The organism is Anaerosporobacter sp., assembly GCF_031551385.1.
Taxonomy (GTDB): Bacteria; Bacillota; Clostridia; order Lachnospirales; family Lachnospiraceae; genus Anaerosporobacter.
This window is the reverse complement of record NZ_JAVBNS010000094.1, coordinates 1-87,135: the sequence shown is the minus strand read 5'-3', so window position 1 is coordinate 87,135 and position 87,135 is coordinate 1. Positions and strand designations below refer to the sequence as shown.

Below are 87,135 nucleotides of genomic sequence, written 5' to 3'. Positions count from 1 at the left end.
AAAATCAACAAGTACATTTGACAAGGTTGTGACAGAAGTTGATAGTATTGAGATGGAAAATATAGATTCGATTGTAGTGCATATGGGAGACAATGAAAATACATTCTCAGCAGTACATGCAAAGGATTTTGTTACATTTTTTAAGTCGTTGAAAGTGAAGAAGAAGGAAGTTAATAAGAGCCATGAAGAAAGTATAGAGAAAGAAATCAGCGTAACGATTACGTATGGAGAAGATTCCGAAGAGAGTGATACCTTTTATATTACGGATGAAATGATTTGGTTTGACGATGGTGTGAAGTCATCATATTCGTATCAAATTGTGGATTTTGAAGAAGTTGAAACGTTTATTGAAAGTAAATTCGAGGATACATCAAGCTATGGCATTGCACCTCCGATAGAGTCTCTTTCTTGGGGAATGAGTGTCGATGAGTGTAAGAAAAATCTTGCGAATTATACATTTGAACTGATTAGCAATGAAGGTGGTTTAATGTATCGTGTATCTTCTGAGATGAGTTTATTTGATTATACAGATGAAATCGACCAAGTTATATTAAAGTTTGATTCTGCAATTACAGAACCTGTTTATCCATATCATACCGATGCGTTGACTTCAATACAGTTTATCTTTCATGAAATTGATGTGGATAAAATGAAAGATAAGGTGACAGACCTAGTAGGAGCAGAGGGTACGCATTGGGTGGATATAAGAAAGAGTGATTTTATAACTTGGGAGAGTGTTGATACAGTAAAGAATCTGGATAAGGCATCGTATAAGTTGTTAGAGGATTTTTGGACATTGCTAGATGAATATGCGTTAGATAGTTTTCTTGCAGCTAGCAAAGAGGCTTCGGAACTGATTAACAGAGTAGATATGTCAGATGGTCTTCTTACAGCTAGAAAAGAGAACTCAGAACCAATTAACAAAGTAAAGATGCAATATACAGAGGACGGGATATGCTCTGTAGAATTTTATGCTGGAATGAATCTTTTTCTATATAATTTGAGGTAAGTCAAGGGTCTGCAAAATATTATAGAGGTTTAAAGTGTATCTGCGTTTTAGTCTTTGAGTAATAGGACGGGAGAGGAGAATTCATGGAACAGGATTTTTTTATTAAGTTATTAAATCTAAGTTATCAAGGTAGTATTGCCATATGCGTTATTATATTAGCTAGATTTCTTCTGCATATGATAAAAGCACCTAAGAAATATGTGTACTATCTTTGGCTGTTTGCATTTGTACGGTTGGTATTACCGTTCTCGTTTGAGAGCGTTTTAAGCATCTTGCCACAAGAAAATGAACCAATTAAGACAGCGATTGTTTATGAACAGATACCAGAGATTCATACAGGAAGCGCAGTGGTGAATCAAGTTGTTAATAACGTTCTTCCAAAGGCAACACCAGAAGCTAGTATGAATCCAATGCAAATTGTAATGATGATTGCAGAAGTGATTTGGTTTGCTGGGATTGGAATATTTGTGCTTGTCAGTGTTATTTCGTTTGTGCGATTAAAGAAGCGATTAGTAGGAAGTGTGCAGTATACGGAAGGTTCAAAGACGGATTTATGTATTGCGAGTAATGCTATATATCTATCTGATTACATTGAAACAGCATTTGTGCTAGGATTTTTTAGAACACGTATCTATGTACCATCTACAATTGGTGAGAGAGAAATGTCCTATATCATCATGCACGAGCAGGCACACATAAAGCGTAAAGATTATATTGTTAAGTTGATTTTGTTTGGTATTACGATTCTTCATTGGTTCAATCCACTTGTTTGGCTTGCCTATGTGCTTGTAATTCAAGATATGGAGATGTCTTGTGATGAATATGTAATGAAAAACTATATATCAAATGCGTATGATGGAGATATCCGTAAGGAGTATGCGACATCGTTATTAAGTCTAGCGGTAGGAAGAAAATTGATTTTAGGTACACCGTTAGCGTTTGGGGAGGGTAATGTGAAAGGTAGAATTAAAAATGTAACGAAATACAAGAAACCATTGATTTCCGTTTCGATTTGTGCTGTGATTGGATGTATCATTTTAGGAGTTGCTTTGCTAAGTAATCCCGTATCGAAAACGGCGTTACCTGTTGAAAGTGAAGATTCGCAATCGGATGAAAATACACCAGAGGAAGGAAATGAGACAACAGAGGGTGATTCGAAACAAACAGAGCAAGACATGGAAGAGATTGCACTGCCAATTGTTTCGATTGATCCGAATGCAACTCTTGGAGCAGATGGACCGATTCTTGATTATGCAGATGGCAACACGGTTATTTTCCATGGATATTTTGGATTGTTTGTCTATGATTTGAGTACACAAACGCTAGTCCGAGCAGTGGATTTAGCAGCGATTGGCTGCCATATGACACAAGGAGATATGTATTGTGAGGTATCCGTATCGGAAGACGGTAGAAATGTATATCTGCATCCAATGAGTTTGAATGAGATGTATGTGCTTGCAATCGAAACGGGAAAACTTTATAAAACAGCATATAACATGGAAGGAATTGCATTGTTTGACAAGTTGACAGACAACAGTGCGTTAGCTGGAAGTGGAGAAGGAATCTATTCCGCACAAAAGGCTGTATTTGGTTCAGGTGAACAATCATATGAAGGATATCTATATGCATACAAAGATTCGATAGGTGAGCTTTCTTATGCAGAATCGGATATGATCTATATGCTTTTTGATTCCGCCTACAAGAGTAATCCTGTATTAGAAGGTGTGTCTATGTCTGTGAATAAGGATTCTGTGATTCCAACTGGTATTACATTTTCTATCTTAAATACAACGGATAAAGAAATTACGGCTGGAGAAGACTATTATCTGGAATATTATGAGAATGGAAAGTGGTATGTTGTACCATATATTATTGATAATGCTGCCTTTAACAGTATTGGTTATAACATAGTGAAGGATGAACCATTTGAGCTTACAATTGACTGGGAATGGCTATATGGTAAATTAACGGCAGGAAAATACCGTTTAGTAAAAGATATTCTGGATTTTAGAGCACCTGGCGATTTTGATAAGTATACGTTGATGGTGGAATTTGAGGTTGAGTAGTAAATGTATGATATACAGTAAAATCAAATAGTTATAAAAAACCTTAGAAATTTGCTTGTATTTCTAAGGTTTTTTTGTAACATTCGCAAAGTATTCATTTTAATAAAGGAATATTATACGAATTGAAATTTCATTGAAAAAAGCAATACGTTCACAACCAGAATTACAATATATTGAAATACTATTTACAAGTATAAACAAAAGTGATAGAATAACATTTAGATAAATATCTAAATGTTATTCGGAAAAGAACTACATAAAAGGAGGCGGTTTCTATAGCCATCAGCGACACATTTAAAGCATTGAATGACCCTGTGCGATGCGAAATTATCACGATATTGAAAAAAGGCCGCATGAGTGTGGGAGAGATTTTGGAACACTTTAATGTAACAGGTGCGACAATGTCGTATCATCTGAATATATTAAAAAATGCTGGGTTGGTATCCGATGTGAAAAAGGGAAAATATATCTACTATGAACTTAACATTTCTGTAGTTGAGGAAATTATGACGTGGTTTATTCGATTAAAGGAGGATTATGATGAACAAGATAATAAATAAAGATAATATAAGTTCGTGGATTCTATTTGGTTTATCATTATTGATTGCAGGACTTTTTATAGGTTCTCTTCCAGACGAGATTCCTATTCACTTTAATATAAACGGTACTATAGATAATTACGGAAACAAATTTATGATATTTCTAATGCCGTTAACAATGTTCGTGATGCTTCTTGGTTCTACATTAGCAAAGAACAAGGAAAAGCAATCAAAGACGAGCGATAAATATTATTACCAGATTGTATTTTTATCAAATATAGTTATTATCTTATTGGAAATTTATATAATTGCAGTTTCGTTTGAGATAAAAGTAATGAATGCGATGAATTTAGCATTAATATTGGTCGGGGTACTGATTGTAGTCATTGGAAATGTAATGCCGAAGTTTGGGCAAGGAAAGTGGATCGGAGTACGAACAAAGTGGACACTTGCAGATGAAACAGTTTGGTTTCACACGCATCGATTTTGCGCAAAGTTGTGGTTTGTTGGAGGTATTCTGTTTGTGGGAACAGTATTTTTGAAAGGAATTCCCAAAACGGTATCGGTTATAGCAATTGCGTTCATACTAACATTGTTGCCAATTTTGTATTCTAAAGTAGAATATGAAAAGTTAGCAAATAGAGGATAAATGATAAGAAGGGGAGGTAGATTTTATGTCAGCTATTCAAGAAATGTTACCCGTGTTAATTCCACTAATTATATTAGAGGTAGGATTGGGGTTAGGTACAATGATTCATGTTATAAGACATCCAAATTACAAATTTGGAAATAAAGCGTTATGGATTGTGTTATCCTTTGTTAATATTATTGGACCAATATTATACTTTACAGTTGGGAAAGGTGAAGACTAATGGATATACTTAACGTAGAACATGTATCGCAAAGCTTTGGAAATACCAAAGTTCTTGATGATGTGAGCTTTGCTGTACCTGAAAACTCGGTTTTTGGATTCTTAGGGCAAAATGGTGCAGGTAAAACAACTACTATGAAAATTATATTAGGACTTATGAAACCGACAGGTGGAAATGTGTCTATCTTAGGGGAAACCGTAACGTATGGACAGACGAAAACAAATCGATTTGTAGGATATCTGCCAGATGTTCCAGAGTACTATACATTTATGACGCCAAAGGAGTATTTGAAGTTATGTGCTCAGATTACAAATATGCCTTCGAACACAATTAAAAAGAGTGTAGACGAGATGCTAGAGTTAGTCGGTCTTGCCAATGCAAATAAAAAAATTGGCGGATTTTCCAGAGGAATGAAGCAACGTCTTGGAATTGCACAGGCGTTGCTAAATCAACCCAAACTTTTGATTTGTGATGAACCAACATCTGCACTGGATCCTCTTGGAAGAAAAGAGATTCTAGATATTCTCCATCAAGTGAAGGGAAAAACAACGGTTGTTTTCTCGACACATATACTGTCCGATGTAGAGAAAATCTGTGATAATATCGCGGTTATACACAACGGAAAAATTGCATTGTCAGGGTCGATTCAAGATATTAAGAATAGAGAAAGAAAAGAAACGTTGCTTATTGAATTTAAAAGTGAAAAGACTTTGAAGACATTTATGAACCTTTCTGAATATGGGAAAATAGAAAATCATGCTGAGAAAACTGAAAATGGAATCCTAATAAATTCAACAGACATAGACGGTATGTTTTCCTATATTATGAATGTAATGTCTGCGCATAAGATAATCCCTTCAAAGCTCGAAATATTAGAACCGACATTAGAAGATGTATTCATGGAGGTGATTGGATGAGTTCGTATTGGGCATTTACAAAGAAAGAATTTTTAGGATGTTTTCGTACAAGTAAACTTGTTGTCATGGCAGTCGTGTTTCTGCTTTTGGGAATTATGAACCCTGTGACAGCAAAACTTATGCCAGAACTTTTTAAATCGTTGAATACAGAAGGCATAATATTTACAATACCAGAACCAACGGCTCTTGATTCATGGATGCAGTTTTATAAGAATGTGCCACAGATGGGATTGATTGTGCTTGTTATTGTATTTAGCGGAGTTCTAACGAATGAAATTAGTAAAGGAACGTTAATCAATGTATTGACGAAGGGGCTGAAACGCTCGAACGTTATCTTAGCAAAGATGACAATGGTTACGGCTGTCTGGACGATGTGCTATATACTTGCATTTGTTGTTACATACGGTTATACCGTTTACTTTTGGCCAGAGCAATCGTGTAACAATATCGTATTGGCAGCCGTATGTCTGTGGTTGTTTGGGGTATTGCTGTTGTCTGCAATTATGTTAGGAAGTGTATTAGTTAAGGGAACATCGGGCTGTCTCTTATTCGTGGGTGGTGTTGTAGTACTTATGTTTTTAATAAATATGATTCCTAAGGCAGATGCCTTCAATCCGATTGTTTTGGCAGCAGGAAATATGAATCTGATAACAGGGGCGATGGCGGTTGGTGATTTGGTTAAGCCGATTGTTGTTAGTGTTGTGTTGATTATTGGGTTTCTTGGTGGTGCGTGTTCGGTGTTTAATCGGAAATATATTTAGGAAGAAGCGTTGGATTTTGAGGTGGCTTGGTATAGAGTGGTTTCGAAAATGACAAACTATAAGTGAACGATTATCGGACTAAGGGATATTGCTAGTTTGCTGTTCAAATATGCTTTACGATAGTTTGGTGATATGATATTATGGTTTTAGTGGGAACGGTTGGTAACCCCTTGAGAAAGGGGGAGGATGCCTATATGTATGTTACATACGACAACTTAATCCAATTTGGATTACTCATAGTTGCTATAATAGGTCTTGTATACAAGATATGTCATAAAGACAAAAAATAAACCGCCCCTAGCCTGAGAAACTTGGACGGTTTATTTAAGTTCGAATTCACTTGCGAGGGGATACAACTTAGTACCACTCTTAGTAAATATATTTTAACATATATTTTTAGTAAAATCAATTGAAATGAAGAGATGAAGCGTTGAAAGAAAATAAAAGTAAAGGATTCGTGCAGCTCATTAATTCTTTTAACTATACTTATTTGAGCAGTATCACAGGCAAACTTGTGATAGGCATAGGTAGAAAAATGGAGTCAGAATTATTTCATGTACATACATATCGTTGTAAACATGCAAGTGAAGAGCAAGATTATGAATATATAGAGAAAGCAATTACGTTAGGGGCGAAGAGAATAACATTTACCGACCATGCACCATTTCCAGGGAACCCTTTTGGATTAAGAATGGAGATGGATGAATTACCAGAATATCTCAACTCGTTAACACAATTAAAGCAGAAATACAAAGACCATATAGATGTGGTGATAGGATTAGAAATAGAATATCTGCCAAGCTTTAGTAGCTACTATTTGGAATTACAGAAATTAGAGCAACTACAATTTTTGATGTTGGGGCAACATTTCTGCGAGTATGGGCCAGAGTGTTATAGCTTTGATGTGAAGAGGGAAGTACTAAAGAAGGAAGAAGCTATTGGCATCGGTAAGGCGATGGTTCAAGGAATAGAAAGTGGACTGTTTAAAGTAGTTGCGCACCCAGACCGACTGTTTCGAAGAAGAAAAGACTGGGAGCCTGATATGGAGCAGATATCAAAAAACATTATAACGGCAGCAATAGAGAATGATGTTTTTCTTGAGCAGAATGAGAGTTCAAAGCTACGTAAATACCAGTATTGGAAAGAGTTTTGGGATTTTGCAGATATACTGGCAAAAAAGCAAGAGGGTACGGGAAAACAGCTTCGTATTATTCGTGGGTTAGATGCTCATAGTACGAAGGAGTTGGAAGTATTGTCTGGGAGATAGGGTTGGTGGTATGGAGGGAGGCTGACAGATGAAATATAATTTTTTCTTGAAGAGAAATATTCATATGTATAATCATCTAGTAATATGTACTTGTGGACAAAACAAATATGAGGCTATCTGTGAGTCTGCGCCAACAAAGAAAGAAACAATCCTATTTTGGCCCGATGATTTCGGTCTGATGCTTGAAGATAGAGAAGAAATGATAAAAGATTTAATAGAATGGTCAGAAACTCAGGGATTTAAATGCATTATACATCAGGGAAAGCGTTGTTGAGATAGATATATTGTCTAATTCGCGTATTGCATAAATGCTCTATAGGTATTGTAAGTGACATAAAGGTTCACTCCTTTCTTTGGGGTAATCATAGCATAATTGTGCAATGGGAGCAATGGAAATATGCAGTCAATCTTGCAAAACAAAATATAGGGGATAAAGCAGAAATCAAAATAGTGAAAAAGTGTTATTGTTAGTAGTAGAGGAGTTGAAAATCCGACGTGAATATTATATGTAGGAAGTATACAAGAACTTATAGTATGGGCGAATATTTTACCAACCGATAATTTTGAGAAAATTGTGTTAGACCAGTAATGGCAAGGGGTTGAAGGTGATTGACTGGTTGGGATATTAAAAGTGGTTAACGGCTGGTAAAAAATGAAGAAATGCTTGAAAATAAAGGAGTTTGTGGTATCATTGATTTTAAGGATGTTGAATTTGCTATGGTTGAATAACAACATGAGATGTATTGAAACTTAACTCACTTCCTTCCATTTTCTTTTACTCAACTGTTGAATAACAACATGAGATGTATTGAAACGAAACACATTGCCCATTAATAAAAGGGCAAAAGGGTTGAATAACAACATGAGATGTATTGAAACTAAGCCTGCTTGAACTGCTCAGCGGTTATGCCTGTTGAATAACAACATGAGATGTATTGAAACAATCCTTTGATTTGGATATTCGCAGTAGGATATAGTTGAATAGTAACATTAGATGTACCCCTTCATTACAAAAATTATCACTACCCCAATAAAACGAAAGGAAAAACTAAAAAACAAAATCCTCTAGGTTCATCCCAAATTAACATAGCAACAAAAACAGGACAATCTCCAAGAGGTATATTTGTTCATAGTTCAAACGGCAAAAATCAAATGGTTGTAATCCAAATAACATTAAAAGTATACTTAAAAGAAAATGTACCAAGCATTCAAGCACAACAGATTATATGCAGATTCATAGATGGAGCATTATGCAAGAAAGAAGAATTTAAGGAGCTACATAACGCAAGGAAATATAAGATGTACTGCTACAATTCTCTTTATCCAATTAGTGAAGACAGAATCTATCATAAAAATCAAACCTACCAATTGCAGATACGAACAGTAGATACAAACCTGGCAGAATATTTTGCAAATGAATTGAATGTAATTGAAGACCGTATTATTAAAATACAAAGTAGTGCAATAGAGTTCATTGCAAAAAAGGAAATAGAGAAACTATATTCCATTACACCGACTCTGATGAAACGTGATGATGGTTATTGGAGAGATTGCATATCTGTAGAGGAATATATGGAATCCATAAAGATAAACTTAATTAAAAAATACAATGCATATACCAACACAAAATTAGATGAAGAGTTTGATTTTATAAAGGAAATACAATTTTCTAACCGAGTACCTATAAAATGTGCCTATAAGAATGTTAATCTGCTGGGAGATAAGATTGATATACAAATAGCAAGCAATGAAAGAGCGCAACAATTAGCATATTTTGCACTTGGTGTTGGAATATTAGAAGGAAATGCAAGAGGATTCGGCTATATGAAGGATAAGTGGAAAAAAGTAACGATTAAATGATAAAATATAACAAATATACTGTACAAAGAACAAGAAAAGTGATAAATTTACTATAAGAACATATGAACAACATGACAAAGGCAGACGATTTAAGTGACCTAGGAGTTTCATAGTAATTATAGTAAGAGGTATCGAATGCTGAACGAAAGGTTGTGAATGACCTTTCGTTTTTTTGCGTTAAAATGTATTGGGAAGATAATAAACAGTTAAGAGGAGGCATAAATTTGAAAGGTATATTAGCAGAGAATGAAAAAGCAGTAAATAAGACAGCAGATAAATTATACAAGGAATTGTATGATAAAGTGAAAGAGAGTGCATCAAAAGGGGAACCAAAAACATATGGAGATTTAAGTATGGATTATATTGATATAGCAACACTTTTTGTTTGCAGTGCCTATCTCATAGCAGTTAAAGAGAATGAGATTTTCGATAAGGAGACATTTAGAAAGAATGCGTATATAGCATTTCGGGAGAAGGATAAGAAAAAATATATCCAATCATGGGAAATCATAGATAGCTTGGCTAATGGAAAAAAACCTACAAATATAAAGAGAACTGTTACGGCAAGGATATTAAAAGGTGGCGCCTATAAAATTAAGCAATACTATTTGGAGAATTATAAGTTATCGGACATTCGGGGTGCAAGTATGCTACTGAATCATGTGGAGGAACAGGAAATTCCCCAAATGATAAAAGAAAAATATATCCCAGAATGTATTATATATACCGGCGGTGGGAACATATTAGCATTGTTACCAGATGCAAAGGATAATGATTTTGATGCATTTCAAGAAAAACTTGAGAGACGAGCTAGCGAATATTTGCTCACAGCAAATGTGGCATATTATATTAGTGAAGCACAACCATTAAAAGACATTTTTGGTGATAGTTATAGAGACCTACTTCGAGAGGTAGAAACAGAACTTAATGAAAGAAAAGAAATAAAATTAATGGGATTAGGGAATTGTAAAAGTACATTACTAGGAAGACCCAAAATGTCAGATGAGGATTTTAATTTTATGCTACCCAATGGTTGTACAGAAACAGAGAACGAAAAAAAGATTTGCCAAAATTGTGGTAGTCGAGAGGCTACCTATAAGTATAGTTATGGTATACAGGAAGATTCTGAGGAGAGTATAGAGGAAGGCTCTGACTCTGAGGTTAGAACTATCTGTGATAGTTGCTTGCACAAAATGTTAGCAGGAAGAGACGCAAAGATAAATTATTTTGCTAAGGATTATGAAGAAATAGCAAAATTCAAGTATACACCATTTAATTCCATAGAAGAACTTGATTCCAATAATGTAGCAGTCGTATACGCAGATGGAAACAATATGGGTGGGCTTATAGCAAATTTTAAGAATATCTGTACCATGATGCAGTTCAGTAGAAATGTAAAGGACATAACGAAACGGTCCGTATTTGAGACATTTAAGGAAGAGAATATAAGCAAGTTTGAAATTGTTGGACTTGGTGGAGATGATGTATTCATAATATTGCCAGCAAAAAATGCAATAACCTTTACTGCAACATTAATAGAAAAATATAATGAAAACTTCAAACAATTATATAGTGATAATCCGTCAACATTATCCGCGGGAATTGCAATTGCAAAACCAACGATTCCTATTAAGGTAATGCTTGAGAGAGCAGAAGAACAGTTGGCACTAGCGAAAGAAAAGGCAAAGTTAGAAGAAAATAAAGGACAAGGAACACTGGCATTTTGCAATCTCACTTCGCTTGCTATGGAGAAGATGAAACATAAGAGTGAAAGGGAAGAAGAGAAAATTCATGATACGTTACAACCATATACATTAAAAGAGATAACAGATCTAATTAAATTTGTAAGAAAGTTGTCTGAATCTAATGAAAAGAAAGAAAAAAAAGAAAAAGATAAAAAAACTGATGAAAAGGCAACCTCTAATCTGGATAAGAAAAAAACAAAATTGAGAAATATTTATATGGCTTTTGAAGAGGCAGAAAAGGAAGAAGGCGATTTGTTCTTCCGATATACCAATGCAAGGGAAAAAGAAGAGAATAGAATTGAACTTCCTGAGAAAATTGGTAATTGTGAAGAGAACGAGAATTGTACTTGCTATAGCAGAAACGAGAATAGTGCATATTATGAAAAAGACGGACAATTGTATTACATATGGAAAGATATCTTGGAGTTACTAGATTACTGTCAGGAGGACGTATGAAGAAAATATATAGTATACATATAAAATTAATCTCAGCATTACATATTAATGCAGGAGTCGGACTAGATGGAATAAGAAAAGTTGTAAAACGTGATGGTCGTCCTTATATTCCAGCAACAGTTGTAAAAGGAATGATAAGAGATAACTTTGAACGAATCAATAGAACGGTAGATAATGAGTATGAATGTCTAGGGAAAGAAAATGTGAAAGACGATTGTAACTGTATCAGTTGTACCTTGTTTGGAAAGGCAGGCTTTCAAAAATCAAGAGTTATCCTTGATAATTTAGAAACTAACCAAGCAACGACGACAGAACTACGAGCAAATGTAGCAATTAATAGGCAGTTAAGAACCAATAATGACGGAAGTTTGGTGTTTCAAGAAGTGGTATCACCGAGAGATGAAAAGGGTAAGGAAATTATATTTACAGGTGAAATGGTCGTATATTATCCACCTGAAAAAGAACTAGCATATGAACCACATCTTCTTACAGCGGTTCGTCTGATAGAGGGGATTGGCTCAGGGAAAAGTCGTGGACTGGGATTTGTAGAAGTGGAGGTGACAGAGAAACATGCTTAAAAAAGTAACATTTGAACTATTAAATGATGTGATGGTAGGTGGAATTCGTATAAGTGATAATGTCCTTGAGTCAGAAGATGTTATAAGTGGAGCAGTTCTACGAGCAGGTTTTTCCAATGATATATTATTGGAATGTCTAGTCAGTGGTATACTTGGACCAAATGGAGAAAGAAATTATATATTCGAAAAAGATGCGTCAGGGAAATGTAGCGAATGTAAAAATGCAGAGATCTGCAAAGCATTTTCAAATATGAAGTTTGGTTTCCTTTATCCACAAGATTGCCTTCCTATTGCGATGACAACGAAGATGTGTAAAGCAAAAGGAAGCGAGCACGGACTATACAATATTATGTTAAACCAATACATACAATGTCCAGAGTGTGGAGGACGCTTGGAAAATGCAAAAGGCTTGTTAGATCATAAAAGCGCATCCATATACAAAGTACCTAAAATAGAAACCGTACATACTGCAATTAATTATGCAAGCAGAACGGCAAAGGAAGGCTCCTTGTTTTCAATAAATGCAATTGCAAAGGGAGAAGTATATGAAGGTTTAGTAGACGATTGTGACACTTCTATATTAGAAAAAGGGAAGATTATTTATGTTGGTAAGTATTCCTCATCGGGATATGGAAAACTTAAAATTATTGATATTCAGCCATATGAGGAAGAGATATATGGTGCGAATTTAGAAACTAGATTAAGAAGTGTAGCAAGTGATAATGGCAGAGAAATATTTGTATTGGAATTATTGAGCGATGCAAAATTGGGATTCCAAGATGATGAATGCCAGACGATAAGAAAAACGAAAGAGTATAAAGAGATTTGGGAAAAAAGAATTCTTGGAGAACAAGAAGATAAATCAATTAAACTAGAGAAAGTAGTTGCACAGAATTATGTGTATAGAGGATATGATACGTCAAAAGCAAAGGGTGAATGGTTGAAAGATCCTGTTATTATGACACGAAAAGGTAGCGTGTTTAAGTTCTCTTATCAAAAGGAAGATTATGAAGAAGTTTATTCTGTATTGAAGGATATGGAGTTGAATGGTATTGGTGAAGATTGTTTGAATGGGTATGGACAAGTTGGTGTGTGTTGGAATCAAGGAGGAGAGGGATTGAATGGATAAGAAGAGGATATTGAAGCTTGCAGAAAGCATAGAGAAAAATTTAAGAAAAATAAGAAGTTCAAAAAATTTTAAAGATAAAGACATTGGAAACAGTCAGTTTCATGCTTTATCTGTTGCATGTAAGAGTGCAGAATGTGTAGAAGAGATTAAGCTAATAATTAAATTTAAAGCAGCAAAAAATGAAGGAACATGGGGAAAGAACATTTATGATAAAACATTTGCAGATAAAGTGTTAGAGAAAGTTGAGATAATTTGCAGAAATGATAAGGAAGAAAATACAAGATTAGAATCATTATCTTTGTTTTTTGGTTATCTTTATTGGAGTTCGAAGATTATTGCATCAGAAAAAAAGTAGCTTAAAAGATAGTAATAGCTAGAAAAAATCATTAGGATACCAAGAAAAGAATAATGGGTATACTGATTTAAGAAAACAATAAATTTATACTAGGAGGAAACGTGATATGACATTTGAAACGTTTAATAAGAAGCACATAATCAAAGGCGAATTTCTTACAATAGACCCAATACATATAGGAGCATCAAATAATGATCCATTGGATCCAACAGCATTCGATAATCCAGTACTTAAAGATCAAAAAGGAAATCCAATTATTCCAGGCTCCTCTATTAAGGGAGTGGTAAGAAGTTATTTTGAAGCTGTATTGAGGGGAATTGAAAAAGAGGTATGTAATATTTTTGAAGTAAATGATAGTAGATGTATTACAAAAAGTGATGCAAGGGATTTGAAAAAAAAGTATAAAGAAAATCCTACAGAATTGGCAAACCAATTATATAAAAAGAGTTGTGTGGTTTGTCAGTTGTTTGGTGGACGTGAAGTAGCAGGCAAGTTACAATTTAAAGATAGTTGCTATATCGGAGAGCAAATTATATATGAAAAAAGAGATGGCGTAGGAATTGACAGAAATACAGGAGCAGCAAGAAGGGGTGCAAAATATGATTTCGAAATAGTGCCTAAGGGTAGTCGGTTTGATTTTTATATGATTGCAGAAAATTTGGATGAGGAACAGGAAAAATATCTTGAGTTTATAAAGAGATACTTACAAAGTGGAGATATGTCAATTGGTGGGAAGAGTACTCGTGGATTAGGAAGAATTAAATTAGTAAAAATAGACGATAGTGAGAAAAGAGATATTGAATGGTTGAAACAGCAATTAGGAATGTAGGGTGGTGAAAAAATAGTGTCTAATCATTTAGAAAGATTTGAAAAACAATTATTGATTGAATTTATAATGCAGGCAGACGGACCAATTGTGATTCGTTCTTCTGAACCAACACTTTTGAATCCAATATTGCCAAATACAACATTTCTACAAGGGCAAAAGGATGAGGAACATAATACAACATATGTAATTCCAGGAAGCAGTATTAAAGGTGTATTTCGGCACTATATGGAGCCTACAGAAGGTTCCTATGACGATTTATTTGGAGGTATAAGAAAGAAGGGGCGTATTTCCTTCTATGATGCCTATGCAGATTTAGATACCGTTAAATGGAGGACGAAACATACAACTGAAATAAATAGTTATACACAAGGTGCAAGGGAAGGAACACTTAATTCTGTTCAGATGATTGAGAGAGGGGATTTTCAAGAGGTTATTAGAATTACGAACCCTTTGTGGAAAGAGATTATGTCATTAAAACGAGCAATCTCTGCAATGAATGAGGGAATGATTCGAATAGGTGGTAAGCAGAGCACTGGATTTGGTTGTATGAAAATTAGGAATATAACATATACGTTGACTACATATACAGAGGAATTACAAGAACAGATATTGTATAAAGGTATGCATCTGGAAGAATTACAAAAGGCTTTTCATAAAAGGAGATGAGAAAATTGGGGACGATACAAGAGGAACGTAATTATGATTTCTTGCCTTTGCTAGCAGAGAAGGAAGAATATAATAATTATGGTGAAAAAATAAAAGGAACATTAGAACTTGAAATAGAAGCATATGAAGATATACATATAGGGACAGGACAATATATACAGAAAGATAATAGGTTTGCTAAAGAGTGTTACAAAGATATAGATGGCAATGCATGTATACCTGCCTCCTCCTTAAAAGGTGCTGTAAGAAATATATCTGCATGTGTTTCAAAGTCTTGTTTAGACAGTGCTGATGGTAAATGTTTATCAAGAAAAAAGCAGGAGAAGAGAAATAGGAAAGAAAATACTCCTTATAGAAAAATAGAAAAGCCATGCATTACTTGTTGTACATATGGATTAGATAGTTATGCAAGTCGTATCATTTTCTCTGAATGTAAATCAACTAGCTCAGACTTCTTGATAAAGAAAATAAATCAACCATATACACCAAGTAAAACAGAAGATGGTCCCAAACTCTATAAAAACGAAGTTAAAAACGAAGAAATTGAAGACAACTTAGAAGTGGAAGTTATGAAGAAGGGGACAATTTTTTCTTGCAGATTAATTATAAAAGAAATTACGATAGAACAATTGAAATTATTATTATTTTCTTTGGGATTAGATGAAAGTTTTGAATTTAAAGTAGGCGGATTTAAAGGGCAAGGATATGGAAAAGTTAAAATTAAAGCAAAAGCTTATAATCTATCTGATAGCAAAGGAAGAAAACATATAATTCAAGGCTCTCTAAAAGAATTTGCAAGTACATACTATACAGAGTGCAAAGATGAAAAATGTACTAATGTTATGAATAAAATGCGAACAATTATGAAACCAAAGGTGGTGGAGTATGAAGGTTAAAGAAAAGTTAGAAGTGGCAAATAATTTAGCAATAAAATCTGAGTACGAATCTTTCTACCGTTTTGCAGTCAATTATTTGCTAAGTAAGCAAAATGAAAAGAGGGAGAAAGAACCTCAAAAAGAGTTCTTTGCTTTTCTAGAAAAAATCAAGAAATTGAAAAATACTGAAGATGCTATAGAGATAAAAACAATTTATGTAATGATGGGCAAAGTAGGAGATGCGGAGTATCCACTTAAAGAATGGTGTAAAAGTATATTGGACAATCAGCAAATAAGGGATATAGAAACTGAGGATTTGTGTTATATCATGGGGAGTGCAGCTCGGTTATGCAAAATTAATAAGTAGCTGATTGATAAAACAGAAAGAGCGGAATTAGCTTGTAGAAACTTTATTGCTTTTATAAACCTAAAAAATAAATAGGAGTGCATGCTTTATGGAGAATAAAAATGTAGAAAGACAACAAAAGAAATATAAGTATATGACTGCACTGGGAGCAGGTGGCTATCAAGAGTTTGTATATGAGTATTGTGGAGTAAGAAATGAAAACGCAACAAGATTTGTTCAAGCAGCAATGTTAGAGATATTAAGGAAGAAAGAAATTGTAGTTGATGAATTCATTGTTTTATTAACAGAAAGATCACGAAATGAAACTTGGGAGAAAACGATAATAAGACAGTCTAATTCTATAAAAGAAAGGTTAAAGAAAAAAAATCCTGAGCTATTTAAATCTGTGGAGAGTGAATTAGAGTATGATGATTGTTGGAAGGATACAAAAGAGTATGATGGATTAAAAGCAGTATTAGAAAACTTGGGAGGAATTACATTAACAGTAATTGATATTAGTGATGGAAAATCAATAGATGAGCAGTGGGATATTTATCAAAAGATTTCTAATGAAATTGTTAGTCGGGAAGGAGAAGTTAATCTTATCTTTGATATAACAAATGGGTTTCGTACAATTCCAATGCTTGCAGTATCTGCATTAGATTGTATAAGAAGAATAGAAAATGTAAATGTAGAATACATCTTTTATGGTGCAATGGAAGCGAAAAGTGACGATAAAATTGTTCCTGTGTTTGACTTTACTATGTTGCTTGATGTCATGGAGTGGTCTCAAGCATTGAGGATGTTTCAGGATTATGGAATTAGTGAGCCGTTATGTGAAATTGCAAGAAATGGGATAGAAGAGAGCAAGAATAGTAAAACAGGTGATTTGAAAAATATAAGTGAGAGTGACACATGGAAAGAACTAATCGGTGCGATTGATACATTTTCAAAGACAATTGAAACAGGTCGTGGCAAATATGATAAAACGCGTAGTAATAAAGAGAATTGTATTGCTTTAGCAGCGTTAGAAGTAGTAAGGACAATTGACATAGTAATAGATATGGAGTTTGAAAAAGAAAATGTACTAGAAAATACTTTATTAATACCATTGATTCCGATTCTTGAACAAATCAGAGTGAGCATGCAGGAATTTGTAAAAGAAGATAATTTTGAAATTGGACTTCAAATAATTAAGTGGTGCCGAGATAAAAAGAAGGTTCAACAAGGACTTACCGCATTAGAGGAGACAGTGACTACCTATGTGTGTAAATTATTAAATGATTTAGGTGTTGGAGTAGATGAGGTAAATAAAAACGATAGAATGGACATTGTGAATAAAGCAGTGACTGGTATACTACACAATAGAAAGGATACACGAAATAAATTGAAGTATTCAGAAGAAAAGTATGAGCGATTTACTAAAGTAAAAGGAGAACTAAAAAAAATAGTTGATGAGCAGAAACACAAGAACAAGGAATTAACCCTCATGGGATTAGTTGATAAGATTAAAAAATTAAGAAATGATATAAATCATTTTGGCTTTTCATCTAAGAGTAATCAGTGTAATGATATAATAGAGGAGTTTGAAAGATGCTCGTTGGATTTTGAAAAGTTAGTATGCACTTATGAAAGTGAGAAAAGGGAATAAAAAATATAATATTAAATGAAGTGAAAGTAAAAAAGTAAGTCAATAAAAACATATTACAAAAGATTATTTTACCAGCCGATGATTAAGCCAAAGTTACAAAAAGTCAGTAATAGCAAGCATTTGAAGGTGATTTAAGTGTTGTATTATAAAAAGGGCTAACGGCTGGTAAAAATGAAGAAGTGCTTGAAAATAAAGGGTTTTGTGGTATCATTAAATTTAAGAATGTTGATTTTACTATGGTTGAATAACAACATGAGATGTATTGAAACTGTATAATCCGCTCTTTACAAGCTTTAATGTCAGTTGAATAACAACATGAGATGTATTGAAACACGTAACCGTCCCTTGTATTGTGGATTACACCATTGCTGAATAACAACATGAGATGTGAACGAGGAAACAAATAATATACAAAAAATCCCCAAAATAAAAATACAGCTGCTTAAGGGAATATATGCCTATACTCTAAAATCATAGAAAATATATATTAGTAAAGAAGGAGTAAAACCTCATGACACTTGAAGAAATATTACATCTCGAAGAAAAACAAATTTTTGACCGTAAAAGCATAAATATTGAGCCGAAATCATTGGCGATTACTATTGTAGCATTTGCAAATGCTGATGGAGGTACTATAGCAAGTGGACTATCCGATAAAACTTGTCGAATAGAAGGTGTAGATTTTGAGACATAAAGATTAAATGAATTGTTACGTGTTCCATTTGATTTTTGTATACCTACGGTTAAAGTAGAAATAGAGAATATACCATGTATTGATTCCGAAGGAAGAGAGAATCATATCATTTTAATGCACATTGAACCAAGCATGGAAGTTCATGCAAATCAAGTAGATGAAGTCTATATGCGTATTGGAGACAAGTCAAAGAAGCTGACATTTGAAGAACGTATGCAACTTATGTATGATAAGGGAGAACGATTTTTGAGGATAAGCCAGTTCCAGACGCAGGTATTGAAGACGTAGATATGGATTTTGTAAAAATGTATATAGAGAAAATTGGTTATTCAAAGACGCCGATAGAATATCTAAAAGAGAATAAGGGGTTTGTAAAAGAGAAAAAAGACCACTTACAAATTAGTTCCGCAGCAATTTTACTATTTGGAAAGAATCCGCAACTCTATTTTCCAAGAGCAAGAGTGCGCTTTATTCGATATGAAGGAATAGAAGAAAAATTTGGTGCAGAGATGAATGTTATTAAGGATGTAATATTTGAAGGAAATATCTTAAAGATGATCAGTGATGCTATTTCATATCTGGATACTCAAATAAAAGAAAAAACGTACTTGGGGGAAGATGGGAAATTTGTAACAGAGGAAGAATACCCTAAATTTGTAAGGCAAGAAATTTTGGTTAATGCAGTTACGCACAGAGACTACAGTATTCGTGGAACGGATATACAAATAAAACTTTTTGATAATCGTATCATGGTTGAGAGTCCAGGACGATTACCAGGACTCGTAAGGGCAAATAATATAAGACATACGCATTTTTCAAGAAACCCCAAAATTGCAGAATTTTTAAAAGCATTTAATTACGTAAAAGAGTATGGTGAAGGTGTTAATCGTATGTATAAGGAACTAGAAGCAGTTGGGCTTCAAGCACCGGAATACTATAGTAATGCATTTATGCTACAAGCAATTGTTTACAATACAAAAAATAAAAAGTCGGAGATTGGAGAGCAAAAGTCGGAGATTGAGAACCAAAAGTCGGAGATTCAGAGAACAAAAGTGCCTTTTGAGACAATAAACTTGGAGATTCAAAAATATAAGTATAATGAACCGACTGCAAATAATATTTTGAAAATTTATAACGAAATTGATACAAATCAAATATTTAGTGCATCTGACGTTAGAAAACTCTTAAATTGTTCATCGTCAACAGCTTCGGAAATAATGTCTAAGTTGAGAGAAATTAATGTCGTAAAAAGTGTTAAGGGAAAAGGGAAAGGAAAGTGTCGTTTGGCGTATGAGGATGAATATGTGGACGTACTATTTAGAAAAAAGAACATATAGAGAAACGTTATTAGAAAAAATATTTGCTACAACAAGTAGTAAAATAGAATTCGTGGAGGTGCTCCTATTATGAACAACCGTGAACTTATTGAAAAATGGCTTTCTGCTTTTGGGAAGGAGGTTGATCCCAAAATGATTGAGGATCATGTGACTTCGCATGGAAATCATTTATGGCATCTATTTACATAGGGAAATGTTTCCTGCCTTGAAGAGGACGAAGCAAGAAAAGCATTTGACAATTTGCAATATACAGAAGTAATCAAATTCTATGATGGATATTCAAACCATATTGAAGATGTTTCTACAGTGGGAAAAATTTTTGCCGAAGAACTTGATGAAGATTCGCGAAGCGATGTGTATATTGTGGCAAAGGATTTTTCGTGGACATACGTTCGCACTCATGAGAGTGGCTGGTGTGGTCCGTACTTTTGTATAAGGAAATAACAGTTCAATAAATTTAGATTTATGCGAGGAGGGATAATAAAAATAATTTTACCAGCCGATAAAAAAGTCAAAGTTGCGAAAAGCCAGCAATAGTGGGCATCTGAAGGTGATTTGGCTGTTATAATATAAAAAGGGCTAGCGGTTGGTAAAAATAGAAGAAATGCTTGAAACTAGAGGGTTTTGTGGTATCATAGAATTTAGGAATGTTGATTTTACTATGGTTGAATAACAACATACGATGTATTGAAACTGTATTACTGTTTTTGCTGTACACACACCTTCTTTGTTGAATAACAACATACGATGTATTGAAACCAACCAAAATCTGTTATATCTAAAGGGTCATTAAGTTGAATAACAACATACGATGTATTGAAACTGTAGCATTAAACGAATGGAACGGCGAAATATATGTTGAATAACAACATACGATGTATTGAAACACAGTTAAAACACCACCTATGCCAAAAGTAAAACCAGTTGAATAACAACATACGATGTATTGAAACCATTTTCCACGGATAACACATACAAGTCCGTGGAGGTTGAATAACAACATACGATGTATTGAAACGGAATCCATTCCGCTTCTAAATCTTCTCTCATAGTTGAATAACAACATACGATGTATTGAAACAAATGATATTCTTTTACTTCTGTTGGCACTTTTTCCGTTGAATAACAACATACGATGTATTGAAACTCTTGTGTTTGCACAAGAACTTGCTTGTCTTCTTCGTTGAATAACAACATACGATGTATTGAAACTTTCACTCCCTTGCAAAAAGCTACGGGCTATCCGTTGAATAACAACATACGATGTATTGAAACGCTTTATCAATGTCGTTATACAGTACCCAACAGGTTGAATAACAACGTACGATCTACCCCCATACCAGCACATTGCCTTAGAGTACATGCTCAAGCAACAACTCACCACACGAATCTCTAATACCCAAACAAGAAAGCAACAAAAATTCCTACATTAGAGTGGTTACAACATTGGTATGCAGAAAACGGTGAAGAAACAAGGGGAAATATTAAAATATTTCAGGAATGGATAGGAGAAGAATAGAATTAAAACATTTTATTAAAACTAAAACCCAAAACGAAGAGCCATATTAATAACTCTTAGTTTTGGGTTAATAAGAAGATTTCATTTTCTAATACAAATCAGATAATTTTAAATTACTAGTGTAAGTAATCAAATTATCATATTCACTTATCCCTTCAGGTCGTTCTCCATCTAATAAAAAGATAACACCGTCAATACCTAGAGACTTATTAAGGCATAGTGTATTGACGATAGTACGCATATTTACACCGATGACAGTGTCTCCAAGATTAAAGCTTTCAAAGTCCTTACTTAAGTTGACGTATGCGGTAGTACCGTCTTGCTTAATATCGAGCAATTTGACTGTTTTAGGGATTGATGTCTTCTCGGACGCTATTAGAAAATTGACGATATCAGTTGCATTAGGTTCTAATTCTGTTTCTTCAATAAGCCAATATGACAATGAGGAATCAGGGTAGCAATAGATGATATATTCTTTGCTACTTGACGCTTCGTCTAAAGAAGAAACATTACTTTTGGAACAAGCAGTACATAGAATGAGAACTAAGATTACTAAAAGGAACTTTTTTTTCATGACATACCTCCTTGAATAACATCTTGTGAAAATGTTTTGCTATATTTGTAATTGTATAACTTGGATCGATCTTAATCAAGACATTTTATTGGTCTAGTATTAAATGTATACTTGGCATAGAGATATACAAGCCGTTTAAATATTGTTAGTATAGCATGTCATATCGTGATAAGGGCTGTGTTTCAAAAAGATGCAAAGATATAATTAAAAATTGGGAAGTTAACTTCTGCGAAAACCACCTCTACAACTTAGAAAATCATCTAAAACAAAAAAGGAAGTGAAGACAATTGAGCATAGGATTTTGTGGAGCTGTTTTCATGAATACATCTGATATGAGCGAAATAGTAGAGTTGGCATATGGAATTCAACAGGAAGCCATAAACAATAGACTAGGTTGTATATTAGGCGGGAATGTCTCAATGGAAGCATATAACCGATATGAAAAATATATAGATGCAAATATAATTATGTTTGAATTAACGGATACACCACTGGATAATTACGCAGAGAGCATATTTCAGCCAACAATTGAGGAAGATGATGATTATGAAAAATGCTTTAATCGAACAATGAAAAAAAACTTAAAAGCAATACAAAATGTATTGACCCAAATAATGAGTTATGACATTGTCGATAAAATATATATAGATATAAACTATTTATTTCACGAGGACGAGGCACGAATAGAAATAACCGCAGGGGAAATGAGCGAAAGTATTCTAAAAAACTACGTAGAAAATGGATATTTTGCCCCTATAATTAGTTATTGTATTAAGAAAAAATAGTACAAGTAGAATAACTCAAACTTCAAAAGTATTTCGGGCGAAGTTTGAGTTATTCTGCTTCAGAGAGGCAAAGAGTAGTGAGGAAAGAAGAGAGATGAATACATTTGCTATGGAATAATAGAAAATGAACCACTTACCAATCCGTTTTGTACCACTCACCGCAAAATACTTGAGAAAGATAAAGAAGGCACATATAATAACAGTGGAGGTGCAAAATGAATATTCAGATTATAGAAGATATAAAAGAAGCACTACAAATAATAATCAAATGCAAGCAAAAAGATGACGAGGTAATACGATTAAAAACATATATTGAACTGTTCGACAAGAAGTTGCAAGCGAAAAAAGACAATGCGTTCTATTTTGTTAATGTCTCTGAGGTGTTATATTTTGAATCGATAGATAATCGCACCTTTTTATACACGAAGGATGATGTAATGGAGATAAAGCAACGGCTGTATGAATTGGAGATTATTCTTTCTGACAAGGATTTTATCCGAATCTCAAAATCACAGATTGCAAATATAAACAAGATTAGGTCGTTGAAACCAGAACTTAATCGTACAATCATTGCAACGATGAGTAATAACGAACAGCTTTATATATCTCGAAAATATGTACAGGCAATTCGTAGTATATTGTCGATATAGAAAGGAAATGGAGATATGGAAAATAAAAAGAAAGATAGTATCCAGTTTTTCGTATGGTTGAGAAATGGAATTGCATTTTGTACTACGTGGTTTCTTATTCTTATGCTAGTGTACAGTCATTTTTTTAATATCCAAAGCATTTCAACAAGGAACTTAACAAAGATGATATTCTGCACTTCTGGTGGAGTGTTACTGTTTAACCTGATTTTCTTACGTATGGTTATTAAGAAATGGAGCTTTATAAAAAGATTAACTTGCTTCATGCTCTTATTTAGTATATATGAATGTTTTTGTTTCTATTGGTTTGGACTTTTTGCGGGCAAAGGAACAATTAATAAATGGAGTCTATTTATTGGAATTGCATTTGTCTTATATATAATCTGCATGGCAATATATCAGCAGTATAATAAAAAACAAAGTGATGTTTACACGCAGGCATTGCAACGATATCAACAAAAAAGGGGTGGTGAAAATGGAGAATAAAGATAACTTGTTTTCTGTAGTTCGTGAATTAAGAGAAGATTGTGCAAGAAAACAACAGAAGGGATTACATTTTATTATCACGTCGGTTATGATATGGCTAGCGATTTCGTTTATTCAAATATTACCGTTACCGACATTTACAAAAAATCTGTATATGTTTTGCTGTTCGGCACCACTAATTCCACTAGCGTATTTGGTTTCAAAACTGATAAAAGTGGATTTTCAAAACAAAGATAATCCACTCACGAGTTTGGGTATTTTATTTTCAGTTAATCAAATGCTATATATTTTAATTGTAATGTGGATTTATGGATGCGTACCAGATAAAATGTTGATGGTCTATGCTATGATTTTCGGCGCACATTTGCTTCCATATGGCTGGTTGTATCAATCAAAAATGTATTATATAATGTCTATTCTAATACCAATTATGGCATTGCTGGTTGGACTATACTATTCCGCTTTAGTAGTTGCAGTTGTTATGTTTTTGGTTGAGATAGTATTTTGCGTTGGTTTGATAATGGAAAATTCAATGTATTCTAGGGTTCAAAATGAAGTTTAGAGTTTGGTAGCAAAATCAGGGCTATATTGATTTTCAAAGTACGAAATCTATTTAGCTGGATATAATGTAAAAAAGAGTAGCAGTGGGTGCAAATGTAGAATAGTGAAAATAATTTACCAGCCGATAATTATCATGTAATCATGTAAATCCAGTAATAGCGAGGATTTGAAGGTGATTTGGTCATTGCAATATTAAAAGTGACAAACGGCTGGTAAAAATCGAAGAAAAGCTTGAAAATAAAGGATTTTGTGGTATCATAGGATTTAAGAATGTTGATTTTACTATGGTTGAATAACAACATGAGATGTATTGAAACCTTCCTTTCTGCTTCCCTGTCTCTAAGCCAACTTGTTGAATAACAACATGAGATGTATTGAAACAGATTAGTAAGCTTGTTTAATATTAGTTGTAACAGTTGAATAACAACATGAGATGTATTGAAACAAAAAGGCGAACAGATGGACGCATCGGTTTCGAGTTGAATAACAACATGAGATGTATTGAAACCAGTAACGCTGCCAGTATATTTTCCAAACTCTTGTTGAATAACAACATGAGATGTATTGAAACCGACCACAGTGTAATTCTATTACGATTTCTTCACGTTGAATAACAACATACGATGTACCCCTCCATTTCCTCCCTAGTCATTTCCACCAAAATATGCTATCATTATCATACATAGGACAAAGTCCAAAACAGATCCTAAATCAGTAATCAACAACAACCAATCAGCGAGGTAACCATGGAAAATCAAGAATTACAAAAAGAACAACAGCACAAAAGACGTGTTCGCTATAGTGGAACGCATCCAAAAAGCTATAAGGAAAAATACAAAGAACATCAACCGGAGAAATATAAGGATACAATAGAGAAAGTTATAAGCAAGGGAAGTACGCCAGCAGGTATGCATATCTCAATCTGTGTAAAGGAAATCTTAGATTTCTTGCAGATTCAGCCAGGACAGACAGGATTAGATGCAACACTTGGGTATGGTGGACATACATCGCACATGTTGAAGTGCTTAGAAGGAAAAGGACATATCTATGGACTAGATGTTGATCCAATAGAGTCGGCAAAGACGAAAGAACGATTAGAGAATATGGGATTTGGCGAAGATATATTAACAGTAAAGTTACTTAACTTTGCAAATATAGACCAGATAATAGAGGAATCAGGACCATTGGATTTCGTATTGGCAGATTTAGGGGTATCCTCAATGCAGATAGATAATCCAGAACGAGGATTTTCTTATAAGACAGATGGGCCACTTGATTTACGATTGAATCCTCAAAAGGGTATTTCGGCAGCAGAGCGATTGAAAAATATCACACAGCCAGAGTTAGAGGGAATGTTGATAGAGAATTCCGATGAACCATACGCAAAAGAGATATCAAGAGCGGTTGTATCAGAGATTCGAAAAGGAAGAGCGATTGATACGACAACAAGATTAAGGGAAGTAATCGAAGGAGTTTTAGCGTCTGTTCCAGTAGCAGAACGAAAAGAGGTAATAAAGAAGACATGTCAAAGAACATTCCAAGCACTTCGTATTGATGTGAATAGTGAATTTGAAGTGTTAGAGCAATTTATGGAGAAGCTTCCGAATGTTTTGGCAAAAGGTGGACGTGTAGCAATTCTAACATTCCATTCGGGAGAAGATAGATTAGTAAAACAATATTTTAAACATTTTTATAGAGAAGGAATCTATAGTGACATTGCAAAGGACGTGATTCGTCCATCAGCAGAAGAATGTAACATAAACAGTCGTGCCCGTTCGACAAAGATGCGTTGGGCTATTAGAGCATAAATATAGAGAGCAATTACTTAATACAATGAAATAGAAAGAGAAAAATCATTTAAAAGAAAAAAGATTTTTCTCTTTTCTGTGTTTATACATAAAGTTTTTCTATTATAGGTATTTAGCAACCCCTATTTCTTCATCAACTCTCTTAAATTCCCAATCTCACTCTTAAGCTCCCCGGTAACCCAATTAAATCGTCCTTCATCATCAAATTGACGATAAGGTGTTTCAATTGTCATCGCAAGGCGACGCCAGATTCGGTAAAGGGAGATTCTGCGAAGTTCCATTTTCGTAAAGGAGGACTTGCCATAGCCCTTTAAGAAATCAGGACTAATCTCACCATATCCAGAGAAATGATCTTCCAATAGATAATCCCCCCAAAAACAACGTTCAAAATCAATAATGCCAGATAGTTTTCCATTGTGAACCATAATATTGCCATCCCAGATATCATTGTGAATCAAACAAGGCTGTTTGCAGTCATCAAAAGCATCTTGGTTTGCTTTAATGAGATTCCAAAGATCCTCATAAGAGATACAACGCAAATCCAGATTCTTCGCAAGTCCATCATCAAGGAGCATTCTGAAAACGCCAAGCATAAATGTAGAATTGCTAGAAGAGAAGGATTCTGGAAGCTGAGGTCGTCCAAATTGTGAGTGTTTAATAGAGTTGATTTGAGCAGTGATTTTACCAATTTCGTAGTTTATCTGAGCACGTTCCTGTTCTGATAAGCTTGAGATAAGATGCTCATAGGAGTCCCCTTCAATTTTGCTTATAAACAGATACGGCGATTTGCAAATCGTACAGCTAGTATCATGTAGCAATACTCGTGGAATTGGGAGGGATAATTTTTCATTAATGAAAGCAAGCATTTGAGCTTCATTAAGTAGTAGATTGTTTTCATCGGATAGCATTTCTACATGTTCTTGAGAAGCTATTTTTAATATCATTTCTTTGCTGTTTGCACAGATTAGATATACCGCATTAACGAATCCCGCGTTAATAGGTTCAGCAGAAAATGAATTGAGTTTTTCACCAAGAACTTTCTCGGTCATTTGCTCTAACGTTTCGTTGTCTTGCCAGAATTTTGATACAGCGTCCATAACATACCTCCGATTTTTATAAAAGGGAGTTTCCAATCGGAAACTCCCTTTAGACATTGTAGGGCGTGTTTGAAAATTCATTGACCTGTTCTGCACAAGTAATTTTCAGACACGCCCTGGGACATTTATTTTATGAGGACATTTTTTGTTTATATACGAAATGATGTTGGGGTCTCAAAGTCATACTTTTTCATGCAAGCATGAAACGTATGACCTTTTGACTCTTGTATCATTATAATTCAATACTTACAGAAGTACTTCCCGCAACAGCAACAACTTTCTTATCAGTACCAGCAACAGCAACCGTAAATGTTTTATCAGTAGAAGCATAAGAAACGGTAATACCATTACCACTGCGAGTAGCTGTGATATCAGTAAGTTTGTTTGCTTCGCTGTCATAGATTGTAGCAGTAGCAGTCTTGCCATCTTCAAGATTGTAAATAGTAGCTTCAGCGTTATTAAGGTAATCGTAAACAACGTTATTCGTAGCAAACTCACCACATGTAATGATAGAGTTTGGTCTAGCTAAGATAGGCATTTCGAAGTAGTTACATTTTCTTGAGTAGTATCTGCCACCTTCGTAAACGTCATTTGTTACGATGTCATACCAAGTTCCTTCTGGTACATAGAACTCAGCCAAACCTTCTTCGTTCATAACTGGAGCGATAAGAAGATTATCACCTAGCATATATTGCGCATCAAGGTATCTACAAGCTGGGTCGTTAGAGAATGCGATAACCATAGAACGCATCATTGGAACACCAACTTCATGAGTTTTGATTGCTTGAGCCCATAAGTAAGGCATTAATTTACCTTTTAATTTTGTATAGAAACGAAGTACGTCGCAAGACTCTTCATCAAAGTTCCAAGGCACACGGTAAGAGCTTGAACCATGTAAACGGCTATGCGTAGACATAAGACCGAATGCACACCATCTCTTATAAACATCAGCAGGAGCAGTAGCTTCGAATCCACCGATATCATGGCTGAAGAAACCAAAACCTGAAGAACAAAGAGAAAGTCCACCACGAACAGTTTCAGCCATTGCAGAGTATTCTGCGTAGCAGTCACCACCCCAATGTACAGGGAATTTGTGTCCGCCAACAGTAGCACTTCTTGCGAATAGACAAGCTTTGTCTTTTCCGAAGTATTCTTCTAAAGCTTCGAATACGCATTTATTGTAAAGGTAAGTGTAGTAGTTATGCATCTTAACAGGGTCCATACCGTTGAAATATTTACATTTCGTAGGAATTCTTTCACCAAAGTCTGTCTTGATGTTGTTAACACCCATCTCAAATAATTGTCTTAATAGACCTTTGTACCAATCACATGCTGCAGGATTCGTGAAGTCAACGATTGCCATTCCTGGTTGCCAAGCATCTGTTTGGTATACACCACCATCAAGATTCTTGATGAAGTAGCCATTTTCTTTACCGATGTCAAAAAGTTTAGAACGTTGTCCAACATAAGAGTTAATCCATACACATACTTCTAAGCCTTTATCATGAAGTCTCTTGAGCATTGCTGGAGGATTCGGGAATTGTCTTGTATCCCATTCGAAGTTACACCATTCGAATTCTTTCATCCAGAAGCAGTCAAAGTGGAATACTTGTAGAGGAATATCTCTTTCAGCCATACCATCGATAAATGAGTTGATTGTGTCTTCATCATAGCTTGTTGTAAATGAAGTAGACAACCATAAACCAAATGAATATGCTGGTGGAAGTGCTGGTTTACCAGTTAAAGTTGTATAGTTTTCTAATACGCCTTCAAGGTTTTCACCACCGATAATAAAGTACTCTAATTCTTCACCAGGAACTGTGAAAGAAACACGAGATACGGTATCTGACATAACTTCGAAAGATACTTTATCAGAACTATTAACTAAGATACCATAGCTCTTTGATGAAATGTAGAAAGGAATGCTCTTGTAACTTTGATCTGTACAAGTACCACCATCACTATTCCAGATTTCAACCGTTTGACCGTTCTTAACGAATGGAGTGAATTTTTCACCAAATCCGTAGATACATTCACCGATGTCTGTTTTTAATTGTTCTCTTACATATGCAGTATTTCCGTTATAAGGATAGTCAAAGAAATCATTATCTTTGTTTAATTCTTTCTTAGCATCTGCCATAAATTGAGTTTCTGTAACGTAAGAAGTTGCACGCCATGAACCACCAGTTAAATGTTTTTCTTTATAATAGAACTGTACGCTCCAACTAGTTCCTTTTGTGATAACAACTTTTGTATTACCAGAAATCAATTCGATAGATTCTTCTGAATCATTGATGATTGGTTTGAAGTTGAAATCTTCATTTAATTCATATTGAGGTGAATTATCAAGACCACCTTTGTAATGAACAATATGAACTTTGATTGTATCTTCACAAGTAGATGAGTATGTGATTTCAAGAATTGGGCCTTGAAGAGTCATACCACGATTTTCAATTACTGCAGTAGTTGCTAAAACAGTAATGCTGTTTTCCGTTGTTGTAATTTCGTATGGTTGAGATGCGAATTTTGTATCATAACCTTTTTGTGTTACCCAGAATCCGTTTGCGAATTTCATAGATAGAGATCCTCCTTTTATATGGATGTATATTTAATATATTGGTTTAACATGTTTACTTTATGTCCTTGTAATAGTATTATATTATTATTATTTTAATAAATATTTAACTAAATGAATCATTTATAACACTATTTTGATAAAACATTGCACTAATAACTAACAAGGGCAATTATCAAGGAGGGGAGAAGATGGACACATTACAGAACGATAAAATGCAAACACAAGAAAAAGCAAAATATTATGAAGAGAAGATAAGCCATGGAACAGCAGAAATACCAATTGCGTTGCATAAATATTCTTATCCGAAAGGAACGGAGAGTATATTCTATCTGCATTGGCACAGAGAAATGGAGTTGTTAGTAGTAACAGAAGGAACAACGGAGATGCAAGTAGGAGAGACAAAATATATTCTTGATGTAGGTGACTGCATCTTCATCAATTCCAATGTGTATCATAGTGCAAAATCGTTAGATTTAGATGGAGGCTCTTTCTATGCGGTTGTATTCTCTTATGAATTTTTACAAAATGATTTGCATACGCATTTTGCTAAGCGTTATATACGACCTGTATTAAAAGAAAAACTACTATTTACACCAGTCATTCATCAAGATGGTGATTGGCAATCAAAAATTCTTGACTTGTTAGAAGAAATTAATGAGCTAGATTATATGAAACTATTAGAAAATGAATTGATGCTAAAGGTGCGCATGTATACGATATGGGAATTGTACTATGAACATGCAAAGCAAAACGAGGTTTTAGATGAGGATAATTCTTTGAATTTGGAGAGAATCAAACCAGTACTCGACTATATTGAAGAAAACTATTCCTATGAAATATCGTTAGCAGAATTAGCAGATTTAATTCCTATGAGCGAAGGACAATTTTGCAGAATATTTCGTCAAACAATGAATCGAACACCGATGCAATATATTATGCGATATCGGGTGATGCAAAGCTGCCACCTTCTTGTGGAAACAAACAAAAAGATTGCAGAGATAGCAAATCTATCTGGTTTCAACAATATTAGCTACTATAATAAAGTATTCCACACAATAGTCGGCTGTACTCCAAAGCAGTATCGGAATTCTAATTTCTAAAAACTTTTAAATAACTTGTTGATGCAAAACTGGTACATGTTTCATAGCTTCTTCGCTGCTGTATGATGGCACAAAACACGCTGTGCACCTTAGTACTTCTAGGTGTGTACGGATAGTTATCGAGATGTTACGGAAACGTCTTCGATTCGGCATCCTGCCTCAACGAAGACTGGCTCGGCGTCCATGCCTCGCCTTCCTAGGTTGTTGATGTACACACTAAGAAGTACTACAGGTGCTTCGCTATCGTTTTTTAGCCATCATACATCAGCGAAGAAGCAGATGAAGGTAGTGAGTTTTGCATACTACGTTATTGACAAGAGCATTGAAAAGATAAGAAAAGACTTGGGTTGGTTTTAGAGAAATGTGACGTTGAGGTCAAACAGTATTTTGACCCAACTGGTATAGCCCTAGTGGTACGATGTATTTGGTGTAAGCATGAATTTAAAATTAAAAATTTTCCATCATAGAAAAATTTAATAAAGTTACCAACTTTATCACACAGAGCAAATAACCTACTAACATAATTACGACATTATTGTACAAATTATATCTTATAAAGATAAGATGAAATGAGAGGTAAAGTGAAATTATCATCTTAGTTTTTAAAATCAAATTTTGAACATTTGAACAGATGTAGCTATTGAGATATTTGCGAAACTCTTAGTATACTCGACTGCTTCTTGGTTACTGTACGCTAACAAAAAAACGGTAGCGGAACATCGATAGTACTTCTTGGTGTATACTGCACGGACTAGGAAGGCGAGGCATGGACGCCGAGCCAGTCTGAGCTGAGGCAGGATGCCGAATCGAAGACGATTCCGTAACTTTTGAATAGCGCAACGTATACACCTAGAAGTACTTCGATGTGTAGCGTGTTTTGTGTTAGCGTACAGCAACCAAGAAGCTTAGACACATAAAAGGAGTTTCGCATTTGGAGGTAGCTTTTCAAAAGGAGGTTGCAATGGTAAACATAAAGAATAACTTTATAAAGTACATTTTGCTGTTTTTTGTGGGTGGTTATGCGTATTGCGGGATAGAAATTTTATCAAGAGGGTATTCGCATATCTCGATGTTGATTGCAGGAGGAGTTTGTTTTATATCAATAGGTTTGCTAAATGAAAAATCGCCATATCGAATGTCATTTGTTAGTCAAATGGTAGTTTCTTCTGTTATAATAACAGGAGTGGAATTGATGACTGGTTTGGTAGTTAATGTTTGGTTGGGGATGAATGTTTGGGATTATTCGAATCAACCATACAATGTACTTGGACAAATCTGTTTGGTTTATGTATTTATCTGGTTTTTCCTATCTCCATTAGCGATTGTTTCCGATGACTATCTAAGGTATTGGCTTATGGGGGAAAGTAAGCCAAGATATCGTTTTTGGTAAGGAAGGGAGTTAAGTTTGGAGTATTTATATGATAAGTTAGTGAAATATCAAGAGGAGGATGTCTATCCTATGCATATGCCGGGGCATAAACGTAATCTTGAATTGATGAATATGATAAATCCGTATGCAATTGATATTACGGAAATTGATGGATTTGATAATCTTCATGATGCGGAAGACATTCTACTTGAGAATATGGAGGAAGCTGCGCAGTTATATCATGCGACACATACTCATTATCTAATTAATGGGAGTACAAGTGGATTGCTTGTAGCGATAGCGTCTTGTACGAATAAAGGGGATACCGTTCTTGTGGCAAGGAATTGTCACAAGGCGGTTTATCACGCTATTTTCTTAAATGAATTAAATCCAATTTACCTCTATCCAGAAGTGGATGAGGAATTAGGGATACATAGAGGAATTGCACCAGAGCAAGTAAAGGAAGCAATAGAGAAGAATCCGAATATAAAGATGGTACTACTCACATCTCCGACATATGAGGGAATCGTTTCTGATATAAGAGCGATTGCAGAGATTGTTCATTCGTATAACATACCACTTGTTGTAGATGAAGCACATGGGGCACATTTGGGATTTGACAAAGCATTTCCAGAAAATGCAGTTGCTTGTGGAGCAGATTTGGTTATTCATAGTGTTCATAAGACATTGCCAGCATTTACACAGACAGCGTTGTTACATAGCAATGGAGATATCGTAGATTATGATAAGATAAGAATGTATCTACAGATATATCAAACAAGTAGTCCGTCGTATGTACTTATGTCGGGAATCAGTAATTGTTTGCGACTTGTAAAAGAACAGGGAGCAGAGTTGTTCAAGGAATATAATAAAAACTTAGAGACATTTTATAAAGCGAGTGAGGGGCTACAGCATATTAGAGTAATTCAGCCAAAGGACTATACGAGAGCGAGTGGAATTTATGCAATGGATCCGTCTAAGATTCTAATCTTTACACATGGAAGTTCATTAAATGGAGTCGAATTATATGATATGTTACGAGAACGTTATAAGATTCAATGTGAAATGGTTTCGAAAGATTATGTATTAGCGATGACAAGTATCGCGGATACGAAAGAGGGATTCGAACGATTAATAAATGCGCTTCTTGATATCGATAAGAAAATGATAGGACAGATAAAGAAACAGCATGTTATGTTGTTTAGTGTAATAGATGCAACACTTGTATTAACGCCTTATGAAGCATATAATCAAAGAAAAGAAAGAATAGCAATAGAAAATAGCGTAGGTAGGATTGCAGGTGAATATGTGTATCTGTATCCACCAGGAATTCCGCTGATTGTCCCAGGTGAAGAGATAACGAAAGAAAGTATTAGTAAGATACAAGAGTACAAGATGGCTGGTCTGCATATAAAAGGCATGAAAGATAGTAATAACGAAAAGATTCTTGTAGTAGGAGAACAATAAAATGGGTAAGATATATGTAGTAATTGGAAAAAGTGCTTCTGGAAAAGATTCTATATTTAAATATTTGAAAGAAGATGAGAAACTTCATCTGCAAACAGTGGTTGGATATACAACAAGACCAATTCGAAATGGAGAAGAGGCAGGTTGCGAGTACTTTTTTGTTACAGATGAAGACTTTGAGAAATTAAAGATAGACGGAAAGATAATAGAATATCGCACATACAACACGATACATGGTCCATGGAATTACTTTACGGTTAATGATGGACAAATAGAGCTGTCAAAAACGGATTATTTGTTTATTAATACACTAGAAGCTTATAATCAAATCAAAAAGTACTATGGAGAGGGAAGAGTTGTACCGATATATATAGAAGTAGAGGACGGAGAACGTCTAAGTCGCGCATTAATGCGTGAAAAAGAGCAATTAGATCCCAAATATGCAGAGCTATGCAGAAGATTTTTGGCAGACAATGAAGACTTTTCAGAGGAAAAGATAACAGAAAGTGGGATTAAAAAAAGGTTTCATAATAACGATATAAGAGAATGCGTCGAAGAAATCAAGAAGTATATTCAAAATGATAAAAGTGAAAGAAAAACTTTAGTGTAATAATAAACAGATTTATGCTATAATGAAAATAGCCATAAATTGATTTCGGGTTGTGTCAGGGGGGATAAGAAGTGGAGATTAAGGTAAATCAATTACAGAATATAAATCAAGTAGAGACAAAAAATCAGGTTACTGAAAATGATGGCTCTTTTAAGTTTACTTTGATTAGTAATATAGAAGAACAAGATTTGCAGTCTCGCCTACACTTCATGATGCAAGAAATTACACAGCATGGAAATAAATTGTCAAAACATATGGATATTCGTGATATGAAGAAGTACCGACAATTAATTAAGGAATTTATGAATGAGGTTGTCAATCGATCCCATAAGTTTAGTCGTGAGAATTTCCTTGATAAAAGAGGCAGACATCGTGTTTATGGTATGGTAAAACTGATAGATAAGACATTAGATGAGCTGGCGACAGAATTAATTAAAGATGAAAAAGATCACATTAATATTCTTACGAAGATAGATGAAATAAGAGGTCTGTTGTTAGATATACTAGCGTAGGTTGTAACTGGAAGGACGAAGTCCTGAATAGTTACTAGTAATGAAACAAGAAATGTGTGACAGATTGGAGCAGGGATGATGTACGATTTTGGTAGTATTGTTGGACATGAACAGATAATTGAACATTTACAAAGTGCAATTAAGATGGAGAAAGTCTCACATGCCTATATCATTAATGGTGAGAAAGGCATGGGTAAGAAGACGATTGCTTATACATTTGCAAAGACATTGCAATGCAAAGAAAAGGCGACAAGCTCATGTAATACTTGTAAGTCTTGTTTGCAGGTAGAGTCGGGGAATCATCCAGATGTAATTTCAGTAAAGCATGAAAAAGTAAGTATTGGTGTTGACGATATTCGTGTGCAAGTAAATGGAGATATTGCAATTAAACCATATAGTGGTCCATATAAGATATATATCATCGATGATGCAGATAAGATGACAGAGCAGGCGCAGAATGCACTTCTTAAAACAATAGAAGAACCACCTGCATATGCAGTTATAATTTTGCTTACTACAAACAGTAGTAAACTACTACCAACAATTTTATCACGTTGTGTAACATTAAACTTGAAGCCTGTATCTTCTGATGCGATTAAAGAGCATTTGATGAAGGAATATAATATTCCGGATTATATGGCAAGTATGAGTGCAACATTTTCGCAAGGTATTTTAGGACGAGCAATTCGTTATGCGTCTTCCGAAGAATTCACACAGTCAAAAGAGGAAGTGCTTCATCTATTAAAATATATTGATGACATGGAATTGTACGAGATTATGGAAGCAATTAAGAGCTTATCGACACATAAACTTGAGATTAATGATTATTTAGATTTAATGATACTATGGTATAGAGATATTCTTATGTTCAAGGTGACAAAAAATCCTAATCTATTACTATTTAAAGAGGAATATAAGTTTATATCAGCACAAGCAAGTAAGAAAGACTATGAAGGTATAGAGAATATAATTAATGCAATGAATAAAGCGAAGAGCCGATTGAATGCAAATGTAAACTTTGATACCGTTATGGAACTTATGCTGCTTACATTAAAAGAGAATTAAAGGAGAAGCATATGATAGTGATAGGAGTTCGCTTTAGAAAAGCGGGAAAAATATATTTCTTTGATCCAGCAGGACTTGCGATAGAGCAAGGAAACAATGTAATCGTAGAGACTGCTAGAGGTGTAGAATATGGAACAGTAGTAATTGGCAAGCGTGATGTGGAAGAAAGTAAGATTGTTCAACCACTAAAAGCGGTTATTCGAGTTGCAACACCAGAAGATGATGAGATAGAATTAAAAAATAGACAAAAAGAAAAAGATGCATTTGGTATTTGTCTTGAGAAGATAAAGAAACATGGATTAGAGATGAAGTTAATTGACTCTGAGTATACATTTGATAATAATAAAGTGCTATTTTACTTTACAGCAGATGGAAGAATTGACTTTAGAGAATTAGTTAAGGATTTGGCAAGTGTATTCAAAACAAGAATTGAGTTACGTCAAATCGGTGTTAGAGATGAGACAAAGATTGTTGGTGGAATAGGTATCTGTGGTAGAGCACTTTGTTGTCACACATACCTATCAGAATTTGCCCCCGTTTCGATTAAGATGGCAAAGGAACAGAATCTTTCATTGAATCCAACTAAAATCTCAGGTGTATGTGGAAGATTGATGTGTTGTCTTAAGAATGAGGAAGAGGCATATGAAGAAGCAAATAGCAAGCTTCCGAACCTTGGTGATTTCGTTACAACGAATGATGGACTAAAAGGTGAAGTACAAAGCGTAAGTGTACTTAAACAAATAGTTCGTGTCATCGTTATACTTGAAAATGATGAAAAAGAAGCTAGAGATTACAAAGTAGATGAATTAAAATTTAAGCCTCGTAAGAGAAAAGAAAAGATTGCAATAGATGATGAGTTGCGAGCATTAGAAATGCTTGAGAAAAAGGAAGGAAAATCCCTCTTAGATGATGAATAAGGAACAGTTACTACCAGACGAACGTATTGATGAATTGCATCGTAATGGATATCAAATTATTCAGAATTCCAATAAATTTTGTTTTGGAATGGACGCAGTTTTGCTATCTGGTTTTGCAAGAGTCAAACAAAATGAAAACTGTCTAGACCTTGGAACAGGAACAGGCATCATTCCGATTTTGTTAGAGGCAAAGACACAAGGCAGACAATTTGTTGGTTTAGAGATACAGGAGGAGAGTGCTTCTATGGCGAGAAGAAGTGTTCTACTCAATAAGCAAGAAGAAAAAGTTCAGATTGTAACTGGTGATATCAAGGAAGCATCTTCGATTTTTGGAGCTGCTTCCTTTGAAGTAGTTACATCAAATCCGCCATATATGACAAATCAACATGGATTACAAAATCCAGATATGCCAAAGGCAATTGCAAGACATGAAGTGCTATGTACACTTGAAGATGTTGTCCGTGAAGCATCTAGAGTGTTAAAACCAAATGGACGATTCTATATGGTGCATAGACCGTTTCGACTTGTTGAGATTATGTCTTGCCTTACAAAATATAAGCTAGAACCAAAACGAATGAAATTAGTCTATCCTTATGTCGATAAAGAGCCTAACATGGTACTAATAGAAGCGATTAAAGGCGCAAAATCGATGATAAAAGTGGAATCACCATTGATTGTATATAAAGAACCGAATGTATATACGGATGAGATTTATGATATCTATGGGTATTAGCTAGAACGATATAAATATAATTGTAACTTGAAGGATGTAATCTTGAATAGTTATTTTGCAAGTGATGAAAAGGGAGGGGATATTGTGTCAGGAACATTATATCTGTGTGCGACTCCGATTGGAAATCTGGAGGATATTACATTTCGTGTAATTCGTACACTAAAAGAAGTAGATTTAATAGCAGCAGAAGATACGAGACACAGTATAAAATTACTGAATCATTTTGAGATAAAAACTCCGATGACGAGTTATCACGAATTCAATAAGATAGATAAAGCAAGATATCTAGTAAATCAACTGCTAGAAGGCGTGAACATAGCGATAATTACAGATGCAGGAACACCAGGAATATCTGACCCAGGAGAAGAATTAGTAAGACAAGCACATGAGGCAGGGATTACCGTTACGTCATTACCCGGACCAGCGGCGTGTATAACGGCATTAACAATGTCCGGATTGTCTACACGAAGATTTGCTTTCGAAGCATTCTTACCATCTGATAAGAAGGAAAAACAGCTTATATTAGAGGAATTACGAAAAGAAACAAGAACGACGATTCTGTATGAAGCACCTCATCGTTTAGTACGTACTTTAAAAGAGCTATTTGAGGCATTAGGCGACCGAAAAGTAACTGTGTGTAGAGAATTAACTAAAAGGCATGAAACAGCTTTTTTGACGACATTAGAAGGAGCTATTGCACATTATGAGATGCAAGAACCAAAAGGGGAATGTGTTATTGTAATGGAAGGTATTAGTCAAAAACAGATTGCAGAAGAAAAACAAAAAGAATGGGAAGAAATGACCATTGAAGAGCATATGGATTTATATCTAGGACAAGGTAAAGATAAGAAAGAATCAATGAAATTAGTTGCAAAAGATCGTGGAGTTTCTAAAAGAGATATCTATCAGCAACTGATAGATAATGATTAAAGAATCGCTTTACAAAGAGGTATCGTTCTTGATAGAGCAATGTATGTTTCATTAAATACAAAGAACCGATACAATTGGGAGAGTATCGGTTCTTTGCGTTCTAAAGAAATATTCGCTTTCGATTTTTTGCAGTAAACTTGGGAGAAGTTTACCCAATGCACAAGTAAGTTATGTACTATTCGATAATTCCTGCTAATTTAGCAAGTTGAACGATTGAGTCTTTAGAAACTTTTTTTCCGCAGAAGTCAAATAATTCACTTTTTTCACCAGAGAAGATGTCTGTTGGTTCATATTTTTGAAGAATGATTCTATCCTCTTCAACGAAGATTTCTAGTGGATCTCTCTCACTTACTCCTAATGTTCTTCTTAATTCGATTGGTAATGTAATACGACCAAGTTCGTCAAGTTTTCTTACGATTCCCGTACTTTTCATAATGAATCTCTCCTTTTGATTTTTTTAGGCTTTAACAATAGATATTAAAGTGGCTCTACTGTATGTCACAACAAGTTCTTCTGTTTTGTTGTTAAAATAATTGGCACCCCGTATTATGTCATATTCTCCTTGTTCGTGGAAAATTATACAGGATACTATTATAAAATAACACATCACCTAGATAATGTCAATTCATATTATTATCCATTTGTAGCACATATTTAACATGGGAAAATATGTGTCGATAAAAAAATATATTTTTTTACAAATACAGCTTACTACATAAGGAGTAAAATAATAGTAAAACGTCGAATTTAAAACGTTTTTAGGCAAGACTTTAGTAAAATAAAGTAATAAAATGCTTCATAATAGTGGTCTGAATTGAAGCAAAATTTATATACAATTAATAAATGATTTAATGTTTTTTTATTTTTTACATGAAAAATATGCTATGGAATAAAAAATAAACTCCTATAATATATTTATTATAATCATTGATAAGTATAGAAATGTTGTTTTTTAAGGGCAATATGGAGCACAAGTAAGAAATCTTGCTGACGTATAGTTACTGTGAACGCTTTATGTGAACAGTGACGACTTATGAAACAATTTGAGTAAGGAGGATATTTGCTAAACTATATTTGGGGATTTTTAATTATAGTAGGAATCGTTGTTGGAGTTTTTACAGGGAATATATCGAATGTAAGTGAAGCCGCGTTAAATTCAACAAAAGAGGCAGTTACACTCTGTATAACGATGCTAGGATTTATGGCACTGTGGACTGGAATTATGCAAATTGCAAGGGCTACAGGGTTAATTGCCACGCTAACGAATGGATTGCGTCCAGTGATACGGCTTTTATTTCCTAACTTACCAAAAGAGCATGTAGTAAACGAATATATTGCTTCTAATATGATTGCCAATATACTAGGACTTGGCTGGGCGGCAACACCAATGGGATTAATGGCGATGAAAGAATTGGCTGCACTGAATGATAACAAGGAGCGAGCCAGTTGCGATATGTGTACATTTCTTATAATCAATATCTCATCCTTGCAATTGATCCCTGTGAATATTATTGCATATCGAAGTCAATATGGTTCTGTTCGACCGACAGAGATATTGGGAGTAGCAATTGTGGCAACTTTATTCTCAACATGTGTCGGAGTAATATTCTCGATTGTTGCAAGAAAGAGAGGTAGCAGATGAAATTTCTCCTATATCTATCTGATTACATGATACCATTTGTTATTTTCTATGTAGTAGGTTACGGGCTTCTTACAAAGACAGCAATTTTTGATGAATTTACAAAAGGTGCAAAAGATGGATTTAAAGTAGTTGTGGATATTCTTCCAACATTGATAGGATTAATGGTCGGGATAGGAATTATGCGTGCATCGGGGGCATTTGATATATTGTCTAATCTATTAAAACCTCTTATGACATTGCTACGATTTCCAGCAGAATTAGTTCCACTAGTAATTGTTAAGATGTTTTCCTCCTCAGCAGCGACAAGTTTAGTACTTGATATATTCAAGCAATATGGCCCTGATTCCTATCTAGGTACTCTTACTTCTATAATGATGAGCTGTACAGAGACAATCTTCTATACAATGGCAGTTTACTTCATGGCAGCGAAAGTTAAGAAAACTAGATATACGCTTGCAGGCGCCTTGATTGCAACGCTTGCGGGAGTTGTGGCAAGTGTGGTGCTGGCTGGGTTTATGTAAAGGATATTATAAATATAACTTGAAAAAGGAATTGGGATTTGGTAATATTATTACAATAAATCTCAATTCTTTTTATATACCATTCTTTTTAATCAAGATTTTTAAACAATCCCATTTATAATTTATATATTTTTAATGAAAAGGTAAGCGACTAATAAATTTAGTGGTGTAATTGTGTGCAGTAAATTTATTATCTCAGATATTTAACATAAATAAAAGAAAGAACATAGGTGAAAATGAAGGACAGAAACATAAGTATTATCAAGGATTCCAATAATAATAAAATAGTCATGATACATGATATTCGATTTAAGGGTAAGCGTAGTGTGTGTTGGGAGGAGGTAGAGGAGTATCTTAAGGAATACATAGGGGAGTTTTTTGAGATTGCTGAAACGAAAGAGTTGGTGTATATTGGGAAAGACTTGACTCATGAGTTTAAAGGCTCAAAAGATACGCATCGCTTAAAAGGAGGATTGGCAAAAGCCAAGGCAAATGCGGCATCTGGAATCCCAGAATTAATTGAAATAGCTTCGAATAGGCGATTTAAAGAGAATTTAACAGGTAAGCATCAAAGAAATGCCAAGTTTGGCTGGTTTCGTTATGATTCAAGATTCGCACTACCTGTATATGGCAAGAGTGAAGAAGTGGAGAGGTATAATGTTTTTCATGTGGAGATGTTAATTCGCCATTCAGCAGAAGATAAATTGTTTTTATATGATATTGTAAATATAAAAAAGGAAACGAGCACCCCGCCTAGGCAAGCCTAACGGTAACAAACCCATTTCCTTTTTTATATAATAATGCATGATAGAAAAAAAAGCAAGAGTAAATTTGATAAAATTGGCATTGATTTTTTCTCTCTATATGCTAACTGTTAAACTCCATTTACATTTAGTACAAAAAAATGTTATAATTGAAACTATATACAAAGAAAAAGCTGGGTGGTAACTATCGGGCATAGAGCAATGTGCGATTAACTACACAGATAGGAGGACAAGATGAAAAGAATGACGATTAAGACAAAACTTATAGTATACTTTTGGCTGGCAATCCTTATTTCCATGACATTGAGTGCAGTACTGGTAAATACTAGTGTTACATCAGTGTTAGAGAATAACATGAAACTGACCAGTCAGCAGACGTTGGAAGAAACCTTAAAAGGTTTTCAGGTGTATCTGAAAACACTTAGTGTTCCTGTGGACTTGTTGACCCGTAAGCAAGAGGTTAAGCATTTGGAAGATGATGGTGATTTTGATACAAACGTCAGTACCGTTCAGGATGCACTCGTAGCATCATTAAAGGTAACGGATATGCCAGTGAGATGCTACTATGCGACTTCTAGCGGATATTTTGTAAATGCATATCTATATGATGAAGAAGTTGATGGTGTTGTAAAGGTAAAGGCGAATAAGAGTTTGGACCAAGGTGTAAACAAGACAGGAGAAGAATGGTATAAGAACTGCATTGGCAGTGCTAAGAGACAAAATATTTTTTCTACGTTTACAGAACCGTATGTAGATACCGAGACTGGAAATATGATAATGACGGTTTCGCAGGAAATTAAACAGGATGACCTTAATGTTGGTGCAGTAGGAATGGACATTGACTTTACCATGTTTGAGAAATATGTACAGGATATTAGGTTATTGAATACTGGATTTGTATTGTTGGTAGATGCAGATGGCAATATTCTGGTAGGTAATGATAATAATACATATATACAAGACAATGTGTCAAATATGGGATTTTGGAACAACTTTTTGACAGATTCCGTGGCTCAGGATGCAGCCAAGGCAGACGCCGAGGAGAATGGCACAGAGTGGACAGCAGAAGTAAAGTCATATGAAGAAAAAATTGGTGGAAGCAAGTTTTTAGTAACTGTGCTAGAAGATGAAATTACTGGTTGGAAATTAGTGGGTATGGTTCAAAGTGACAAAGAGAATGCGTCTAGTAAGACACAGCTGTTGATATCGACAATCATTGCTGCCGTAATAGGAGGATTAATTGGTATTATTATAGCGGTTGTGGTAGCATTATCCCTATCCAAAGCAATTAAACGTTTACAGGTGGCAACAAGTAGAATCGCCGAAGGAGATTTTACAGGACGTCTGGAAGTAACGCGTGGAGATGAACTAGGTGAATTAGAGGAAAACTTTAACCAAATGGTTGATGCAGTATCCGTACTGATTAGAGAAGTGGAAGATAAATTCTCAGATGTATTAAATGTGGCAACTAAGATTTCAGAGGTATCCAACGATACGAAGGAGACTTCATCACAGGTGGCTCTTGCTATCCAGAGTGTGGCTAGCGGTACAACGGAACAGGCTCAAAGTACTCATGATGCTAGTGTTGAGGTAGAAAAGCTGGCTCAGAGTCTGGAAGAAACCAGAGACTATGTGGAAAATATCAATCAGATGTCCAAAGCAACAGATGAATTGAGTACGCAGGGGATCAATGTAGTGGGTGAGTTGGTAACGAAGTCAAATCAAACACGAGAAAACGCTCAGGCTTCCAGTGAAATAATTGGACAGATGTTGAAGAGTATTGAAAAGATTAATTATATGTCAGATGCGATAGCAAGCATTACAGAACAGACAAACTTGTTGTCTCTGAATGCTACGATTGAAGCTGCACGTGCAGGCGAATCAGGAAGAGGATTTGCTGTAGTAGCTGATGAAATCCGCAAACTGGCAGAGCAATCTCGTTCTTCAACTGATGAGATTAAGTCTATTATTGTGGAGATTTCGGGAAACTCTCAGCAGGTAACTAGTAATATGGAAGAAAGCAACAGACTCCAAGCACAGCAACAAGAAGCTATTGAGGCTACTCGAAATCTATTTAACCAGATTTCGGAAGCAGTAGGTGGCTTACTTAGAGGATTAGAAAAGATTTCTGAACTGAATGATAACATGGCAGAAAACAAAAATACCGTTGTAGAAAGCATGGAAAATATTGATTATATTTCAGAACAGTCGGCTGCAGCATCTGAGGAAGTTACGGCATCTGCAGAGCAGGTTAACTATACGATGGAAGAAACAGCAGAATTTGCACAGAACTTAAATAATATAGCAATACAGTTACAAGAAATTATTGTAAAGTTCAAACTATAAAATGTTTGTAACATGGCTTCTCTTTCTTACTTAATAATCACCATATTTATGAATTCTCTAGGAAGATGGTCTAATTGATTTCTACAAGAAAACTAGGTACAATAAAATAGTTATAATATCAATGATTTATTGGAAACGGGAGGATTTAAACATGAAGTGGATGAAAAACTTGTTGTGCGTATGCATGGCTGTATTGTTGGTAGGAGCGTTGGCAATATCAACGGGAGCAGTTGCGAAAGCGGAAGAATTAGAGATTACCCATTCAACAGATAGAACAACTATCACATTAGATGGGGAAAATGTAACGAGTATAGTACCTGAGATTTATCAAAGTCCAAAAACAAAATTGACAGAGTATGATGTAACTTTACTTGGAGGAAAGCAAGCTAACATCAGGATTCCAGTTCAGATAGATGAACCAGGGTATTTATTTTTTGAGATATATGCTACAAATGTAAGCGATATGGTTACTACACGAATAAAAGATAGTGCCAATCAAGAGATAAATTATTGTATTGGTTCATTTGTAGATGCGACAGGCGAAGAAAAACAGATTGCTGCATGTATTTCTAAGCCAGGAACTTATTACTATGAATTTTCTGTAACATCATCTTTTTCTATGAATGAGAACCTACAGGAAATGACTGCAAAATTTGGATTTGTTCCAGCTAAAGATTTGAATCTGCTTACAGGTAAAACGATTGTTGTGCCAGGAATGGACAAGGTTGCTTACTATCATAAAGTAAAAGTAGAAAAAGATGGCATCCTTAAAATAGAAATGGGAAATTATAAAGGTCGTTGGAATACAATTGTATCTGGAGGAGAGCTTTTACTTTGCAACTCTTCTAAAAAGGTAATTTCAAGAGCAACCATTGATGGTGAGAAAACAGATAAGATAACTTGGAACGTTACTAAGGGAACTTATTATATCTGCACTACTTTACATGAAGGAACGTATGACTTCAAGGGAGAATTCTTAGCATATCTGAAAACACCAACTATTAAAGGTGCTACAGTAAATTCTACAAAAATTACAGGGGTGGTAGCTCCTAATGCAACAGTAACTGTTAAGGTAGGAAGTAAAAGTTACAAAGCCACAGCAGATGGAAAAGGTAATTATAAAGTAACAGTTAAGAAGTTGAAAAAAGCAACTGAAATTACAGTTAATTCAAAGAATTCTAAAGGTCAAATTAGTAAAGAGAAAAGCGTAGTAGTAAAATAGAGAAGTTAAGTAAGGGGGAGTGCCTAAGTTATTTAGGTACTCCCCCTTAAAAAGAACAAATTGATAGTATTTTCCTTGATTTTCGCAAAGATTCAGGATTGACTAAAGGGGTATCTAGCGTGTAGAATAGAAGTAATTATATATTCAGATTGGAATACAAGGAATTAAGGAGGAATTTTTGTGAAAATATCAACAAAAGGAAGATACGCATTAAGACTTATGCTAGATTTGGCATTAGATGGTACAGGAGAACCAGTTCGTATTAAAGATATAGCAAGTAGACAGGAAATTTCGGATAAATATTTGGAACAGATTATTTCGGTATTGAATAAAGCTGGTTATGTAAAGAGTTTAAGAGGACCACAAGGTGGATATAAGTTATCGAAAGATCCAAAAGACTATACAGTTGGTATGATTCTACGCCTAATTGAAGGTAGTTTAGCACCAGTGGCATGTTTAGAAGATGAAGTGAATCAGTGTGCAAGACAGGATGAATGTGCGACTTTGATTTTATGGGAAAAGCTATATACTGCAATTAAAGATGTAGTTGATAATTATACATTAGCTGATTTAGTTGAATGGCAGACAGAAAGAGCGGACAGTTATATAATTTAAAGATAAAAGGGATATTTGCGAAACAGTGGTTTCGTGGATATTCCTTTTTGGGTCTCGTGTTGGGAAGGGGGATTCTATGCAGATACAAATACATGGTTTCAACAAAACAATTTCAGCAGAAGCAGGCGAGAATCTTCTCGATATATTGCGAGCTGAGCAGATAGATATTCCAGCAATATGCGGGGGAAATGGAACTTGTGGAAAGTGCAAGGTGCAGGTATTGTCAGGTGAAATACTACCTGCAACATTGGAAGAGAAAAAGCGTCTTACACCATTGGAGATAGAAGATGGTGTAAGATTTGCATGTCAACTTATTGTGCAAGATAATATGAAAATTGCTTTATTAGATATGGCCGGGGAATCAGATGCAGAAACTGATAGAAAGAGTAAGTTAATGAAACTCCCTCAGTGGAGCTTGAAGACAATTCATCAAGACAGAGATAGGAATACAGAGAATGGATTTGGTGTAGCTTTTGATATCGGAACAACTACAGTTGTTGGACTTCTGTGGAATTTAGAGACAAGTGAGCCTGTTCATGTAATAGCCAAGACGAATCCACAAAGAGCGATTGGAGCGGACGTAATAGCAAGAATTCAATATAGTATGAAATCAGAAGAAAGTAAAAATCATATTTATGAGCTAATAATAGACGGTCTTAACGAGATGATACAAGAGTTTGGTAAGAGTGTAGGAGATAATTTGCTCTTAAAGCGAATCTGTATAGTTGGAAATACAGCTATGAGCCAAATTGCACAAAATAGAGATGTTAGTCAGCTTGTAAAGCCACCATTTCCTAAAGAAATGCACCGGTTAAAGGAGTACACAGGTAAAGAAACAGGGCTTATGGTGTCTGATGAGACAAGTATAATCTATCTTCCTGGAATAGGTGGGCATGTTGGTTCTGATATTACAGCAGTGGTTGTGGCAACGGATATGAGGAATTACACTGGTGTAACATTAGCAATTGATATAGGAACGAACGGAGAAATTGTACTTGCTAAAGATGGTCAAATGGTTTCCTGTTCAACGGCAGCGGGTCCAGCATTTGAGGGTGCTAGTATTCAATATGGTATGCGAGCAAGCAAAGGGGCAATAGAAGGTGTTACAATACACAACCAAGGCGTTGAGTTGCAGGTTATTGAAGGTGTAGAGGCAGAAGGTATCTGTGGCTCTGGTTTAATTGATGCGATAGCAGCCATGTTAGATATTGGTGTAATAGATGAAACTGGTCGAATTCTTGAGCTTGAAGAAGCTGTGAGAGTGGGGGTATCTAAAGTTATAGCAACGAGGTTACAAAAGACTTCCGATGGTATGCAGTTTATATTGCAATACCGCTATGCGAAAGAACCTATTGTAATTACGCAGAGAGATATACGTGAAGTGCAACTCGCAAAAGGTGCGATTTCTGCAGGGATACGAATCTTGATGGGAGAGATGGGGATTACGAAAGACTCGCTTGACCGTGTATTTTTAGCAGGGGCATTTGGCTCTTATCTAAAGATAGGGAGCGCAAGAAGAATTGGATTGTTGCCGAATATTTCACTTGAGAAGATTCGTTCCGTTGGAAATGCTGCTGGCGTAGGAGCTAGTATGGCAGTACTTGCGAAAACGTATCAAGAGGAATGCCAAACGGTTGCAGAAAGTACAAGACAAGTAGAATTATCATTGCATGATTCCTTTCAGGAAGAATATATTAGAGGTATGAATTTCGAAAAATAAAGAATAATAATTACAGCAACTATTTCATGTTTAGTGGATAGTTGCTTTTAATTTATGCAGATTAAATAAAGAATTTTGTGAAAAGAGGTTGACAAATACAGAATTTATGTTAAAACTATATTATACTATTCTTATATGAATACAATGAAAAGGAGGGGTAAGGGGATGAAAATATCAACAAAAGGAAGATATGCCTTAAAACTTATGTTAGATTTAGCACTTAATGATACAGGTGAAACTATTCGGATAAAAGATATTGCTGCTCGTCAAGAAATCTCAGAAAAATATCTAGAGCAAATTATCGCAGTCCTTAATAAGGCTGGATATGTTAGAAGTGTACGAGGTCCACAGGGTGGATACCGTTTGGCAAGACGACCAAAAGAATATACAGTAGGAATGATTTTACGATTAACAGAGGGAAGTCTTGCACCAGTTGCGTTTTTAGAAGATGATGCGGACATTTATAATAAGCAAGACGATAGTGTTACAAATTATGTTTGGGAAAAGTTATTTGAAGCAATCAATAAAGTAGTGGATAATTATACGTTAGAAGATTTAGTGGAGATGGAGTTAGCAAAAGCAGATAATTATGTTATTTAGTCGTGTATAAAATGAGTCATTAGGAACAAGGTTAATCGTTTCTAATGATTCATTTTATTTGTAGATAATTCATGTACTTGTGTATGATACATTTGGGATGCAAAACTTTGTAGCTTTGTATAGCTTCTTCGCTGCCGTACTAGAACACGAAACACGCTACACACCTAAGAACTTCTAAGTGCGTATGATAGATATTGAAAAGTTGCGGAAACGCCTTCGATTCGGCATCCTGCCTCAGCTCAGGCTGACTCGGCGTCCATGCCTCGCCTTCCTAGGCTGTTAATTACACACTAAGAAGTACTATAGGTGTTTCGCTATCGTTTCTTAGTTCTAATACGGCAGTGAAGAAGCAAGTCAAGGTATGAAGTTTTGCAGATATATTTTATAGATACACAAGTACAGATAAAGCGATGAATAAAGAGTACGAAGTATTCAGTGCTAAGGTCATTATTAACCTTTTAACACCCGAATCTTTATAGAAAAGTGCACTCTGTAAATTAATAAACAATCCGCTATGGAGGCGTACTTGCTAAAGATATAGTTTTAAATAACTATAAATAAAAATAAAAAAATATATAAAACATATTGACAATGTATGGAAAGTAGGATATTATACTTAAAAAGCAAAACATAGTAACATTATATGAAATGTATGAAAAGTATTTGAAACAAAAAAATGAAAACAAAAGAGAAGTTACAAGATTAGGAGCCGAAGGGGGAATTTCATGAAAAGGATTAGAGATATTGGAATACAGTTAATTATTCCGATTATAATTGTAATAGCTTGGCATATTGCTACTACATATACGGATACACCATCAAGCATTTTACCAAGTATATCAAAAGTGAGAAAAGCATTTGGAACAATGGTGCAGACAGGACAATTACAAGAGGATTTAGGTGTTAGTTTTCTGAGAGTTACGAAAGGGTATGCATGTTCCATTTTACTTGGTGGAGTGCTTGGAATACTAATGGGAATGTTTCCTTTCGTTAAGAAGTTATTCGGTTTAATCACGACGGTTATTCGTCAGATTCCAATGATTGCATGGATTCCACTTATTATATTATGGTGTGGTATTGGTGAAAAATCAAAAGTTGTTATTATTGTAATAGCAGCATTTTTCCCTATCATGGTCAATACATTGAATGGTGTTGAGAGTACACCGGTTGGGTACATAGAGGTAGCGAAGTTATATAAACTAAGCAAGATAAAAACATTTGTAAAAGTATATTTACCACATGCATTACCACAGATATTAGTTGGATTAAAATTAAGTTTAGGTGTTTCATGGATGGCAGTTGTTGCTTCTGAATTAATCGCAGCAACATCAGGAATTGGTTACCGAATGAGTGATGCAAGAAGCTTAATGAGATCAGACATTGTAATTGTATGTATGTTAGTAATTGGTTTAGTTGGAATTATTATGGATAAGGGATTAACAGTATTGTTCCGAGCATTAACTCCATGGGAGAGAGGAAATGGAGGGAAGGCAAATGGCTAAAGAGATATTACAGATTAAAAATCTGGATAAAAAATTTATTGTTAACAAGCAAGAGGTTCACATTCTAAAAGACATTAATCTCAATGTGCAAGAAGGGGAGTTCATTACGATAGTTGGTCACAGCGGCTGTGGTAAAAGTACATTGCTAAAGATTATTGCAGGATTGGTTGGCTATGAAGAGGGAGAAGTTATACGTAATGGTAAGAAAGTAACGCAGCCAGATACCGATTGTGGAATGGTATTTCAAGAACATCGATTATTACCTTGGTTAAAGATTAAGGATAATATAGGATTTGGAATTAAGAATCTGGATAAAGCGGAAAGAGAAAACCTAGTGCAGAAACATATTGAACTAGTTGGGCTGAAAGGATTTGAAAATGCATATCCGAGTCAATTATCAGGTGGTATGTCGCAGAGGGCAGCAATAGCTAGAGGTCTTGTAGCAAATCCAAGTATATTACTTCTTGATGAGCCGTTCGGTGCACTAGATGCCCTAACAAGAATCCAGATGCAGAAGGAAATCTTGCGGATTCAGAAAGAAGAGAAGACAACAATGATTATGGTTACTCATGATATTGATGAGGCAATCTATCTTGGAAAAAGAATTATTGTAATGTCAGCAAGACCAGGGGAGATTAAATCGATATTGACGATTGAGTCATCAGCCGCTAGAAACAGGGGAAGCTCAGAGTTTAGCTATTATAAGAAAAAGATTTTGAATCATTTCTTTGAAGAGTCAGAGGAAACAATCGAGTATAACCTATAGTTTCAACGTATTGAAATATAAGGAGGCAAACTATTATGGGAGTAAAGAAGAATGTTGTTAGTGATGCATCAATAGCTAAAATAAGGGAATTCCTTGAGACGATTCAATACGGTTCGGTTACAATTATAGTACAGGACGGAAATGTCATTCAGATTGAGAAGAATGAGAAAGTTCGATTAAAATAAAATAACGTTTAACTGACTAGAAAACTAGAGGTTTCAAATGGTGTTATATCATTTGGAACCTCTTTTTGAATTTAAAAGGAATTCATGATAAAAATGTTTGTATGTTTAGGACATAATCGTTCTAATTTATTTTTATAAAACAAGAAAAAAATATTGTAAAAATGGAGGATTTCATATGGGAAAATTATTTACATCAGAATCAGTAACAGAGGGGCATCCAGATAAGATAGCAGATCAAATATCAGACGCAATCTTAGATGCATTATTAGAGCAAGATCCTTATTCAAGAGTAGCAGCAGAAACAACAGTTGCAACAGGTTTAGCATTAGTAGTAGGTGAAATTACAACAGATGCGTATGTAGACATAGCCAAGGTAGTTCGAAATACGATTCGTGACATTGGTTATACAAGAAATGCAGGTGGTTTTGATGCAGATTCGATTGCAGTACTTACTTCCATTGATGAACAGTCTGCGGACATTGCATTAGGAGTGGATAAGGCATATGAATCAAAACAAGAGGGAGTAGAGGAAGACTTCGGAACAGGAGCAGGTGACCAAGGTATTATATTTGGGTATGCAACGAATGAAACACAAGAGTATCTTCCACCAGCAATCTCCTACGCACATCGTTTGACAAGAAGATTAACAGTAGTAAGAAAGCAAGGAATTCTGCCATATCTAAGACCAGATGGAAAATCACAAGTAACAGTTGAGTTTGATGAGAGTGGTAAAGTAGCTAGAATTGATACAATTGTTATATCAACGCAACATAGCGAAGTTGTGACATTAGAACAAATTAAAAAAGATGTAATTCAACATGTAATTAGAGAAGTGCTACCACTTGATTTATTAGATGAGAATACAAAATATTTTATCAATCCTACAGGACGATTTGTAATTGGAGGGCCTCAAGGAGATGCCGGATTAACAGGAAGAAAGATTATTGTAGATACTTATGGCGGTACTGGCAGACATGGCGGTGGTGCATTCTCAGGAAAAGACCCAACAAAAGTTGACCGTTCTGCAGCATATGCAGCAAGATGGGTAGCAAAAAATATTGTTGCAGCAGGAATTGCAGATAGAGCAGAGATAGAACTTGCCTATGCAATCGGAGTTGCAAAGCCTGTATCCATTGCAGTTGATACCTTTGGTACTGGAAAGTATTCAGATGAGAAGATTGTTGAAGTCATTGAGAAAGTTTTTGATTTACGCCCAGAGGCAATTATTAATGCATTGAATTTAAGAAGACCAATCTATAAGCAAACAGCAGCATACGGACATTTTGGAAGAACGGATATTGAACTTCCATGGGAAGCATTAAACAAAGTTGGTGAGATAAAAGCGTTATTATAAAAATATAGGAACAGTTAGGAGCGTAATTATGAGTGAGAAAATAGGAAAACATATAGCCATTTATGGCAAAGGTGGTATTGGAAAGTCAACCACTACTTCAAATATTAGTGCCGCTTTAGCAGAGGCAGGATACCGAGTGATTCAGATAGGTTGTGACCCTAAGAGTGACTCAACAAATACATTACGAGGAAATAATTATTTGCCTACCGTGTTAGATAGTTTAAGAGAAGGTAAGAAGATTCATCTTGATGATATCTCGGTAACAGGATTCAAAGGTGTGTTATGTATTGAGTCAGGCGGGCCAGTACCTGGTGTTGGTTGTGCAGGACGTGGAATTAATGCAGCAGTTAGTTTGTTGCAGGAATTGAACTTATTCGAGGAATTCAAGCCTGATTATGTATTATATGATGTCCTTGGAGACGTTGTATGTGGTGGATTTGCTGTTCCAATACGAGATGGAATTACGGATCGTGCATATGTTGTAAGTTCCTCCGACTTTATGGCAATCTATGCGGCGAACAATCTATTTAAAGCTATCAATAAATATGCTCCATCAGGCGGGGCAAAACTTGGTGGTGTAATTGGAAATGGCTTATCTGCTGGTTATTCGAAATCAATTATTGATGATTTTACAGCAAAAACAGGAACAAAAGCAGTTGGATATGTTCCCCGTTCCTTAGTTGTATCGCAAAGTGAGTTGTTTGGAAAAACAGTGATTGAAGCGCATCCGGAAGACCCACATGCTGATATCTATCGTAACCTAGCAAAATATATTGCTGAAAGCGAAGATTTAGTTGTACCAAATCCATTAGGTGTAACAGAATTAAAGGATTGGGCAAGAGAATGGGGAGATAAGATATATGACCTTGAAACAGGGGTAATTAGCGGTTCAGAATCCATTTAGAAGGGAGGACATTATGGGAATTTTAGATGAACGAAAATTGATAGCGAGAGAGAAGCGAAATTCGACGATTACGGCCTATTATGGTCCTACCGAAAACTTACGAGAAGATTTAGAGGTTACGGATATCCGTCAAAGGATACGTACATTTTCGCAAACAGCAGCAGATGAATTAACAGTTGCACTTAATCTTCTAAGTACGATTAAGGATATCGCAGTTGTCATTCATGGAGCAATTGGATGTAGTGCTGCGATGCTTGGAAATGAATTTCAGAACAGGAAGCAAGTAGAGATAGATGATACATTTACATGGTATTCCACTAACTTGAATGAAAGAGATACGATTATGGGTGGCGATGAGAAGTTAAGAGCTACCGTAGAACGTGCTTATCATGAAAATAAACCGAAAGCAATATTTGTTGTAGGAACTGCTGTTGTAGCAATTAATAACGATGATATTACCTCTGTAATTTTAGAATTACAAGATGAGTTAGAGATTCCGATTATTCAAATTAATACCGATGGATTTAAGTCAAAGGCAGGTATTAACGGTAGCGATATTGTGTTACATGGAATTGGAAAATATCTGATAGCAAATAGGGAAGATGTTTCAGATAATCTGGTTACGATTGTTGGTACGACATTGAGTAGGCAGACAAAGAAAGAGACAGAGCAAGTATTAGAACAGCTAGGACTTCAAGCAAATGTAATACCAAGATATGCAAGTGTTGATGAAATTCGAAATACAAGCAAAAGTGTTGCCACTATCGCATTGAACAATGAGGAAGCAGAAGTATTGCTGCAAGGGCTAGGAGAACGAGGGATACCAGAAATCAAGGCACAAGCACCGATTGGAACAAATGCGATAAGTAAATGGCTTAGTCAGTTAGGAAAGCAGTTAAGTATTCAGGAAAAAGTAGAAGCATTTATTAAAGAGGAAGAGAAAAAGGTTCAAAGCTACATAGCAAAGCAACCACTAAAGGGAGAACGAGTTTATATCAATTTACCTGCTAGTTTAGCAGGTAGTGTGGTTGAACTAGTAGAAGAACTTGGTGGTGAGGTTGTTGGAATAACGATACCATTTGTTGATGAAGGCAATAAAGAGAATTTAAAGCACTGGAAGAAGTCGCTTTACGTTCAAGTTGGTGAAGGACAATTGTTTGAATTAGCCAATATATTTGCTAAAAATCAAGTGACCTACTATATATCCGAACAGGCAAAGGGTAGCTTTGGAGCAAAGCAAGGGGTTATTCCAATACCGATAGGTAATAAAAACATTTTCTTCTATCAGGGAATTAAGACTTTTGTTGAAAGTCTTACTCGTGCAAAGAGAAGTGTATCTTATACAAACTATATCAAAGATGGTTCGAAGAAAGTCTATACAGATGGTTGGACGAAGAAGAGTACGAATTGGTATATCAAGCAGGAGGTGAAGTAGAGTGTCAAAGAGCATAGAGAGAAGTCGATATGGTTGTAATCTGCATGGTGCAATACAAACAGCAACGCAGATACAAGGAGTTGTACCGATAATACATGCGACTCCTGGCTGTGGATTACAACATGATATTGCAAAAAAAGTAGGAGCAGTTTCAGCAACAGATATCCAAGGCTATGAAATACCAAGTTCAAATGTCTATGAGAAGCAGGTTATCTTCGGTGGTACATCAAGGTTACGTGAGCAGATTAAGAATACGGTAAAGATAATAAACGGGGAATTATTTCTCACATTATCTGGATGTGAATCAGAAATGGTTGGAGACGATAGTCTTTCCATGACACAGGAGATTATTGACCAAGGCGAAAAGGCAATCAATTATAAAGCCCCAGGATTTAAAGGAGACCAATATATAGGATATCAAGGACTTGTAGATGCATTAATTGAGAAGTTACCAACGTTATATGAAGATGTTGAAGACGAAGCAGAGAACAGCCCTATTCGTGTTAATATACTTGGGATAATTCCAGAACAGGATATCTACTGGCAAGGAAATCTCAATGAGATAGAGCGAGTATTAAAGCCACTTGGAGTTGAAGTCAACAAATTGTTTGGATATGAACAATCTATTGAGAATTGGAGAAGACTTAACAAAGCAAGTTTGAATATTGTCATTTCTAAATGGGGAGCTCAGGCAGCAGAGAAGCTTCAAAGTCTATATGGAACACCATACATAGTAGTTGAAAATTTAGGGATTGGACCTGAATCAGTAGAGCAGTTGATTTCTGTCGTAGCGTCAGAATTGAATATTAATATAGATGTTGCCAAGGAATTCTTAGATAAAGAAAGAGAGAGATTCCGCTACAGTTTAGAGCAAATAGCAGAATACTATTATGACTATGAATTTCAGAAAAGCGTAGTTATCGTTGGTGATGAAAGTACAACAATTCGATATGCGGACTTCTTGTCTACCTATCTTGGTATGGAGATTCGAGCAATTGTTATAACAGATTTTGTAGGAGAAGAGAAAAAGCAAGAGCCAAGCGAGTTACTAAAATCACTTGCTGACGAGATTTACTACAAGAAGAATACAAGAGAGATTAATCAAATTATAGAGGACACAAAACCGGAACTTGTATTAGGAAGTAGCTTGGAAAAAGAGACAGCAGAGCGTAGTGAGGCATATTTTGAGACGATTTCTTATCCTGCTTATAGTAAGGTGATTCTTAACAGCAGTGATGTGGGGTATGAAGGAGCGATTCGTTTGTTGGAGGATTTGAGTAGTTTATTGTTGTCTAGGTAATATTTATTCATTTGTAGGTAATTCGTGTACTTGTGTAGGATACTTTTTGGAAGCAAAACTTTGATATGTTTTACAGCTTCTTCGTTGCTGCCCTATAATACGAAACACGCTACACACCTAAGTACTTCTAAGTGTGTAATAGCAGCTATCGAAAACTTACGGAACAGCCTTCGATTCGGCATCCTGCCTCAGCTCAGGCTGGCTCGGCATCCATGCCTCGCCTTCCTAGGCTGTGAATATACACACTAAGAAGTACTATAGGTGTTTCACTACCGTTTCTTTATTATAGGACAGCAACAAAGAAGCAAGATAAGTAATGAAGTTTTGCATATCTATTGTACTGATACACAAGTACGAGTAGATTGATCAATGAATAAATATTACCAAGTATTCACTGTCGAGGTTGTTTTTAATCTTGTTGATACTTGAATCAAAAATATTAATTAAGTGAAAGGGGTAGATATATATGAGTAATTTAAAAGAAGAATTGTATAAGGAAATTGAACTTAGAAATAACACTGGAGTTGAAGGTGTTCGATTTGATCCACAGATATTTAAAAGTGCACTTGAGAAAGATGCCAACATAGCGGTAGCACATAACTGTATGGATTTCTCAATTGATGATACTGCTGATATCGAGGTACCAGGAGGATTTCGATTCGAGCATGGTATTGGTGCTTCATTGAATAAGAATTCTCGCTCACCATATTATCTGGAAGAGGAAAATGGTGATATCATCTTGAAGAAAGATGGTGAGAGATTATCAAAGATAGAGGTTACGAAAGCATCTCCGATATATGGTAAGAAGACTTCTGATGGCACATCTATGAAAACGATTGTTGCAGCAGGAGATGGTCAGTTTGGAGATAAGCAGATTTTAGTTGCATACAGTAATGAATGTGCGCTAAAAGATAAGGGGCTTGATTGTCTGTTCTGTAATATCAATGCAACAAAAGACCGCTTTGCTGAGAAAGAAAATATTGAATGGAAGAATCCGAAACAAATAGCAGAAACAGTGAAAACGGCATATGATTTGGGCTATAATCATCTAACGATTACAGGTGGTTTTATTCCAGAGAGACGTGAAGTGGAGTACTACTTAGATACAGCAGAGACAATTCGTGAATATCTAGGAACAGATACATTCAATGGAACAGCTTGTATTGGAGCACCACAAGATTTAGCAGTATTAGAGAAATATAAAGAAGCTGGCTTTAGTACAATCGGTATTAACTTAGAAGTATGGAATAAAGATTTCTTCCGAGCAATCTGCCCTGGTAAAGCAGAATTATGCGGTGGATATGATAATTGGTTAAAAGCCATTGATTACGCAATTCAAGTATTTGGCGTTGGAAATGTTCGTAGTAACTTTGTTCCGGGGTTAGAACCGAAAGAATACCTATTAGAAGGTATTGAAACATTAGCTGAGAAAGGCGTTGTTGCAACAGCTGCATTTAACTGGGTTCCTAACATTGGTTCGAAATTTGAAGGGCATAGAACTCCTACTCCTGAATGGCATTGGGACGTTCAACAAAGAATTTACCGTATTCTTAGAAAATATGGTCGCACTTATGAACAAGTTTACAATGCAACTCCTGGTGCACTTCTACTCCACGATTTCTACAAAGTTGACGATGAATTGTTGCCTGTTTTCCATCAATAAAGACTGAGGAGTACTTGTGTAGGGGGAGGGTGTGAGTGCAAAACTTTTTGGGTTTTCATAGCTTCTTCGCTGCTGTATTATAGCACGAAACACGCTGCATACCTAAGTACTTCTAAGTGTGTACGGAGAAGTGTTCGTATGTTGCGGAAACGCCTTCGATTCGGCATCCTGCCCTCGGGTATGTCTGAAAAATCATTGCACTGTTCTGCACCCTCCACTCAGCGGTTTGAAAGCTCAAAAATCAGTCAACGTAGCCCGCTACGCCTCCTGAATTTTGAACTTCCACCCCACTAAGTGGAGTGCACAGCTCAGTACAAGCATTTTTAGACACACCCTAGCTCAGACTGGCTCGGCGTCCGTGCCTCGCCTTCCTAGGGTGTTAAGTACACACTAAGAAGTGCTATAGGTATTTCGCTATCGTTTCTTAGCTATAATACAGCAGCGAAGAAGCAGATTAAGGTAATTGAGTTTTGGACGGATAATTTTTTGATACACAAGTACGGAGAGATTATTGAAGGAAAAACAGCCTGCAATATTCACTGTTTGTGTAACGTTGACTTTGATTGGAGTTTTGGGGCTAGGGCGTGTTTGGTAAATTATTCCGATGCCCTGCACCCTCCACTCAGCGGTCTGAAAGTTTAAAATTTAGTCAACATAGCCTGCTATGCCTCCTGAATTTTAAACTTCTACCCCACTAAGTGGAGTGCACAGCCCAGTAAAAGCATTTTTCAAACGCACTTTAGAATTCGTGAAAATAATGTATCTGATAAATAAAAAATAATCGTCTATGGGTAGATACATCGTATGTAATTGTTTTGGAATATTTTACTAGATAGGGTAATGAAGTAATTTATCAAAAGCAACAGTTTTAGATTGAAAGTTTTTGAAGTCTAAATTGGAATAGATTATTGTATAAGCTTGAAAGGATTTTAACATAAGAAAAATATGGTGTCATAGCCAACAGGGAAAGGCAAGAGTCTGCAAAACTTAGATTATCGGTTCGAATCCGGTGGGCACCATTTCAATATATGTAATTATGAATTAATAAACATAACGAAAGGTATAGGTGATAATATGAGTATCGATAATCAAGAAATTAGTAAGTACATTACAGAGAGTCAGTCAATTGTGTTGACTACGGTTGATGAAGAAGGGAATCCAGATATTAGGGCGATTGGTGGTTTTCAGTTTGAGGACAATGCTTTGTATTTTGGTACAGGGAAGGATACGAATAAGGTGAAGCAGTTGGAGCATAATCCGAATGTTACAATTCTTGTTCAACATGAAGGGCAGAAGATGCCTAATTTTAAGAACGTTACAATCTATGGGAAGGCGTATCCTGTTAAGGAGGATGAGTTTCAAGGGGCGGTTGATATTATTAAGAAAAGAAGACCTCAATTGAACCTTGATGGAAGTAAGCAACATGTGTATAAAGTTATAGCAGAGAAATTGAAGATTGTGGATTTTTCTGCTCCAATTAAAGAGAGAATCGTGACTGTTCAGTAGAGACTAAGAATAGTTACAACAAATTAAAGGAATCTGACTAGATAACTAGAGGCTAATGCATACATAAATTATTTATGTTGCACTAGCCTTTTTTGTTTAGAATCTGTAGTTGATTAGAATGATAACTTGAAGGTTGAAGGATGTAGACAGGAATAAGTACCTAGAATATATGATAATGGAGAGATGGCTGATATGAAAAATATAAAGAATCTATGGAAATACATTTTAAGTGGATTGTATTTGATAGTTATAGCGTTTGTATTAACCTCATGTGGTAGAAATGCAAGCAGTAAGGAAGTAACAAGTGATAGTAATGCACAAGAGGTAAATGAGGAAGGTGAGCTAAAGAAATTACGATTGGCGTTAACAACAGAGAGCAATGAATTATCAGGAATCTTGTTGATTGCACAGCAGCAAAATTATCTTAAAGAAGAGTTAGAAGCAGTTGGTTATGAACTAGAGGTTTTTGGATTTGCACAGGCAGGCCCAGCGATTAATGAAGCATTTGCAGGAAAAAGCATAGACATGGCTATCTATGGCAATCTACCACCGATTGTATTGAAATCAAATGGAGTTGATGTTTCTATCATTGCTATGACAGATTCAAACTTAGACCAGTGTATTATTGTTCCAGAAAATTCAACGATTCAGACAGTAGAGGATTTAAAAGGGAAGACTGTAATCAGTGGTAAAGGAACAGTGCTTGATGAGTACTTTAGAAGAGTTTTGCAAGCCAATGATTTAGATTTTAAAGACATTAATGTAGTAAATGATGTGGCTACCGCTTCGGCAACATTTACAAGTGGAAATGCAGATGCTTTGGTAACGACTACGATACAGGCGTTATTGATTGAAAAGCAGTTTCCGATACGTGTTATTGAATCGACAACAGATAGTCACAAGGAGTTGATTAGCCAGTTAGTACTAGTCGCAAGGAATGAGTATTTGCAGGAGAATGAAGAAGTTACAACAGCATTCTTAAAGGCGTATATCCGAGGGTATCAGTATGCGGTTAGCCATGAAGAAGAGGCAATTGATGCATTTGTAAATGATAGAATTAGTCATGATATTGCAAAGGAGGTATACGGGAATAAGACGGAAGCATTTTCAAATCTATCGGGTGAAATTACGGAAAAGTGGATAGAACGATTGCAAGAAGTAGAGATATTTCTAAAAGAGAATGGTTTAATTGGTGAGAGTGTTGATATGAAGGAACTTGTTAACGATAGCTATTATAAAGAGGCATTACTGGAAGTGACGAAGTAGATGTAATGTAGAATGTATGACACTGCGAAGTATTGTTTCGGAAAAAGGGAACAGTGTGAAAAATCTTGATTTTTCACATGCAAAATTGTGCCTGTGACTTAAAGTTTTCAGGTTAAGAGAAAGGAATGGTTATTACAATGAGCAAAATAATTAATAAAGTAAAAAGCAAAGATGAATTATATGAGGAGTTAAAATTAACGTTACAACTTCCGATAAAGGGAATTTCTTTTGAACCAGATACGTTCAAGGATTTAATTGAGAAACACCCTGAATTGCAATTATTGCATCTATGTATGGATCCATCAAAAGATTCTACAGTGGGATATCATATCCCTTCTTCTTACTATACAGAAAGCGGTTTTCAAGTGTACAGTGGATTGAATAAGAGAGGCACTTATCATATCGAGAGAGAGCAAGATGCTTATTATATAGCAGATAATAATTCAAAATTGTTAAGACTGTATTTTATGGAAGCACCTAAGTTCTATGGTCAAACTACTTCTGATGGGGTAGCGATGAAAACAATTGCCAGCGACCAAGGAAATAGAGCACACAACCATAAGATAATAACAATTGCATATAGCAATGAATGTTCTCTTAAAGATAAAGGATTGGATTGTCTGTTCTGTAATATCAATGCAACGAAAAACAGATATGGAGAACGAGACGGTGTGCAATGGAAGACTCCGCTTCAGATTGGAGAAACGGTGAAAGCTGCATATGCAGAAGGCTATGAGCATGTAACAATTACAGGGGGATTTATTCCAGAAAGACGAGAGGTTGACTATTATCTTGACGTTGCGGAAAGTATTCGTGAGAAGCTTGGAAGAGATGATTTCAATGGAACAGCGTGTATTGGAGCGCCAAGAGATTTGACAACAATTGAGAAATATAAGGAAGCAGGATTTAGCTCCATTGCGTTTAACTTGGAAGTTTGGAATAAAGATTTCTTCCATGCAATCTGCCCTGGTAAGGCAAAAGAATGCGGAGGTTATGAACATTGGAGAGAAGCGTTAACTTACGCAGTAGAGGTATTTGGTAAAGGTAATGTTAGAAGTAATTTTGTAGCTGGATTAGAGCCAAAAGAGTATCTATTAGATGGGATTGAAACATTATCATCACAAGGTATTGTGGCGACGGCAACCCCTTGGGGGCCAAATCTAGGTTCAAAATTGGAAGGACATCAAAGCCCTACATTTGACTGGCACTGGGAAGTACAGAATAGAATAACAAGTACGTTAAGAAAGAACGGTATTACATATGAACAATTATCCAATACATGTGCAGGTAATTTTGTGATACATGAGATCTATCGAATTGAAGATGGACTAATTAATTTGGAAAATGTAGAGTTTATTGAATAATTAGATGGAGGGGATTTTGATTGAAGAGGAAAGAGGGAATAGCAAAAATAGCTCTCATTTTGGCAACCATACTGTTAATTAGCGCTTGCGCTAAGAAATCTAATTCCAATAAGGAGCAAGTCGTTGATGTGGATACACAATCACAACTTGCCCCAGCTACAGATTTTCCTACAGGGCATAAGTCTGACACGGTAAAGATTGGTTACGTTGATGTAACGGGTGGGGGTGTACTTTCGGATACGCTAGGTGTTGCAAGAGATCAAGGTTTTATTGAAGAAGAGTTAAATGCAATTGGAGTAAAGGTAGAATTAGTCCCCATGACAGGTGCAGGTCCAGCAATTAATGAAGCGTTAGCAACGAAAGATTTGGATATCGGAGTGCTTGGAGATGTTCCAGCAGTAATAGGTAAAGCATCAGGAATTGATACTCAAATTATTGCATACAGTGGCTTGAATAATGGGGCATCTTTAGTGGTGGGCGATGAAACGTATCATTCAGTACAGGATTTGAAGGGAAAGAAAATTGCAACACAGCGAGGAGCGTTTATGCATCGAATATTACAGTATATGTTGAGTGACGTAGGGATGAAAGAGAGTGATATCGAATTTGTAAATGCGAATGCACAAGACAGTGCGGAACTTTTAGTAACTGGTAATGTAGATGCTGCGGTAGTAGGTGGGGTTACGTTGACTCGATTGGTGGAGCAAGGATACAAGGTGGTATGCGATTATAGGGAACATCCAGAGTGGAGTTCCGGAAGTTATATTGTTGCACGTACTGAATATATCGAGAAAAACCCTGATATTATACTGGCATTTATTCGAGCATTAGTTAAGGCAAGGAATTTGTGTGAGGAAGAAAAAGATACCATACGAAATCAATGGTTAAGTACAGGTGAAAGTGAAGAGTCCTATAGATATCTCTATCCAGATGGCGACAACTATTACAGTATTGGAAGTAGTGAAGCAGATATCCAAAATAAAGAGAATACGTTAAAATTTTTATTAGATAACAAATTAATAGTAGAAAGCTTTGATATTGAGACGTGGGAAAATGCTACTTTCTATACGGAAGCATTTAAAGAATTGAGTAAAAAGTAGTAGCGTATGCCTTTGCACATTACAAAGAGTGTTGCAATTGTTTATATAATTATCAAATTTGGGAGGAATAATTCGTGAGTGAAAACAGTCAAAACAATCAAGCAATCCAAGAGTTAAAGCAACAACTATATAAAGAAGTCGAACTGAAATCAAGAGTTATTGTTTATGGAATTAAGGTTAATCCAGCAATATTTAAACACTTAGAATTAGGAACAAAAGTGCAAGAACAGATTCATGGGCTCTTTGAAATGGATCACAAAGAACATGCAGGTGTTGCATTTCCGTGTAGCTTCACATCACCAAGTGGAATTAACTATAGTTTTGCTTGGGACCCTGATTCTAACATTACAATTGACTATGTTGATAATCAATTTAAACTATATGAACGTGGAGAAGAGAAGTTCCCAATTACATTTACAGAACGTCCACAATACTATAAATTACGTACTTCTGATGGGGTAGAGATGTCTCATGTAGCAAGTTTTAATCCAACTAAAACAGTAGGAGTGGCATATAGTAATGAATGTTCTTTAAAGGATAAAGGATTAGATTGCTTGTTCTGTAATGCGAATGCAACGAAAGATACGTATGCAGACATAGAAAATATTAAGTGGAAGAATCCAAAGCAGATTGCAGAGACTGTGAAAGCAGCATATGAGTTAGATGGAGGATTACACGTTAATATAACGGGAGGTTTTATCCCTGAACGAAGAGAAGTAGATTACTATATTGACGTTGCAGAGGCAATTCAAGAAGAACTTGGTCAAAAGGATTTTAATGGGACAGCAGTTATAGGTGCACCTACAGACCTTACTGTAATTGATAAATATAAAGAGGCTGGTTATCGAACACTAGCAATTCAAATTGAACTATGGGATAAAAATATATTTAAAACGATATGCCCAGGAAAAGAAAAAGAATGCGGTGGCTGGCAACATTGGGTAGATGCTTTGGAATATGCTGTTAAGGTATTCGGTTTTGGTAAAGTAAGAACTGGCTTTGTATCAGGAATTGAACCGAAAGAGAAAACATTGGAAGGGGTAGAGTATTTTGCAAAAAGGGGAATATTAAGTTTGACAAATGCATGGAACCCAAATCCTGGTTCGAAGCTAGAAGGACATAGAACCCCATCTCCAGAATGGCACTTCGATCTTGCGAAGAAGACATATGCAATCTTTAAGCAAGTCGGCTTTACATATGAACAATATTTTGATGTATCACCATCAGCGGATTTTCTTGTTCATGATTTGTATAGTATTGATGAGGAACGGTTGGCTATATTTAATAAATAGATGTTAGAGGTTTTAGGTAGTATAGAGATATGCTATCTAAAACCTTTTTTCAATTTGCTTTATAATGGTCTTTTGCTACAGAGTAGAGTGACTATACGCCAATTATTTATATACTCTCAATAGTCAAAGCATAATCAAAATGTTATAATGAGACTATATCTATAAAGGGGGCCATTTTCTATGACAGAGAAAAGACCACGTAAAAAATTTATTGTATCCAATATTGTAATATTGGGATTAGTGAGCTTATTTACAGATATCGGAACAGAGATGGTATATCCCATATTACCGCTCTATCTTACATCAGTATTGGGTGCATCGCCAGCAATTATTGGAACAATAGAGGGCGTTGCTGAGAGTTTGGCAGCTATACTAAAGCTATTTTCTGGTATGATTGCTGACAAGTATAACAATAAAAAGCAGTTGGCGTTTATCGGTTATTTTGCTTCATTTTTCAACAAGGTTATTATTTTGTTTTCTGTATCATGGGTAGGCGTTTTGCTTGCACGAATTGTAGATCGTTTTGGAAAAGGTGTTCGAACAGCGCCTCGTGATGCACTTGTTGCAGAATCGGCTGAAGATGGGAAGCTTGGCAAAGCGTATGGATTGCATAAAACATTTGACATGATAGGTGCATCTATTGGTATACTACTTGCGTTTTTCCTAATGGCATCTGGTTCCGATGGATTTAGAAACATATTTATTATTTCAATGATTCCAGCATTGATTGGCCCACTTTGTGTATTGCTTGTCAAAGACGAGAAAAAGAAAATTGCTCCAAAAAAATTGAATTTCAAGTGGAAAACCTTGAATACAAAGCTGAAGTTGTTTCTAATTATTATTTTCATCTTTTCTCTTGGGAATTCGTCAAATGCCTTTATATTACTACGAGCATCTAGTGCAGGGTTTTCTTCTCGTGAAGCGATATTGCTTTATTTTGTTTTTAACATTGTTGCATCATTAATATCCTACCCGATAGGAAAGTTATCAGATAAAATAGGGCGAAAATACACATTGCCAATCGGCTATCTATTGTATGGAGTGGTGTATTTAGGGATTGGATTGCTAAATTCCAGACCTGCATTTTGGGGATTATTTGTTGTGTACGGTGTTTATACTGCATTGACGGCAGGTGGCGAGAGAGCATTGATTGCGGAAATTGCGCCACCACACTTAAAGGGAAGTGCTCTCGGACTTCATTCAGCAATTGTGGGTATCGGCTTATTACCAGCATCTCTTATTGCTGGAGTTCTTTGGGATACACTTGGACAGGCGGCACCTTTTGTTTTGGGAGGTTGCTTGGCGATATTTGCAAGCGTTGCTGTTTTCTTTGTGCTGAATAGAAAGATGGTTAATTAGAGTATTTATATTCGGAGGGTTTTATGAGCGAAAAGAATATATTTGTTTGTTAATCGCATAAAAATATGGTAGTATATTCTTAAATTATTGTGTATGAATATAGGTTAAAAAATAAATAAGTAGGCAATATATATAGTAGATGGTATAGGAAAGGAGGAGTTAAAAATGCTTTTAAAATACATAGTTAACAATTATAAGTCGATTGGGCATGACATAGAGTTCTCAATGTTTCCTGATGAAGAAATATTAGATGATAATTTTTTAACTACTATTGATACAAAAATGGGAAAGTGGAAAGTTTTAAGAAGAGGAGCATTTTTTGGACCTAATGCGGCAGGAAAATCAAATTTTATAAAATCAATAGAATTTGCTAGAGACTATATTGTAGAAGAAAAGAGAAGTGGAAAAGCTACTGGAATTGATCAATTTAAGGGTGAATTTGATGATTTAAATAATGTAACGACATTTCAGTTTATGATATATACGAATGGTGATGTTTATGATTATGGATTTTCATTAGATAGAATAAGGGTTCAAGAAGAGTGGTTGATGATATTAACGAATAAAGGTTTTGTTCCTATGTTTACAAGAACTACGGATAAGGAAAATAAAACTTTAATAGAGATAACTCCAAAGTTTGCTCGTAGTGATTCAAAGGAACGAAAATTGGCTGAAGTACTTAAAGATAGTATGCAGGAAAATCAAAGGAATCAACTATTTTTATATAAGTTATTTGATAATGGGATTAAAAGAGCAGAGAAGATTGTATCATGGTTTGAGAATGTAAAGATAATATATCCAAATACAAAAATCCAAGGGTTGCCAATTAGAGTTAAGCAAGATGAGGATTTTAGAGAATTTCTATCAAAAACATTAAGCAAATTAGATACAGGTGTTTTTAATATATCCGCTTCCGCAGAGTTAATTGATTTTAATGATTTGATTGAAGAGATGGAAATTCCAAAGGATATAGTGAATCAGATAGAAGAAATGGAAATGGGTATTGTAAATCTTGATGGAAAATATTTTATTTTTTCTGAAAAAGATAATAGAACTATGTTTGTGCAACTTAAATTTGAGCATCATTTAAATAATGAGGTATATAAGTTTAACATGGAAGATGAATCCGATGGTACAAAACGATTACTGGATTTGTTACCGATATTATTTAGAATGGATAATAGTTCTGATACAATATATTTTATTGATGAATTAGATCGTAGTTTACACACCAAGCTATCAAAATATTTTTTAGATAAATTTATAAGAAATTCAAAAGGTTCAAGTAGTCAGATTGTTTTCACAGCGCATGATGTGAATTTAATTAATTTGAATGAGTTTATAAAAGAAGAAATATGGTTTATTGAGAAGAATCAAATGGGAGAAACAAAGTTAAAACCATTATCAGATTTTGACATAGTAGAAGAGCAAGATATATTAAAAGATTACCTAAATGGCAGATTTGGAGCAGTACCAGTGATTAGGGGGGGAAGATAATGGAATTATCAAATAGAAGAAATTTTGTCCCTAGTACACCATATAGAAAAAAAAGACCTTCTACTGCTAAAATTATTTTCCTATCGTGTGAGGGAGCTGTTACAGAAGAAGAGTATTTTAGTATGATATCAGATATGTTTCATGAAGCTAAATCTAAAATTCAGTTTATATCAGTTATGGAGGATGCTGTTAACACATTACCTAAATTCCGTACACCAGATCAAAATAAAGAGATTTCAAAGAACAAACCCAAACAATTGGTGGAAAAAATAGATAAATTTAAAAATGAGAATAATTTAAAATTTGATTTGGATAAGCACCCAGATGATGAGTTCTGGATTATAGCTGATGTTGATGATCACACAGATGACAATAACATTGATGAATGGAATGAGGCATTAGCCACATGTGAGGAAAAGGGGTATGGTTATGCAATTAGTAATCCTTTTTTTGAGTTGTGGTTATTGATACATCATGTAGATGTGAACGAAGAGGATTATAAATATGCAGTCACAGAAGAACATCATTATGAAAAGACGGGTCATTTTAGGATTCGATTAAGAAAAGATGCAAAAGCTCAACTAAAAGAACAGAAACATATTGTTATAAAGCATTATGATAGAGAAAAAGTAAAAAATGCAATTATTAGAGCTAGAGACTTACATAATAAAGCAGAAAAATGGCCATCTAATTTAGGGTCAACAGTATATATTCTTCTTGAAAAGATACAAGAACTATGTGTTGAATAAATGCGTTATTCATAACTGCTAATAATGGTAAATTCAAATAAAAGATAAGATTAAAGATTGATTCTAACATAATGAATTACAAAAAGCAAAACGAAATGCTGAATATTTAGCGAAGCTAGATAGAAGTTTTGCGCAATTAGAGCGAGGAGAAATAGTGGTAAAATCAATGGAAGAATTGGAGCGCATGGCGGAGGAATGATTTTACTTTCACCAAAGAAGCATTATGAGGATTAGCACCTAATTAATGGTGCTAATTTTTTTGTCAAACCTAAACGAAAAAATATGTTGACATTTCTAATTTCAAGAGTTATACTCTTAAACATACAATTCATATAATGTTAGTAGGAATAAAGCTGACTGGAAAAACCAGAGGTTTTAAATGGTATAGGAATATACTGTTTAAAGCCTCTTTTTGTCTTTCTATAAAAGCAAAAGGAGTAAAGGGATTTAAGAAGTTTCACAAAGTATTGTTTTGCAATCGAATCCTATCTGGATATTCAGTTGAAAGGGGTGGTCTTATAAGTTGTCGATGTTGGATTTTTATAAAAGAAATAAATGAAGAGAAAGTAAATAAAAATGTAACTGTTGAGAGGAAACAAATGCAAGGTGTTTTCCGTGAATGAAAGTCATGTAAAATCAGAAAGGAAATGAGAATATGAATAATAGAATTAATAAAAATGGAAAAAGACAAGAAAGAAAATTTGGAAGAAAATCAAAATTAATAATAAGCACATTGCTACTATTAGCAATGGCGTTGAATCTAGTAGCTTGCCAAAGCAAAAATAAAAATAATAATCAAGCAGTACAGACAACAAGTAAATCTAAGGATTCAGCAGATACAGAAGCTAAAGATACTGAAGTTCAAGATACAGATACAAAACCAACAGAATTAAAAGTAGTTAAATTAGCATCACCAACACAAGATGGCAATTTCGTAGAGAGTGCAAAGATTGCACAGGCACAAGGATATATAGAAGAGGAATTAGCAGCAGTTGGATACAAACCAGAATATATCGCATTTGCACAGGCAGGCCCAGCGATTAATGAAGCACTTGTTGCTAAAGAAGTAGATATCGCTGTTTATGGTGACCTTCCGATTATAACATTGAGAAGCAATGGTGGAAAAATCAAAGTGTTTGCAGCAGCGAATACAGAGTATCAGTTTGGTATCTTAGCAGCACCAGGAGTAGAGATTAAAGAACCAAAAGATTTAGAAGGAAAGAAAGTAATTCTAGGTAAAGGTACTGTAGCTCATTATTACTATTATCAATTGGTTAAGAATTATAACTTAGATGAAAGTAAGATTCAATTAATTAATGCGAATGCGGATTCTCAATCCATATTGGCAACAGGAGATGCAGATGCATTAATCTATACATTATTTGCAGAAAAATATTATGAAACAATCGGAGTAGGAACTGTCGTAAACACAAGCTATGATACACCAGAAAGAACAGCACAGTTTTTAGTAGCAGGAAGAGAAGAGTATCTTGAGAAGAATCGAGATGTAGCAAAAGCAATTATTCGAGCACTGAATAGAGCACAGGAATATGCAGCATCAGATGAGAAAGGCGCATATAAAGCATTAGCAGGAGAAGGAAGTAAGATACCAGAGTCTGTTTATGAAGATACTTATAACTATGATACAACATTCTCATACTTCAAACCTGAGTTAACAAAGGAGTCTCAAGATAAGATTGTGAGCTTAATTGATTTTGCTTATGAAAATGGTTTGATTCAAGAGAAAGTTGATATTAACGATTTAATAGATACTTCTTACTATGAAGAAGTACTTGCAGAATCAAAATAGGAAGGGAGTGTGTTGCAATATGAGTATAGCACAATGGAATCGTGAAAAAAAAGAAGCATCTCTATATACAAAAGCGGTTAACCGTTTATTTGGAGAAGAGTTAGGAATTGATTTAGAAGATGCTACAAATGAAGAGTATGAGTTGGCAAAGACACATTGCCTTAAAAAAGTAGATGAATTAGTAATTAAAGATGCAAATGGAAATGTCGTATGGAATACAAAGGCATTTGATTTCTTAAAGGAAAAGAAAGTACCAGATACCGTTAACCCAAGTTTATGGTTGAATGGAAAGAGTAATGCTCTTGCTGGTGTATTCTCTGTAGTGGAAGATAAGATTATTCAAGTAAGAGGATTTGATATTGCGAATCTAACATTAGTAAGAGGAAAAACAGGTTGGATTGCAGTTGATGTCACAACTACTGTGGAAGTTGCAAAAGCGAGTATCGAATTAGTAGAAGAAGTTCTTGGTGAGGATATTCACAATAATATAAAGGCAATTATAATTAGCCATTCTCATGTAGATCATTACGGTGGTATTAAGGGTGTTGTTGATGAAGAAAAGGTTGGTAAAGCCGAAGATGGAAAAGTGCCAATCTATGTACCAGCAGGTTTTGATATCGAAACAGTAAAAGAAAATGTATATGCAGGAGGCGCAATGTTGCGTCGCAGCGAATATCAATTTGCTTCAAGACAAGAAATCGGAGAGAAAGGTATTGTATCGGTTGGCTTAGGTCTCAAAGTATCAAGAGGAACTGTGTCATATATTACACCAACGGATTTTGTTGCAGAGAATCAAACAATTGTAATAGATGGATTAGAAGTAGAATTTCAATTAACGCCAGGAACAGAAGCGCCAAGTGAGATGAACAATTATTTTAAAGAGTACAAAGCATTCTGGGCGGCAGAGAATTGCTGTGGAACATTACATAACTTATATCCAATTCGTGGAGCACATGTTCGTGATGCAAGTGCATGGTCGAAATACACAAGAGATGCATTAATTCAATATGGAGAAGAAAGTGATGTTGTATTCCAGTCACATAACTGGCCACATTGGAATACGAAAGAGCAACCTACACTTGTTAAAGACTATCTAAGAAACAATGCAGCAATTTACCAGTTCATTCATGACCAGACGTTGCTATATGCTAATCAGGGATACACAGCAAGAGAAATTGCGAAGAAAATCAAAGTACCAAAAGATATCGCAAAGAACTGGTTTATCAGACCATACTACGGTTCGATTGAGATAAATGCAAGAGCGGTATATCAAAAATACCTTGGCTTCTACAATGCAAATCCAGTTACATTAAATCCGCTCACAGAAGTAGAGGAAGCGAAACAGTTTGTTTCCTATGTTGGCTCAGAAGAAGCTATTTTGAAAAAGGCAAAAGAAGAGTTCGAGCAAGGAAAGTATCAAAGTGTGGCAGAAGTAACAAACAAAGTAGTATTTGCAAATCCAGATAATATAGAAGCAAGATATCTATGCGCAGATGCATTAGAGCAACTTGCCTACCAATCGGAATCAGGAATTTGGAGAAATGCTTATATCACAGGAGCACAGGAACTTAGAGATGGAAGAGAGAAACCAACGAATCTTGAGAACAAGGAAAGTGACATCGCAAAGAATATGACAATTCCAATGATTCTTGAATATCTTGGAATCGTAATTGATGGCGACTTAGCTGGAGAAGAAGATTTGAAATTCAATCTACAAATCGTACAGCCAAGTAGTAAGGATGCAAAGGGAATTGAGGAAAAGAGCAATGCAGTCCTAGCTGAAACAGATAACAAAACTACATATCTAGGAAATGAGGCAACAATCGTAAATCAAATCTTCGTACATCTATACAAGGGAACATTACTATTCTATGAAGATTATCAAGAGACAAGTGAGCCGATTCCATATGTAAAGACAACAAGAGAGATATTCTTTGCACTTGTCGGAAAGAAAATACAAGCAGTAAAACAATATATAGAAACAGATGATTTCTCAGCATTAGAGCGCTTGCAAGACTATGTTGTGGATTTGGGAGAGAGTAGAGGATTTAACATAGTTGAAGCATAAAATAAAAAAATATATAAATCCTATTGACATAGTATGAAATAGGTGGTATATTTTATAACAAGTAATTCATATCGAAATTATATGGAATATATGAAATCAGGAAAACACATCAAAACAAAAGGGGACACCAATTGATGTGAAAAAAGAGGAGGAAGTCGTATGAAGAAAAATATTAAAAAATTAGTTGCATTAAACCTTGTTCTATTATTAGCAGTTGGGAGTTTAACAGGATGCAAAAAAAATAATTCATCAGCATCAGGCAGCGGTTCTATAGAGATAACAAATGTTTCTTATGACCCTACGAGAGAATTTTATGAAGCTTATAATGTAGAGTTTGCAAAGTACTGGAAAGATAAGACTGGTCAAACAGTTACAGTAACTCAATCACATGGTGGTTCAGGAAAGCAGGCACGTTCCGTTATTGAAGGAAATGAAGCAGATGTTGTTACATTAGCATTAGCACATGATATCACTTCTATAGAAGAAGCAGGATTAATTGAAAAAGGTTGGATTGAAGAATTTGATAAAAACAGTTCTCCATATACATCAACAATTGTATTCCTTGTACGCAAAGGAAATGAAAAAAGTATTCAAGATTGGTCAGATTTAATTAAAGATGGTGTAAATGTAATTACTCCAAATCCAAAAACATCTGGTGGAGCTTGCTGGAATTTCTTATCGGCATGGGCATATGCAGATGCACAATATAATGGCGATGAGACACAAATCAAAGATTTCGTTACAAAATTATATAAGAATGTAAGTGTATTAGATTCTGGAGCAAGAGGAGCAACAACAACATTTGTCGAGAATGGTCAAGGCGATGTATTAATCGCTTGGGAGAATGAAGCATACCTAACATTAAAAGAGCATCCAGAGGAATATGAGATTGTAACACCTAGTATCAGTATTCTTGCAGAACCTTCCGTTGCAATTGTTGACTCTGTAGCGAAGAAGAGAGGAACAGAAGAAGTTGCCAAAGAATATTTAGAATATCTATATTCTGATGTTGGTCAAAGATTAGCAGGAGAGAATTACTATCGTCCATCAAATCAAGACATTTTAAATGAATTTGCAGATGTATTCAACTTATCAATCAATATGGTTAATATAGATGATTTCGGTGGTTGGGATAAAGCATATGAAGTGTATTTCCAAGATGGTGGAGTATTCGACCAGATTTATACACAGTAACATAGATTTTAAACAGAGGGGAAGGAAAGAATCATGAATTATACATTGAAGCGAACAAAGAGAAGAAGGGTAATACCTGGATTCCCATTATCAATTGGGATTACATTAGCAATGCTAAGTATGATCGTACTTATTCCGATGGCATCGATTGTAATTTGTGCTTCTGACCTTTCTTTTGATGAATTTATACAAATCGTAACAGCAAAAGATGTTCTATCAGGATATGTCGTTAGTTTCTCTTGTGCATTCATAGCGGCAATTATAAATTGTATCTTTGGCGTGATTCTTGCTTGGGTTTTAGTTCGATATGAATTCCCAGGGAAGCGAATACTAGATGGATTGATAGAACTACCATTTGCACTACCAACAGCAGTTGCCGGTATATCATTAACAGCATTATATTCCGACAAAGGTTGGATAGGAAGTATATTTGCTAAGTTTGGAATTAAGATAGCATATACGAAAATAGGAATTACGATTGCGATGATATTCATAGGAATACCATTCGTAGTTAGAGCAATTCAACCAGTTTTAGAAAAGTTTGATTCACAATATGAAGAAGCGGCAGCAATGTTAGGGGCAAGTGGATGTAGAACATTCTTACGAGTTATATTTCCAGAGATTTTGCCGGCAATGTTAACGGGATTTGGATTAGCATTAGCAAGGGGAATTGGGGAGTATGGAAGTGTTGTATTTATAGCAGGAAATATTCCATATAAGACACAGATTGCCCCATTACTCATTATGGCGAAGCTTGAACAACTAAAATATACCGATGCAACAGCAATAGCATTAGTAATGTTAGCAGCGTCCTTTGTCATCTTATTATTGATAAATATAATTCAAGTGCATGCAACAAAGAGAACAACATAGAAAGCAGGTGGAGGTATGAGTATAGAAAAGAACGCAGTAAATTTACAAAAAGGAACGAATCATACAAAGCGAATATTAATCACAGTAAGCTTGCTGTTTATCATCACTATGCTTATTATTCCGATGCTTATATTAATTGTTTATGCATTCAAAGATGGAGTAGGAAAATACATAGAAGCAATCACAGATACCTATACGATTAAGGCACTACGATTAACATTATTAGCAACCGTTACAGCAGTGCTAATCAATACAGTTTTCGGTATATTTGCAAGTTGGGCAATTACTAAATTTTATTTTAGAGGTAAACAATTATTACTTACATTAATTGATATCCCTTTCGCAATTTCACCAGTAATAGCAGGTTTGATTTTTATTCTTACATTTGGTCGAATCGGTTGGGCGCATGGATTTTTAGAGGCGCATGATATTCAAATTGTATTTGCAGTTCCAGGTGTAATAATAGCAACAGTGTTTGTAACATTTCCATTCATATCAAGAGAAATTATCCCTGTATTAAATGCACAGGGGAAGGACGAGGAAGAAGCGGCGGCACTTATGGGAGCAAGTGGATTTCGCATATTTAGAAAGATAACACTTCCGCATATGAAATGGGCACTGTTATATGGAATTGTATTATGTAGCGCAAGAGCTATGGGAGAGTTCGGAGCAGTATCTGTCTTATCGGGACATCTACGAGGAAAGACAAATACACTTCCGCTACATGTAGAGATTATATATAACGAGTTTAAATTATCAGCCGCATTTGCGGTATCGTCAATCTTGGTTGTATTGGCGGTAATCATACTAATACTGCGAAATATAGTGGAATATAAGGCGAAGAAGGGAGGACGGTAGTTATGTATGTAGAATTAAAGAATATCAATAAAACATTTCATAATTATAAAGCGTCCGATAATGTTAATTTTGGAATTGAACAAGGAAAATTAATCGGTCTGCTAGGGCCGAGTGGAAGTGGCAAAACAACAATACTCCGTATGATAGCTGGTTTAGAACAACCAGATTCGGGAGATATCCTTATTAATGGAGAACGAATCAATGATATTCCTGCAAGCAAGCGAGGAATTGGATTTGTATTTCAAAGTTATGCGTTGTTTCGTTATATGACAGTATTCGACAACGTTGCATTTGGATTAGAGATTCAGAAGAAGAATAAGAAAGAAATCAAGGACCGTGTATTAGAATTGATTAAATTAGTTGGATTAGAAGGATTAGAGAATCGTTATCCGAACCAGCTATCAGGAGGGCAAAGGCAAAGAGTTGCATTCGCAAGGGCATTAGCACCAAATCCGCAGTTGTTGCTATTAGATGAGCCATTTGCAGCGATAGATGCCAAGGTAAGACAGGAGCTTAGAAGTTGGTTAAAAGAAATGATTAGCCGAGTTGGAATCACAAGTATATTCGTTACACATGACCAAGACGAGGCAATTGAAGTGGCAGATGAAATTATCATAACAAATCAAGGAAGAGTGGAGCAGATGGGGTCACCAGTTGAAATATATAAGAAACCCACGACACCATTTGTTGCACAATTTATTGGACAGTCAAGTTTCGTTGAGAATTATAGCAATCTAGTTGGATTCGAAAAGATAGAATCAATGAACCAAGCAGTAATTCGCCCAGAATTTATAAGAATAGCAAAACAAGGAGAATTAAAGCAATACCTAAGTGCCTCAGAACAAGGCGTTGTAGAAGGAATTGCATTCCGAGGAAATAATTTAGAGGTCAAAGTAAATGTCAAAGGGCAGATATTTACCGCAACAAGGTCTCTTGAGAAGGAAAGTATTCAAGTAGGGGAAACGGTGAGCGTATTGATTTACCGACTATATGTATTTGACAAGGATAACACCTACTTGTTGGAGAATAAAGCGATGGAGGATGAGAATCCTGTATTTATCTAAGAGAGGAGCTAGGTGCGGAATGAGTAAAGAAATTACAGTAAAGACCTATAATACGGATATTCTGATTGTTGGTGGTGGTACGGCTGGTTGTTATGCGGCACTTACGATCCGAGAGAAATCCGATGCAAGTGTGATTATTACAGAGAAGGCAAATATAAAACGAAGTGGCTGTTTGGCAGCAGGAGTAAATGCGATTAATGCTTATATCGTGAAAGGAAGGACTCCAAGGGATTATGTGGAGTATGCAACAAGAGATGCAGCAGAAATCGTAAGAGATGACTTACTTCTTACGATGTCAGAGGGACTTAATCGAGTAACAAAGAAGTTAGAAGACTTAGGTCTCGTAATATTAAAAGATGAGAATGGCGAATATGTCGCTAGAGGAAATCGAAACATTAAGATTAACGGAGAGAATATAAAACCAATTCTTGCAGATGCAGTAGATGCATTAGAGAATGTGACAGTTCTAAACCGAGTTGCGGTTACCGATTATCTAGTGAAGGATAATCAAATATATGGAGCATTAGCGATTGATGTTGAAGAAAATGTACTTTATGTCATCCATGCAAAGAAAGTAATCTGTGCGACGGGTGGAGCAGCAGGATTATATAGACCAAACAATCCAGGGTTTTCAAGACATAAGATGTGGTATCCACCATTTAATACAGGAGCAGGATATGCAATGGGAATTCTGTCAGGAGCAGAGATGACAACATTTGAGATGCGATTTATAGCACTGCGATGTAAAGATACAATTGCTCCAACAGGTACGATTGCACAAGGAGTAGGAGCAAAGCAAGTAAATTCTTTCGGAGAAGTCTATGATGACAAATACGGAAACACAACATCAGAGAGAGTTTATGGAACAGTTAGAGAGAACCTTGAGGGACGAGGGCCTTGCTATCTAAGAACAGAAGGAATAACAAAGGAACAGGATCAGGAACTTCTTAGAGCATATCTAAACATGGCACCAAGCCAAACACTCAAGTGGATTGAATCAGGGAAAAATCCGAGTGAACAAAGCGTTGAAATAGAAGGAACAGAACCCTATATCGTAGGTGGTCATACCGCTAGTGGATATTGGGTTGATACAAATAGAGAGACAACAATAAAAGGACTATATGCAGCAGGTGATGTAGCAGGAGGATGTCCACAAAAATATGTAACAGGTGCGTTAGTGGAAGGTGAAATTGCAGCGAATGCGGCAGTAGATGCTTTATCAAAAGAAAGAAGTAGCCTTTCAGTAGACGAAGAGTATATAAATAGCCGTATTCAAACTAAAAAAGAAGAGATTGAAAGTATTCTTAACTGTAAAGATGCAACATTCACAACAGAGCAATTAGAAGAGGCAATGCAAAAGGTTATGGATACCTATGCAGGAGGAATCGGCAGTCATTATCAATTCAATGAGAAGCAATTAGAGTTAGCCAAGGAAAAGATAGAGCAGATTACAGAGTTAAGTGAGCAGCTACAGGCATCGAATATGCATGAGTTACTATTTGTATATGAGTTGCGAGAAAGACTCGTTGTCTGTCAAAGTGTCATAGCACATCTAAGAGCAAGAAAAGAAACAAGATGGCATAGTTTTGCAGAGAATCTGGATTATCCAGAGAGTAGTGAAGAATGGTTACGTTATGTGAACTCGAAACGAGAAGATGGAGAGTTAAAGATAATCTATCGAGATTTGGTGAAACGAGGTGAGCGTTATGAGCATAGCAATTAATAAAAATAAATGTGTTGGTTGCAAGATGTGTACTTCGGTTTGCCCAGGAAGTTTGCTGGCACTTAATGATGAACAGAAAGCATATATTCAGTATCCAAAGGATTGTTGGGGCTGTGCATCTTGCGTGAAGGAATGTAAGTTTGGAGCAATCTCACTCTATCTTGGAGCAGATATTGGAGGAAGAGGAAGTCATCTGTCAACATCATTTGATGGAGATTTTGTAACATGGTTAATAGAGAAACCAAATGGAAACAAAGAAGAGATAGTAATTAATCGTAAGGAGTCCAATCGTTATTAATAAGATAATGTAAGGATAGATAGGAGGATCATTATGGATCATTTGGATACATTGGAAGCAGAAAGTATATATATTCTAAGAGAAGCGTATAAGAAGTTAGGTAAGTTAGGTATGCTTTGGTCAATCGGAAAAGATTCAACTGTTTTATTATGGCTAGCAAAGAAAGCGTTTTTTGGACATTGTCCATTTCCATTTATACATGTGGATACGACATACAAGATTCCAGAGATGATTGCTTATCGAGATAAGGTAGCAAAGGAATTGAATTTAGATTTAATCGTACATACAAACCAAGCTGCAATAGATGCAGGAATGGGGCCGGAAAAAGGAAGACTTGTATGCTGTAAAGCATTGAAAACAGAAGGTCTACAGCAAGTAGTTAAGAAATATGAATTTGATGGATTAATCGTTGGTGTTCGTCGTGATGAAGAAGGTTCTCGTTCGAAGGAAAGAGTATTCTCAGAACGTAATAAGAATGATGAGTGGGATTATTCCAACCAACCACCGGAACTTTGGGATCAATTTAAAACAGACTTTCCGAAAGGAAATCATATTCGTGTACATCCGCTATTACACTGGAATGAAATTGATATCTGGGAGTATATCAAACGAGAGAATATCCCAATTATTGATTTGTATTTCGCAAAGGAGGGCAAACGCTATCGTAGCTTAGGTTGTGCACCATGTACTGGAAAGATTGAATCGAATGCAACATCAGTGGAAGAGATTATTGAAGAGTTAAAACATACAACAGTAAGTGAACGTGCAGGAAGAGCACAAGACCAAGAGGATTCCTATGCAATGCAAAAATTGCGTAAGGACGGATATATGTAGAAAGGTGGAGATAGCATGGCTCAGATTGAAAATATAGATAGATTAAAAATAGTGGTTGTAGGGCATGTTGATCATGGAAAATCAACAGTTATCGGTCGCCTATTATATGATACACATTCCTTACCACAAGGAACAATTGACAAAGTAAAACGAATTGCAAAGGAGACAGGAAAACCGTTTGAATATGCGTATTTACTAGATGCATTTGAAGAGGAACAAAAACAAGGAATCACAATAGATACAACACAGATTCAGTTCCAGACAAAGAAGAGAGAATATGTAATTATTGATGCACCAGGGCATAAAGAATTCTTGAAAAACATGATATCAGGTGCAGCAAATGCAGAAGCAGCATTTCTTATTATTGATGCGAAGGAAGGCGTGCAGGAGCAGTCAAAACGTCATGCATACATTTTATCATTAATCGGAATTAAGAAAGTATATGTTGTATTGAATAAGATGGACTTAGTAGAGTATTCAAAGGAAGTATATGATTCCGTTAAGAAAGAGATGGGAGAATTTCTGGACACTCTTAATATCAAACCAATCGATTACATTCCAATCTCAGCATATTACGGAGAAAATATATTAGAGAAGTCAGATAAACTAGACTGGTTTGCAGGCAACTCTGTTATTGAAGCAATGGACAGTATTGAGAAAGAGAAGGGGCTTGATAAGAAACCGCTTCGTCTTCCAATCCAAGATGTATATAAGTTTGATGACCGTAGAATTATTGCTGGACGTATCGAAGCAGGAACATTACGAGAAGGCGACAAAATTACAATCTATCCAGAAGGCAAGAAGACAACAGTTAAGACAATCGAATACTGGGCAGACCGAGATAATACAGATGTTGTTACTGCTGGCCAGTCGGTAGGAATTACAGTTTCAGACGAATTCTTTAACAAGCGTGGAGAAGTAATCGCACTGGAAGAGAGCAAACCGCTTGTATCAAATTCTTTCCGAGCAAGTATCTTCTGGATGGGCAAGAATAACTTAGTGAAAGATAAGAAATATAAGATTAAGTTAGCAACACAGGAAATAGAGGGAGAGTTAGAAGAGATTATCAAAGTAATTGATGCTTCTAGTTTGGATTCGAGTGAACAGGTTCAAAAGGTAGCATTAAACGATGTTGCAGAAGTAATTATTACAACGAAAGAACCAGTAGCATTTGATTTATTCTCTCAAAGCCAAGTAACAGGAAGATTCGTTATTGTTGATGGTTATGATGTTGCAGGTGGCGGAATTATAACACAGGCAGAGGAAGAGAAAGAAAACAAAGCATTAGAGACATTCCGTAACGGTAAGTTAAAGGCAAGAGGTGATATCTTCGAAGAATTCTACTATAACGTAGAGCAGTTTGCAGTAAACAAAACAGGCGTATCGTCAAATACTTACACAGTTGGAGATGCAATTCCACTAAAAGGAGAGAGCTATGAGTATCCAGAGAATTTTGATATCTTGGAATTACGTGACAAAGTGGCAATTCAAATCAGAGAGGGCAAGATTGCAGACATTATACCATTAAATGAATATCGTTATGCAGGTCATCCGATTACAAACGGAAGAGGTTTTGCAGTAAAAGTGAATGCCGAAGAAGAGTTAAATCAATTCTTACAAGAATATCAAGAATTAGACGAAAGAAGAGAAGTTGCCTTCTTGAATAAATGGATGCGTTTTGATACATACCGTTGGGTCGTATTCCATAACAACTATTGGGTAATATAAAGGAGAGATTATCGTGGCAATTGATTATAGTGCATTGAAAAAAGGTGGCTTTATGCGCCAGAAACAAAAAGGGAAATTCTCATTACGTTTGCAAGTAGTAGGAGGAACACTAACAGTAGAGAATCTTGAAGCAATCTCGAAAGTGGCAGAACGATATGGAAAGGGAGAAGTGCATCTAACATCACGTCAAGGTGTAGAGATTCCTTATATAGATTTTGAAGATATTGAGGAAGTAAAGGCAGAGTTAGCAAAGGGTTCTTGTAAACTAGGAGTTTGTGGAGCAAGAGTTCGTACTGTTACAGCTTGCCAAGGAAATGTAGTGTGTCCAAGTGGAAATATTGATTGCTTTAAGATAGCAACAGAACTTGATAGACGATATTTTGCAAGAGAGTTACCACATAAATTCAAATTTGGCGTTACTGGTTGTCAGAATAACTGTCTAAAGGCAGAAGAGAATGACATTGGCGTAAAAGGTGCATTAGATGTTAAGTGGGAAAAAGATAAATGTATCTTCTGTGGTGTATGTGAGAAAGCTTGCCGTTCAGGTGCAATTACGATTGATGGTGACAATATCCTTCTTGATGAGAGCAAATGTAACTATTGCGGACGTTGTGCAAAAGCTTGTCCAACAGAAGCATGGGATGGTGAGGAATCGTATATTGTTTCCTTCGGAGGATTATTTGGAAATACAATTAACAAAGGCTCCAGCATCTTACCTTTAATTAAGAATGAGGAACAATTATATAGAATAACAGACGCTGCAATTCAATTCTTTGATGACAATGCCAATGCAGGGGAGCGATTCAAGTTTACAATTGACCGTGTGGGCTGGGATGCATTGCAAGCAGTAGTAGAGGAGGCGTACAATGGCTGATTTTCAAATTGATGATACGGTAGATATAACGGATGTCGTATGCCCATTAACATTTGTAAAAGCAAAAGTGGCAATAGAAGAATTGGAGGATGGGCAGATTCTATCCGTTAAGATGAACGATGGAGAGCCTGTTCAGAATGTTCCAAGAAGTTTGAAAGAAGAGGGACATCAGATTTTGAAATTAATTAGTAATGATGACGGTACATATAACCTTCTTGTTAAGAAGGTAGAAGAGTAAGGAATATAGGGGGCAGGTTTATGGCAAGTCGAGTAAATCAAGAGAATTTTGAAGCTGAAGTGTTACAGGCGAATGTACCTGTTTTAGTGGATTTCTATTCCGATTCCTGTATTCCATGTAAGCAGATGTCACCAATTCTGTCACAGTTAGAAGAGGAATACGGGGAGCAAGTTAAGATTGTTAAAGTAAACGTAAACTTTGATACAGAGCTTGCAAGTGAGTACCGAGTTATGGGTGCACCAACATTCGTCGTATTTGTTGATGGGAAAGTTGTTAATCGCAGTCATGGAGCAAAGAAAAAGGAAGAGATAAAAGAATTAATTGAGAAATATTAGTAATTGCGAAAGGGATAATAAAAGTATGAATATAACAGTTGCAGGTAAGAAAACAGAAGTAGAAGAAGGCATTTCCGTTGCTAAATTAATTGAAGTTGCAGAAGTAGAGAGTCCATTATATGTTACAGTGAGTGTGAATGATGAATTTGTGGATTCGCAAGCATTTGAAGAGACAATTATAAAGGAAAATGATTCTGTAGAGTTCTTATACTTTATGGGAGGAGGGAGCTTCTAATGGCATTTACAAATGAACAATTAGAACGATATTCAAGACATATCATTTTGCAAGAAGTTGGTGCAAAAGGGCAGAAGAAGCTTCTGAATGCGAAGGTATTAATTATCGGTGCAGGAGGGCTTGGAGCACCAGCGGCTATGTATCTGGCGGCAGCAGGAGTTGGTACAATTGGCATTGTAGATGCAGATGAAGTGGATTTATCGAATCTACAACGACAAATCATTCATGCAACGAAAGATGTTGGTAAACCAAAGGTAACTTCGGCTAAAGAGACAATGAATGAGATGAATCCAGATGTAACAGTGAACACCTATCATATGTTTGTTACGGCTGAGAACATTCTTGATTTAATCAAGGAATATGATTTCGTTATTGATGGTACAGATAACTTCCCAGCGAAGTTCCTTATAAATGATGCGTGTGTTATGGCGAAGAAAGCATTTTCCCATGCAGGAATTATAAGATTCAAAGGTCAGCTTATGACATATGTTCCGGATCAAGGGCCTTGCTATCGTTGCGTATTCCAGTCACCACCACCAAAGGATGCTGTTCCAACTTGTAAGCAAGCGGGAGTTATCGGTGCAATGGGTGGAGTTATCGGAAGTCTACAGGCAATGGAAGCATTAAAATACATATTAGGTGTTGGTGAATTACTAGTTGGAAAACTATTAACATACGATGCACTCAAGATGGAATTTAGAACCGTACAGTTACCTAAGAAGGGAAAAGGCTGTGCCGTATGTTCTGATACTCCAACGATAACAGAATTAATTGACTATGAACTTACAGAGTGCGATGGAAAGTAGGGATTAAGTTGATACAGATAAAACAAGAGGATTATAACACAATTGTTCATCATGCAAAGGAAGGTTTACCAAATGAGGCATGCGGTTTACTAGGTGGCGTTACCATTGATGGTGTAACATATGTGAAGAAAGTATATTGCCTAAAAAATATAGATGCGAGTAGAGAACATTTCTCAATGGATGCAAAGGAACAGTTGACGGTTATCAAGGATATTCGTAGCAACGATTGGCAATTAATTGGAAACTTTCATTCGCATCCTGAAACACCAGCAAGACCGTCGGAAGAGGATAAACGACTTGCTTATGACTCAAAACTGTTATATGGAATTCTCTCTTTAATGGATGAAGAGTTACCTGTGCTGAAGGTATTTCATATTAGCGAAGAGAAGGAAGTTTCTGTAGAGGAAGTTGCGATTGTGGAATAAAGAATATCCTTCATTTCCTCAAGTGTATACCCTTTCACGTCTTGTGGTCTACCAATAATGATACAAGTGATTCTGGCTTGCTTTGCGGCTTCGATTTTCTCAGCGAATCCCCCAAGTAAGCCAGATTCTTTTGTTACAAGATATTTGGCATTACAATGAGTAAGCATTGCATAATTGAGTTCTGTAGAGAAAGGGCCTTGCATACAGATAAGATGCTTTCCTTGAATACCTAGTTCATAGCATTCCTTCACTACTTGTGGAGAAGACAATGTCCTAGCGTAGATACGGTTCTCAAAGTCAGAGAGTTTTGTATACTTATGTAATTCCTTACTTCCTGTGGTTACGAATATATTTCCGGAGGTTTCTTGAAGGTAATTGACTGCTTCATCAATAGACTTAACGAATACCATATGACTATCTTTGGTAAGTAATTCAGAACTTTCACGTAGTACACGGTAATATGGTGCGTTTGTTACTTGGCAGGCAGATTGAATGTTCGCAGATACTACAGTTGCATACGGATGCGTTGCATCAATAACAGCAGAGAAGGATTCTTGATTTATAAGGTGAATCATATCATCAGCAGTTAGGCGAGTAGAAGTTGTCTCAACATATTCAAGATTTAATAAAAGATGTTCCCCATATTCAGTAGCTACACAGGCATGTGTGGCTATTTTTAATGTATTTAGATATTCTGCCAAGATACGCCCTTCAGTTGTTCCAGCAAAAAGTAGGATACGATTCATGTGATTCCTCCTAGTAAAGTAGTGTGATTGATATAAGAATTAGTATAAATGCTTGTGCATAAATAGTATAGAGAAAAATTAAAATGAATTGAATAAAAATAATGAATATAAATCGCTGAAATCAGATTTTTTGTCACAGTCTTGTCATGCTCCGCATTTTATAATAGAACGAAGGAGGGAAAATTTAAAATAAAAAATAAATTTTTCAGTTTTCTATTTAAGCAGTTTCACAAGCAGAGTCTGTGAAATATAGGGGTACTAATATGCCAGAAAAAGCCAATTAACAGGAGGAAAAGATATGAATAAAATCACAAAATCAAAAAAAATCCTTTCAGTAGTTTTAACACTGTTACTTATTGTGTCATACTTGCCAGTAACAGCAGTTCCTGCACGTGCAGCTGTTGTAACAGCAGATTATGATTGGTATAGCAATCCAGTTGGGGATGAGTATTTTATTGGTACAGCAGCAGAGTTACTAGGGTTTGCTAATATTGTTAATGCTGCTGATGGGCAAACAAGAAATTTGTTTAGTGGTAAAACCATCAAATTAACTGCTGATATTGATTTGTCAGAGGTATGTAATGCTGAAGTTGGAAGTTGGATTCAAATCGGAGATTCAAGTACAAATGCTTTTAAGGGAACATTTGATGGTGAAGGTTATGAAATCCAAAATATATACATACAAACGACGACTGCTAATCAAGGGTTATTTGGTTATAGCAAAGGGGTTATTAAAAATTTGGGCATATCAGGAACGATAACATCTGGTTTTAATTTGATAGGTGGCATTGCAGGTATTAATAGTGGTGTGATAACAAATTGTTACAATGCATGTAGCATTCAAGGAAAGTATAATGTTGGTGGAATAACAGGTATGAATAAGGGCGATATATCAAACTGTTACAATATGGGAGCAATCACTACTATAAATGATGGTGTTACTGGTGGGATAGCAGGTGTTAATAGTGAGGGTAAGGTGTCAAATTGTTATAATACAGGAGTAATCACTAGTACAAGCTCTATGGCTAAATACATGGGGGGAATAGTAGGACAAGGTGCAGGTGGTGAAATAAAAAATTGCTACAATACTGGTGATGTCTATGGAGAAAAGTATGTGGGGGGTATACTAGGTGCTAGGTATAATATAAATGGGATTCCTGCTTGTACTGTATCGGAGTGTGTATCGTTAGGTTTAACAATAGCAGGAACGGGTGGTGTTGAAGTTGGACGTATAGTAGGCAAATATGATACAGATGCATATTCGGATAATAAGGCACGTGAGGATATAAGTCTTGTTATTAATGGTAATGTTGCTAGTGCTCAGAATAAAGGAACAGATGCAATAGATGGTGTAGATATCGTTCTTAATGGTGAAACAACAATGGCAGATGTATTTGATGGTACTTGGTCAAGTGAGATATGGGATTTTGAAGGAACGGATATCGTAGAAGTAGGTGTAAGTTTACCGACTCTTAAAACGATTTCTTCTATACAAAACGTTGCGTTACTAAGTGCACCAATCTATTCCATTTCCTTAGACCTTGCAACTGATTATACATTCCCAAGTGCAGTTACAGGATATGGGGAACAAACAGCATTAGATATAACCGTTACTAATACAGGAAACAGAGCAATAGGAGAGTTGAATATTACACTATCAGGTGCAAATGAATCATGCTTTACGTTATCTAGTAGTACAATATCAAGTTTAGACACAGACGGTGTGAGTGGATTTAGCGTAAGACCCAATACAGGGCTTCCAAATGGAACATATACAGAGATAGTGAAGGTATCTGGAAGTAATGGAATTTCAGAAACATTCAATGTGAGCTTTACAGTAACAAAAGCAGCAGATCCTACGCCAAGTACCACACCAACGGAAACAAAAGAGTCAGAGCCAGACCAAATTGTAACATCAAACATTGATATGGTAAGATTAACACCATCTTCAGCTACAGTAATCCAAGGTAAGACAAAGAGCTTCACAGCAACTGTAGTAGGAACGGAAGATTCATCGAAGGAAGTTTCATGGTCAGTAGAAGGAAATACATCAAGTAATACGGTAATAAGTACAGATGGAGTATTAACAGTAGGAAAAGATGAAGGAGCAACAACTCTTATCGTAAAAGCAACTTCCAAAGGAGACAATACAAAATCAGCACAAGTGACAGTAAAAGTAGTAGCCAAAAAAGGTACGAAGTTTACAGTAGGCAACTACACATACATAATTGCAGATGATAAATTTAATGGTACTGGAACAGTAACATTAACAGGCGTAGCCAAAGGCAAAACCGTTACAACAGTGAATGTTTCTGAAACAGTAAAATACAAGGGTGTTGAATACGATGTAACAGCAATCGGAGAGAAAGCATTCTATCAGAACAAAGATATCAAGAAAGCAACAATCGGAAACAATGTAACAGTAATCGGAAAGAATTCATTCCGTGAATGTACAAGTCTAACAGAAGTTATCGTTGGAGACAGCGTAACAGTAATCTCATATGGTGCGTTCTATAAGTGTACAACACTTAAAAAGATAACAATCGGAACAGGATTACAAGAGATAGGTAACCATGCATTCTGTCATGACAAAGCATTGGAGACAATGATTATTGAGAGTACGAAATTGACAAAGCTTGGTGATCATGTATTATATGCGAATATGAAATTAACAATTAAAGTACCAAGTTCAAAAGTGAGTGCTTATGAGAAGTTGTTTACTAAGACAGTGCAAGGTAAGAAAGTAGTGGTCTTGAAGAAGTAAGAGAGATATAGTAAGAAAAGTAAAAAACTCGTCCATATTTGTATAAAAGAAAAGTACAAATATGGACGAGTTTTGCTTTATAGATTATTAGTTATTCAATCTCATTATAAAGAAATGCTACGACTAGTGTAAATAGGAGCGAATACGAATGACAATGATAGCGGAATTTTCGGCATTTTGAGTTTATATTGATTTTATTTTCCAAACATACTAATATTATATATATATAAATGTGAAGGACGTAATGTAATTAGCTAAGAGTATTTATTGTCAAAAGGAGTTTTACCTTATGAATATTATTGCAGTTGATGATGAAAGAATATTACTAGAAGATTTAGCGAAGGCGATAAAAGTTGCCATTCCAGAATGTATGCTATCTTGCTTTAAGAAACCATCAGAAGCGCTAAAATACGCACAAGATATCAAGATAGATGTGGCTTTTCTGGATATAGAAATGGGTGGTATGAATGGTCTTGTGCTTGCAAAAAAATTAAAGGACATTTACCCAAAGATAAATATTGTGTTTACTACGGGGTATTCACATTATGCTCTAGAATCCTATAAAGTGAATGCAAGCGATTATCTTTTGAAACCTGTTAAGCCTGAGATGATAAAGAACGCATTAGAAAATCTTCGTAACCCAGTTGAAAGAATTAATCAGAATAAAATACGTGTGCAATGCTTTGGAAACTTTGAAGTGTTTGCAAATGACGAACCGTTGCAATTCTCACGATCCAAAACAAAAGAATTACTTGCTTATCTAGTTCTACGACAAGGAGCAATTTGTACGAACAATGAAATTTCGGCAGTCCTGTGGGAAGATGGAGTAAAAACACCTTCCACAAAAGATTATTTTCGTCAGTTAGTATCTGACCTAACA

At 35.5% G+C, this 87,135-nt stretch carries 86 protein-coding genes, 1 tRNA gene, 1 pseudogene and 2 CRISPR repeat arrays; of the genes and pseudogenes, 82 read left to right on the top strand and 6 right to left on the bottom strand.

Going from position 1 to position 87,135, the window contains the following annotated elements:
- The 24 genes and pseudogenes from RMR19_RS09000 to RMR19_RS08890 form a co-directional block, all read left to right on the top strand.
- On the top strand, positions 1–1,009 hold a 1,009-nt coding region (locus RMR19_RS09000; RefSeq protein ID WP_310603154.1), incomplete at its 5' end, for a hypothetical protein.
- A gap of 83 nt (positions 1,010–1,092) precedes the next feature.
- Positions 1,093–3,075, top strand: coding sequence for a M56 family metallopeptidase (locus tag RMR19_RS08995; RefSeq protein ID WP_310603153.1), 1,983 nt, complete (start codon positions 1,093–1,095; stop codon positions 3,073–3,075).
- Between the two features lie 275 nt (positions 3,076–3,350).
- Entirely contained in the window at positions 3,351–3,635 is a 285-nt protein-coding gene (locus RMR19_RS08990) for an autorepressor SdpR family transcription factor (protein ID WP_310603160.1), read from the top strand.
- Entirely contained in the window at positions 3,616–4,263 is a 648-nt protein-coding gene (locus tag RMR19_RS08985; RefSeq protein WP_310603152.1) for an SdpI family protein, read from the top strand. The genes RMR19_RS08990 and RMR19_RS08985 overlap by 20 nt, the downstream gene beginning before the upstream one ends.
- A 25-nt stretch (positions 4,264–4,288) precedes the next feature.
- Positions 4,289–4,486: a PLDc N-terminal domain-containing protein gene (locus tag RMR19_RS08980; RefSeq protein WP_310603151.1), complete on the top strand. Its 198-nt coding sequence runs from the start codon at positions 4,289–4,291 to the stop codon at positions 4,484–4,486.
- A complete protein-coding gene (locus tag RMR19_RS08975) occupies positions 4,486–5,403 on the top strand; it encodes an ABC transporter ATP-binding protein (RefSeq protein WP_310603150.1) in 918 nt (305 codons plus the stop codon). The genes RMR19_RS08980 and RMR19_RS08975 overlap by 1 nt, the downstream gene beginning before the upstream one ends.
- On the top strand, positions 5,400–6,164 hold the full coding sequence (locus tag RMR19_RS08970) for an ABC transporter permease (RefSeq protein ID WP_310603149.1): 765 nt from the start codon (positions 5,400–5,402) through the stop codon (positions 6,162–6,164). Before RMR19_RS08975 ends, RMR19_RS08970 begins: the two co-directional genes overlap by 4 nt.
- A 140-nt stretch (positions 6,165–6,304) precedes the next feature.
- Positions 6,305–6,454, top strand: a complete 150-nt coding sequence (locus RMR19_RS22005) for a putative holin-like toxin (protein ID WP_334308194.1) — start codon at positions 6,305–6,307, stop codon at positions 6,452–6,454.
- 245 nt (positions 6,455–6,699) lie between these two features.
- Positions 6,700–7,431 carry a PHP domain-containing protein gene (locus RMR19_RS08965; protein ID WP_310603148.1) on the top strand — a complete coding sequence of 244 codons (732 nt, stop codon included), beginning with the start codon at positions 6,700–6,702 and terminating at the stop codon, positions 7,429–7,431.
- Between the two features lie 28 nt (positions 7,432–7,459).
- Positions 7,460–7,705 carry a hypothetical protein gene (locus RMR19_RS08960; RefSeq protein WP_310603147.1) on the top strand — a complete coding sequence of 82 codons (246 nt, stop codon included), beginning with the start codon at positions 7,460–7,462 and terminating at the stop codon, positions 7,703–7,705.
- A gap of 878 nt (positions 7,706–8,583) precedes the next feature.
- The gene (cas6, locus tag RMR19_RS08955) at positions 8,584–9,291 is read left to right on the top strand and encodes a CRISPR-associated endoribonuclease Cas6 (protein WP_310603146.1); all 708 of its coding nucleotides are present in this window, start codon (positions 8,584–8,586) and stop codon (positions 9,289–9,291) included.
- Positions 9,292–9,515: 224 nt separating this feature from the next.
- Positions 9,516–11,492, top strand: coding sequence for a Cas10/Cmr2 second palm domain-containing protein (locus tag RMR19_RS08950; RefSeq protein ID WP_310603145.1), 1,977 nt, complete (start codon positions 9,516–9,518; stop codon positions 11,490–11,492).
- Positions 11,489–12,070, top strand: coding sequence for an RAMP superfamily CRISPR-associated protein (locus tag RMR19_RS08945; RefSeq protein WP_310603144.1), 582 nt, complete (start codon positions 11,489–11,491; stop codon positions 12,068–12,070). Before RMR19_RS08950 ends, RMR19_RS08945 begins: the two co-directional genes overlap by 4 nt.
- Positions 12,063–13,199 carry a hypothetical protein gene (locus tag RMR19_RS08940; RefSeq protein WP_310603143.1) on the top strand — a complete coding sequence of 379 codons (1,137 nt, stop codon included), beginning with the start codon at positions 12,063–12,065 and terminating at the stop codon, positions 13,197–13,199. Before RMR19_RS08945 ends, RMR19_RS08940 begins: the two co-directional genes overlap by 8 nt.
- Positions 13,192–13,554: a hypothetical protein gene (locus RMR19_RS08935; RefSeq protein ID WP_310603142.1), complete on the top strand. Its 363-nt coding sequence runs from the start codon at positions 13,192–13,194 to the stop codon at positions 13,552–13,554. Before RMR19_RS08940 ends, RMR19_RS08935 begins: the two co-directional genes overlap by 8 nt.
- 106 nt (positions 13,555–13,660) lie before the next feature.
- Positions 13,661–14,383: a type III CRISPR-associated RAMP protein Csx7 gene (gene csx7, locus RMR19_RS08930; RefSeq protein WP_310603141.1), complete on the top strand. Its 723-nt coding sequence runs from the start codon at positions 13,661–13,663 to the stop codon at positions 14,381–14,383.
- A 15-nt stretch (positions 14,384–14,398) separates the two neighbouring features.
- On the top strand, positions 14,399–15,049 hold the full coding sequence (locus tag RMR19_RS08925; protein ID WP_310603140.1) for an RAMP superfamily CRISPR-associated protein: 651 nt from the start codon (positions 14,399–14,401) through the stop codon (positions 15,047–15,049).
- A 5-nt stretch (positions 15,050–15,054) separates the two neighbouring features.
- Positions 15,055–15,945: an RAMP superfamily CRISPR-associated protein gene (locus RMR19_RS08920; RefSeq protein ID WP_310603139.1), complete on the top strand. Its 891-nt coding sequence runs from the start codon at positions 15,055–15,057 to the stop codon at positions 15,943–15,945.
- Complete coding sequence (locus tag RMR19_RS08915; protein WP_310603138.1) at positions 15,935–16,291, top strand: hypothetical protein; 357 nt, start codon at positions 15,935–15,937, stop codon at positions 16,289–16,291. Before RMR19_RS08920 ends, RMR19_RS08915 begins: the two co-directional genes overlap by 11 nt.
- 88 nt (positions 16,292–16,379) lie before the next feature.
- Positions 16,380–17,921 (top strand): TIGR02221 family CRISPR-associated protein, encoded by a 1,542-nt coding sequence (gene csx2 / locus RMR19_RS08910; protein ID WP_310603137.1) that lies wholly within the window; start codon positions 16,380–16,382, stop codon positions 17,919–17,921.
- A gap of 511 nt (positions 17,922–18,432) precedes the next feature.
- On the top strand, positions 18,433–18,615 hold the full coding sequence (locus RMR19_RS08905; protein WP_310603136.1) for an AlbA family DNA-binding domain-containing protein: 183 nt from the start codon (positions 18,433–18,435) through the stop codon (positions 18,613–18,615).
- 12 nt (positions 18,616–18,627) lie between these two features.
- Positions 18,628–18,903, top strand: a complete 276-nt coding sequence (locus RMR19_RS08900; RefSeq protein ID WP_310603135.1) for a hypothetical protein — start codon at positions 18,628–18,630, stop codon at positions 18,901–18,903.
- 2 nt (positions 18,904–18,905) lie between these two features.
- Positions 18,906–19,952 carry an ATP-binding protein gene (locus RMR19_RS08895; protein WP_310603134.1) on the top strand — a complete coding sequence of 349 codons (1,047 nt, stop codon included), beginning with the start codon at positions 18,906–18,908 and terminating at the stop codon, positions 19,950–19,952.
- Positions 19,953–20,162: 210 nt separating this feature from the next.
- Positions 20,163–20,396: pseudogene (locus RMR19_RS08890) on the top strand (DUF4275 family protein); the annotation flags it as partial.
- A gap of 220 nt (positions 20,397–20,616) precedes the next feature.
- Positions 20,617–21,227: a CRISPR direct-repeat array (repeat unit 30 nt; unit sequence GTTGAATAACAACATACGATGTATTGAAAC).
- Positions 21,228–21,559: 332 nt separating this feature from the next.
- Here RMR19_RS08890 and RMR19_RS08885 read toward each other — a convergent pair.
- Positions 21,560–22,045, bottom strand: a complete 486-nt coding sequence (locus RMR19_RS08885; RefSeq protein ID WP_310603133.1) for a GerMN domain-containing protein — start codon at positions 22,043–22,045, stop codon at positions 21,560–21,562.
- Positions 22,046–22,362: 317 nt separating this feature from the next.
- Here RMR19_RS08885 and RMR19_RS08880 point away from each other — a divergent pair, with 317 nt between their 5' ends.
- From RMR19_RS08880 to rsmH, 5 genes are all read left to right on the top strand, one after another.
- Complete coding sequence (locus RMR19_RS08880; protein ID WP_310603132.1) at positions 22,363–22,830, top strand: hypothetical protein; 468 nt, start codon at positions 22,363–22,365, stop codon at positions 22,828–22,830.
- Between the two features lie 215 nt (positions 22,831–23,045).
- Positions 23,046–23,480: a LytTR family DNA-binding domain-containing protein gene (locus RMR19_RS08875; protein ID WP_310603131.1), complete on the top strand. Its 435-nt coding sequence runs from the start codon at positions 23,046–23,048 to the stop codon at positions 23,478–23,480.
- A gap of 15 nt (positions 23,481–23,495) precedes the next feature.
- Positions 23,496–23,963, top strand: a complete 468-nt coding sequence (locus RMR19_RS08870) for a hypothetical protein (RefSeq protein WP_310603130.1) — start codon at positions 23,496–23,498, stop codon at positions 23,961–23,963.
- Positions 23,953–24,525 carry a DUF7010 family protein gene (locus tag RMR19_RS08865; RefSeq protein ID WP_310603129.1) on the top strand — a complete coding sequence of 191 codons (573 nt, stop codon included), beginning with the start codon at positions 23,953–23,955 and terminating at the stop codon, positions 24,523–24,525. The genes RMR19_RS08870 and RMR19_RS08865 overlap by 11 nt, the downstream gene beginning before the upstream one ends.
- A gap of 286 nt (positions 24,526–24,811) precedes the next feature.
- Positions 24,812–25,095: direct repeats of the CRISPR family, unit length 30 nt; unit sequence GTTGAATAACAACATGAGATGTATTGAAAC.
- 175 nt (positions 25,096–25,270) lie between these two features.
- Positions 25,271–26,332 carry a 16S rRNA (cytosine(1402)-N(4))-methyltransferase RsmH gene (rsmH, locus tag RMR19_RS08860; protein WP_310603128.1) on the top strand — a complete coding sequence of 354 codons (1,062 nt, stop codon included), beginning with the start codon at positions 25,271–25,273 and terminating at the stop codon, positions 26,330–26,332.
- 122 nt (positions 26,333–26,454) lie between these two features.
- Here the strand turns inward: rsmH and RMR19_RS08855 are convergent, their stop codons facing one another.
- Both RMR19_RS08855 and yicI read right to left on the bottom strand, forming a co-directional pair.
- Positions 26,455–27,429, bottom strand: a complete 975-nt coding sequence (locus RMR19_RS08855; RefSeq protein WP_310603127.1) for a phosphotransferase family protein — start codon at positions 27,427–27,429, stop codon at positions 26,455–26,457.
- A gap of 232 nt (positions 27,430–27,661) precedes the next feature.
- On the bottom strand, positions 27,662–30,004 hold the full coding sequence (gene yicI, locus RMR19_RS08850; protein ID WP_310603126.1) for an alpha-xylosidase: 2,343 nt from the start codon (positions 30,002–30,004) through the stop codon (positions 27,662–27,664).
- 191 nt (positions 30,005–30,195) lie between these two features.
- Here yicI and RMR19_RS08845 point away from each other — a divergent pair, with 191 nt between their 5' ends.
- The 10 genes from RMR19_RS08845 to rsmI all read left to right on the top strand — a co-directional run bounded on the left by RMR19_RS08845 (position 30,196) and on the right by rsmI (position 38,710).
- Positions 30,196–31,107, top strand: a complete 912-nt coding sequence (locus RMR19_RS08845; RefSeq protein WP_310603125.1) for a helix-turn-helix domain-containing protein — start codon at positions 30,196–30,198, stop codon at positions 31,105–31,107.
- A 207-nt stretch (positions 31,108–31,314) separates the two neighbouring features.
- Complete coding sequence (locus RMR19_RS08840) at positions 31,315–31,464, top strand: hypothetical protein (RefSeq protein WP_310603124.1); 150 nt, start codon at positions 31,315–31,317, stop codon at positions 31,462–31,464.
- Positions 31,465–32,068: 604 nt separating this feature from the next.
- On the top strand, positions 32,069–32,497 hold the full coding sequence (locus RMR19_RS08835) for a putative ABC transporter permease (protein WP_310603123.1): 429 nt from the start codon (positions 32,069–32,071) through the stop codon (positions 32,495–32,497).
- Positions 32,498–32,512: 15 nt separating this feature from the next.
- The gene (locus RMR19_RS08830) at positions 32,513–33,943 is read left to right on the top strand and encodes an aminotransferase class I/II-fold pyridoxal phosphate-dependent enzyme (RefSeq protein ID WP_310603122.1); all 1,431 of its coding nucleotides are present in this window, start codon (positions 32,513–32,515) and stop codon (positions 33,941–33,943) included.
- A gap of 1 nt (position 33,944) precedes the next feature.
- Positions 33,945–34,553: a guanylate kinase gene (locus RMR19_RS08825; protein ID WP_310603121.1), complete on the top strand. Its 609-nt coding sequence runs from the start codon at positions 33,945–33,947 to the stop codon at positions 34,551–34,553.
- Positions 34,554–34,624: 71 nt separating this feature from the next.
- Complete coding sequence (locus RMR19_RS08820) at positions 34,625–35,065, top strand: YaaR family protein (RefSeq protein WP_310603120.1); 441 nt, start codon at positions 34,625–34,627, stop codon at positions 35,063–35,065.
- A gap of 78 nt (positions 35,066–35,143) precedes the next feature.
- Complete coding sequence (gene holB, locus RMR19_RS08815; RefSeq protein WP_310603159.1) at positions 35,144–36,130, top strand: DNA polymerase III subunit delta'; 987 nt, start codon at positions 35,144–35,146, stop codon at positions 36,128–36,130.
- Positions 36,131–36,141: 11 nt separating this feature from the next.
- Positions 36,142–37,047 carry a PSP1 domain-containing protein gene (locus RMR19_RS08810; RefSeq protein ID WP_310603119.1) on the top strand — a complete coding sequence of 302 codons (906 nt, stop codon included), beginning with the start codon at positions 36,142–36,144 and terminating at the stop codon, positions 37,045–37,047.
- A complete protein-coding gene (locus tag RMR19_RS08805; RefSeq protein ID WP_310603158.1) occupies positions 37,040–37,780 on the top strand; it encodes a tRNA1(Val) (adenine(37)-N6)-methyltransferase in 741 nt (246 codons plus the stop codon). The genes RMR19_RS08810 and RMR19_RS08805 overlap by 8 nt, the downstream gene beginning before the upstream one ends.
- Positions 37,781–37,864: 84 nt before the next feature.
- Complete coding sequence (rsmI, locus tag RMR19_RS08800) at positions 37,865–38,710, top strand: 16S rRNA (cytidine(1402)-2'-O)-methyltransferase (protein ID WP_310603157.1); 846 nt, start codon at positions 37,865–37,867, stop codon at positions 38,708–38,710.
- A 175-nt stretch (positions 38,711–38,885) separates the two neighbouring features.
- Here the strand turns inward: rsmI and RMR19_RS08795 are convergent, their stop codons facing one another.
- Positions 38,886–39,143: an AbrB/MazE/SpoVT family DNA-binding domain-containing protein gene (locus RMR19_RS08795; protein WP_310603118.1), complete on the bottom strand. Its 258-nt coding sequence runs from the start codon at positions 39,141–39,143 to the stop codon at positions 38,886–38,888.
- A gap of 627 nt (positions 39,144–39,770) precedes the next feature.
- On the opposite strand from RMR19_RS08795, the gene RMR19_RS08790 reads away from it, so the two are divergent.
- The 3 genes from RMR19_RS08790 to RMR19_RS08780 all read left to right on the top strand — a co-directional run bounded on the left by RMR19_RS08790 (position 39,771) and on the right by RMR19_RS08780 (position 41,640).
- Entirely contained in the window at positions 39,771–40,352 is a 582-nt protein-coding gene (locus RMR19_RS08790; protein WP_310603117.1) for a nucleoside recognition protein, read from the top strand.
- On the top strand, positions 40,349–40,873 hold the full coding sequence (locus tag RMR19_RS08785) for a spore maturation protein (RefSeq protein WP_310603116.1): 525 nt from the start codon (positions 40,349–40,351) through the stop codon (positions 40,871–40,873). The genes RMR19_RS08790 and RMR19_RS08785 overlap by 4 nt, the downstream gene beginning before the upstream one ends.
- Before the next feature lie 236 nt (positions 40,874–41,109).
- A complete protein-coding gene (locus RMR19_RS08780; RefSeq protein WP_310603115.1) occupies positions 41,110–41,640 on the top strand; it encodes a hypothetical protein in 531 nt (176 codons plus the stop codon).
- 206 nt (positions 41,641–41,846) lie between these two features.
- Here RMR19_RS08780 and RMR19_RS22150 read toward each other — a convergent pair whose 3' ends face one another.
- Positions 41,847–41,903 carry a hypothetical protein gene (locus RMR19_RS22150; RefSeq protein WP_442871536.1) on the bottom strand — a complete coding sequence of 19 codons (57 nt, stop codon included), beginning with the start codon at positions 41,901–41,903 and terminating at the stop codon, positions 41,847–41,849.
- On the opposite strand from RMR19_RS22150, the gene RMR19_RS08775 reads away from it, so the two are divergent.
- The 38 genes from RMR19_RS08775 (at position 41,881) to RMR19_RS08590 (ending at position 82,745) form a co-directional block, all read left to right on the top strand.
- Positions 41,881–43,983 carry a methyl-accepting chemotaxis protein gene (locus tag RMR19_RS08775; protein ID WP_442871534.1) on the top strand — a complete coding sequence of 701 codons (2,103 nt, stop codon included), beginning with the start codon at positions 41,881–41,883 and terminating at the stop codon, positions 43,981–43,983. The two genes, RMR19_RS22150 and RMR19_RS08775, sit on opposite strands and share 23 nt — an antisense overlap.
- A 151-nt stretch (positions 43,984–44,134) precedes the next feature.
- Positions 44,135–45,205 (top strand): Ig-like domain-containing protein, encoded by a 1,071-nt coding sequence (locus tag RMR19_RS08770; protein ID WP_310603113.1) that lies wholly within the window; start codon positions 44,135–44,137, stop codon positions 45,203–45,205.
- Positions 45,206–45,385: 180 nt separating this feature from the next.
- Positions 45,386–45,820 carry an RrF2 family transcriptional regulator gene (locus RMR19_RS08765; protein WP_310603112.1) on the top strand — a complete coding sequence of 145 codons (435 nt, stop codon included), beginning with the start codon at positions 45,386–45,388 and terminating at the stop codon, positions 45,818–45,820.
- A gap of 76 nt (positions 45,821–45,896) precedes the next feature.
- Positions 45,897–47,540, top strand: a complete 1,644-nt coding sequence (locus tag RMR19_RS08760) for an ASKHA domain-containing protein (protein WP_310603111.1) — start codon at positions 45,897–45,899, stop codon at positions 47,538–47,540.
- A gap of 165 nt (positions 47,541–47,705) precedes the next feature.
- A complete protein-coding gene (locus RMR19_RS08755) occupies positions 47,706–48,140 on the top strand; it encodes an RrF2 family transcriptional regulator (protein WP_310603110.1) in 435 nt (144 codons plus the stop codon).
- Between the two features lie 725 nt (positions 48,141–48,865).
- Positions 48,866–49,642, top strand: coding sequence for an ABC transporter permease (locus tag RMR19_RS08750; RefSeq protein ID WP_310603109.1), 777 nt, complete (start codon positions 48,866–48,868; stop codon positions 49,640–49,642).
- Positions 49,635–50,408: an ABC transporter ATP-binding protein gene (locus RMR19_RS08745; protein WP_310603108.1), complete on the top strand. Its 774-nt coding sequence runs from the start codon at positions 49,635–49,637 to the stop codon at positions 50,406–50,408. The genes RMR19_RS08750 and RMR19_RS08745 overlap by 8 nt, the downstream gene beginning before the upstream one ends.
- A 35-nt stretch (positions 50,409–50,443) precedes the next feature.
- Complete coding sequence (locus tag RMR19_RS08740) at positions 50,444–50,593, top strand: YezD family protein (protein WP_310603107.1); 150 nt, start codon at positions 50,444–50,446, stop codon at positions 50,591–50,593.
- Positions 50,594–50,768: 175 nt separating this feature from the next.
- Positions 50,769–51,947 carry a methionine adenosyltransferase gene (gene metK, locus RMR19_RS08735; RefSeq protein WP_310603106.1) on the top strand — a complete coding sequence of 393 codons (1,179 nt, stop codon included), beginning with the start codon at positions 50,769–50,771 and terminating at the stop codon, positions 51,945–51,947.
- Between the two features lie 28 nt (positions 51,948–51,975).
- Positions 51,976–52,851, top strand: coding sequence for a nitrogenase iron protein NifH (locus RMR19_RS08730; protein ID WP_310603105.1), 876 nt, complete (start codon positions 51,976–51,978; stop codon positions 52,849–52,851).
- 13 nt (positions 52,852–52,864) lie between these two features.
- Entirely contained in the window at positions 52,865–54,286 is a 1,422-nt protein-coding gene (locus RMR19_RS08725; protein ID WP_310603104.1) for a nitrogenase component 1, read from the top strand.
- 1 nt (position 54,287) lies between these two features.
- Entirely contained in the window at positions 54,288–55,586 is a 1,299-nt protein-coding gene (locus RMR19_RS08720; protein ID WP_310603103.1) for a nitrogenase component 1, read from the top strand.
- A gap of 466 nt (positions 55,587–56,052) precedes the next feature.
- Positions 56,053–57,249: a radical SAM protein gene (locus tag RMR19_RS08715; protein ID WP_310603102.1), complete on the top strand. Its 1,197-nt coding sequence runs from the start codon at positions 56,053–56,055 to the stop codon at positions 57,247–57,249.
- A 947-nt stretch (positions 57,250–58,196) separates the two neighbouring features.
- Positions 58,197–58,268 (top strand) — tRNA-Cys (locus tag RMR19_RS08710).
- Between the two features lie 55 nt (positions 58,269–58,323).
- The gene (locus RMR19_RS08705; protein WP_310603101.1) at positions 58,324–58,755 is read left to right on the top strand and encodes a pyridoxamine 5'-phosphate oxidase family protein; all 432 of its coding nucleotides are present in this window, start codon (positions 58,324–58,326) and stop codon (positions 58,753–58,755) included.
- 192 nt (positions 58,756–58,947) lie between these two features.
- Positions 58,948–60,021, top strand: coding sequence for an ABC transporter substrate-binding protein (locus tag RMR19_RS08700; RefSeq protein ID WP_310603100.1), 1,074 nt, complete (start codon positions 58,948–58,950; stop codon positions 60,019–60,021).
- A gap of 137 nt (positions 60,022–60,158) precedes the next feature.
- Positions 60,159–61,385, top strand: a complete 1,227-nt coding sequence (locus tag RMR19_RS08695; protein ID WP_310603099.1) for a radical SAM protein — start codon at positions 60,159–60,161, stop codon at positions 61,383–61,385.
- Between the two features lie 20 nt (positions 61,386–61,405).
- The gene (locus RMR19_RS08690; protein WP_310603098.1) at positions 61,406–62,485 is read left to right on the top strand and encodes an ABC transporter substrate-binding protein; all 1,080 of its coding nucleotides are present in this window, start codon (positions 61,406–61,408) and stop codon (positions 62,483–62,485) included.
- 74 nt (positions 62,486–62,559) lie between these two features.
- On the top strand, positions 62,560–63,777 hold the full coding sequence (locus tag RMR19_RS08685; protein WP_331654684.1) for a radical SAM protein: 1,218 nt from the start codon (positions 62,560–62,562) through the stop codon (positions 63,775–63,777).
- Between the two features lie 180 nt (positions 63,778–63,957).
- The gene (locus RMR19_RS08680; RefSeq protein WP_310603097.1) at positions 63,958–65,136 is read left to right on the top strand and encodes an MFS transporter; all 1,179 of its coding nucleotides are present in this window, start codon (positions 63,958–63,960) and stop codon (positions 65,134–65,136) included.
- A gap of 165 nt (positions 65,137–65,301) precedes the next feature.
- The gene (locus RMR19_RS08675) at positions 65,302–66,633 is read left to right on the top strand and encodes an AAA family ATPase (RefSeq protein WP_310603096.1); all 1,332 of its coding nucleotides are present in this window, start codon (positions 65,302–65,304) and stop codon (positions 66,631–66,633) included.
- Entirely contained in the window at positions 66,633–67,382 is a 750-nt protein-coding gene (locus RMR19_RS08670) for an RloB family protein (protein WP_310603095.1), read from the top strand. The genes RMR19_RS08675 and RMR19_RS08670 overlap by 1 nt, the downstream gene beginning before the upstream one ends.
- A 655-nt stretch (positions 67,383–68,037) precedes the next feature.
- A complete protein-coding gene (locus tag RMR19_RS08665; RefSeq protein WP_310603094.1) occupies positions 68,038–69,192 on the top strand; it encodes an ABC transporter substrate-binding protein in 1,155 nt (384 codons plus the stop codon).
- A gap of 19 nt (positions 69,193–69,211) precedes the next feature.
- Complete coding sequence (locus tag RMR19_RS08660; protein WP_310603093.1) at positions 69,212–71,260, top strand: alkyl/aryl-sulfatase; 2,049 nt, start codon at positions 69,212–69,214, stop codon at positions 71,258–71,260.
- 159 nt (positions 71,261–71,419) lie between these two features.
- Positions 71,420–72,454, top strand: coding sequence for a sulfate ABC transporter substrate-binding protein (locus tag RMR19_RS08655; RefSeq protein WP_310603092.1), 1,035 nt, complete (start codon positions 71,420–71,422; stop codon positions 72,452–72,454).
- Between the two features lie 33 nt (positions 72,455–72,487).
- A complete protein-coding gene (gene cysT / locus RMR19_RS08650) occupies positions 72,488–73,327 on the top strand; it encodes a sulfate ABC transporter permease subunit CysT (protein ID WP_310603091.1) in 840 nt (279 codons plus the stop codon).
- 15 nt (positions 73,328–73,342) lie between these two features.
- Complete coding sequence (gene cysW / locus RMR19_RS08645; protein ID WP_310603090.1) at positions 73,343–74,185, top strand: sulfate ABC transporter permease subunit CysW; 843 nt, start codon at positions 73,343–73,345, stop codon at positions 74,183–74,185.
- 2 nt (positions 74,186–74,187) lie between these two features.
- On the top strand, positions 74,188–75,249 hold the full coding sequence (locus RMR19_RS08640; protein ID WP_310603089.1) for a sulfate/molybdate ABC transporter ATP-binding protein: 1,062 nt from the start codon (positions 74,188–74,190) through the stop codon (positions 75,247–75,249).
- A gap of 19 nt (positions 75,250–75,268) precedes the next feature.
- Entirely contained in the window at positions 75,269–76,972 is a 1,704-nt protein-coding gene (locus RMR19_RS08635) for an adenylyl-sulfate reductase subunit alpha (RefSeq protein ID WP_310603088.1), read from the top strand.
- Positions 76,956–77,270, top strand: coding sequence for an indolepyruvate ferredoxin oxidoreductase subunit alpha (locus RMR19_RS08630; RefSeq protein WP_310603087.1), 315 nt, complete (start codon positions 76,956–76,958; stop codon positions 77,268–77,270). Before RMR19_RS08635 ends, RMR19_RS08630 begins: the two co-directional genes overlap by 17 nt.
- A 33-nt stretch (positions 77,271–77,303) precedes the next feature.
- Positions 77,304–78,104 (top strand): sulfate adenylyltransferase subunit CysD, encoded by an 801-nt coding sequence (cysD, locus tag RMR19_RS08625; RefSeq protein WP_310603086.1) that lies wholly within the window; start codon positions 77,304–77,306, stop codon positions 78,102–78,104.
- A gap of 15 nt (positions 78,105–78,119) precedes the next feature.
- Positions 78,120–79,832, top strand: coding sequence for a sulfate adenylyltransferase subunit 1 (locus RMR19_RS08620; protein ID WP_310603085.1), 1,713 nt, complete (start codon positions 78,120–78,122; stop codon positions 79,830–79,832).
- 52 nt (positions 79,833–79,884) lie between these two features.
- Positions 79,885–80,706, top strand: coding sequence for a 4Fe-4S binding protein (locus RMR19_RS08615; protein ID WP_442871535.1), 822 nt, complete (start codon positions 79,885–79,887; stop codon positions 80,704–80,706).
- Complete coding sequence (locus RMR19_RS08610; protein ID WP_310603084.1) at positions 80,699–80,944, top strand: sulfurtransferase TusA family protein; 246 nt, start codon at positions 80,699–80,701, stop codon at positions 80,942–80,944. Before RMR19_RS08615 ends, RMR19_RS08610 begins: the two co-directional genes overlap by 8 nt.
- A gap of 20 nt (positions 80,945–80,964) precedes the next feature.
- A complete protein-coding gene (trxA, locus tag RMR19_RS08605) occupies positions 80,965–81,279 on the top strand; it encodes a thioredoxin (protein ID WP_310603083.1) in 315 nt (104 codons plus the stop codon).
- A 25-nt stretch (positions 81,280–81,304) separates the two neighbouring features.
- Entirely contained in the window at positions 81,305–81,514 is a 210-nt protein-coding gene (gene thiS / locus RMR19_RS08600; protein ID WP_310603082.1) for a sulfur carrier protein ThiS, read from the top strand.
- Positions 81,514–82,320: a thiazole biosynthesis adenylyltransferase ThiF gene (gene thiF, locus RMR19_RS08595; protein ID WP_310603081.1), complete on the top strand. Its 807-nt coding sequence runs from the start codon at positions 81,514–81,516 to the stop codon at positions 82,318–82,320. The genes thiS and thiF overlap by 1 nt, the downstream gene beginning before the upstream one ends.
- An 8-nt stretch (positions 82,321–82,328) precedes the next feature.
- The gene (locus RMR19_RS08590; protein ID WP_310603080.1) at positions 82,329–82,745 is read left to right on the top strand and encodes a M67 family metallopeptidase; all 417 of its coding nucleotides are present in this window, start codon (positions 82,329–82,331) and stop codon (positions 82,743–82,745) included.
- On the opposite strand, the gene cobK is transcribed toward RMR19_RS08590, so the two are convergent.
- On the bottom strand, positions 82,691–83,491 hold the full coding sequence (gene cobK, locus RMR19_RS08585; RefSeq protein WP_310603079.1) for a precorrin-6A reductase: 801 nt from the start codon (positions 83,489–83,491) through the stop codon (positions 82,691–82,693). The two genes, RMR19_RS08590 and cobK, sit on opposite strands and share 55 nt — an antisense overlap.
- A gap of 298 nt (positions 83,492–83,789) precedes the next feature.
- On the opposite strand from cobK, the gene RMR19_RS08580 reads away from it, so the two are divergent.
- Both RMR19_RS08580 and RMR19_RS08575 read left to right on the top strand, forming a co-directional pair.
- Positions 83,790–86,255 carry a leucine-rich repeat protein gene (locus RMR19_RS08580; protein WP_310603078.1) on the top strand — a complete coding sequence of 822 codons (2,466 nt, stop codon included), beginning with the start codon at positions 83,790–83,792 and terminating at the stop codon, positions 86,253–86,255.
- A gap of 289 nt (positions 86,256–86,544) precedes the next feature.
- The coding region (locus tag RMR19_RS08575) for a response regulator (protein WP_310603077.1) at positions 86,545–87,135 on the top strand (591 nt) is incomplete at its 3' end.

Bases quoted from the DNA above. Each gene is read 5' to 3' on its own strand.
- thiS (WP_310603082.1), top strand. From the start codon at position 81,305: ATGAATATAACAGTTGCAGGTAAGAAAACAGAAGTAGAAGAAGGCATT.
- RMR19_RS08825 (WP_310603121.1), top strand. From the start codon at position 33,945: ATGGGTAAGATATATGTAGTAATTGGAAAAAGTGCTTCTGGAAAAGAT.
- RMR19_RS08705 (WP_310603101.1), top strand. From the start codon at position 58,324: ATGAGTATCGATAATCAAGAAATTAGTAAGTACATTACAGAGAGTCAG.
- RMR19_RS08995 (WP_310603153.1), top strand. From the start codon at position 1,093: ATGGAACAGGATTTTTTTATTAAGTTATTAAATCTAAGTTATCAAGGT.
- RMR19_RS08945 (WP_310603144.1), top strand. From the start codon at position 11,489: ATGAAGAAAATATATAGTATACATATAAAATTAATCTCAGCATTACAT.
- RMR19_RS08770 (WP_310603113.1), top strand. From the start codon at position 44,135: ATGAAGTGGATGAAAAACTTGTTGTGCGTATGCATGGCTGTATTGTTG.
- RMR19_RS08655 (WP_310603092.1), top strand. From the start codon at position 71,420: ATGAAGAAAAATATTAAAAAATTAGTTGCATTAAACCTTGTTCTATTA.
- RMR19_RS08865 (WP_310603129.1), top strand. From the start codon at position 23,953: ATGGAGAATAAAGATAACTTGTTTTCTGTAGTTCGTGAATTAAGAGAA.
- cysT (WP_310603091.1), top strand. From the start codon at position 72,488: ATGAATTATACATTGAAGCGAACAAAGAGAAGAAGGGTAATACCTGGA.
- RMR19_RS08775 (WP_442871534.1), top strand. From the start codon at position 41,881: ATGACGATTAAGACAAAACTTATAGTATACTTTTGGCTGGCAATCCTT.
- RMR19_RS08805 (WP_310603158.1), top strand. From the start codon at position 37,040: ATGAATAAGGAACAGTTACTACCAGACGAACGTATTGATGAATTGCAT.
- RMR19_RS08965 (WP_310603148.1), top strand. From the start codon at position 6,700: ATGGAGTCAGAATTATTTCATGTACATACATATCGTTGTAAACATGCA.
- RMR19_RS08885 (WP_310603133.1), bottom strand. From the start codon at position 22,045: ATGAAAAAAAAGTTCCTTTTAGTAATCTTAGTTCTCATTCTATGTACT.
- RMR19_RS08845 (WP_310603125.1), top strand. From the start codon at position 30,196: ATGGACACATTACAGAACGATAAAATGCAAACACAAGAAAAAGCAAAA.
- RMR19_RS08975 (WP_310603150.1), top strand. From the start codon at position 4,486: ATGGATATACTTAACGTAGAACATGTATCGCAAAGCTTTGGAAATACC.
- RMR19_RS08810 (WP_310603119.1), top strand. From the start codon at position 36,142: ATGATAGTGATAGGAGTTCGCTTTAGAAAAGCGGGAAAAATATATTTC.
- RMR19_RS08875 (WP_310603131.1), top strand. From the start codon at position 23,046: ATGAATATTCAGATTATAGAAGATATAAAAGAAGCACTACAAATAATA.
- RMR19_RS08740 (WP_310603107.1), top strand. From the start codon at position 50,444: ATGGGAGTAAAGAAGAATGTTGTTAGTGATGCATCAATAGCTAAAATA.
- RMR19_RS08755 (WP_310603110.1), top strand. From the start codon at position 47,706: ATGAAAATATCAACAAAAGGAAGATATGCCTTAAAACTTATGTTAGAT.
- RMR19_RS08970 (WP_310603149.1), top strand. From the start codon at position 5,400: ATGAGTTCGTATTGGGCATTTACAAAGAAAGAATTTTTAGGATGTTTT.
- RMR19_RS08695 (WP_310603099.1), top strand. From the start codon at position 60,159: ATGAGCAAAATAATTAATAAAGTAAAAAGCAAAGATGAATTATATGAG.
- RMR19_RS08725 (WP_310603104.1), top strand. From the start codon at position 52,865: ATGGGAATTTTAGATGAACGAAAATTGATAGCGAGAGAGAAGCGAAAT.
- RMR19_RS08670 (WP_310603095.1), top strand. From the start codon at position 66,633: ATGGAATTATCAAATAGAAGAAATTTTGTCCCTAGTACACCATATAGA.
- RMR19_RS08675 (WP_310603096.1), top strand. From the start codon at position 65,302: ATGCTTTTAAAATACATAGTTAACAATTATAAGTCGATTGGGCATGAC.
- RMR19_RS08840 (WP_310603124.1), top strand. From the start codon at position 31,315: ATGTACACACTAAGAAGTACTACAGGTGCTTCGCTATCGTTTTTTAGC.
- RMR19_RS08870 (WP_310603130.1), top strand. From the start codon at position 23,496: ATGGAAAATAAAAAGAAAGATAGTATCCAGTTTTTCGTATGGTTGAGA.
- RMR19_RS08640 (WP_310603089.1), top strand. From the start codon at position 74,188: ATGTATGTAGAATTAAAGAATATCAATAAAACATTTCATAATTATAAA.
- RMR19_RS08630 (WP_310603087.1), top strand. From the start codon at position 76,956: ATGAGCATAGCAATTAATAAAAATAAATGTGTTGGTTGCAAGATGTGT.
- RMR19_RS08610 (WP_310603084.1), top strand. From the start codon at position 80,699: ATGGCTGATTTTCAAATTGATGATACGGTAGATATAACGGATGTCGTA.
- rsmH (WP_310603128.1), top strand. From the start codon at position 25,271: ATGGAAAATCAAGAATTACAAAAAGAACAACAGCACAAAAGACGTGTT.
- RMR19_RS08895 (WP_310603134.1), top strand. From the start codon at position 18,906: ATGGATTTTGTAAAAATGTATATAGAGAAAATTGGTTATTCAAAGACG.
- RMR19_RS08980 (WP_310603151.1), top strand. From the start codon at position 4,289: ATGTCAGCTATTCAAGAAATGTTACCCGTGTTAATTCCACTAATTATA.
- thiF (WP_310603081.1), top strand. From the start codon at position 81,514: ATGGCATTTACAAATGAACAATTAGAACGATATTCAAGACATATCATT.
- RMR19_RS08880 (WP_310603132.1), top strand. From the start codon at position 22,363: ATGAATACATCTGATATGAGCGAAATAGTAGAGTTGGCATATGGAATT.
- RMR19_RS08935 (WP_310603142.1), top strand. From the start codon at position 13,192: ATGGATAAGAAGAGGATATTGAAGCTTGCAGAAAGCATAGAGAAAAAT.
- csx7 (WP_310603141.1), top strand. From the start codon at position 13,661: ATGACATTTGAAACGTTTAATAAGAAGCACATAATCAAAGGCGAATTT.
- trxA (WP_310603083.1), top strand. From the start codon at position 80,965: ATGGCAAGTCGAGTAAATCAAGAGAATTTTGAAGCTGAAGTGTTACAG.
- RMR19_RS08620 (WP_310603085.1), top strand. From the start codon at position 78,120: ATGGCTCAGATTGAAAATATAGATAGATTAAAAATAGTGGTTGTAGGG.
- RMR19_RS08665 (WP_310603094.1), top strand. From the start codon at position 68,038: ATGAATAATAGAATTAATAAAAATGGAAAAAGACAAGAAAGAAAATTT.
- RMR19_RS08795 (WP_310603118.1), bottom strand. From the start codon at position 39,143: ATGAAAAGTACGGGAATCGTAAGAAAACTTGACGAACTTGGTCGTATT.
- RMR19_RS08780 (WP_310603115.1), top strand. From the start codon at position 41,110: ATGAAGGACAGAAACATAAGTATTATCAAGGATTCCAATAATAATAAA.
- RMR19_RS08580 (WP_310603078.1), top strand. From the start codon at position 83,790: ATGAATAAAATCACAAAATCAAAAAAAATCCTTTCAGTAGTTTTAACA.
- RMR19_RS08835 (WP_310603123.1), top strand. From the start codon at position 32,069: ATGGTAAACATAAAGAATAACTTTATAAAGTACATTTTGCTGTTTTTT.
- RMR19_RS08905 (WP_310603136.1), top strand. From the start codon at position 18,433: ATGACACTTGAAGAAATATTACATCTCGAAGAAAAACAAATTTTTGAC.
- RMR19_RS08730 (WP_310603105.1), top strand. From the start codon at position 51,976: ATGAGTGAGAAAATAGGAAAACATATAGCCATTTATGGCAAAGGTGGT.
- RMR19_RS08680 (WP_310603097.1), top strand. From the start codon at position 63,958: ATGACAGAGAAAAGACCACGTAAAAAATTTATTGTATCCAATATTGTA.
- RMR19_RS08660 (WP_310603093.1), top strand. From the start codon at position 69,212: ATGAGTATAGCACAATGGAATCGTGAAAAAAAAGAAGCATCTCTATAT.
- RMR19_RS08700 (WP_310603100.1), top strand. From the start codon at position 58,948: ATGAAAAATATAAAGAATCTATGGAAATACATTTTAAGTGGATTGTAT.
- RMR19_RS08940 (WP_310603143.1), top strand. From the start codon at position 12,063: ATGCTTAAAAAAGTAACATTTGAACTATTAAATGATGTGATGGTAGGT.
- holB (WP_310603159.1), top strand. From the start codon at position 35,144: ATGTACGATTTTGGTAGTATTGTTGGACATGAACAGATAATTGAACAT.
- RMR19_RS08750 (WP_310603109.1), top strand. From the start codon at position 48,866: ATGAAAAGGATTAGAGATATTGGAATACAGTTAATTATTCCGATTATA.
- cysW (WP_310603090.1), top strand. From the start codon at position 73,343: ATGAGTATAGAAAAGAACGCAGTAAATTTACAAAAAGGAACGAATCAT.
- metK (WP_310603106.1), top strand. From the start codon at position 50,769: ATGGGAAAATTATTTACATCAGAATCAGTAACAGAGGGGCATCCAGAT.
- RMR19_RS08760 (WP_310603111.1), top strand. From the start codon at position 45,897: ATGCAGATACAAATACATGGTTTCAACAAAACAATTTCAGCAGAAGCA.
- cysD (WP_310603086.1), top strand. From the start codon at position 77,304: ATGGATCATTTGGATACATTGGAAGCAGAAAGTATATATATTCTAAGA.
- yicI (WP_310603126.1), bottom strand. From the start codon at position 30,004: ATGAAATTCGCAAACGGATTCTGGGTAACACAAAAAGGTTATGATACA.
- RMR19_RS08615 (WP_442871535.1), top strand. From the start codon at position 79,885: ATGCGCCAGAAACAAAAAGGGAAATTCTCATTACGTTTGCAAGTAGTA.
- RMR19_RS08745 (WP_310603108.1), top strand. From the start codon at position 49,635: ATGGCTAAAGAGATATTACAGATTAAAAATCTGGATAAAAAATTTATT.
- RMR19_RS22005 (WP_334308194.1), top strand. From the start codon at position 6,305: ATGGTTTTAGTGGGAACGGTTGGTAACCCCTTGAGAAAGGGGGAGGAT.
- RMR19_RS08635 (WP_310603088.1), top strand. From the start codon at position 75,269: ATGAGTAAAGAAATTACAGTAAAGACCTATAATACGGATATTCTGATT.
- cobK (WP_310603079.1), bottom strand. From the start codon at position 83,491: ATGAATCGTATCCTACTTTTTGCTGGAACAACTGAAGGGCGTATCTTG.
- cas6 (WP_310603146.1), top strand. From the start codon at position 8,584: ATGGTTGTAATCCAAATAACATTAAAAGTATACTTAAAAGAAAATGTA.
- RMR19_RS08855 (WP_310603127.1), bottom strand. From the start codon at position 27,429: ATGGACGCTGTATCAAAATTCTGGCAAGACAACGAAACGTTAGAGCAA.
- RMR19_RS08960 (WP_310603147.1), top strand. From the start codon at position 7,460: ATGAAATATAATTTTTTCTTGAAGAGAAATATTCATATGTATAATCAT.
- RMR19_RS08715 (WP_310603102.1), top strand. From the start codon at position 56,053: ATGAGTAATTTAAAAGAAGAATTGTATAAGGAAATTGAACTTAGAAAT.
- RMR19_RS08915 (WP_310603138.1), top strand. From the start codon at position 15,935: ATGAAGGTTAAAGAAAAGTTAGAAGTGGCAAATAATTTAGCAATAAAA.
- csx2 (WP_310603137.1), top strand. From the start codon at position 16,380: ATGGAGAATAAAAATGTAGAAAGACAACAAAAGAAATATAAGTATATG.
- RMR19_RS08785 (WP_310603116.1), top strand. From the start codon at position 40,349: ATGAAATTTCTCCTATATCTATCTGATTACATGATACCATTTGTTATT.
- RMR19_RS08985 (WP_310603152.1), top strand. From the start codon at position 3,616: ATGAACAAGATAATAAATAAAGATAATATAAGTTCGTGGATTCTATTT.